The sequence below is a fragment of the Spirosoma arboris genome, from assembly GCF_009754945.1.
GTDB classification, from domain to species: domain Bacteria; phylum Bacteroidota; class Bacteroidia; order Cytophagales; family Spirosomataceae; genus Spirosoma; species Spirosoma arboris.
The window spans coordinates 1-115343 of sequence record NZ_WPIN01000005.1 but is presented as its reverse complement, the minus strand read 5'-3'; the positions used below and the strand labels follow the sequence as shown (position 1 = coordinate 115343).

The 115343-nt window shown below is 45.9% G+C and carries 84 protein-coding genes (1 of these 84 running past the window's edge); 26 read left to right on the top strand and 58 right to left on the bottom strand.

Annotated features, from left to right (window positions below; translation table 11 throughout):
• Both GO755_RS14590 and GO755_RS14585 read left to right on the top strand, forming a co-directional pair.
• Nucleotides 1-483: the 3' portion of a Gfo/Idh/MocA family protein gene (locus GO755_RS14590; RefSeq protein ID WP_157585914.1), read on the top strand. 636 nt of this gene lie to the left of the window's left edge; 483 of the gene's 1119 nt are visible here — the last part of the coding sequence; its start codon lies beyond the left edge, outside the window; it ends in the stop codon at nucleotides 481-483.
• A 90-nt stretch (nucleotides 484-573) separates the two neighbouring features.
• The gene (locus GO755_RS14585) at nucleotides 574-4347 is read left to right on the top strand and encodes a PVC-type heme-binding CxxCH protein (RefSeq protein WP_157585913.1); all 3774 of its coding nucleotides are present in this window, start codon (nucleotides 574-576) and stop codon (nucleotides 4345-4347) included.
• Nucleotides 4348-4470: 123 nt separating this feature from the next.
• On the opposite strand, the gene GO755_RS14580 is transcribed toward GO755_RS14585, so the two are convergent.
• From GO755_RS14580 to GO755_RS14570, 3 genes are all read right to left on the bottom strand, one after another.
• Nucleotides 4471-5385 carry a sensor histidine kinase gene (locus GO755_RS14580; protein WP_157585912.1) on the bottom strand — a complete coding sequence of 305 codons (915 nt, stop codon included), beginning with the start codon at nucleotides 5383-5385 and terminating at the stop codon, nucleotides 4471-4473.
• A 163-nt stretch (nucleotides 5386-5548) separates the two neighbouring features.
• Nucleotides 5549-6013 (bottom strand): hypothetical protein, encoded by a 465-nt coding sequence (locus GO755_RS14575; RefSeq protein ID WP_157585911.1) that lies wholly within the window; start codon nucleotides 6011-6013, stop codon nucleotides 5549-5551.
• Between the two features lie 78 nt (nucleotides 6014-6091).
• On the bottom strand, nucleotides 6092-6619 hold the full coding sequence (locus GO755_RS14570) for an RNA methyltransferase (RefSeq protein WP_157585910.1): 528 nt from the start codon (nucleotides 6617-6619) through the stop codon (nucleotides 6092-6094).
• Nucleotides 6620-6794: 175 nt separating this feature from the next.
• Here GO755_RS14570 and GO755_RS14565 point away from each other — a divergent pair, with 175 nt between their 5' ends.
• Genes GO755_RS14565 through GO755_RS14555 form a run of 3 tightly spaced genes read left to right on the top strand, consistent with a single transcriptional unit; the run spans nucleotide 6795 to nucleotide 9816 of the window.
• The gene (locus tag GO755_RS14565) at nucleotides 6795-7490 is read left to right on the top strand and encodes a hypothetical protein (RefSeq protein ID WP_157585909.1); all 696 of its coding nucleotides are present in this window, start codon (nucleotides 6795-6797) and stop codon (nucleotides 7488-7490) included.
• Between the two features lie 2 nt (nucleotides 7491-7492).
• Nucleotides 7493-8503 carry an AAA family ATPase gene (locus GO755_RS14560; protein WP_157585908.1) on the top strand — a complete coding sequence of 337 codons (1011 nt, stop codon included), beginning with the start codon at nucleotides 7493-7495 and terminating at the stop codon, nucleotides 8501-8503.
• On the top strand, nucleotides 8500-9816 hold the full coding sequence (locus GO755_RS14555) for a vWA domain-containing protein (protein ID WP_198174839.1): 1317 nt from the start codon (nucleotides 8500-8502) through the stop codon (nucleotides 9814-9816). Before GO755_RS14560 ends, GO755_RS14555 begins: the two co-directional genes overlap by 4 nt.
• A gap of 72 nt (nucleotides 9817-9888) precedes the next feature.
• On the opposite strand, the gene GO755_RS14550 is transcribed toward GO755_RS14555, so the two are convergent.
• The 7 genes from GO755_RS14550 to GO755_RS14520 all read right to left on the bottom strand — a co-directional run bounded on the left by GO755_RS14550 (nucleotide 9889) and on the right by GO755_RS14520 (nucleotide 17821).
• Nucleotides 9889-10425 carry a ferritin gene (locus tag GO755_RS14550; RefSeq protein ID WP_157585906.1) on the bottom strand — a complete coding sequence of 179 codons (537 nt, stop codon included), beginning with the start codon at nucleotides 10423-10425 and terminating at the stop codon, nucleotides 9889-9891.
• Nucleotides 10426-10520: 95 nt separating this feature from the next.
• A complete protein-coding gene (locus GO755_RS14545; protein ID WP_157585905.1) occupies nucleotides 10521-10886 on the bottom strand; it encodes a hypothetical protein in 366 nt (121 codons plus the stop codon).
• 73 nt (nucleotides 10887-10959) lie between these two features.
• Nucleotides 10960-13335 carry a TonB-dependent receptor gene (locus tag GO755_RS14540; protein ID WP_198174838.1) on the bottom strand — a complete coding sequence of 792 codons (2376 nt, stop codon included), beginning with the start codon at nucleotides 13333-13335 and terminating at the stop codon, nucleotides 10960-10962.
• A 62-nt stretch (nucleotides 13336-13397) separates the two neighbouring features.
• The gene (locus GO755_RS14535; protein ID WP_157585903.1) at nucleotides 13398-14765 is read right to left on the bottom strand and encodes an HTTM domain-containing protein; all 1368 of its coding nucleotides are present in this window, start codon (nucleotides 14763-14765) and stop codon (nucleotides 13398-13400) included.
• Between the two features lie 4 nt (nucleotides 14766-14769).
• Complete coding sequence (locus GO755_RS14530; RefSeq protein ID WP_157585902.1) at nucleotides 14770-15888, bottom strand: imelysin family protein; 1119 nt, start codon at nucleotides 15886-15888, stop codon at nucleotides 14770-14772.
• Nucleotides 15889-15979: 91 nt separating this feature from the next.
• Complete coding sequence (locus tag GO755_RS14525) at nucleotides 15980-17080, bottom strand: DUF4856 domain-containing protein (RefSeq protein ID WP_157585901.1); 1101 nt, start codon at nucleotides 17078-17080, stop codon at nucleotides 15980-15982.
• 87 nt (nucleotides 17081-17167) lie between these two features.
• Nucleotides 17168-17821 (bottom strand): response regulator transcription factor, encoded by a 654-nt coding sequence (locus GO755_RS14520; protein WP_157585900.1) that lies wholly within the window; start codon nucleotides 17819-17821, stop codon nucleotides 17168-17170.
• Between the two features lie 248 nt (nucleotides 17822-18069).
• On the opposite strand from GO755_RS14520, the gene GO755_RS14515 reads away from it, so the two are divergent.
• Nucleotides 18070-18978, top strand: coding sequence for a helix-turn-helix domain-containing protein (locus tag GO755_RS14515; protein WP_157585899.1), 909 nt, complete (start codon nucleotides 18070-18072; stop codon nucleotides 18976-18978).
• Nucleotides 18979-19058: 80 nt separating this feature from the next.
• Nucleotides 19059-20060 (top strand): aldo/keto reductase, encoded by a 1002-nt coding sequence (locus tag GO755_RS14510; RefSeq protein ID WP_157585898.1) that lies wholly within the window; start codon nucleotides 19059-19061, stop codon nucleotides 20058-20060.
• 109 nt (nucleotides 20061-20169) lie between these two features.
• On the opposite strand, the gene GO755_RS14505 is transcribed toward GO755_RS14510, so the two are convergent.
• Nucleotides 20170-21753, bottom strand: coding sequence for a Na+/H+ antiporter (locus GO755_RS14505; protein WP_157585897.1), 1584 nt, complete (start codon nucleotides 21751-21753; stop codon nucleotides 20170-20172).
• A 137-nt stretch (nucleotides 21754-21890) separates the two neighbouring features.
• On the opposite strand from GO755_RS14505, the gene GO755_RS14500 reads away from it, so the two are divergent.
• Together GO755_RS14500 and GO755_RS14495 are read left to right on the top strand one after the other, a co-directional pair.
• Nucleotides 21891-22748 (top strand): helix-turn-helix domain-containing protein, encoded by an 858-nt coding sequence (locus GO755_RS14500; RefSeq protein ID WP_157585896.1) that lies wholly within the window; start codon nucleotides 21891-21893, stop codon nucleotides 22746-22748.
• Between the two features lie 63 nt (nucleotides 22749-22811).
• Nucleotides 22812-23804, top strand: a complete 993-nt coding sequence (locus GO755_RS14495; protein WP_157585895.1) for an aldo/keto reductase — start codon at nucleotides 22812-22814, stop codon at nucleotides 23802-23804.
• Nucleotides 23805-24085: 281 nt separating this feature from the next.
• Here GO755_RS14495 and GO755_RS14490 read toward each other — a convergent pair whose 3' ends face one another.
• The 12 genes from GO755_RS14490 to GO755_RS14435 all read right to left on the bottom strand — a co-directional run bounded on the left by GO755_RS14490 (nucleotide 24086) and on the right by GO755_RS14435 (nucleotide 49898).
• Nucleotides 24086-27385 carry a S41 family peptidase gene (locus GO755_RS14490; protein ID WP_157585894.1) on the bottom strand — a complete coding sequence of 1100 codons (3300 nt, stop codon included), beginning with the start codon at nucleotides 27383-27385 and terminating at the stop codon, nucleotides 24086-24088.
• Between the two features lie 331 nt (nucleotides 27386-27716).
• Nucleotides 27717-28982, bottom strand: a complete 1266-nt coding sequence (locus GO755_RS14485) for an exo-beta-N-acetylmuramidase NamZ family protein (protein WP_394351028.1) — start codon at nucleotides 28980-28982, stop codon at nucleotides 27717-27719.
• 148 nt (nucleotides 28983-29130) lie between these two features.
• Nucleotides 29131-32475 carry a leucine-rich repeat domain-containing protein gene (locus GO755_RS14480; RefSeq protein WP_198174837.1) on the bottom strand — a complete coding sequence of 1115 codons (3345 nt, stop codon included), beginning with the start codon at nucleotides 32473-32475 and terminating at the stop codon, nucleotides 29131-29133.
• 119 nt (nucleotides 32476-32594) lie between these two features.
• Nucleotides 32595-32870, bottom strand: coding sequence for a permease prefix domain 2-containing transporter (locus GO755_RS14475; protein ID WP_157585891.1), 276 nt, complete (start codon nucleotides 32868-32870; stop codon nucleotides 32595-32597).
• Between the two features lie 56 nt (nucleotides 32871-32926).
• Nucleotides 32927-35548 carry an ABC transporter permease gene (locus GO755_RS14470; RefSeq protein ID WP_157585890.1) on the bottom strand — a complete coding sequence of 874 codons (2622 nt, stop codon included), beginning with the start codon at nucleotides 35546-35548 and terminating at the stop codon, nucleotides 32927-32929.
• 49 nt (nucleotides 35549-35597) lie between these two features.
• Nucleotides 35598-35966 carry a glycoside hydrolase gene (locus GO755_RS14465; protein ID WP_157585889.1) on the bottom strand — a complete coding sequence of 123 codons (369 nt, stop codon included), beginning with the start codon at nucleotides 35964-35966 and terminating at the stop codon, nucleotides 35598-35600.
• 20 nt (nucleotides 35967-35986) lie between these two features.
• Nucleotides 35987-38635 (bottom strand): ABC transporter permease, encoded by a 2649-nt coding sequence (locus GO755_RS14460; protein ID WP_227686961.1) that lies wholly within the window; start codon nucleotides 38633-38635, stop codon nucleotides 35987-35989.
• Between the two features lie 75 nt (nucleotides 38636-38710).
• Nucleotides 38711-41347, bottom strand: coding sequence for an ABC transporter permease (locus GO755_RS14455; RefSeq protein ID WP_157585888.1), 2637 nt, complete (start codon nucleotides 41345-41347; stop codon nucleotides 38711-38713).
• Between the two features lie 51 nt (nucleotides 41348-41398).
• On the bottom strand, nucleotides 41399-44119 hold the full coding sequence (locus GO755_RS14450; protein WP_198174836.1) for an ABC transporter permease: 2721 nt from the start codon (nucleotides 44117-44119) through the stop codon (nucleotides 41399-41401).
• Nucleotides 44120-44181: 62 nt separating this feature from the next.
• Nucleotides 44182-46830, bottom strand: a complete 2649-nt coding sequence (locus tag GO755_RS14445) for an ABC transporter permease (RefSeq protein ID WP_157585886.1) — start codon at nucleotides 46828-46830, stop codon at nucleotides 44182-44184.
• A 74-nt stretch (nucleotides 46831-46904) separates the two neighbouring features.
• Nucleotides 46905-49532 (bottom strand): ABC transporter permease, encoded by a 2628-nt coding sequence (locus GO755_RS14440; protein WP_157585885.1) that lies wholly within the window; start codon nucleotides 49530-49532, stop codon nucleotides 46905-46907.
• Nucleotides 49533-49559: 27 nt separating this feature from the next.
• Entirely contained in the window at nucleotides 49560-49898 is a 339-nt protein-coding gene (locus GO755_RS14435; protein WP_111341391.1) for a PadR family transcriptional regulator, read from the bottom strand.
• Nucleotides 49899-50105: 207 nt separating this feature from the next.
• Between GO755_RS14435 and GO755_RS14430 the strand changes: the two genes are divergently transcribed.
• The gene (locus tag GO755_RS14430) at nucleotides 50106-50669 is read left to right on the top strand and encodes a dihydrofolate reductase family protein (RefSeq protein ID WP_227686960.1); all 564 of its coding nucleotides are present in this window, start codon (nucleotides 50106-50108) and stop codon (nucleotides 50667-50669) included.
• Nucleotides 50670-50934: 265 nt separating this feature from the next.
• Nucleotides 50935-51114: a hypothetical protein gene (locus tag GO755_RS14425; RefSeq protein ID WP_157585884.1), complete on the top strand. Its 180-nt coding sequence runs from the start codon at nucleotides 50935-50937 to the stop codon at nucleotides 51112-51114.
• A gap of 13 nt (nucleotides 51115-51127) precedes the next feature.
• Here the strand turns inward: GO755_RS14425 and GO755_RS14420 are convergent, their stop codons facing one another.
• The 3 genes from GO755_RS14420 to GO755_RS14410 are packed head-to-tail and all read right to left on the bottom strand — an operon-like array spanning nucleotide 51128 to nucleotide 54499.
• Nucleotides 51128-51823, bottom strand: a complete 696-nt coding sequence (locus GO755_RS14420; RefSeq protein ID WP_157585883.1) for a 3-keto-disaccharide hydrolase — start codon at nucleotides 51821-51823, stop codon at nucleotides 51128-51130.
• A gap of 49 nt (nucleotides 51824-51872) precedes the next feature.
• The gene (locus GO755_RS14415; protein WP_157585882.1) at nucleotides 51873-53450 is read right to left on the bottom strand and encodes a serine hydrolase domain-containing protein; all 1578 of its coding nucleotides are present in this window, start codon (nucleotides 53448-53450) and stop codon (nucleotides 51873-51875) included.
• Nucleotides 53451-53503: 53 nt separating this feature from the next.
• Entirely contained in the window at nucleotides 53504-54499 is a 996-nt protein-coding gene (locus GO755_RS14410) for an aldo/keto reductase (protein ID WP_157585881.1), read from the bottom strand.
• Nucleotides 54500-54662: 163 nt separating this feature from the next.
• Here GO755_RS14410 and GO755_RS14405 point away from each other — a divergent pair, with 163 nt between their 5' ends.
• The gene (locus GO755_RS14405) at nucleotides 54663-55019 is read left to right on the top strand and encodes a winged helix-turn-helix transcriptional regulator (RefSeq protein WP_157585880.1); all 357 of its coding nucleotides are present in this window, start codon (nucleotides 54663-54665) and stop codon (nucleotides 55017-55019) included.
• Nucleotides 55020-55237: 218 nt separating this feature from the next.
• Here the strand turns inward: GO755_RS14405 and GO755_RS14400 are convergent, their stop codons facing one another.
• The 6 genes from GO755_RS14400 to GO755_RS14375 form a co-directional block, all read right to left on the bottom strand.
• Complete coding sequence (locus GO755_RS14400) at nucleotides 55238-55690, bottom strand: response regulator (RefSeq protein ID WP_157585879.1); 453 nt, start codon at nucleotides 55688-55690, stop codon at nucleotides 55238-55240.
• A gap of 232 nt (nucleotides 55691-55922) precedes the next feature.
• A complete protein-coding gene (locus tag GO755_RS14395) occupies nucleotides 55923-56705 on the bottom strand; it encodes an alpha/beta fold hydrolase (protein WP_157585878.1) in 783 nt (260 codons plus the stop codon).
• A 62-nt stretch (nucleotides 56706-56767) separates the two neighbouring features.
• Nucleotides 56768-57523: an SDR family oxidoreductase gene (locus GO755_RS14390; protein ID WP_157585877.1), complete on the bottom strand. Its 756-nt coding sequence runs from the start codon at nucleotides 57521-57523 to the stop codon at nucleotides 56768-56770.
• Nucleotides 57524-57566: 43 nt separating this feature from the next.
• Nucleotides 57567-59069, bottom strand: coding sequence for an aldehyde dehydrogenase family protein (locus tag GO755_RS14385; RefSeq protein WP_157585876.1), 1503 nt, complete (start codon nucleotides 59067-59069; stop codon nucleotides 57567-57569).
• Nucleotides 59070-59190: 121 nt separating this feature from the next.
• Entirely contained in the window at nucleotides 59191-60015 is an 825-nt protein-coding gene (locus GO755_RS14380; RefSeq protein WP_157585875.1) for an alpha/beta fold hydrolase, read from the bottom strand.
• Nucleotides 60016-60178: 163 nt separating this feature from the next.
• A complete protein-coding gene (locus GO755_RS14375) occupies nucleotides 60179-61006 on the bottom strand; it encodes an alpha/beta hydrolase (protein ID WP_157585874.1) in 828 nt (275 codons plus the stop codon).
• 316 nt (nucleotides 61007-61322) lie between these two features.
• Between GO755_RS14375 and GO755_RS14370 the strand changes: the two genes are divergently transcribed.
• Both GO755_RS14370 and GO755_RS14365 read left to right on the top strand, forming a co-directional pair.
• A complete protein-coding gene (locus GO755_RS14370; protein ID WP_157585873.1) occupies nucleotides 61323-63635 on the top strand; it encodes a histidine kinase dimerization/phosphoacceptor domain -containing protein in 2313 nt (770 codons plus the stop codon).
• Nucleotides 63632-65590, top strand: coding sequence for a sigma 54-interacting response regulator (locus GO755_RS14365; RefSeq protein ID WP_157585872.1), 1959 nt, complete (start codon nucleotides 63632-63634; stop codon nucleotides 65588-65590). Before GO755_RS14370 ends, GO755_RS14365 begins: the two co-directional genes overlap by 4 nt.
• 33 nt (nucleotides 65591-65623) lie before the next feature.
• Here the strand turns inward: GO755_RS14365 and GO755_RS14360 are convergent, their stop codons facing one another.
• Nucleotides 65624-66907, bottom strand: coding sequence for an MFS transporter (locus GO755_RS14360; protein WP_157585871.1), 1284 nt, complete (start codon nucleotides 66905-66907; stop codon nucleotides 65624-65626).
• Nucleotides 66908-67050: 143 nt separating this feature from the next.
• Nucleotides 67051-67320, bottom strand: a complete 270-nt coding sequence (locus GO755_RS14355) for a hypothetical protein (RefSeq protein WP_157585870.1) — start codon at nucleotides 67318-67320, stop codon at nucleotides 67051-67053.
• A gap of 214 nt (nucleotides 67321-67534) precedes the next feature.
• Between GO755_RS14355 and GO755_RS14350 the strand changes: the two genes are divergently transcribed.
• The 6 genes from GO755_RS14350 (at nucleotide 67535) to GO755_RS14325 (ending at nucleotide 78238) form a co-directional block, all read left to right on the top strand.
• Nucleotides 67535-68539, top strand: a complete 1005-nt coding sequence (locus GO755_RS14350) for an FHA domain-containing protein (protein WP_157585869.1) — start codon at nucleotides 67535-67537, stop codon at nucleotides 68537-68539.
• Between the two features lie 207 nt (nucleotides 68540-68746).
• On the top strand, nucleotides 68747-70192 hold the full coding sequence (locus tag GO755_RS14345) for a PP2C family protein-serine/threonine phosphatase (RefSeq protein ID WP_157585868.1): 1446 nt from the start codon (nucleotides 68747-68749) through the stop codon (nucleotides 70190-70192).
• The gene (locus GO755_RS14340; protein ID WP_157585867.1) at nucleotides 70192-71745 is read left to right on the top strand and encodes a serine/threonine-protein kinase; all 1554 of its coding nucleotides are present in this window, start codon (nucleotides 70192-70194) and stop codon (nucleotides 71743-71745) included. The genes GO755_RS14345 and GO755_RS14340 overlap by 1 nt, the downstream gene beginning before the upstream one ends.
• Nucleotides 71746-71752: 7 nt before the next feature.
• The gene (locus GO755_RS14335; RefSeq protein ID WP_157585866.1) at nucleotides 71753-73069 is read left to right on the top strand and encodes a serine/threonine-protein kinase; all 1317 of its coding nucleotides are present in this window, start codon (nucleotides 71753-71755) and stop codon (nucleotides 73067-73069) included.
• A gap of 179 nt (nucleotides 73070-73248) precedes the next feature.
• A complete protein-coding gene (locus GO755_RS14330; protein WP_157585865.1) occupies nucleotides 73249-77229 on the top strand; it encodes an FtsW/RodA/SpoVE family cell cycle protein in 3981 nt (1326 codons plus the stop codon).
• Nucleotides 77230-77338: 109 nt separating this feature from the next.
• Nucleotides 77339-78238 carry an FHA domain-containing protein gene (locus tag GO755_RS14325; protein ID WP_157585864.1) on the top strand — a complete coding sequence of 300 codons (900 nt, stop codon included), beginning with the start codon at nucleotides 77339-77341 and terminating at the stop codon, nucleotides 78236-78238.
• Between the two features lie 74 nt (nucleotides 78239-78312).
• On the opposite strand, the gene GO755_RS14320 is transcribed toward GO755_RS14325, so the two are convergent.
• From GO755_RS14320 to GO755_RS14250, 15 genes are all read right to left on the bottom strand, one after another.
• A complete protein-coding gene (locus GO755_RS14320; protein ID WP_157585863.1) occupies nucleotides 78313-80316 on the bottom strand; it encodes an FAD-dependent oxidoreductase in 2004 nt (667 codons plus the stop codon).
• A gap of 62 nt (nucleotides 80317-80378) precedes the next feature.
• On the bottom strand, nucleotides 80379-82139 hold the full coding sequence (locus GO755_RS14315) for an FAD-dependent oxidoreductase (protein WP_157585862.1): 1761 nt from the start codon (nucleotides 82137-82139) through the stop codon (nucleotides 80379-80381).
• Between the two features lie 224 nt (nucleotides 82140-82363).
• A complete protein-coding gene (locus GO755_RS14310; protein ID WP_157585861.1) occupies nucleotides 82364-83107 on the bottom strand; it encodes an RraA family protein in 744 nt (247 codons plus the stop codon).
• Between the two features lie 25 nt (nucleotides 83108-83132).
• On the bottom strand, nucleotides 83133-83993 hold the full coding sequence (locus GO755_RS14305; RefSeq protein WP_227686959.1) for an SMP-30/gluconolactonase/LRE family protein: 861 nt from the start codon (nucleotides 83991-83993) through the stop codon (nucleotides 83133-83135).
• Between the two features lie 2 nt (nucleotides 83994-83995).
• Nucleotides 83996-85252: a spinster family MFS transporter gene (locus GO755_RS14300; RefSeq protein ID WP_157585860.1), complete on the bottom strand. Its 1257-nt coding sequence runs from the start codon at nucleotides 85250-85252 to the stop codon at nucleotides 83996-83998.
• A gap of 2 nt (nucleotides 85253-85254) precedes the next feature.
• Nucleotides 85255-88113 (bottom strand): glycoside hydrolase family 2 protein, encoded by a 2859-nt coding sequence (locus GO755_RS14295; protein WP_157585859.1) that lies wholly within the window; start codon nucleotides 88111-88113, stop codon nucleotides 85255-85257.
• Nucleotides 88114-88126: 13 nt separating this feature from the next.
• The gene (locus tag GO755_RS14290) at nucleotides 88127-88915 is read right to left on the bottom strand and encodes an SDR family NAD(P)-dependent oxidoreductase (protein ID WP_157585858.1); all 789 of its coding nucleotides are present in this window, start codon (nucleotides 88913-88915) and stop codon (nucleotides 88127-88129) included.
• Nucleotides 88916-89001: 86 nt separating this feature from the next.
• The gene (locus tag GO755_RS14285) at nucleotides 89002-90195 is read right to left on the bottom strand and encodes an enolase C-terminal domain-like protein (protein ID WP_157585857.1); all 1194 of its coding nucleotides are present in this window, start codon (nucleotides 90193-90195) and stop codon (nucleotides 89002-89004) included.
• 103 nt (nucleotides 90196-90298) lie between these two features.
• Nucleotides 90299-91639: an endo-1,4-beta-xylanase gene (locus GO755_RS14280; RefSeq protein ID WP_157585856.1), complete on the bottom strand. Its 1341-nt coding sequence runs from the start codon at nucleotides 91637-91639 to the stop codon at nucleotides 90299-90301.
• Between the two features lie 300 nt (nucleotides 91640-91939).
• On the bottom strand, nucleotides 91940-93316 hold the full coding sequence (locus tag GO755_RS14275; RefSeq protein ID WP_157585855.1) for an endo-1,4-beta-xylanase: 1377 nt from the start codon (nucleotides 93314-93316) through the stop codon (nucleotides 91940-91942).
• Complete coding sequence (locus GO755_RS14270) at nucleotides 93317-94726, bottom strand: cellulase family glycosylhydrolase (protein ID WP_157585854.1); 1410 nt, start codon at nucleotides 94724-94726, stop codon at nucleotides 93317-93319.
• Nucleotides 94727-94839: 113 nt separating this feature from the next.
• Nucleotides 94840-96345, bottom strand: a complete 1506-nt coding sequence (locus tag GO755_RS14265; RefSeq protein WP_157585853.1) for a RagB/SusD family nutrient uptake outer membrane protein — start codon at nucleotides 96343-96345, stop codon at nucleotides 94840-94842.
• A 28-nt stretch (nucleotides 96346-96373) separates the two neighbouring features.
• Nucleotides 96374-99370 carry a SusC/RagA family TonB-linked outer membrane protein gene (locus GO755_RS14260; protein ID WP_157585852.1) on the bottom strand — a complete coding sequence of 999 codons (2997 nt, stop codon included), beginning with the start codon at nucleotides 99368-99370 and terminating at the stop codon, nucleotides 96374-96376.
• Nucleotides 99371-99558: 188 nt separating this feature from the next.
• Complete coding sequence (locus GO755_RS14255; RefSeq protein ID WP_157585851.1) at nucleotides 99559-100296, bottom strand: IclR family transcriptional regulator; 738 nt, start codon at nucleotides 100294-100296, stop codon at nucleotides 99559-99561.
• A gap of 391 nt (nucleotides 100297-100687) precedes the next feature.
• On the bottom strand, nucleotides 100688-101074 hold the full coding sequence (locus GO755_RS14250) for a hypothetical protein (protein ID WP_157585850.1): 387 nt from the start codon (nucleotides 101072-101074) through the stop codon (nucleotides 100688-100690).
• A 293-nt stretch (nucleotides 101075-101367) separates the two neighbouring features.
• Between GO755_RS14250 and GO755_RS14245 the strand changes: the two genes are divergently transcribed.
• Entirely contained in the window at nucleotides 101368-102660 is a 1293-nt protein-coding gene (locus GO755_RS14245; RefSeq protein ID WP_157585849.1) for a C45 family peptidase, read from the top strand.
• Nucleotides 102661-102814: 154 nt separating this feature from the next.
• Here the strand turns inward: GO755_RS14245 and GO755_RS14240 are convergent, their stop codons facing one another.
• Nucleotides 102815-103258, bottom strand: coding sequence for a hypothetical protein (locus GO755_RS14240; RefSeq protein WP_157585848.1), 444 nt, complete (start codon nucleotides 103256-103258; stop codon nucleotides 102815-102817).
• A gap of 494 nt (nucleotides 103259-103752) precedes the next feature.
• Between GO755_RS14240 and GO755_RS14235 the strand changes: the two genes are divergently transcribed.
• Genes GO755_RS14235 through GO755_RS14225 form a run of 3 tightly spaced genes read left to right on the top strand, consistent with a single transcriptional unit; the run spans nucleotide 103753 to nucleotide 105346 of the window.
• The gene (locus GO755_RS14235; RefSeq protein WP_157585847.1) at nucleotides 103753-104415 is read left to right on the top strand and encodes a HEPN domain-containing protein; all 663 of its coding nucleotides are present in this window, start codon (nucleotides 103753-103755) and stop codon (nucleotides 104413-104415) included.
• Nucleotides 104416-104474: 59 nt separating this feature from the next.
• Entirely contained in the window at nucleotides 104475-105017 is a 543-nt protein-coding gene (locus GO755_RS14230; protein WP_157585846.1) for a PIN domain-containing protein, read from the top strand.
• Nucleotides 105014-105346 carry a hypothetical protein gene (locus GO755_RS14225; RefSeq protein ID WP_157585845.1) on the top strand — a complete coding sequence of 111 codons (333 nt, stop codon included), beginning with the start codon at nucleotides 105014-105016 and terminating at the stop codon, nucleotides 105344-105346. The genes GO755_RS14230 and GO755_RS14225 overlap by 4 nt, the downstream gene beginning before the upstream one ends.
• Before the next feature lie 172 nt (nucleotides 105347-105518).
• Here the strand turns inward: GO755_RS14225 and GO755_RS14220 are convergent, their stop codons facing one another.
• From GO755_RS14220 to GO755_RS14190, 7 genes are all read right to left on the bottom strand, one after another.
• Nucleotides 105519-106988 carry a hypothetical protein gene (locus tag GO755_RS14220; RefSeq protein ID WP_157585844.1) on the bottom strand — a complete coding sequence of 490 codons (1470 nt, stop codon included), beginning with the start codon at nucleotides 106986-106988 and terminating at the stop codon, nucleotides 105519-105521.
• Nucleotides 106989-107214: 226 nt separating this feature from the next.
• Nucleotides 107215-107886 carry a DUF4393 domain-containing protein gene (locus GO755_RS14215; RefSeq protein ID WP_157585843.1) on the bottom strand — a complete coding sequence of 224 codons (672 nt, stop codon included), beginning with the start codon at nucleotides 107884-107886 and terminating at the stop codon, nucleotides 107215-107217.
• A 12-nt stretch (nucleotides 107887-107898) separates the two neighbouring features.
• Nucleotides 107899-108063 (bottom strand): hypothetical protein, encoded by a 165-nt coding sequence (locus GO755_RS14210; protein ID WP_157585842.1) that lies wholly within the window; start codon nucleotides 108061-108063, stop codon nucleotides 107899-107901.
• A gap of 234 nt (nucleotides 108064-108297) precedes the next feature.
• Nucleotides 108298-109653, bottom strand: a complete 1356-nt coding sequence (locus GO755_RS14205; protein WP_157585841.1) for a tyrosine-type recombinase/integrase — start codon at nucleotides 109651-109653, stop codon at nucleotides 108298-108300.
• Nucleotides 109654-109947: 294 nt separating this feature from the next.
• Entirely contained in the window at nucleotides 109948-110355 is a 408-nt protein-coding gene (locus tag GO755_RS14200) for a hypothetical protein (RefSeq protein WP_157585840.1), read from the bottom strand.
• Nucleotides 110348-110743 (bottom strand): hypothetical protein, encoded by a 396-nt coding sequence (locus GO755_RS14195; RefSeq protein ID WP_157585839.1) that lies wholly within the window; start codon nucleotides 110741-110743, stop codon nucleotides 110348-110350. The genes GO755_RS14200 and GO755_RS14195 overlap by 8 nt, the downstream gene beginning before the upstream one ends.
• Before the next feature lie 198 nt (nucleotides 110744-110941).
• Entirely contained in the window at nucleotides 110942-111124 is a 183-nt protein-coding gene (locus tag GO755_RS14190; protein WP_157585838.1) for a hypothetical protein, read from the bottom strand.
• A gap of 463 nt (nucleotides 111125-111587) precedes the next feature.
• On the opposite strand from GO755_RS14190, the gene GO755_RS14185 reads away from it, so the two are divergent.
• Together GO755_RS14185 and GO755_RS14180 are read left to right on the top strand one after the other, a co-directional pair.
• Entirely contained in the window at nucleotides 111588-113102 is a 1515-nt protein-coding gene (locus tag GO755_RS14185) for a hypothetical protein (protein ID WP_157585837.1), read from the top strand.
• Nucleotides 113103-113145: 43 nt separating this feature from the next.
• On the top strand, nucleotides 113146-113988 hold the full coding sequence (locus tag GO755_RS14180) for a toll/interleukin-1 receptor domain-containing protein (protein WP_157585836.1): 843 nt from the start codon (nucleotides 113146-113148) through the stop codon (nucleotides 113986-113988).
• A gap of 493 nt (nucleotides 113989-114481) precedes the next feature.
• Here GO755_RS14180 and GO755_RS14175 read toward each other — a convergent pair whose 3' ends face one another.
• Entirely contained in the window at nucleotides 114482-115069 is a 588-nt protein-coding gene (locus GO755_RS14175) for a toll/interleukin-1 receptor domain-containing protein (RefSeq protein ID WP_157585835.1), read from the bottom strand.
• Nucleotides 115070-115343: the final 274 nt, after the last annotated feature.

Below are 115343 nucleotides of genomic sequence, written 5' to 3'. Positions count from 1 at the left end.
TCAGCACATATTAAGTTCAAAGACAGCGATTTGTCTGCTTATGTCTACCGCTCTCTGTTTGACGTGGCGCGTCAGTACCGCGAAAGTTTTGAGGTATATGGCGATAAAAAATCATTTGAGTGGCAACTCATCGAAGAGGAGCAACCCGTGATTCATACCGCTAAAAAGCCAGAGCCTGAAATTCCAGAAAAAGTGACCGTACCGGATTACGCACACCTGCTGCCTGAATCAATCCAGCGATTCACGACAAAGGGAGTTTATGATGCCGACGAACAGCAACACCTGTCGTTTACACAGGGGGGAGGCCACGGTGGTTCGCACCCACACATGGTGAATGAATTTTTGTCGGCTCTTGTCGAAGACCGTGATCCATTCCCGAATGCGGCTCAATCGGCCAACTGGACGAGCGTGGGTATCCTGGCGCATGAATCAGCGTTACAGGGTGGGCAATTGATTAAGTTGCCAGATTTTAAGAATGTATAAAATTTAAACACGGAGGTAACGGAGGTAAACACGGAGCGCACGGCGTTTCTCTGTGATCTCCGTGTTTACCTCCGTTACCTCTGTGTTAAAATGAAAAAATTACTCATACTTATTGGGCTGGCAACTGTCTTTGCTCAATGTGCCCGCCAATCGGCGAAACAAACGAGTGTTCGGCAGAATTCGGCGAGTCCACGTCGGATAGAAATTCTGTTCCTGGGCGATAATGGCCATCACAAGCCTATTGAGCGAGTGCCAGAAATTATGGCTGCTCTAGGCGACAAAGGCATTAATTTTACCTATACAGATAAGCTGGAAGACCTGAATGCCGAGAACTTGAATAAATATGACGGCTTGCTTATTTATGCCAACTGGGATAGTATTCCGAAGCCGCAGGAAAAAGCAATGCTGGACTATGTCGCATCCGGGAAAGGAATAATTCCAGTGCACTGCGCATCGTGGTGTTTCCGAAACTCAACCGAATACGTCGATAAAGTTGTAGGCGGACAGTTCTGGCGGCATCGGATGGACACCATTCAGACGCGCTTCACGCAACCAAACAATCCAATTGTAGCTGGTTTGCCTTCGTTCAAAGCTTATGACGAAACCTATTTGCACAGCCACTTGCAAGCTGATAACAACGTGTTGGCGGTTCGGGACATTAAAGCCGACCAGGAAAAAGATAAGCCGGGCGTCAAGGAAGAACCCTACACCTGGACACGCCAATACGGGAAAGGTCGTGTGTTTTACACCGCTTATGGACATGACGAACGTACCTGGCTCCAGCCCGGTTTTCAGCAACTACTCGAACGAGGTATTTTATGGGCTGTAGGCGATGACGTCAAAAAACTACACGATGATTTAAAGCCACAGGCATTTACGTATCATGATGCCAACCTCCCTAACTACGAAAAACGTCCGGGTGCGCAGTTAGAGCAAAACCCGCTTTCGCCAGAAGAGTCGATGAAGCATATTCAGGTGCCGGTCGATTTTACACTCGATCTGTTTGCGCACGAGCCAAACGTTATGCACCCAATTGCGATGGCGTGGGATGAACGCGGACGGCTCTATGCACTCATCACGAAAGATTACCCCAATGAACGCAAACCCGAAGGCGGTTCAGATTACATCGTTATTTGCGAAGACACCGATAAAGACGGTAAGGCCGATAAGTTTACCAACTTCGCTGAAGGACTGAGTATTCCAACAGGTCTGGCGTTTGCCAACGGTGGTCTATATGTTTCGCAGGCTCCGCATATGCTGTTCCTGCAGGATACTAATGGCGACGACAAGGCCGATGTAAAGAAAATTGTCTTCACTGGATTTGGTACGTTCGATACTCATGCTGGACCAAGCAACCTGCATTATGGTTTTGATAACTGGATTTGGGGAAGTGTGGGCTACTCGGGTTTTAAAGGAAAAATTGGTGCCGATAGTGTGAAGTTCAGTCAGGGCTTTTTCCGGTTCAAACCAGATGGTTCGAAACTGGAATACATGACCAGTACCTCGAATAATACCTGGGGATTAGGCTTGAAGGAAACCGGCGATATTTTCGGGTCAACGGCCAACAATTCACACGGTTGGTATATGGCCATTCCGAACCAGTATTTCAGTGGGGCACCTCATCTTCGCGAAAATGGCAGTCGCAGTACGGATACGCACAAAGACATGAAGCCAATTACCGAAAAAGTGCGGCAGGTCGACGTGTTTGGTGGATTTACGGCAGCGGCTGGACATAACTTTTACACCGCCCGCGCTTTCCCGAAGAAATACTGGAATACGATTGCTTTTGTAGCCGAGCCAACGGGCCATATTCTGCACCAGAACGTCATGCAGAAAAACGGGACCAATTTCGAAGATGCGGAAGGCTTTAATCTAATGGCTGGGGCCGACGAATGGTTTGCACCGGTGTTTGCCGAAGTTGGACCAGATGGAGCCGTTTGGGTCGTTGACTGGTATAGTTACATCATCCAGCATAACCCCACGCCTAAGGGCGCCACCAACGGATCTGGTAATGCCTACGAAACGCCACTCCGCGATTTTACACATGGCCGGATTTATCGGGTTGGCTACAAAAATGCGCCCGCTTATACGCCAATGACGTTGAGCAAAGACCGTCCAGCTGAGTTAATTACCGCGTTGAAGAATACGAATATGTTCTGGCGAATGACCGCTCAGAGGCTGCTCATCGAACGAAACAATAAGGACGTTGTCCCACAACTGATAGCACTGGTCAATGATCAGTCGATCGATGAAATTGGCAATAATCCGGCGGCTATTCACGCATTATGGACATTGAAAGGCCTGAATACACTGGATGGTTCGGACCAGAATGCGGCTATCGCAGTTGGTAAGGCGCTGAAACATCCGGCTCCTGCTGTTCGGAAAACAGCAATACAAGTTATGCCACCCATTCAGGAAGCCGCAACTGCGCTGTTGGAAGCCAATTCGCTGAACGATACAGAGCCATTAGTTGTGTTGAATACACTGTTGAAGCTGTCGGAAATACCCCAGAGCCCGGCTACTCAACAGGCTATTCTAGCTCGGCTCGACAAAGCTACGGAGGTCGATGACCGTTGGTTGCCCGAAGCATTTGCCACTACGCTAACTAGCCAGAAAGGACAATTGCTGAAAGCGTATCTGAAGCAGATTGCGACGAATGCGCCTGCCAAAGCAACGCATGATATGGCGGCTCATAATCACGCAGATATGGAGAAAGCGCCAGCAGCGGCTACGGCCTCTAACTCGCCACAGACCGTTTCATCATCGAATCTGCCAGACCTCGTCGTTGCGGCCATTCGCACCACGCCCGAGTCGCCTTCTGTACGCGAGAGTGTTCGCTTGTTTGTCGACGTGAAAAATAACGGTGGAGTAGCCATTCCCGAAGGAACACCAATTCCATTATCGCTACGTGTTGAAGGACCTAAAGGGGCTGCTGAAGGAGCAAAAATTGATTTTGTGAGTGTGACACACAATACGGGCATCAAACCCGGCGAAACCGTTACGATTAGTAAGTCGAACAACGGCCCCTGGGTTGGCGATATGGGCGTAACGTTTGAGCGTGCCGGCCAGTATACGCTCACAGTTATGCTCGACCGCGAGAATAAAATTGCTGAAGGAAACGAACAAAATAACAATGCTACGCATACGCTAACCTATCGCGCTCCGCAAAGTCTAAGTGCCTATGCGCTCGAACGAGCTACTCGTAGCTATGCATCGGTTGCTCCTGTCGATTCTGTTATTGCATTACTCCGACAAAGCCAGAAATTGGCTTCCGCACAAGGAGAAGCTATTGTTAAAGGTGTAGCTGAAGGCTGGAATCTGAAACAAAAAGCAACGGTTCAGGATGCCGATAAGTCATTTCTGGCCAGTTTGACCAGCTCCGTTTCAACCGAAAACCGTGAACGTTTGAATCGCCTTTACGAAGCCTGGGGAGTAACGAAAGAAGCTCCGGTAGATCCAGATGTAGAAATTGTACGGATGAAAACGGTGCGTGAAGAAATGCGTTACGACAAGAAAGAGTTTACCGTAACGGCGGGTAAGCAAGTTGAGATCGTACTGGAAAACCCCGATGCCATGCAGCACAATCTGGTGATTGGTAAACCCAAAAGTATGGAAATCATTGGCGCTGCTGCCGATAAGCTAATTACGGCAAAAGACGGAGCCGAGAAAAACTATGTTCCCTCTATTGCTCAGGTAATTGCGGCTACACCACTGATTAACCCTGATCAAACGTATCGGCTCAAATTCACAGCTCCAACCACGCCCGGCGACTATCCTTTTGTTTGCACATTCCCAGGCCACTGGCGGATTATGAATGGTGTGATGAAGGTTACAAAATCGGGTCAGGCCATGAATGCAAAATAAATAATCAACTCGGTAAGGTCGCTCAGACCTTACCCGTTTACAAGTACGACAAAGGTCGTTGTCAAGTCATCTTAGGATACCTGACAACGACCTTTGTCGTATAACAAATCAACATTGAATCAGCTACTTGCTTATTGTTTCGTCGTGAGATAAGAGGGCAGAAGGCGGTACCTGAATCATGAACTCACTTCCCTGACCTACTTCGCTTTTGACCCAGATTGTCCAGTTATGGGATTGAATAATACGTTGTACGTAGCTCAATCCTAAACCGAAACCCTTCACACTGGGCTGATTACGATCGTGAACCCGGAAAAAAGGCTGAAAAATCTGGGCTACTAATTTGGGCGGAATACCCACACCCTTGTCACGTACCGTAATGGTGAGGCCATCTGTATTGGTCTTTGTGAGTAACGTGATTTGGGGGTCTTCTGAGCTGTACTTTATGGCATTATCCAATAGGTTGTACAATACGTTGGTCAAATGCAGGCGATCTGCCAGTATGTGTGTGTCGTTGCCGGGTAAATTCAGGGTCAGGTAATCGCCATGACGTTCGGCTACCGAGCGTAGGAGCTGGTGTAGCTGAATTGGTTCAGGATTTAAAATGAGTGTGTTGCGGTCTGCTCGGGCCAACGTCAGCATTGTTTCAACCTGATGCTGGAGCCGTTCGGTCTCCTCCCGGATGATACGGACATACTTCTCCGTTCGTTCGGGCTGATTACGGGCAATAGGCGAATCCAGAATATCGGCAGCCATTCGAATGGCCGTAATTGGTGACTGAAATTCATGCACAATAGAATGCAATACTTCCGTCTGAACTACCGATCGCTGTTGTCGACGCAATAGCCACCAGACGAGGTAGCCCATCAGGCCCTGCGCTATCAAGACTAGCCCAGTGAGGCCTAGCCATTGAAGTGAAGACGATATGGAAAAACCAGTATCGGCTAATAAAAGCCTATTTCCATAAACTACTGCACTTATGATAATGACCAGCAAAAGCGTAAGTGCGGATATAGGATAAATAAGAGAACGACGCAGCATAACGCTGTCTTTTATGAGTTAGTAGGACACTAAAAGCCTACAAATAGACGACATAAACGCAATGTGTAAATGTCACAAGAAAATAGTCTAAAAAGCAATAATCGATAACAAAAAAAGCCCGTTTTAGACGGGCTTGTAAAAAAAAATGTATTTACTGATTAACTTACACTGCTTCAGTTGGTGTTTCTGCCGGAGTTGGTGCCGGTGAGGCAGGTGTTTTAGGGCGTGGTGTACGTGTAGCCTTAGACGTCGCAGGTTTTGGTGCCGGTGCTGGCTTGCGTGTTGTGCGGGGAGTAGCAGGAGCATCAGATACCGTTGCTTCGGTTACAGCAGCAACTGCCTTTTTCGCGGTTCGCTTAGCATTTTTAGCGGCCTTATCTGCATTCTTTTTCGCTTTGGCGACCTCTTTCTTTACCTTCTTTTCAGAAGCTTTAGCCGGTTTAGTCGCTTTCTTCTCCGCTTTATGCATCAACTTCGCTAGTTTCTTCGCCAGATTATCCGCCGATTTCTCGATGGATTTCTTCATTTTTTTTGTAGCCGCGCCTGCTTCGCTAAGTTTGGTTTCTATAGAACTGACGATTTCAGATGCCAGCGACTTCTGCTTGGTTTTAAGGGTTTTATTGGCCATTTGTTCAGTATGAAAAAAATTTACAAAGAAATACGAATTTTTTGTGACAATCAAAAGTCCAATGTTAAGTTTCTGTTATCATTTCTGGAGAAAATCCCAACAAACAATACCAGCTGTAACAGCAATATTGAGCGAATGCTTTGTGCCAAACTGCGGAATCTCAAGTACCAAATCGGCCAACTGCACAACCTCATCCCGAACACCTGTCACTTCGTTACCCAACACAAAAGCGTACTGTTTGTTTGAATCGGGTGAAAAATCAGCTAACGAAGTGCTCCCTTCGGCTTGTTCAATAGCGGCCACAACCCATCCTTCGGCCTGTAACCGTTGTACTAAAGTTACTACATCAGGTGTGTGCTCCCAGGAAACAGATTCTGTAGCACCGAGGGCAGTTTTGGTAATATCGCGATGGGGAGGCTGGCCTGTAATACCGCAGAGGTATAGTTTTGCGGCCCGAAATGCATCGGCTGTGCGGAATACAGAACCAACATTGTTTAGGCTCCGGATATCGTCTAAAATCAGGCAATACGGGAATTTTTCAGCGCCTTTAAATTCGTCGACAGAGAGCCGATTCAGCTCGTCAAGAGAGAGTTTACGAGGGGGCATAGGTAAAGCAAAATGTATAATATGAAACGAAATTTACTAGCTACTCATCAATAACTACATGAATGGCCTTGATCAATTAATTTTCGCCTTTTTAATCGCTGGTTAGTCGCTTAAGTTTATATCATAAATCAGGCCCACTGGAAAACTAATTCAGAACGATGAACCGTTTACCAGCATGAAAACACTGCTCGACATAATCGACTACTTGTATCAGGAAGCCTATCTGTCGGATGATGACCGCGATTTCCTGGCGGCTAAGGGGTTTATAGCGCCTGAGCAGACAGAATCCCATTCTGATGAGGAGTATGAATATAAGCAAGATGAGCCCGATGAGATCGACCTGGATGATGCGTTTCCAGGGATGGGGAAGGGACGTGGAGGGAAGAGAGGGCCCAAAAAGGCTTCGGTAACATTCCAGCAACGGAAGACCAATGCGACAAAAATACAACTGGTGAATCTGACGTATAACCCCAAACTCTGGTGGTATCCTCCACTCGATATTGACCTGGGTAGCTCAGTAATCTTAGAGGGGATTGAGCAAATAATGGGTAAAAGCCTTGTTAAAAAGTTGTACCGGACAGGAAGCTTCTCGACTTACTCAACGGTTCACTCGTTCTGGGATCGTTGGGCAGACATTCTTGGCCCCACAACTCTGATTAAGTACGAAGATGCAATTATGGCGCTTCTGAAAGGAAATCGCCTGCGAAGTGAGAAGTACCTCAAACCCTCTGCGTTCTATGAGCTTAGTCAGCTGAAAATTGTACAGAATAAGAGTGGCTGGATGCTGGCGGTAGCAATCGATACGCACGCGTCTGTACGATTAACCGACGAAGAAGGTCGTCAGGATTTACAAATTATTAAACTAGCCTGAAAATGGAAACGATCACACTGGGACAAGCCAAGTTGCTCATCAAGGCAATGGCACATAAAGAAAGCCTTTTGCTCCTGTCGCCCCCAGGTGTTGGCAAATCGGACGTAATTCGGCAGGCAGCCGAAGAGGAGGGATTGCCGCTACGGTCATTGCTTGGTACGCAAATAGCTCCCGAAGATGTGAGCGGTATCCCTCAGATTGTCAATGGTCGGTCGGTTTTTTGTCCACCGCGTATATTGCTACCCGAAGAACCGGAACCATTTTGTTTGTTTCTCGACGAGCTGCCCGCGGCTGCACCTGATGTACAGAAAGCCTTATACGCGCTGTTGCTGGAACGGCGATTAGGTGAACATCAGTTGCCCAAAGGCACCTGGGTAGTAGCCGCCGGAAATCGGCAGCAAGATCGGGCTTTAGTGCGTCAGATCAGCAGTGCGTTAATCAATCGCACGTTTGTCGTGCAGATTCGGGTTGATTTAAAAGAATGGATGATCTGGGCTCAGCAGCATGGCATCCGCAAGGAAATTATTTCGTTCATCAATTTTTTCCCAGATGCGCTTATTCGGGATGTGTCTGCCGAGCCGGTTCCGTTCTCAACTCCGCGGGCCTGGGCGTCGTTATCGCAGGCGCTGGATCTGGTCGAACGGGCAGGCGCTCTCAATCCTGATCTAGTTCGAGCACTTTGTTTCGGTCGGGTGTCGGCTGCTGATGCGGCTATTTTCTGTACCACACTGGACGTTAATAGCGCTATGTTGCTGACAATAGAGGAGTATGTGAGAGACCCCCAGAAATTACCCGACGAGGTCACCCAACTGTGGTTTCTGCTGAACCGGATCAAACATCACCTCCTGACGGGAAAAGTGGAAGTATCGGCCGATGAATTGAACCGTTTCCTGCTGGCATTGCCTCAGGAACAACGATTTGCGCTATTTGCTGGTCATGTATGGGAATGGGGGCGTCTGGGTGTGTCGGAGGCTTTCCTGGAAACACTAAAACAAGTAACCGGACTGGTATGAATCCAACGATCACCGCCAGCGAACTGGCTAAGCAGGCGCTGCATGTTGTCCGAATCACGATTCCCTATCTGGCCGAATTAACGCTCAATATTGAGTTAGTTCCGACTAACCAGGTGGCAACGGCTGCCATTTTTGCATCTGGTAGGCTGATCTACAATCCCGACTGGCTTGTCCAATTGAGCTTGCACGATGCATCTTTTGTGATGGCCCACGAAATGATGCATCTGGCCCTACGATCGCACTATCGTTCGAGTCAGGAAGATGCCAAACTGTTCAACATTACACACGATTATCTAATCAATGATATACTCAAACGGGCATTTGGTGTAGATGAAGTGCCAGCCTCTGGCCTGGATTGGGACCAGGATGCTGGCCGCTACTATTCGTTAGCGGATAAGCCGGCAGAAGAGTTGCTGACATTTATTCGGGATTCGTTTAGCGACTGGAGGCTTCAGCAACTCATGTCCAGACCACATTGGCAAGCTGGAAATGGAGCACTGGCTACCAGGAATGAGTCTCCGTTTGCTGATTTGCTGGAAAAGCTAAACATGGTCCAGCCAGTAGCATCGCTGGAGGATAGGCTATCTAACAAAACGGACATCCTTTCGGAAGAACTGGAGCAACTTTTGTTTCCAACGGTTACGCCCGCTACAATCCATAACCGAATGGTACAGATCAATGGCCTGGTTCAGAAAGCTCTCGCCGAAAAATTCGTTTACGATAAACTACCCAATCTCGACGTTCCTGGATGGTCCCAATCCAATATCTACGAGGTTAACTACCAGGCGGTTAAGTCGGCCTATAAACCTCCCTGGGAAATGGCTCTCCAGCAATGGCTGGAATTTACGGCCCGAAGTGGGCGAACCTATACCCGACCCAGTCGACGGGGCACCTACACCGATTTGGTGCAGGCTGGCTATAAGCGCGAAGGGAATACAATTCATATTATTATTGACACAAGTGGGTCGATGAGTAGCCTACTTTCTGAAGTACTGGGATTCATAGCCTCCTTTGCCGAATCGTCGATGATCCCCGAAGTTCATGTAGTGCAATGTGATACCGGCGTCAGCGATGATAGCTGGTATACGCCATCTGAACTACTTGATTTTCAGGTTAAAGGCTTAGGCGGGAGCGATATAACACCGGCGATGTTGCATTTAGCTCAGGATGAGGGTATACTCTATGTCGTCATAATTACCGATGGATGCATAGAGTATCCCTATGAATCAATGCCCTACCAGGTGCTTTGGGTACTAACAGACCCATATGAGTGGTTTACTCCTCCTTATGGCCAGGTACTAAGAATTGAATAGCAGCAGATAATTGTGCAATGAAAAAAGGGTAGCTGGTTAGCTACCCTTTTTTCATTGAATATGTAGTGTGACTTATTCGTTTTCGAATGGGTTTTGGTCATAGGTAACGCTGGCGAGTTTTTTGTCTAAATAATAGATCTGATCGGCCGGAATTTGATCAATCAGTTCCAGGCAACGCCGGGCTATATATTCTTCTTCAACCTGCTCTTTAACGTACCATTTCATCAGCTCTTCGGTGGCGTAGTCACCTTCACGACGGCAAACACCAATAACCCGATTAATCGAGTCGGTCACCGCAATTTCCTGATCGAGTACATTCTCAAAAACCGACCGGAGTGTATCGAATTCCTGGGGAACAGCTGGCACTTCGGGTGTATAGGCCGTTCCTCCCTGATCGCATAGGTAATGGAAGATCTTCATGGCATGCTTCCGCTCTTCTTCCGACTGCTTGTAGAAAAATCCTGCGCTATAGTCATAACCATTGCGATCACACCAGCCCGCCATCGCCAGATACTTAGACGATGATACCAGTTCCATTTGTATCTGTTGATTCAAAACCAGTTCGACGGGCTCTTTAATCAATGTGCGGAGTCTTGCTAAATCTTTCATGGCGTTTATGTATGCAAAAATTGATACCCCAAAGAACAGCAAAAAACCGTTTCGTGGTACGAAACGGCTAATAATTAGACGGTTTCTAAAATAGCTTATGCTGCATCAGAAAGGGTTGAACACCCACATTCACGCAACAAACTGTTTAGCTCAAGTGTAAAAGCAGCTCCGTTGAGCAGCTCACGAAGATGAAGAATTTCACAAAGGGTCAATACGTAGCAACGATCCAATCGGGGTAGGGTAAAAATTTCCACCTCATCGGCGGCCTCGGTGCTGAGGGCCATTTGATGGATATTCACCGTCTGAACCATGCGCCGAAACTGTGAAAAGTCGCGGGCTGACAGGGGTGTATGCGTTCCCCAAAACGATAAGATAAGCCGGTTCGTCCGGTCGCATTGATACACTGTGCCTTTATCGGTTTTAAAGACTAACTGATAGGAGACTGGTACGGTACTTTCCATATTTTGTGAAATGACAAAGCAAATATAAGCAAATAAGATTTATTTAGAATTGTTAAAAATAAATTTTATTTAATTATAATTTTACCTGTACCGTCAGAAAAAAGCTGCGGGCATCGGCAGGGATGATGCCTGGGCCAGGATAACTGTCGGCGCGCCGGGTGAAATAGCGGGCATTAGCCAGATTGTTGATCGAGCCTTGCAGCGCAAAAATCCGACTCAGTTTGTATTCCCCCGAAAGATCCATAACCGTATAGGCTGGCACCAATCCATCGATGGCATTGGCTGTAAAAACAGCATTGGTCGCATCTGTAAACTGGTCACTGGTATAAGCTAGCTGATAGGTAGCTGAAAACCGCTTACGCTGATAGGAGAGGCCAGTTTTAAAAATCACGTCGGGAGCCAACTCTACTTTTTTGTTTCGGTAAGCAGGTTCGTCGCTATTAATGTAGCGTGCATTAATCAGGGCCAGGTTGGTAAACACCGAAAGCCGGGCCTTACTATACTGTTTGTCGATGAAATGCAGCAATTCCAGCTCCGCAAACGACTCCAGACCTAGACTCCGGGATTGAGACACATTGGTCCGATAGCGATAGATATTAAATGAGACGGGATCAGACTTTTGCACGGTTCCAATGCGATTGGCGTAGTTGATTGTAAATAGACTCACATCGTAATTAAACAGACCCGCCAGATTGCCTCGAATACCCAGATCTGCCGAATAACCTCGCTCATCCTGCAAGTTTGGATCTACCTGAATATTCGGATTGACGGAACGTATATCATTGAAATTAATAGCCCGATAATTCTGCGAAATGTTGGCGTAAACCTGCAAACCCTGACTCTGTAAATAACTTAGGCCAATGCCACCTATCAGAAAATGGCGCGTGTTGTTTTTCGTCTCCTGTATCTGCTGATTGAAAATGATGTTGCCCGCCTGATCTTTATTAATTAGCGAATAAAAACCGTCTGCTTTCGTAATGATATTTTCAAATCGGACACCTGGGATAATACTTAATTTGGAATTTAGCCGGACTATGTTTTCCGCGAACAAAGCGACATTGTAATTCGGGAAGTTGTATTTGGAATAGGCGTAGGCGTCTGAATTGACAAAATCAAAGTCGGAGGTAGTGCCGGTCGAGCCGCTGTTGCCGAGCCCTTGCCGACGGTCGGTAAATCCTTTATAGTAGCGAACGCCCAGCAGCAGATTCTGGGGATTACCTTTCAGCTTATACGTATACAACAACCGGCTTTCATTGCCATAATTCGTGTAATTATCCTTATACAAATCTCGGGGAGTGCCAGGATCGAGCCGGTTAATGTAATCCAGATTGCCGAGCGCATACCGTCCGGCAGATAGCCCAAAAAAACGGGAATTAAATCTCAGGTTCTCGTTGATCTGATAATCCAACAGCATAGCCCCCAAATTCCAGTTGACCTTGAACCAGTTACGCGCCCGCACCGATTGATGCGCATCAATCGCAAACTCGGCATCGGTGAGGCCACCGGGCTGGTGAGCCAGATAATGCATGTATGTATACTGAAACGTCAATGCCAACTTTGGATTAACGGTGTAGGTCGCTGAACCATAAGCCGTATTGACGTTGAATTCGGCATTCGGGCGCCAGCCATTTCCTGACTTATGCTGAAAGAAGGTATAGTACTGTACTTTCTTCACGGTGCCACCAATACTGTTGGTTGTATTGAAAAATCCCCACGACCCGACAGTTTCCCGCGAGGTTACTTCTATAGGTTTATTGGCCGCTCCTTCTTTCAATTTGAAGTTAATGAGCCCCCCGAATTGGGTTCCATACTGTAAAGAAGAAGCACCCCGCAGAATCTCAATGCGGCTGGTCAGCTCGGCAGGAGGGGAGTAGTAACTTTCGGGATAACCCAGTGCATCGGCACTCATATCGTAGCCATTTTGTCGGGTATTGAAATTCGTTACCCGATTCGGGTTCAGCCCGCGACCGCCGATACCTAGCTGGATACCGGCTCCATCGTTCTCCCAGATATTGAGCCCGGCGACTTTGGCGTATATCTGCCGACTGTTATTGGTTGCCTTATTGGCGGTTATGTCATCCAGTACGATCACTTCGCTTTTCTTGCCCGCATTGATCGTTGTACCCTCTATCGCTCGTAAGCGAGTGATGCCAAATGTTTTTGCCCGTTCGGCATTGACACTGACTGCATTCAGTTGTTGGACAGATTCCTCCAATACCAGATTGAGAGTCAAATTCTCGTGAATGTCAAGCGATCGGGTTTGTGGCTTGTAGCCGATGGCAGACACTTCAAGCGTGTAAGTGCCGGTTTTAATGCGCCGTAACCGATAGTCTCCCGAGGAGTCGCAGACCGTAGCAAAATCAGTGTTTTGTAACACAATAGAGGCACTGGGTATTCCTTCTCCCGATGCTGTTTTTATGTGCCCCTTGAGCGTAACGGTTTGTGCCATTATGCTCAAGCTACTAGTCGTTAGAAGTAAGAAAAATAAGATACCGTTTTTGTTCATTCTGTTTATTGGCGAAATGGAAGAATCCACCGTTTGTGATCAAAGGTCTCTTCCTCGTTTGCCAGATTAATGGTACTGTCGATGTAGAGCCTACTGCCACTTCCATTTAGCGTTACGTAGCTTTCGGCGGTTACAATAGGGTTTTTGATTCCTTTTTGCTCATATTCTCTGGCGAGAAAATGGGCATATTGAAGGATCATATCTGGCTGAGTAGCCATCATGTTTTCCTGCAAACTGGTCAGGTATTGTGCGTTGACGACTTCGGTTTGTCTGCCGGTTGTAGGGTCTTTTACATAGAAAAAAGCCGTGCCTCCTTTCTCCATCAGCATCACCCGCCACGAAAAACGGTAGCCTTCTTCAGTCCAGTATAATTTTCCGGGATACAATAAAAGGCGGAAAGGAAGCAGCAGTTGAATCGTAAAATGAAGCCCCAATACTGCCCAGATTAACTTTTGCTGAACGACCGGCATTTGGTAAATGCGCCTGGTTTCTCTTGAACGAATGCCCCATTCCGGTAGGAGTTTCCTGAGAAAATCAATGATCTGTAAGTGCGTGCGTTCAGAAAAGAAAATCGGCGTTACGGCAATCATGATGTAGGGGAACATCCCAATTTTAAAAAGTATGCCAGTAGCCAGATGAAAGAGCACAACAAAGGCATAAGCGGGCTTTCTGGTTTTTTCCCAGAGCAGAAAAAAGCCGATTCCTAAATCAAACAAAGCTCCAAACCAACTGAATGCGTAGGCTACCCACAGTTGCGTCAGTAATGAACCGATAATGGGCAGGTGACTGTTGGCTGGCAACCATATTTTGAGTGGAAGCGCAGCTATGAGCCAGTCGTAATTGAGTTTGGACAGGCCCGCAAAAAAATAGACGAGTAGCAGCTGAAGTTTAAACAGATTGATCGTCCATGCGGGAACCTGCGTAACAGCAAGCCGAGGTTTTCGTAAAACATCAACGGAGAAATAACGATGAGCCGGGACCAGGATCAGCAGAAACGAAAGGATGCTAACGAAATAATAATGATTGAGATACGTGGTTTTGTCAATTAGCTCCACGTACGTAAAACACAGGAAAAAAGTCAGGATAGCTACTCGGTAAAACAGGCCTATAGTGATTAACAGGGAAGAAATTATGAGCAACCCAAACAAACTATACATGCCTGTTGCACCGAGTGGCTTTACGCCATCAAACCCATAAAAGGTGAAATGAAACTGCGGTTTGATATAGAAAGCATATACCCACCCTTTCAGCGCAAAACGAATTGTGCTCAATAGCATAATGCTCCCGAAGGCTATCCGAAAGACGGCCAGGGGAGCAATATGCTGTTGTCCAATAAAAAAGGAGCTGAGTTTCTCCTTTACTGAGGTGGCCATGCCCTTAATCGCCGTCGTTATCGCCGTAGGTTATCAGAATGCCCAAGGATGAGGTCATATCTGTTTTGAGTAGTACGAGGAGCTTTTGTAGTTCGGTGTACGTAGCTGTAACAGCTCCCTGATTGGTTTTGATGTTATCCGACAGCGGATCGGTCAGTGTTTGCAACTTGGCTGTGGCCGTGGCAAACTGCGCTTTGATCACATCGTTTAGTGAACCACCACTGCTGGATTTAGCACCTATCTGCGTTAAGTAATCGTCAAATCCCAGACCATCTCCCTGTGCACTTTTCCCCAGGTAAATGTTTTGAAGAGCCTGAATGTGTAGTAACGCCAGTTGTACCGACATTTTAGAATAATACGCCTGCACTTTTTCCGGGTAAGCTGTCCCCATCGATTGCACGCCAGCAGGAATACCTATTTCGTAGTTTTTGAACACATCGACGTCATAATCCAATTGATTGACTAACTGACCTGTAGAACTTCCAACATCGGTTCCTGTCGCATTGAGAAACGTAGCGGTATAACCCGAATTCCAGGCGTTTACCACGGTAGTTATATTCGTTTTTAGTTCGGTAGATAAGGCTGCCAGATACGTTTTCCGATTTGCGGCTTTACTATCGGTGGTATATTGTTGGAGGATAGCGTTGTTATCAGTACCTACGCCAAACAGTAAATAATCAAGTGCTGGAAGTCCCTTTGCTGCCAGGTTGGCCAAAAGCGTCGGATTGTACGTTCCTGAACTGATATTCGTATTGATCTGAGCGACATCAGCAGGGTAGGTGTTTGTGTTGACGCGCAAATTTGCCTGATCTGCTGGCCCAAATCCATAGGCCGATGTTGCCTGCCACTGTTTGTAAGCTGCTTGAAACGCCGACTGGAGGGCTGTTAGTTTGGCCGCATCAGGAGTGGTGTTAAAGGCTGTGACCGCTGCATCCAGATTGACCGCCGTGGTCTGAAAGGATGTATAGGCCGGAAGAATAAGATTGGTACTCAGGTTGGTCAACATAGCCTTCCGATCAAATGAAGTGGCCGCTGGGGCCTGATCATCACTGGATTTTGAACAGGACTGAGATCCAAGAGCAAGTCCGGTTGCGGCTAAGGCTACAAGAATGAATGTACGCATTTCGGGTCGTTTTTATGGTAGAAAACCATCCACGGCAGACTGGTGTGGATGGTTTAGTTGTTGAGCGTCAATGTAATCGACTAACCATTGTTTACAGTATGTCTTTTACTGAATCAAAGTCATACTGTTTGGCAATGGCATCTCTGATGTTGTTTACATCCGTCAAGGTCAGGTCGTAGAAGTTTTTAGGAAATAAAGCCAGTATAGCGTCGATTTGCGCATCGGTGATTTTGCGTTTTGGGTTGTATTTCAAGGAGTACACAAACCCATAGCATTCAGAAAGGCGGCTGTTTCTAGCGATGTTGTCGTTCAACGATTCTTTAATTTCTTTCACTTCCTGAAGTGCGGCTGCCCCGACAACTCGCTCAAATCCTTGCATGAGGATCGTTGCCTGATCTTGATAAGTTTTGGTGTCCTTGTTGCTGATAGCAGCCCGGCCTTTCAGGAAAGCATCCATGAATATCTTATTGGCATGATAGCCCGAATCGACCTGAGTTGTGTAGCTACCCCATAATTTAGCACCCGTTTTATTGGTCGGGAAGTCGATAGGAACACCCCAATAACCAAACGCCAGATCCCAGGCATGTTCTAGTGCCGTTCCTTTTCCCGTGGTTACTGTAGTGTTGTCGAGCGAATTATTGGCGGCCGCAGTCATGTAATTATTCACAATCTGGTAGCAGATCAATCCACCCATCATGGTTTTATTAAAGACCTGCGCGTAGTTTACTCCGGTTGCCGTTAACGCGTATTTAGTTGCTGCGTTCGCCGAACTAGTTCCTACACCCGCTACACCTCGGCTAGCTACGTTGCCCGTTTTACTAACCGCCACTAGGCTATCGATGAATCGGAGAGCATCGGTTTGCATCAGCGAAAAACATTGATCCTTTAATTGTAAGCCCGATGTATTATAAGTCAGTGAAGTTGAGAAAGGCGAGCTGGTATTGGTAAACATGTTTTTCAATTTGTCTCCATCCAGAGTACCCGTAAGAGCACCTCTCATCAACGTTGACATCTCCGTCACCATGCCCAGGCGAGTGGTTGACTCTGAAAAATCGACATTGGTGAAGTTGTAAGTCGTTGGTATAGTGTATACTGGGACTACGTCTACAGTGGTGGGGTTTTCTTCCTTGCAACTTACGGCAAGTAATAGGACTACAGAAAAGGCGCTGAGTGCTAGAAGAGATCGCTTCATTATGAATTCTGGATATGTACAAAACTTATTTCGGGCACAAAAGTAGACCTCGAAATAAGGGCTATCAATACCCCCACGGGGGTATATTTATAATAGGTCTAAATAAGATAAGTCATTTAAGGAGCTAAGTGTCAGTACGAGTTCGGAGGCATTTTTGAACGTAAAGCCCATTTTTTTGATGATATTTTTCCGATGGGTCTTTATGGTATGTATACTTAAAAAGAGCCTTTCCGCAATTTCTTTATTCGTTTTGCCCTCGGCGATTAAGTTGACAATTTCGGTTTCACGAGCTGATAAGGAGGGGACTTCTTCTTCCTGATGAGTAAAGGGCTGGTTGTCCAAAAGAAGCTCTACTGTCTTTGTGCAAAGGAATTTTTCGCCTTTAGCGGTGGCATGAATGGCATCAATTAATTCTTCCGGACTACATTCTTTGGATACGTGATTCCTGATTCCCTGATTGATCGACTGGAGAAGTTCAGTTCTGGAATGGCTATTCGATAAAACCAGAATCTTCTTTAATGCAGACTGCGCCTGAATATCTTTTAATGTAGATACACTAAAATGTGCATAATAATGGGTATCGACAAGGATAACATCCGGGTTCAAGTCGGCAACCAGTTGCATAAGTTCTGACGACGTAGTCGCCTGACCAGTAACAGATATGTCTTGAGTAGTAGATAGGATGTTGACTAAACCTTCTCGTGTCAATGTCTGATTATCAGCAATTAGGACAGAGATCATTTATAGCTTACTTTATTTAATCTTGTTCTAAACAATGGTACGAAGATGAAGCTTTTGTGGTTGCGTGCCATTAAAATACGATTAATGACACTGTTGGATAATACGTTGTAGGCTGGACGAAGAACAGGGCAATGGCTGGCCATACAACACCGGATTAAAGCCTAGGGTAATTATCAATGCGGCTGTATCGCGCTGGATTTTAACCCGGTATCGGGCTATATGCCGTTTGAATTGTATAACTTTACTCCATGAGCCATACCGAAACGATTCAGGAATTTTACCAACGTGTTCCACAGGCAAACGCAACTGGGCTTGCACTAAACAATGCTGGAGTTGGGCATTTTAACGTATTTACGCGCGCTTCCTGCTTTCATAAAACGCCTTATATCCGCCGGGATTTTTATAAGGTTTCCTTGATCATTGGTACTGGGAAATTATACTATGCCGATAAATGGATTGCGATTGACCGGCCGGCACTGCTTTTTTCTAACCCTGTTATTCCGTATTCCTGGGAAGCGACATCGGAAGAACAGGAAGGGTGGTTTTGTCTATTTACCGACGCATTTGTCCATCATTATGAACGGAAAGAATCGCTGGCCGAATCGCCTTTGTTTAAGATTGGGGGTAATCCTATATTCTTTATCAATGAGCAACAGCAGCAGGAGCTTTCCCGAATTTTTCAGAAAATGATGGTCGAAATAGCTTCTACATACACCCATAAATACGATTTGCTACGTAATTACCTGCATTTGGTTATTCATGAAGCCATGAAAATGCAGCCCGCCGAAAGTTTCGAAAAACACGCCAATGCATCGGCCCGAATTACATCCTTATTCATCGAATTGCTGGAACGGCAATTCCCGATTGATACACCCGAAGATGCGCTTCAACTAAAGACAGCTACTGATTATGCAAAGCAGTTGTCGGTGCACGTAAACCACCTGAATCGATCCGTTAAAGAAATAACCGGCAAAACCACAACCGAACATATATCGGCCCGAATTACCAAAGAGGCTCAGGCGTTGCTTAAACACACCGACTGGAATATTGCCGAAATAGCTTATAGTCTCGGGTTCGAGTATCCAACCTACTTCAATCTGTTTTTTAAGAAACAGACCCGCCTTACGCCCAATGAAGCTCGTAGCGTGATTGTTTGATTTTTATACACATCTGTGTGAATTCTATAAGTCCGTGCTAGCATGTGTACGCTACCTTTGTTGCGTATAAACGAACAGTTATGAACTACAGAAATCTGAGTAACACAGGAGAAAAATTATCGGCCGTTGGCCTGGGCTGTATGGGCATGAGCTTCGCCTATGGCCCCACCGACGATACAGAAAGTATTGCAACCTTACATAAAGCACTGGATCTGGGAATCAATTTTTGGGATACCGCCGATATGTATGCCAATGGCCTCAATGAGGAACTTATTTCAACGGTGTTGGTCCCTAATCGGGATAAGGTATTTATTGCTACTAAGTTTGGTTTTCGGTTTAAGGATGGCATCGCTGGTCCTAGTGCGGCATCCGGTACGTATTTCGATGGTTCGCCAGCCTGGTTAAAGATTGCCGTTGAAAAGAGCTTGCAGCGCCTGAAAATCGATACTATTGATTTGTATTATGCACACAGGGTTGATCCCAACATACCGATTGAAGAAACGGTTGGCGCTATGGCCGAGCTGGTTAAAGAGGGTAAAGTCCGTTACCTTGGTTTGAGTGAAGCGTCGGCGGCATCTATCCGAAAAGCGCATGCCGTTCACCCGATTGCCGCTTTACAAAGTGAATATTCCTTGCTTAGCCGAGATGTAGAAGGAGAAATCCTTGCTACGATTCGTGAATTGGGTATTACGTTGGTTCCGTATTCGCCATTGGCAAGAGGGCTGGTTACTAATGCGCTCGATGTTAGTCAGTTGGCTGATACAGATTTCCGTAAAACCTTACCTCGATATAGTGGCGAGAATTGGGAAAACAACCAATCGCTGGCTGAGGCTTTTGCCGTTTTGGCGCAAGAAAAGCAGGTGACATCTGCCCAATTGGCACTGGCCTGGGTACTAGCGCAAGGTGATGACATTATCCCGATTCCGGGCACGAAGAAACGAAAGTACCTTGAGGAAAATGCAGGGGCAGTTGATGTAACCTTGTCGGCGGCCGATTTGAAAGCCATTGACGAACTGGTAGCCAGCTATCCAAATACCGGTGAACGTTATAGTGAAGAAGCTATGAAACTGGTCAATCACTAAACGAAGGATTCATAGTCAATCCTGATGATTCGAATAGACTAGCATGCCACTGGCCCAGTGGCATGCTAGTCGTGTATAACACCGAATGGCAAAATCTTTTTTGTCAGGATTAAATGATTTTCAACCGTTCCTCTTCCAGATCAATTTGATATAACTGCTGACGGATAATGCCTTCGTCAATCTTCGGGTCTTTGTTGAGTTCGGTAAGGTATTGCCGTTGACTTTCAAGGACTTCCACAAAAATTACCTTCGTTTTTACATTCATCCAACTATCATCGCTGGCTTTGGCTCGCTCTTCCCATTGCTTCAGGAATTTCTCCAGACCGACGTGCCCATTCAGTTCATTTTCATATTTATTTTTCAGAAACTGATAGACATGTTGTTTCAAGCCTTGTTTCATTTTTTGTCTGGTCACTTCTTCTGGCTCTTCTTCAAATAGACCATCAAATAATTTCGTCCGGGCGATGAAAGCAGGAAGCGTAAGGCCCTGCACCAGTAGAGTAAGCAGGATCACAACAAATGTGATAAACAGAATGAGATTACGTTGCGGGAACGCTGCGCCGTTGTCTAACGTGATGGGTATTGCTAAAGCCGCAGCCAGCGACACGACACCCCGCATACCTGTCCAACCCAGAAGCATAGGCATCAACCAACGCCTTCTACTGGAACGGGCACGAGGCATCACACTAGGACGAAAGATAAGTGTAGCCAGTAAGGCCGTGTACGAACTAATCATTCTGGAAGCAATTAACACGCCCGTTACCAAGGCGCCATAGCCAATGGCGGTACGTAGAGGAATACCTTCAGCGTGCAGTCCTTCAACAATTTCGGGAAGCTCCAGACCAATGATCAGAAAGACGATACCATTCAGGATAAATACAAAACTTTCCCAAACACTAAAACTCTGAATACGACTGGCACTGTTTAGAAAAACAAGCCGCCTTGCCGACATAAATAAGCCACCGCTTACGATAGCCAGCACGCCCGAACAATGAAGTTCTTCCGCTATCCAATACATAAAATAAGGCTCAATTAACGTCAGGGCTATGTGGGATTGAGCCTCAAGAGGAAGTCGTTTATGGGCCTGAACAAACACCCAGGCCAGCAGTAAGCCAACGCCCGCACCACCCAGTACCATCCATACAAAACTTAGTGCCGCCTGCTGCCAGATAAACTGACCTGTGCCCACCGCGACCAGGGCGAAGCGGAAAATGATCAGCGATGAAGCATCGTTGAGCAGGCTTTCACCTTCCAGAATTGCCGAAGTGGATCGGGGGATTTTTACAAACTTGGTAATGGCTCCGGTACTTACTGCATCTGGTGGTGATACGATGCCTCCCAGTAAAAAGCCTAAGGCAATCGTAAATCCTGGAATGAACTGGTTAGTAACCACCGCTACAGACAAGGCGGTGAAAAACACTACCAGAAAAGCGAAACTACCAATGATACGCCACCACTTTTTCATTTCCTTGAATGAGATCGTCCAGGAAGCCTCGAACAAGAGTGGTGGCAGGAAAATAAAAAAAATAAGGTCGGGATTGATTCGTACCATTGGCAATCCCGGAATGAAACTGACTAACAGGCCGGCAACAACCAGCAGAATCGGGTAAGCAATTTTTAGTTTGTTAGCCCACATGTTCAACAGCACGATGGCTGCTATCATGGCGAGCAGAAAAGGTAAAATCGTATGCATTGCATCAGGGATGAATGGTAGTAGAGTCGCTTTGAACCAAAGTGTTCATTGTTTCTGAAATCACAAAATGAGTTTAAAAGTAGTGTACAAAGGCTAATGGACGTAATTTAACCCTATTACTTCCATATTTTTACCCTATGCAAACCATTGAATCACTTCTTACGCTCAATAGACAAAACAACAAGCTCTCCATCCGTATTATTTCCCCTACCTTCGGCCATCTCTCTCCTGAAATTGCCCATCAATATGGCCTTACTCACCGCAAGCCGTACTATTTTTTTCTCTTTATGCTCGAAGGCCACACCCGGCATGGCGTCGATCTTCAGCAATTCGATATAAAGGCCAATGAGCTTCTTTTCATTCTGCCTCACCAGATCCACCGGTTGCCAGCTACTAAAGAAGGTACCGATTATGTCAAGCTCGGTTTTGATGAAAACTGCCTTTCCTTATTACCCAAACAATATCCCTTTCTTGTCAACCCGTTCAACAAACAAAAAATCCAATTCACGCCACCCGCTGCTGCGAGACTAAAATCCATCTTCGGCATACTGCTTGATTTATTAAGTGTGGCGGAGACCGATCCTGAACTCATTCTTGCCCACCTCAATAGCCTGTTAACTGAAATAAACGCGGCTTATTTCTCCTCCGACAAAAGTCCTGCAGACGACAAACTTTCCAAATACATCCGGTTCAAGCTCTTTGTCGAAGATAACCTCACCGATCATACAACCGTCAACGACATCGCTGAAAAACTCGCTCTCAACACCAACAGCTTATATACTATCGTTAAACACTACTCCGGACTTTCGCCCAAAGAATTCATCACTAACCGTCTCATACTGGAAGCGAAACGTCGTCTCTATTATGCTGAAAGTTCCATCAAGGAGCTGGCCTACGACCTGGGTTTCAACGACCCTGAATACTTCTCCCGTTTGTTTAAAAAAGTAACTGGCCAAACCATCGCTACGTTTATTCAGGATTTGTCAGGGAACTAATGTGTTTTGTCCGGTTCCTTTTCTGAGGTTCTCTAGACCTTTGTTCTCCTAATAAATCCGCCAATGATGAACAGAAAACTAGGAACAAACGGCCCACTTGTATCGGCAGTAGGGTTAGGCTGTATGGGCATGTCGGGTGCTTACGGGCAATCTGACGAAAAGGAATCCATCGCCACGATCGAAAGAGCCCTTGAGCTCGGACACAACTTTTTAGATACGGCCGATTATTATGCTGTAGGCCACAACGAAGAACTGATTTCTCAGGCGATCGTAGGAAAACGTGAAAAAGCCTTTCTCTCGGTAAAAACGGGTCAGTTGGTTACTGCTGGACCCAATGGGGCTATGGGACCCGGTCCGGTCAGCGGCCATCCTGATTATCTGCGCAATGCGGTCTTTTATAGTCTCCGCCGTCTCAAAACGGATTACATCGATCTCTACACCCAGGCACGAGTAGATCCTACGATTCCTATCGAAGAAACGGTTGGCGCACTATCCGACTTAGTTCAAAAAGGAGTGATTCGGTACATCGGTCTCTCGGAAGCATCGGCCGATTCGATTCGCAAAGCTGCTACCGTCCATGCCATCACCGCCCTACAGATAGAGTACTCGCTCTGGAGCCGTGACATTGAAGCCGAAGTCCTTCCCACCATTCGGGAGTTAGGTATTGGTCTGGTAGCCTACGCCCCTCTAAGTCGGGGCTTTCTAAGTGGTGAAATTAGAACACCCGACGATCTCAAAGACAGCCGTATCAATATGCCCCGCTACCAGGGTGAGAATTTCTACAAAAATCTGGAACTGGTCGAAAAGATTAAAACGCTGGCTACCTCAAAAGGCTGTACCCCAGCTCAGTTAGCGATTGCCTGGGTACTTGCCCAGGGTGACGATATCATTACTATTCCCGGCTCCAAACGTATCAGGCATCTTGACGAAAATAGGGCATCCGAAAATGTAAAACTCACCCGTGAAGACCTGCAAAGCATTGAAGCGATCCTACCCGCCGGAATCGTTTCTGGCTCCCGTTATCCAGAACGATTTTTAAGTGCTCTGAATCGATAAACGACCCTTTTCTGGAGTAGGATGAAACGCTCCCGTAGGACATACGTTTCACTCGGCTTTGCCTGTCAATGCATCGTTGTGGCTGGCTAAAATTCAATAATCGAATGGATGATCTGGCGTTAACGTGCGACCCCGATGGGGTCAAAAGTTTATAGCACCAATGTCTTTAAACTTTTGACCCCATCAGGGTCGCACTATGAACCTGTTTTAGCTTTTATACTTCAGGGAATCTTAGCGTTCTCTGCGGTTTTAAAAGGTTAAACAGACCTAATGGGTATTCATCAGTTCCCGCTTACGTTCGCCGTTCGTTTTTTGAGTAATTCGTCAACTGCCTGGCCTAACTGCTGATCCTTACCTTTCGCAATTACGCCCGGTTCATTCTGCACTTTTACATCCGGTTCCAACTGCGTATTCTCCATGTATTTGCCGTCATTGGTAATCATGCCTACCTGCGGAATGCCAAAGACCAACGTCGGGTCGATCTGGGTTTCCCACCAGACAGCGGTTCCGGTTCCTGGTACTGGCATCCCCACGATTTTGCCCAGGTTGTTGGCCCGGTAGGCGTAGGGGAACATGTGTGCATCCGAATAGTTGCTCTCACTAACCAGCACCACCGAAGGCTTGATCCATTTTCGCATAGGTTCGTGGCCACCTTTCTGACCGCGGGGTACCATCTCAATGTATTTCTGACCGCTGAGTAGCGTGGCCAGATCGTCGTGGAGCCAGCCCCCTCCATTGAAACGCGTATCGATGATCACCGACTCTTTATCGGCACATTTACCCAATACTTCTTCATAAACCGTGCGATAGCTGGCATCATTCATCCCCCGAACGTGTACATAGCCAACCTTGCCACCCGACAGTTCGTCGGTTTCTTTCCGGCGCATCTGCACCCACCGGTGGTAGCGAAGCTCATTTTCTTCGGTCAGCGTGATCGGTTTGAGTGTTTCTTCCCAGCGTGTGTTTGTCGTTGGGTTGTAGAGCGAGAGCAGGGTATTTTTGTCGGCCTTGCGGTTGAGCAGCTGGTAATAATCTATCGAAGCCAGTACAGGCGCCCCGTCGATCTGCTCGATAATCACGCCCGGTTTGATTTTCGATGCTGCCCGATCCAGTGGGCCTTTTTTCATGACCTCGGTAATTTTCAAGCCGTCGCCCGCGTAGGCCTGGTCGTAAAAAAGACCCAATGAAGCCGTTGCGTCCATATTGAGTTGTGGATGCGCGTAGCGGCAACCTGTGTGTGAGGCATTCAGCTCGCCCAGCATCTCGCTCAGCAGTTCGGCAAAGTCGCGGTTGTTGCTGATGTACGGCAGGAATTTTTTGTACTCCGTGTAATAATCGGCCCAGTTAACCCCGTGAAGATCCGTGACGTAGAATTTCTCGCGAACCTGCCGCCAGGCATGGTCGAAAATGTACGCTTTTTCAGGTTGATAGCTCAGCATCATCTCCCCATTGATGGTAACCGGCTCTTTCTTGCCCGATTCGGCGTCGATCTTACTGATGCCCTTTTCCGACATGACAAACAGCGACTTGCCGTCTTTACTCAGGACAAGTTCCGTACCGGCATCTTTGGCCAGAATTTTGGTTTCTTTCGTCCGCAATTCCGTCACCCACAGGTCCGATGTCTTTTCGAAGCGAGCTAAATAGTATAATTTTTCTCCATCTTTCGAGAGTACCATATCCGCCAGTCGCGAGGAGTGAATGGTAAGTCGTAGCTTACGATCTTCGATTCCGTCAAGGTCGAGTTTGATGGTCGAATCGGCTTTCTGGACCACAGCGGCCAGAGTCGGTTTGCCGTTGGCCAGTGTATCCGCTTTTTTGCCTTTTTTGCTGGGCTGCTCTTTTTTCTCTTTTTCGTCGTCCTCTTCTTTTTTCTCCCGCTCTTTGGCCAGACTTGCATCGTCTTTGCTTAAGCGAAATCGATCGAAACCATCTTTGCTGAAAAACATGGCATACACATCGCTCTCTCCGCCCCAACTGCCGTGGTTTTTCATCCCATCGCGGTCCGCTTCCATGATAAAGGCCTTACCACCCATTACCCATTTGGCGCGAGCCTCATTATAACCGCTCTGAGTCAGGTTCACCACCGGCGATTTGCCACTGGCAGCCACTAAGCCAACGTCGCTGGTGAAGATGCTGGTGGGAGCAAAGTCAACCAGAAACCATTTGCCATCTGGCGACCAGGCGTAATGTTGATCGCCATCGGAGTACGAATAATTTTTATCGGCTGGAAGCACTGTCCGAGTGGCTTTCGTGGCCAAATTGAACACTTTCAGCACAACCCGCGCTTCCAGATAGGCTATCTCCTTGCCATCGGGTGAATATTCGGGCTGAAACTCTTCGGCCTGGGTAGCAACAACTGGCTTCTCGTTTAATACCGTAGCCGCGTAGAAATACGGCTCTTCCTTGCGGACAATGCTCGTTTCATACACATTCCAGTTATTCTGGCGCTCGGCAGCATACAGAATCGACCGTCCATTGGGACTAAAGCTTACTGAACGTTCCTGTTCGGGTGTATTGGTAACGCGTTTGGTGATACCCCCTTCCACCGACGTCACGAATACCTCACCCCGCGAGATGAACGCAATTTCTTTTCCATTGGGCGAGAGCGCCATGTCGGTAGCCCCAGTATTGACTGGTACGATTTTGCCGCTGGTCAGTCGTCCATCATTCATAATCTGGATGTTGACCAGTTTGGGTTGTTCGCCTGGTGTGAGCGTATAAATTTCTCCATCGAAGCCAAAACAAAGTGTACCCGTTTGCGAGCTGCTCAGGAACCGGACCGGGTGCTTATGAAAGCTGGTCAGTTGTTTGGTACTGGTCGGGTTGTTCAGCGCGAAAGAGTGGACATTGAATGAACCGGTTTGTTCACTCAGGTAATAAACCGTCTGGCCGTCAGTCGATAAAACTGGGTTGCGGTCTTCCCCTGCGAAGTTGGTCAGTTGCGTGTGTTTGGCTGAAGGAACATCGTAAACCCACAAATCGCGCGTAATTGAGGAGACGTGGTGTTTGCGCCAGGCGTCCTCATAGCCTTTCATGTCCTGATAAACCAGTTGCTTACCATCGCTGCTGAACCGGGCCAGTTCAGCTGGCGTGGTCAATTCCATGCGCGTCCGGCCCCCGCTTGTCGGTACGCTATAAAGCTCACCCAGCAACCCTAAAGGAAATTGAGCGTTTTTCGCATCGTCCGTACGAGCCGACGAAAAAATAATCCGTTGATTATCCGCCGTAAAATCACTGGGTAAATCATTTCCGGAGTGGAACGTCAAGCGTTTGGCCTCTCCGCCCGTTGCGGGCATCACAAAGACATCGAAATTGCCGTAGCGGTCGGAGGCAAAGGCAATGGATTTACCATCGTGCGACCAGACTGGCATAAAATCGTGGCTTTCGTGAATGGTTAGGGGAAGGGCTTGTCCGCCCGTTGTCGCTACCCGGTACAGGTCGCCCTGATAACTGAAAACGATTGTCTGCCCATCGGGTGAAATAGCGGGATACCGCATCCAGAGAGGTTTCTGCGCAAAAGCGACAGAGCAAACGGCCGTGATTAGTACCACCGTTCGTAGGAAGGTAGATAAACAAGTCATGCAGGTATTGTTTTGGATTAAAAAAGGAATTGACATTAAACAAAGATATAACACCAGCCTTTGGCGTACCTATCCCGTTTGGGACAAAAGCTATAACATTCAGGACAGGCTCCGCTGATGGTAATCAATTCAACCGGGCAATGAGTAATCGAATCAATCAGGCAGCTGATTGGCAATTAGTAGTAAGCTGCTTATTACGAATTTGTCGTCTCGTACTATACCTGCTGTTGTGGTCAGGAGTTTGACAACATCGCAAGGGCAACAAAAAGAAGATGGGCTTTGTAGGGCTGGATCAGTGTAAAACGAGACCATTACTGGGCTCAGCAAAGCATTATGGGTATAGTAAATACTTCTTCCGCATTTGCTTGTAAGCCGATAATCCAGGCTCCCAGCTTTGGCGAATTTCCTTTTCGGAGACGCCCGCAATGATTTGCTTTCTAAGCGCATCGTTACCGCTCCGGTAGTCGAAATTGCCGATTTGTTTACTATAACTCGTGTCAAAAAAACGGGCTTTGTCGGGATAGGCTTTGTATAACTCCATCAGCCAGTGCAGATTGAGTTGCTTCGTTTTTCGTAGGAGATTGGTGTCATATTTCCGTAGATCAAGTCCGTAGCACTCTTCGTCCTGGTGCAGGGGCGTTTCGCTCATGCCTTTGAGACTAACGGGTTTAAACGAAAACGAATAAATTCCCTTCAGTGCAGGCGCTCCTAAAACAGTGAAAGGCATATAGGTGCCTCGTCCCTGGCTGATGATCGTCCCCTCGAACCAGCAGGTGCTTGGATACAGCATAATGGATTGCTGCGTATTCAGGTTGGGCGAGGGCAGAATCGGTAACGTATAGGGTGTATCGTGCGTGTAGTTGGCTAGCTTAATGATTTTTAGTTTGCACGGATTCGTTTTGGTGACCCCACCCCATCCTTCACCATTAATCATCTGGGCAAATTCAGCAATGGTGCAACCGTGTGTAATGGGAATTGGATGCATCCCAATGCCCGAATAAAGATGTTTTTCTAGAATCGGGCCATCCACAATAAAGCCATTCGGATTTGGCCGATCCAGAATCATCAGCTCTTTATTGTTTTCGGCGCAGGCTTCCATTACGTGGTTGAGCGTATTGATGTAGGTGTAAAACCGACAGCCCACATCCTGAATATCGAAAATCATCAGGTCGATATTCGCTAATTGTTCTTTTGACGGTTTCCTGTTTTTGCCATAGAGCGAAACAACGGGAATGCCCGTTTTCTCATCGACAGCGTCGTCGACCTTAGCACCGTTACTGGCGTTCCCCCGAAATCCATGTTCAGGGCCAAAAATGCTTACAATATTTACTCCCAGACTCACCAGACTATCGACACTGGGTTTGCTACCAATGATGGACGTTTGGTTAACGACCATCCCAATCCGTTTGCCTTTAAGATAAGGTAAGTAGGCAGAAATCTGATCGGCCCCTGTGATGATCTTTTTATCCGTTTTTATGGGCGCGATTATGGTAACATCAAAACCAGTCGTGAATGCAGAACGAACTGGATCGACCAGTGGACAAATAAAGCTAAGAATAAATGGGAGTAAAACGAGCGAAACGATTTTCATGCAGATGCAGTGTTGCTATTGTAAAGTAGCAAGTTGCTGATAAAAGCGTTTATGTACAAGTATAGACAAGGCATGCCTTATCTATACTCTGAAAATCAATGGTTGACAGCACAACCCCAATGGCCAATACGCCCAACATTATGAATAGGGGAAGCTATAAATGCTTCTCCAACTGATTGATAACATCCAGAAACCCATCCTGAATATTAGTCCAGCTTTTTATAGGGCGAGCATCTTTGGGAAACGCCTGAAACTGGCCTAAACAGACATACATTTCTTTATTGGTTACTGAATTAAATTCTTTTTCCGTTTTGGTAACGGGTTGCAATTCCCATTTACAGGCATCACAAATGACAGGGAAGATTCGGGCTGTTCCTTCTTTAAAGCGACGGTAAGCGGTCGCGATTTCTTTGGAACTTATGTAGTTGGAGGCTAAAAAATTAGCCGTGATCAATAGTAGAAAAATATCAGCCTCTTCCATCGCTTTTTCAATCTGAAGATCCCAAAGACCCGCTTCAATCTGTCGATCGTTCCAGCTTTCAATCAGGTCCTGGTTCTTCAAAGGAGCCAAATGGGTAATTATTTTATTTTTCCATCGTTTTTCATCTTTATGAGAATAGGAAATGAAGATCTTTTTGGGAGAATTTTCCATGTTTTCTGATTGTGTATGATGAGCTAACTTTTCTGAAAAAATACCCTCAAGTAGTTCATTAATGGAAACAGTCTCAAATGGTTTTCGATCACACTCGATGGTTAGTCTTCCGTATTCTTTTCGTTCCAGTAATTTGCTGTACTCATAAAAATGCTTGTCAGGATTAATTTTACAAATAGAACAAACACAGGGAATCATTTTATACCATTTACTTTTCTGGCTGGCTGGGTCACGGCTTACCTGTTTGAAAAAATCGCTATTGATGGAGTCTATGACAAAAGTGATTTTACTCATCAACTCTTTCGGAAATTTGCCCTGCACGCGAACTAGTAACTGCTCGTTATCCCAAGCTTCAGTTATTTCGGCAAACGTGGTGGGACAGTCCATTGTGGTACCATCTATGTTTACGCCCGATTTCCAGACAACCTGCTGATTCTTTTTATCCCGACTTATATGCGGGTGTAAACGGACGATGAGCCGGGTTAGAATACCCTTCGGCATGAAATCATAGCGATAATGAAGCGGCAAATCATGGCGGGGAGTCCAAGTATAATTGTCTGGTGACTCCTTCGTCAGCATTTCTGGAACGATATATTCATGCGTGAAATAATTGTCGACCTGATAGCATAGTTCAAACTGCATCATCAAGGCAAGTAACCTATGGTGTATGCTCGGGTCATAATTCTTTTTTTGCCAGATCGCTGCTAAATCCTTATCCGTAAATTTTCCTTTACTAGCTTTAACCAACGGGCTATCCAATACGGCAAATACTGCATCCGTGGCCCACACATTCTGAAGAATAATAAACTCTTTCAGTGTATAATAATCCTGAAAGTGCAGAAATACACCCAGATCATGGAAAATACTGCTTAATTCCAGTTGCCGTTCATACTCGGCAACTGCATGATCTTGGCAAAGTTGACTGTATTCAGACCAGTAGATATACGGCTTCTGCTGACTAAGACTCTGTAGAGCTTCGCGAATCTTTATCCAGTTTTTGGGCATAGGGAAACCAACTAAGGGTAAGTGTTTTAACTCCATTTCGATCGTGTCTCGGAACTGCTTAAACGCTCTGTCTTGATCGACTTTGTAAGCCGGCGTATTTGGAATCAGGGCATTCAGATCGATACCATAGTCGTTTTTGAGAAAGGCGAAACGCGCCTTTTTAGAGGGTAAATTCACGCTAAATGTTCGTTCATTCTTTTCATTCCGTAACAAGACTACAGGACTGTTTCCTCCCAGCAATTCAACGACTTGCAACCAGTAATTTATGGTTGAATCGTCGTTTCTAAAGCTGTCTTTTCCAGTATCCATCACCAGCACATAGAGTGAGCGGTGCGTTAGAAAAAACTGATGAGTTGACTGATAAATCTGCTGACCACCAAAGTCCCAAGCATGGTAGGTAAATTGTTGAGCTTTATTATCCTGATCATTCATAATAAAGGTAAGGGATTGAATATCAATGCCTCGCGTTGTAGCCTCTTCCGGTGGCAAGACAGATTGCTGCTCAAATAGCTTATACCGCAAAGACGTTTTACCTGCTCGAGGTTGACCGACAATAAGCATTTTAGCTTCATACAAGTAATCTGTCCCCTGTTTTTCTAATTCATCAAAATAATGCAGAATAGCTTGATTGCCTTGTTTTGCAATTTCAATAGGTGGGCTAACTAAATCATTATCGGAAATATTTAATTTACCTTTATAGTCAAATGTTTTTAAGCTAACAAGAAGTGGTTTTTCCTTTTTTAACAGCGGTAATACATGGCTTATGTCTGAAATTCTATTATTTCTTAAATTTAGTATTCTTAAGTTAAGCAAATTTTTTAAAAATGCTATATTCTTAATTTCATTGCTACTTAAGTCTAGCGATTGTAGACTAATTAAGTTTTGAAGAAATTTAATGTCTTTTATTTTATTATAACTCAAGTCAAGGTTCTTTAACTTTACTATGTTTTCAAGATACTTGATATTGGTAATTATATTATTTCTTAAATCTAATGTATGTAGTTTGTTTAAATTTTTAAGAGAACTAACATCTTTAATTTTATTACTGCTTAAATCTACTACTTGTAGATTTATCATTTTATTGAGAATAATGATATCTATAATATCATTATTGCTTAAGTTGAGAGATTCTGTACTAATTAAATATCTTAAAGGTTCAATATTTTTAATAAAATTGTTGCTTAAATTTATTTTTTTTAAGCTGATTAAATTCTGGATAAAATCAATATTTTCAATTCTATTATTCATTAAATATAATTTCTCTAGTTTAGTTAGATTTTTGATTGAGTTAAATTCGGTAATTACATTACTGTTTAAGTATAATACTTGTAATTTAGTTAAATGCTCAAGAAAATTATTGCAAGTAATTTTGTTATGACTTAGAAGTAATACTTGTAGCTGAATGTTATTTCTAAGATGAATAGCATCAGTAATTAAATTGTTGCTTAAATCCAATACACGTAAGTTAGATATATTTACTAAATGACTTATATCCTCAATCTCATTATCCCCTAAATGCAATACTTGTAAATTGACTAAATTTTCAAAAGGCTTAGTGCTAGAAATTTTATTACTACTCAGATAGAGTTTTTTTAAATTAAATAAATTTTTTAACGGTAGTATATTGTTAGAGTATAAAGAATTTTTAATTCCATTGTTTTTGGATTTAACCCATTGGCTAGTTTCATCACTGTAATATACTTTACTTAAGTTTAGCTGCTCTAGCCAAATACAATTAAATAATTCTTCAGGTAATTCTGTGAGGCCGCAATTGCCTAAATCCAAAAACGGATCTTGCGTTTTTCTATTTTCACAGATTAATTCAATAGCTAGCTTACTCATGGCGTAGTTTTTTAAGGGATAGAAACAAAAATAGTCGCTTTTCATCAAGAAGCGACTATATACACTACGATTTTGACTTGCTTTCCATCACTGGTCGTATACATTCCCGCGGCCAGATTTTAGGACGGTTCTTTGGGCGAGATTTCGAAAGGCGATTTTATATGTTGCGTAAGATAATAGGCTAAAAATAAAGGATACTGTTCGCTTGAGTTTCGTTTAGTTAATAGCTGCAGTAATTTCAATACACTCAGGCTATACCGCCAATTCGCCTTACGTACGCCCACCGTCTCAACCCAATAGGTATACAGTTCGAGCAGGTCACCCTGCACTTCTTCGAGCGTGTCAGGGTGACCGAAGTGGTCGAGGAGCCAGGTAGCAAAACGGGGTGGAATCATGGTTTGTCATTGGTAGAGACAGGGAATGCCCTGTCTCTACGGAACAGGAAACGGGTTTATTCTGATCGTAATGATTTCACCGGATTCACCAAGGCTGCCCTGATACTCTGGAAACTGACTGTCAGTAACGTCACTAGCAACGCTCCCGCACCAGCTAATGCAAAAATCCACCAGGCGATATCGGAATGATATTGATACTGCTGCAACCAGTTGTTCATGACGTAATAGGCGGCTGGTGAGGCAATCAGAAACGAAATCACAACCAGAACGACAAAGTCTTTCGAGAGGAGTTGCCACAGATTGAAGACTGAGGCACCCAGCACTTTTCGAACGCCGATCTCTTTGGTACGCTGTTCGGCAACAAACGAAGCTAAGCCAAACAGGCCCAGGCAACTGATAAAAATAGTGAGGATGGCAAACAACGTAGCGAGTTGACTAATACGTTCTTCAGCCCGAAATTTCTCCTCGTGTTCATCGCTGGCAAATTTGTAATCGAATGGGCCGCCGGGGTTGTATTTTCGGAAAACGGGCGCAATTTTAGTAAGCGCTTCGCTGGCACTTACCTGTGGATTGAGCCGAATTGTAATGAAATTTGTCCACTGATAATTCAGCTTGAAAACCGTTTGCTTAACGGGCTCAAAAGGAGAATTCGTTACGAGGTCTTTCACGACGCCAATAATGGTGTACGTCTCACCAGCCCATTTGATTTGTTCCCCGACTGGATGCTTCAGGCCCATGTACTTGATGGCGCTTTCGTTCATGATCAGACCAACGGAGTCGGTCGAGAACGCACGGGAGAAATCGCGGCCCTCTTTGATTTGCCAGCCTACCGTTTTGCCAAAATCATGGGTGCAGGCAACCACGTCAAAATCAACGGGTTGATTGGGGGCTCGGCCTTTCCAGTCTAATCGATAGTCGCCTGAATAAACGCCGGTTGTTGGCATTGATGATTCTGCTAGGTTGCTAACCGCACCGGTTTGCAGCAGGTCATGGCGGATAATATCATAATGCTTAACCAGATCCGGCGTATTCATCCGAATACTCAACAGACCTGCTCGATCATAACCAATGGGTCTGTTTTTGGCATATTGAATCTGCCGGAAAACAATGATAGTGCCGATGATGATAGTGACCGATACCGTAAATTGAACCACTACCAACACTTTGCGGGGCACAGCCGCAAAACGACCAACCCGAAACGTACCCTTTAAGACTTTTATGGGTTGAAAGCCAGACAGATAAAGAGCCGGATAGCTACCCGCAATCAAGCCTGTCAGTAGGCTAAAACTCAGACTAAAGGCCCAAAACAACGGATTGCCCCATAAAATAACCATCTGTTTGTCGGCAATTTCATTGAACCAGGGAAGCGCAAGCTGCACTAGGAGCAACGACAACACAAAGGCCAACGCAACGACCAGAAACGACTCGCTAAAAAACTGACTAATCAATTGACTACGTACCGAACCAACCGCCTTGCGGATACCCACTTCCTTGGCGCGTTTCTCAGAGCGAGCCGTTGATAGATTCATGAAGTTAATGCAGGCCAGCAACAGCACGAAAGCGCCAATGATCCCAAACAGCCAGACAAACTGGATACGTCCCCGAACCGGCACGCCATTTTCCCAGTCTGAATACAAATGCCAGCGACTCATGGGATGCAGGAACACGTTGGGATTGAATTTCGCTTCGTCTTTGGCATGGGTTGCCTTGACGTGGGCGATTTTGGCCGAGATTTTGTCGAAATCGGTGTTGGGCGCAATCTGGACGAGTAACAGAAAAGAGTTTAAAGTCCAGTTATCCTCATCCTGTGCTCGTTTCACCCAGCCCTGATCGGCAACGAATTGCGCCCAAGGACTTAGATAATGCACATCTCTAAACTCCGAATTGGCCGGGAAATCTTCGTAAACGCCAGCCACCTTAACGGCCAGTTGGTTATTGACCTTCACGATCTGGTTCATCGGGTCGGTATCGCCAAAAAGGGCTTTAGCTGTTGACGCAGATAGCACAATAGAAGTAGGGTCGTTTAGGGCAGTCTGCGTACCTTCCAAGAGCTTCAGAGGCAGCAGTTGAAGGAATTCGGGCTCTACATAAGACCCCCTTTTTGTGAATTTATTGGTGTCATGGGCCAGAATCTGTTCACCTGTTCCGTGTGTGAGTACGACCTGACTAAAATCGCTGCCATAGTCGTTTTTTAGCGCCTTTCCCAGCGGAATGGGTATTGCTTCGCTGGTGGACGTTGTTCCATCAACCGTTTGTTGCAGCATGACCTTGGCAATGCGGCTGTGGTTCGAGTTGAATTTGTCGAACGACAACTCGTCGTAAATCCAAAGGCCAATCAGCATGGCTACGGCCATTCCTGCGGCCAGACCGCCAATGTTTATAAACGAATAGACCTTGTTCTTAACGAGGTTTCTTAGTGCGATTTTGACATAGTTGCGAATCATGTTGGGGCTTAAGAAAAAGGGTGAAGGGTACTCTACTAATCGTTTCGATTTGGCCAACGGCCGTAACAACTTCAACGCACTCAGGCAATACCGCCAATTGGCCTTACGTATGCCCACCGTCTCGACCCAATAAGCATACAGTTCTAGCAAATCGCCCTGCACTTCTTCGAGCGTATCGGGGTGACCAAAGGTTTTTAGTAGCCAGGTGATCCAACGCGATGGGGTAGGTTTCATAGCAGGGGCGTAGTTTCAATAGTCAGGCTGATCAATAACCAAATTGGATTTAGTTTTTTGCCCGTTTTAAGGATCCATGCAGTTTCGATCCCTGATAGGTTACAAGTAAGGCAATGGAATCACCTTCGGTATAGTATTTTCCACTATGTGGAATTGGTTGGCCGTCATCATCGGTGATGCTGAAGCTGAAATCAGCCCCGTTAACCTTGCCTTCGGTAAGCGTTTTAGCCGAACCTTCTGCACTTGCCTTGCCGCTGAGTTGACCGCTATTGACCGTAAATTCATACGTAACCGGATAAGTGTTCCCATCGGGCAGGGTAATATTCCCCTGCCATTTTCCATCCAAACCAATCAGGGCTGCGAAACAAAGGAGAGCAGGGAAAATCAGTAGGGCTGTAGCCAGAAATTTATGTTTCATCCTAATTATCAGTTAACTGTTTATTCGTTTGATAAACTTTTTACGGGATTCGCCAAGGCAGCGTTAAGACTTTGATAACCAACTGTTAGCAAGGCAATCACGATGGCTAGCAGGCCTGAACCAGCGAGCACCCACCATTCGACATCAATGCGGTACGCGAACTCCTGCAACCACTGATTCATTGCATACCAGGCAATGGGTGAAGCAATAAGAATGGCAACCAGGAGCAGCCTGAGGAAATCTTTCGAGATCAACGTTACAACACTCATCACCGAAGCCCCCAGTACTTTACGAATGCCAATTTCTTTGGTCCGTTGTTCGGTGGACAGCAGCACAATGGCGAATAAACCCAAACAGGACAAGGCAATGGCAATACCGGCTGCAATGCCATACATTTTCGATAACTGTTCCTCCCTGCGATACCAGCGATCTGTATTTTCATTTAAAAAGGAACCCCAGAATTCCTGCTTTGGCGCAATTTGCTTCCACTCATGCTTAAGTACTTCCATAACGGATACCATACTCTGTGGAGTCACGCGCACCAGTATGTACCTGATTGGGTCGTTCGGTTTCATGTATAGCGTAACGGGCTCCAGCTTATTCCGAAGGTCGTATAAGTGGAAGTCAGGTATGAGTCCTACGATCTGATAGGTAGTATTGTCTGCGCCCGCCTGAAAGAAGGTACCCACTGGATTTTTGACCCCGAGTTGATGAGCCATACTGGTAGTTATTATGACGTTAGAGATGGTGTCCATAGCGTAGGAACCGCTAAATTCCCGACCAGCCAGCAGTTTGATTCCCAGCGTTTTTAGATAATCATAATCTGCTCGAACCCAGTTGGTTCTAATCTCTTTGCCTTTGTGGATGAACCCCATTGTGCTTTTGCTATATCCACCATCGAGACCACTCCCAATGTTAATAGCTGTACCGCTGACGGATACTATATTCGGATTGTTTGCCAGTCGATTCCGTAACCGCTCCAGTGCAAGTGGCCCATTCTGGTTCTGATTTATCGGAATACTAATTACCTGATCTTCATTGAATCCCAACGGTTGGTCGCGCAAATAGTGAATTTGGCGCAGCACAACGAAGGTGCTGGTAATGAGCACACAGGTGATAACGAATTGTAAGATGATGAGGCCATTTCGTAATGAACCGGGTTTGCCCGTTTTGATCTGCCCACGCAGCACCTTGACCGCTGGTAAACGGGCCATCACCCAGGCCGGATACCCTCCTGATATGAACGCAATCAATCCAAAGCCTGCCAGAATAACGGCCCAACTGATCGGATTCGTTAAATAATCCAGTGTCAGCTGGGCATTAAATAGCGTGTTGAAATCGGGGAGGAGCCATATCGCCAAGCCTAGTCCAATTAATAGCGCAATGAAACAGGTTAACAGCGATTCGCTCCACAATTGGGAGAAGAGTTGCACGCGCAATGCGCCCAGCGATTTTCGTACGCCAACTTCCCGCATACGTGTAAATGAACGGGCTAGTGCCAGGTTAATGAAGTTGATACTGGCAATCAGCACAATTAAAAGGCCTATAGTCAGCAGCGTATAGACATACACTTTTCCAGGACTCATTCCCTCCGTGAGTTCGGTATTGAAGTGTACATCCAACAGGGGTTGTAGGCGGAGGCTAAACGCATCGTTCTTCTGTTTCGCCAGCGCTCCATTTTTCGAAAGGTCACGAATGGTTTCCTGAAAATAGGTCTGGGTAAACGATTGTAAGCGCTGTTCCATAGTTACCCGGTCAATATCCGGGCGTAGCTTCACATAAATCAAGTGATTGCCGTTGTGCCAATTGTCTTTGTCTGCTGCATAATTTGGACGATTTTCGGTACGGATAAACGCATCGTAAGTAATGGATGAGGTCGGACGTGCATTTGCCACCACACCCGTCACAATGAATTGCTTCGGTTCGCCAAAATCTTTAACCAGCAATGGCTTGCCTATTGGATTTTCTTTCCCGAAAACGTCTCTGGCCATATCCTCACTAATGACAATATCGCTCAGGTTATTCAGCGCTCGTCTCGCGTCGCCTTGCAGCATTGGGAACGAGAATAGGGTTAATAGATCGGGATCGGCTGTTCGAATATCCTTTTGGTAGTCTTTGCCTTTGTACTGGACGATCCCCGCGGTTTCGGTATATCGGGTTATTTGTTCAATTTCTGGAAACGTCTTTTTTAAGGTCGGGGCCATTGGGTAAGGCATACCACTATTTTTCTGAATGCCTTCGCTCCGGTTCTCAAAAAAATAAGGCCGGAATATTCGATCTGCATCCGCGTTAAAGCGGTCGTAGGATAACTCAATATAGGCTGTTAAGAATAGTAATGTACCAGCCGCAAAAGCAATGGATAAGCCTAGTACGTTAATGAACGTTTGTGTTTTGTGGCGCCAGAGTGTACGCCATCCGACAAGAAGATAGTTTCGTATCATAGCAGGAGCGAGGAAAAAAAGTGAATGATAGTCCAACGAAGATTTCGATTTGGCCAACGGACGCAACAACTTCAACGCGCTCAGGCTATACCGCCAATTAGCCTTTCGTACGCCCACCGTATTGACCCAATAAGCATACAGTTCGAGCAGGTCACCCTGCACTTCTTCCGAAGTATCGGGGTGACCGAAGGTCTTTAGTAGCCAGGTAGCAAAGCGGGGTGGTTTCATAGTGAAGAGTTAAGAATGAAGAATAAGGAGTAGTCATTGGGTTGGGTTCATAAATTATTCTTCACTCTTAACTTTTCACTCCGACCGCAGGGAGGTAACCGGATTCACCAGAGCCGCTCTGACACTCTGGAAACTGACTGTCAGCAACGCAATCACCCCCATCAACAGGCCCGTTATCGCGAATACCCACCACTTGATTTCGACTTTGAATTCGAAATTCTGGAGCCATTGACTCATGGCGTACCAGGCGATGGGGGAGGCAATGACAATGGCAACCAGTATCAGTTTCAGGAAGTCTTTGGAGAGTAGCGTAATGATGCTGCCAACCGATGCGCCCAATACTTTACGAACACCAATTTCCTTGGTGCGTTGCTCTGCCGTGAATGTTGCCAAACCGAACAAACCCAGGCAGGCAATCAGGACGGCCAGGAAGGTAGAGACCTCAATGAGTTGCGCGGTTCTGGTTTCGGATTGGTAGGCCTGCGCCAGTGACTCATCCAGAAAGCTGTAATCAAACACCTGATTTGGGAAGGTGGCTATCCAGGCTTTTTCGATCTGGGCTAATGCTGCCTGTACGGTCTCGGCTGTGGGTTTCTCGCTTTGCAGTTTGATACCGGCCTGATAAAAGTTATTAGGTACAACCTGGATCAGCGTTGGATCGATTTTTTGATGTAATGAGTTGACATTGAAGTTTTTGGTAACCCCAACAATCGTGGCAAACTCTTGCCCATCTCCGTAATACACCCGTTGCCCAATGGCTTCTGCGGGACGACTGATGCCCATCCGATTGATAAATACCTCATTGGCAATAACTTTAAAGGAGGCAGACGATGTGTCGGTATCCTTCAGTTTCTCTCCGGCCAACAATTGAATGCCATAGGTATCCATGTAGTGCGAATCGCCCATTTTCATCTGGGTTTTGATTTGATTGGCTTTGGCACCCTTTCTGTATTCCATACCCTGCATCCAGTTACCTTCTGACGACGCACTGTTGAACGAGAAACTCACGTCCTTAATCTGCGGAGACTCGATGAGCTGATTCCTTAGCGCTTGCAATTTCTCGGGTTTATTATCAGGAAGCCCTACCGTAATGATGGCCGATTTATTGAAGCCCAGATCAGCGTTGTGAAAAAAGGTGAGTTGCTGGTTAATGAGAAAGGCACTGCTGATGAGAACCAGCGAAACGGTAAACTGAACCACCACTAAGCCCTGACGTAGGGTAAACCACTGATTCCCCTGCGGTAACGTATTGTTTTTCAACGCCCAGATTGGCGCCATACCCGACAATCGGAACGCTGGATAAACACCTGCCAGCAGCGTTGTCAGGCTTGCCAACACAAGAGCGAAGAGGGCTGTTTGCCAGGTAAATAGATCGGGGGTTTTTAGGGGTACCACCAGCGTAGTAGCCATGGCCGGAAGCATAATCCAGGCTAAGAGAATAGCGATCAAGACCGCAAAAAATGTAATCAGCCCGGCCTCCGTCAAAAACTGGTAAATCAGCGACCAACGATTACTGCCAACCGCTTTCCGAATGCCCACCTCTTTTGCCCGCTTGAATGCCTGAGCCGTGCTTAAATTGATGAAGTTAAAACAGGCAATCAGCAACACCAGTAAGCCAATGAACGACAGCGTTTTGAGTAAAGGTAAATTGGCCGACCGTCCGCCCAGATTGCTGCCATAATGAATTTCGGATAACGGGTTCAGGTAAAATCGGGTGGCGGCCAGTACGTCCTTACCCATGTATTTGACGACTATATGCTGAAAGCGTCGGGTTAGCTGGTTAGGATTAATGCCATTTTTCAGTAGCACAAACGTCTGAAAACTATCATCCCGGCTATTCCAGGTATTAAAATCAAAATTTGGGTTGATGTTCTTAATTGTAGCGAATGAAATCAGTAGATCGAATGGGAAACTGGTTGTTATCGGATAATCTTCCAGCACACCAGCCACCAGTAAATCCTGCTTATTATCGAACTGAATGGTTTTGCCAAGCACGTCCGTTTTGCCAAAATACTTTTCGGCATACACTCGTGTTAACACCACCGTGTTGGGTTGCGATAGCGCCGTGCGGGGATCGCCTGCTATCCACTGATAGTCGAGTAAATGAAATAACGCATTATCCGCAAACACGAATGATTCTTTGAATCGTTTGTCGGAGTTAGGTACGGCGAACGTATTTCCGCCCCACCTCCGAAGTAGGGGAACAACTAACTCTGCTTCGGGCAGGTCGTTATGTAAGGCGTTTACCATGCCGGTGTATGTACCCGGATGCCTGAACTTGTCTTTAAGGTTTTCGCCTTCAACCCGATACACCCGACTCCCGTTGGAGTGGGACTGGTCGTAGCTGGTTTCATGCCTGACAACCAAAAATATCAGTACCGTACAGGCCATGCCCACAGCCAGACCCGTGATATTAATAAACGAATACCCCTTGCTTTTGGAGAGGTTTCGAAAGGCGATTTTTACATAGTTGCGTATCATAGAAGGGCTTAATAAAAAAGGGTTTGGGTAATCTAATGATGACTTAGGTTTTGCCAGTGGCCGCAACAATTTCAAGGCATTCAGGCTGTATCGCCAGCGCGCTTTTCGCTCGCCCACCGTATCGACCCAATGATCATACAGTTCCAGCAGGTCGCCCTGCACCTCTTCGGAGGTATCAGGATGACCGAACGTTTTTAACAGCCAGGTAGCAAAGCGAGGTGGCGTTTTCATTGTATATGATTTGTAGAGACAGGGCATGCCCTGTCTCTACGGGGAACGGGTTTATTCAGAACGTAGTGATTTAACCGGATTCATCAACGCGGTTTTAAAACTTTGTACGCAGATCGTTATCAACGTAATGGCTAGCAGTAAGGCGGGTGGGATAATGAAGACGGACCAGCCCAGATCGATGTGAAACGCGTAATTGTTGAGCCAGGCGCGGGCAACTAAATAAATGACTGGAATGGCAATGACCGATGCCACGCAAACCAACTTCACAAAATCTTTGGATACGAGCACCAGCAAACCACCAACGGAGGCTCCAAGTACTTTCCGAATACCGATTTCTTTGGTACGTAATCTGATCACAAAACTGGAAAGCCCCAACAACCCCAGGCAGGCAACGACGATGGCGAGCACTGCAAACAAACTAAATACATTTCTCAGTCGGCTGTCGGCCTCATATTGCCGGTTAAAATGTTCATCAAGGAAAAAGTACTCAATCGGATTTCCCGGAAACGCTTTTTTGTAGAGTGTTCCAAGGTCGGCAATGCTGCGGGCGGCATCAGAAGGATTCAGGTTCACCGATATATATTTCCACTCCGTACGTGTTGGATAATAGAACAGGATTGGATCGTATTTTTCTTTTAATGAGCGCTGGTGAAAGTTTTTCATAACGCCCACAACTTTACAATGAACTTCACTTTGGCCAAGCACAAATATTATATCCTGATTGACGGCTTCTTTCGCCGTTTTATAGCCTAAGCCTTTCGCAACTTCTTCATTGATCAGAACCCGGTCATTTTTACTCTCCTTCGAGCCAATAGCTGAACTGTCCGTGGCAACAAAATTTCTCCCGGCTATCAGGTCAATATGATACGTTGGAACGAATTTTTCGTCGATCTCCATCAGATACGTATCGAAATAATGCTGCTTATCCTGATTTGCTTTTCGCACAACGTTCCGGTAACGGATCATGGTGCCGGGAATATCCGACGTAGCCGTCGCGTTCTTCACAGAAGCGGTGTTTGCTAGTTCAGATTTGAAATACGTGTACTTACCCCAGATCGTTGAGTCCGTAATAGCGGGTGCTTTTACAATAAGAACCTGATCTTTTTTGTAACCCAGATTCCCATTGCGCATGAAATTGAATTGCTGGACGACAATAACAGTGGCGGCAATCAGAATAATGGACAGAATGAATTGAAATGACACAAGCACTCGTCTGAGCGAAATACCCGTGTTTGATTTTACAACCAATCCCTTCAGGACTTTCACGGGCTGGAAGGTCGACAGGACAAACGCCGGATACACACCCACCAGCAACGCCCCCGCCACAAAAATGATCAGAACAGCTACCCAGAAGAATGGCTCGTGCCCTAATCCAGTTGAGAAAAAACCGACACTTATATCCTTGCCAATGAGTGTGTTAAATAGAGGCATGAACAAAACGGCAATGACAATGGCGACCACCAGCGCGAACGTATTGATGATAAACGATTCGAGCAGGAACTGGCCAATCAATTGACCTTTTTCTGCCCCGACAACCTTTCGCAGCCCCACTTCCTTAGCCCGCTCCATTGATTTGGCGGTGGATAAATTGATGTAATTGATCCAGGCGATAAACAGGATAAACACGCCGATAATTGCCAGAAAATAAATCTCTCGTTGACTGCCATTCGCTTCGGCTTCTTTGAGATAATTGGAGTTGAGGTGAATATCCGTAATTGGCTGTAACTGGAAAGACGATTTGAAATTCAACTCTTTCATTTTTGCGCCCAGATAGCGCTGGATAAATGCCGGAAATTTCGCTTCCAGCTTTTTAACATCCGTTCCGGGAGTCAATACTACGTAGTTGTAAAACTCCGGCCAGGTCCATTCGGTGTAACCCCATTTAGGGCCAACCGTAGCGAACGAAATCAGCATATCAAACTTGATATGTGAGTTTTCTGGAACGTCCTGAAACACGCCCGTTACGTTCATGGGCATTCGTCCGTTCATTTTAAGCGCTTTCCCCAGCGGGTTCGTAGTCCCGAAATATTTCTTCGCTGTACTTTCAGAAATTACAATCGAATTACTTTCCGACAAACAGCTTTTCCTGTCTCCTGCTATTAATGGGTAAGAAAAGACAGAAAAAAATGAGGCATCTGCCAGATAGATATTTCCTTCGTTGAATGTTTTGGGTTCGCCTTTCGCATCAGCATACGAAAGGGTTGAGGCATTCATAAACAGCGAAACGCTAACCATCCGGACAAAATCGACCACTTCCGGAAAATCCGCTTTCATGGCCGGGCCTACCGCCGGATGATTTGCCGCGGTAATTGATACATTGGCCATGTTCCCGGAATTCGAAAGAGGAACGCGGTAAATGTTTGCCACATTGGCATTGAAGCGGTCGTAGCTTGTTTCAAAATAAACGTATTGAAACACAAAGAAACAGGCAGCTATACCAAGTGCCAGTCCAACTATATTAATGGCCGAGAACGCTTTGTTACGCCACAGATTCCGAAACGCGATTTTGATATAGTTTTGTAGCATGTTGGGGCTCAGAAAAAAAGTGGTCCGGCATTCCGGTGAACGGTACTCGATTTGAGATTTCGGGTTGGCCAGTGGCCGTAACAGTTTTAGTACATTCAGGCCGTACCGCCAATTGGCTTTTCGCACGCCCACCGTTTGTACCCAGTCGTCGTAGAGTTCCAGCAAATCACCTTGTACTTCTTCCGAAGTGTCAGGATGCCCGAACGTTTTTAACAGCCAGGTAGCAAAGCGGGGCGGGTTTTTCATAGCATGGGGCAAGGGGCGTGGAGCAGGGTGCATGGCAAACCGTGCCCCGCGCTCCCTGCTATTTATTCCGACCGAAGGGAGGTAACTGGATTCATCAACGCGGCTTTTATGCTTTGGAAGCTCACGGTGATCAGCGCAATGCCGATAGCTATAAAGGCTGCCAGCACAAATACCCACCACTCGATGTCGATTTTATAGGCGAAATCCTGTAGCCATCGACTCATGGCGTACCAGGCCAGGGGCGACGCAATGACGATGGCAACGACTACCAGTTTCAAAAAGTCTTTCGAGAGCAGGGCCACGACACTGGTAACTGATGCGCCCAATACTTTACGAACTCCGATTTCTTTGGTGCGCTGCTGAGCCGTGAACATGGCCAGACCAAACAGACCCAGGCAGGAAATAATGACCGTCAGTCCGGCGAAGATGCCAAACAACTGCCCTACGCGCTGCTCAGATTGGTACATGCGGTTGAAGCGTTCGTTCAGGAATGAATAGGCGAATGGGGTATCCGTTTGCGCTTTCCATTTCTGCTCCAGGGTTTTCAATAATCCCGGCATGTCGGTAGTGCGAATACGCAGGGCCATCTGGTAATTGTCGGCACCGTAAAACATCACTAAAGGCGCAATACGCTGGTGCATCGACTCGAAGTGGAAGTCTTTCACAACGCCAACGATGGTGTATAAACGATGGCTTTCTGGACTGCCATTACCCACCGACCAGAGTCGTTTACCAATTGAGTTTTTCCAGCCGAACCGTTTGGCCGCAGATTCATTAATCAGGATAGCGGCACTGTCGGAAGGAAAGGCTTTCGAGAAGTTTCGACCCTGAGCCAGACCGATTCCTAAGGTCGGCAGGTAGTTCTCGTCGACGTAGTAGGTCTTTTCCCGGTAAATTGTCGACTGGTCAGGTCCGTTTTCAGTTTGAAAGCCATCGTTTGCGCTGTTAGATGCCCCAGCAGGCAAATACCCCGCCTGCGTTGCATTAACTACCTGCGATAGTTTCGCCAGTTCGTCCCGAAATGCTTTGCCTTTGGGACCAAGTGTATAGGAGTCATGCAGGATAAGTACCTGATCCTTATCGAAACCTACTTTTTTGTTCTGAATAAAATGCAGTTGCCGGTAAACGACCAGCGTCCCGATAATCATGCCTATCGACACCACAAACTGGGTAGTCACGAGCGTGTTGCGCAGCCAGCCACTTCGGAAGCCCGCCCGTATCTGCCCTTTCAGCACGCTAACCGGTTTAAACGCCGCCAGGAAGAAGGCCGGGTAACTGCCCGCCAGTAAGCCAATCAGTAAAGAGGCCAGTACGATACTCGGCAACATCCAGCCAGTCAGTAACGCACTAAAGTCAAAGTCTTTGCCTGATATCTGATTAAAGCCAGGCAGCACCAGCGCCACCAGCGCTATGGCAACCACCAGCGCCATGAACGTAACCAGTATTGATTCGCTCAAAAACTGCCAGATAAGCTGCTGCTGGATCGAGCCCAGTACTTTCCGAATGCCCACTTCTTTGGCCCGTCCTGCCGATCCGGCGGTGGACAGATTCATGAAGTTGATGCAGGCGACCAGCAGGATAAATGCCGCGATAATCGAAAAGATATAAATGTATTTAACATCACTGTTGGCTTCGATCTCAGACTCAAGATCCGAATGAAGGTGAATATCCGTTATGGGTTGAAATACAAAGCCAAATCCGTCACCTCTCCGGTAAAACTCGGCCAGACTGATGCCAAAAAGTCCCTGAATTTCAGTGCCAACGTGTTTTTTTACCAGTTCAGGCACTTTTGCCGTCAGGTAGTCAATAGAATAGCCCGGTCGCAATACGATATAGGTATAGACACCACTGCTCAGCCACGTATTGCGGAGTTCGATTGAGCGCATTGAAACGAACATGTCGTAGTGAAAGTGGGTATTGGAAGGAACATCCTGACAGACGCCTGTTACCCGAACAAGTCCCCGCGTGCCGAGCGTAAGCGTTTGCCCCATTGGGTCTTGCTCCCCAAAGTATTTTTTCGCCATCGTTTCTGTAAGAACGATTGTATTTGGTTCGGTTAATGCCGTTCTGAGATTGCCTTTCAACAAGGGGATCGAGAAGACATCGAAAAAGTTAGAATCAGCAAAAACAACGTGTTCTTCCTTAAAGCTATCGTGGTCATGCTTCACGATATACGTCCCTTCCTGTTCAAAGCGTGTGGCGGCTTCTACCCCAGAATAATCATGAACCAAGGTCGGGCCAGCCGGTACACCAGAGTAAGCCGTATTAATTTCCTTGCCACTAACCAGACCGTGGGTCGTCATACGAAAGATCCGGTCGGCCTTGGCGTTGTAGCGGTCATAGCTGAGTTCGTGGGTAACAAACAGCACAATCAGCAGGCAGGTAGCCAGTCCAACGGCCAGGCCAATAATGTTTATGGCCGTGAACGCTTTGTGAAGAACCAGATTTCGCCAGGCGATTTTGACATAGTTTCGGATCATGTTTGGGCTTAGAGAAAAAGGTGATGAGTAGTCAGATATTGGTTTTCGTTTGGCTAGCGGCCGTAGCAATTTCAATGCATTCAGGGTATACCGCCAGTTTGCTTTGCGCACCCCTACGGTCTCTACCCAGTAGTCATAGAGTTCCAGCAAGTCGCCCTGTACTTCCTCTAGTGTATCGGGATGGCCGAAGACTTCTAGGAGCTTCTGAGCCCAGCGGGGCGGGTGTTTCATGCCTGTAGTACCGACCGTCCCGGTCGGCTGTATATATCGTTATGCCCGTTTACGGCCGACCGGGACGGTCGGTACTACTCACTTCGCAACGATTTAACCGGGTTAAGCAGCGCTGCTTTGATACTCTGATAACTTACCGTAAGTAGCGTAACTGCCAGCGCGCCCGCGCCGGAGACGGCAAAAATCCACCACGATAGGTCCGTTCGATATTCGTATTTCTGGAGCCAGTTGCCGAGGAAATAATAGGCAATGGGAGTTGCAATTCCGAAGGCGATTATGACCAGAATAACGAAGTCTTTCGACAGCAACCCCCACACGTTGAATACGGATGCGCCGAGTACTTTGCGAACCCCGATCTCTTTGGTGCGCTGTTCGGCCACGAACGAAGCTAAACCGAACAAGCCCAGGCAGGAGATGAAAATGGCGAGGATGGCAAAGCCTGAGGCCAGCTTGCCAATACGTTCCTCGGCGGCAAATTTCAACGCGTACTGCTGATCCGTGAATCGATAATCGAATGGGCTACTGGGATTGAATTTGCGAAAAACTCCTTCAACCTTAGCCAATGACTCGCTGGTACTTCGGTTGGGGTTGAGCTTGATATTGATGACACTTGCCCAGCCGTAATCCATCACATAAACCGTCTGAAAAACCGGCTCAAAAGGCGAAGCCATGAGCATATCCTTAATAACCCCGACTACTCGATAAGGCTTCCCATTCCATTTGATCTGTTTGCCTACGATATCCTTCACGCCCATGTAGCGCACGGCGGTTTCGTTTACCACCATACCTGAGGAATCACTCGGAAACTGCCGCGAAAAATCGCGGCCTTGAACAAATTGCCAGCCTACTGTTTTGCCAAAATCATGCGTAACCGCAATGGTTCCGAAGTTGTCTTTGAAGTTAGGGTCTTTGCCTACCCAATCGAAACCGCTATTCTGCGAATTCAGGTCAGTAGCCGGAGCCGATGAAGTCGACATGTCCATGACAGCGCCTGTTCGCAATAAATCATCACGGAGGGCATTATAGTGCTGATGTAATTCTGGCGTATTCATCGCGACGGTAATCAATCCACTTCGATCATAGCCTACAGGCCGACTTTTGGCATGCTCAATTTGTCGGAATACGATGATCGTTCCAATAATCAGCGTTACCGAAACTGTAAACTGAACCACCACCAATACCTGACGGGGAATCGACGCAAACCGACCCACCCGAAAAGTTCCTTTCAGTACTTTGACCGCCTGGAACGACGATAGGTAAAGAGCTGGATAGCTACCCGCAATGATCCCGGTCAGTAAACTAAACCCAATCCCGGATAGCCAGAAAATAGGGTTCGTCCACAAGATGCCGATTTTCTTATCCGCCACTTCGTTGAACACAGGCAGTATCAGCAGCACCAGGAGTATTGATAACACAAATGCGAAGGCAACTACGAGTAGCGATTCACTAAAAAACTGACCGATCAGTTGGGAGCGAACCGAACCCACCGCTTTCCGAATACCTACCTCCTTGGCTCGTTTTTCACTCCGGGCCGTCGAGAGATTCATGAAGTTAATGCAGGCCAGCAAGAGGACAAACACGCCAATGATACCGAAAAGCCAGACGTATTGAATTCGCCCCTCCAGGTTCCCTGATTTATCCCAACCCGAGTACAAATGCCATTTGCTCATAGGCTGGAGATACACCTTCGGCTTAATGAACGCTGATTCGGGGCTATGTTTCAGGCGTATGTTTTTGATCTTGTCCGATACGCCTTCAAACGTGGCATTCGGTGCGATCTGAGCCAGCACCTGCCAGGAGAAATTTCCCCATTCTACATTGTCCTGAGCCCGTTTCACCCAGCTTTCCGACGAGGCATAGAGATCCCAGGGAGCAATGAACTGCATATCTCTGAACTCGGTATTGTACGGAAAATCTTCATAAACGCCCGTTACTTTCACATCCAGTCTGTTGTCGATCTTCATGAGCTTACCCACCGGATCAGTCTCGCCAAACAACGCTTTAGCCACTGACTCCGATAGCAAAATCGAATTCTGGTCTTTCAAACCAGCCCGTGTGCCATTGAGCATCTTCAGCGTGAGCATATCGGGCGCATCGGCACTCAGGTAATTGCCTGTTTTGGTGAATTTCTTCTCGCCAAACGCCAGAATGTGATCACGCGTCCAGGAAGACATAATAACATGCGTAAAATCATCGCCGTAAACCGTCCGCAGTTCGGGCCCCATAGGTGCAGGATTGTATTCTCCATGAAACACTTCCCCATTGAACGTTCCGTTTTGCATGACCTTGGCAATTCGGTCGTAATTCTGAAAATACCTATCAAATGACAGTTCGTCATAAATCCAGAGACCAATCAGTATGGCAACCGCCATACCCATAGCCAGTCCGCCAATGTTGATGAAGGAATACGCCTTGTTCTTAACAAGATTCCTCAGTGCGATTTTCAAGTAGTTGCGTAGCATAATAGGACTCAGGAAAAATGGACTCTGGTATTCAGGTGTATGTTTGACCAATGGCCGCATTAGTTTCAATACATTCAGGTTATATCGCCAGTTGGCTTTTCGCTCGCCCACCGTTTCCACCCAATAGTCATAGAGTTCCAGCAAATCGCCCTGCACCTCTTCGGAGGTGTCAGGATGACCGAAGGTCTTCAAGAGCCAGTTGGCCCAGCGGGGCGGTCCGACGTATCGGGAATTTTCCATAGTTCAAAGCTTTTGCACCGTGCAAGTTTATCCCCCCATTAGTTGTAGGGTTTGCGGAGGCAGCGCTCCCCATAGTTCCTCGCGAACTTGCTTGACCTCCTGCAAGGCTCTCCGTCCGGCGGCTGTGACAGTAAAAAAGCGTTTTCGCCGACCTCCGCGCTCGGCAGTAGCACCTCCCATTTCGGAAGACAAAAAGCCTTTTTCTCCCAGTCGTTGTAGCGTGGTGTGAACAGTGCTAAAGCCAACAGTTCGCCCGGTTTTCTGCTCAATTTCCTGCGTGACGGTTACGCCATAAGCACTTTCGCCCAACACAGCAACGGTGAGGAGAACAATCTCTTCAAACTCTCCCAAAAAGGCCCTTTTCATAGCAGAGGTTATTATATACGATAATGTCGATCAAATGCGGTGCCAACTCGCCAATAAGGCCTTGAATGCGGCTTAAAAGCCGTTTTTGTAAAAAAATATTTAAATCGGTTGTCCGATTTTGGACATTTAGTGTCCGCAAAACGGACAACTGAATCAAGTGGCCCCGCGAATTGATTTCGGATTTTTTGAAATGCGTATCTTTGATCAATGCACTGGCTGAAAATCAACGAAGCAAACTACCTATCTATGCGCAACGTAATTCTATGCGTAGCCGTAACTTTAGACGGTTACATCGAAGGCCCCAATGGGGAATATGATTGGTGCTTTACGGATCAGGATTACGGAATGACCGCTTTTCTGGATCGGATCGATGCATTATTTGTTGGGCGGAAGAGCTACGAACTTTTGAAAAATCCTGACGAAGCGGCCAGTAACTACTCCTTTCCCGGCTATAAAAAGTATGTGTTTTCGAACACACTTACTGAGGTAGACGATGAAGTAGAGCTAGTTCGGGGTGATATAAAAGCACAGGTGAATGAACTTAAAAATCAACCGGGAAAAGACATCTGGCTATTTGGCGGTGCCGACTTAACCGCTTCGTTTCTGCGGGAAGGGTTAGTTGATGAACTACTTCTGGCGATTCACCCGATTATTCTGGGTTCAGGGAAACTATTATTCACAACCACTACTGATCGAATTAAGCTTACCCTAATCGATTCAAAAACGTATTCAACAGGTCTGGTTTCAGTATCGTATAAAATGGCGTACTAGAGAAAATGGCCTCATCTGACCAGAAAACCAGTAAATTATGAGTAAATGAAAGGGAGGCTATGCTTTTTTTAACGAAAAAGCATAGCAGAATATCCGCTATGCTTTTCAAACCAACCTAATCTGAAAAACGGCGTCTCCTTTCCAGTAGGGAAGGAGACTGTCCGCTTCATTTTCGTTGAGGCTTTTTATGAAAGCCTTCGTTTATGCTCCGCAGCCGTATCTGGCCGAAAATTAACAACACAAATCGTCTACACTTTTTATAGACTTGGCAATTGTAGCGCTGCTACACGATGCTCAGACGCTGATTGTCAATAGAGTAACGCCAAAGCCAATGAATCTGGTGAATAAGACATCGATATTTAGCAAACACGACGTTACGGTTACTTGTTCGCAGGATGCCATGAAAATAAAAGAGCACTCATTTTTGAGTGCTCCAGTGGGCTAGATGATCGGATCAATTATAAGCGTCTGACTTTAATATTTTTCAGCCACACCTTCTGGCCGTGATGCTGTATCATGATCAGTCCATCGGTCGATTTCGCAAATTTGGGGTTATTTCTGTATTTACTTTTGCTGATCAGTTCATTCAGCGCAGGTGATCCAATTTCGTATTCAACTACTTTGGCACCATTCAACCAATGCTCTACATGATTATTATTGACAATCAGTCGCGATTGGTTGTACTCGCCAACGGGTTTTAAGTGTTTGTTGGTCGGAATAATCAGATCATAAAGTGAGCCTGCCGAACGGATGGGTGCTTTATCGTTGAAGTTGACATCGTCCAGTAATTGCATCTCGAAATTATCCAGCCAGTTCGGGCTGTTTCCATTTCCGGCTTCACTAGCGGCTTCTTCATTTACATAGTAAAACACACCACTATTTCCGGCTACAGATACTTTCCAGTCGAGGTCAAGTTCGAAATTCTTGTAGTTTTCTTTGGTTACTAAATCTATATTGGGCACACCCGTTTGCGCCACCAAAGCTCCATCCTCAATTTTCCAGGCATCCGTCGGGAATGAGGTCATTTTATAGCCTCTTAACGGTTCCACCGATTTGCCATCAAACAAGTAGGTCCATTGTGTATTTTGCTGGGCCAATGCCCATGTATTTACTATGAACAATAGAGCGATCAGGGCGACAGATAACTTTTTCATAAAAGGGGTTTTAGAATAATCAGATATAGGGAGGCAAAAGAGTAAGATTTTAAGCAAGCATTTTACCGGTAATATCAGGTCGATCGTCAGACTTTTTCTGCAAACGGGCTACACTGAATAAAAACTTGATGGTTAATCGATCAGTATCGAACGTGCAGCTAAGACTGTCGGTATGTACAGTTTCAATAAAGCGCCAGGTTAACAAAAGGGTGTTATCATTCTGCCAGGTAGCACTGGCAGCAACAATGGAATCAAAATCAATTCTTCGTAGCGAGAACAACGAATGAGGTAGTGGTTTTTTATTGCCTTCTCTAATCCAGTGATTCAGGCCATTGGTAATGATAATGTCTGGTTTGCCGTCTTCCTTTAACGTGAAAATACATTTGTTGCCAACAAATTTGAACGATACTGATTTGGCGTTGAATTCATTTTTATCCAATAAGAACTCCTTTCCCGAAATCCTGGACGCATTAGTAGAATGGGTTTCCAATAGTGGCGGATCGTATTTGAGTCCTTTCAGTTCAGCCAGGAGTTGATTAGATTCTGTAGGGTTTTTGGGAAGTGGAGTGTTGGTCATGGCCGGAACGAGCCCATCCCACACCAACTGCATGGTTGTTTTTGTCGCTATACTTTCGCTGGTAATTACAACGACTGCATCCTGTTCCGGCAAAACCATGATGTACTGTCCAAAGGCACCATCGGCCCGAAAACCGCCGGGAGGATTTAACCAGAACTGATAGCCGTATCCATATCCCCAGCTACTATCGTTTTTGCCATTGACGATCTGTTTCGAGGATGCGGCCGCAATCCAATCGGCATTCAGGACCTGCTTTCCATTCCATTTTCCCTTTTGAAGGTATAACTGACCAAACTTTGCCAGATTTTCGGTTCGCATCCGTAAATGAGATGCCCCCATGTTGATACCTTCAAAATTTTCTGTCCAGGTAGAATCTGTAATAGCCAGGGGTTTATACAAACGGGATGTCAGGTAGTTTTGAGCCGTTTGGCCCGTTACTCGTTTGACGATGGAACTCAGCATATAGCTGGCTCCCGAATTATACATAAACTGAGTGCCAGGTGTAAAGACAACAGGCAGGCTTAGAAAGGTTTTTTCCCAGGTGACACCTGGCGGAGAGGCTTCCAGTATCAGGATGGAATCTTTAGCATGACCAACCGACATAGAAAGTAGGTGCTTTACGCGTAATGAAGCCAGATTATCACTGATTTCAGCGGGCACGGCCTCCGGAAAAAATTTAACGATGGGGTCATCAACCGAAAGAAGCCCTTCAGAAACTGCGAACCCAATAGCTGTACTGGTGAAGCTTTTACTGACGGAATATAGTTGTTGCCGGTGCTCCGACGAGTAGGGTGCCCACCAGCCTTCGGCTACAATATGACCATGACGTACGATCATAAGGCTATGAAACTCCTGCCCGCTGCTATTGGCGGCATCCAGGAATTTACGGATGGATGATGATGCTATACCTTGTTGTTCGGGTGTACTGCGTGGTAATTCGACAGGTACAAAGGCAGGTTCCAACTTACTAAAGTCTGGAAGTCCAGGCATCAATCCTAAGCCAGCCGCACTCAAACCGGTTCTCTTTATGAAAATTCTTCTTGTAAACATGGTTTTGTGTCGGATGGTAGTCAGTACTAAAGCAGCTTAACCCGCTCTAGTACTTATTTGGCCAGCTTTAGTTCATTTAACTGGCTGGTAATGAGTGCTAATTCTGAAGGAGCTAATTCTACATCGGCAGCAGCGGCATTTTCCAATGCCTGTTTTTCATTCCTTGCTCCCGCCAGAGCAATGGTAATGCCAGGCTGTTCAATGGTCCATTTCAACACCAACTGCCCGATTGTACACTGTTTTTCGTTGGCCAGTGGGCTAATTTTTTCGAGAAAACTATTGACCCGAGCTAAATTCGTATCGGTAAAAAAATGCAGTGAGGCTCTGTGGTCGTCTGGGGCAAATTGGTGCCCTGGTTTCATTTTACCCGTTAATAAACCTCGTTCCAACGGACTATAAGCCAGAATCGACAAATTATGTTGCAGGCAATAAGGTACTGTGTCCTGTTCAATATCCCGCTTTACCATACTATAGGGAACCTGGTTGGAAACCAGATTTATGTACTGAGAAGCTTCTGTCAGGAGGTCGGTATTGTAGTTGCAGACACCTGCATACCGTACTTTGCCCTGGTCGATCAGGCGTGAAACCGCTTCCATCGTTTCCTGAATGGGCGTGGTTTTATCAGGCCAATGGATCTGATAAAGGTCGATATAATCAGTTCCTAACCGTTTCAGGCTGTCTTCACATTCGTGAATAATACTTTCTTTCGAAGCATATTTATAAATATCGATGGATTCTCCTTCGGCGTTTTTACTTTTCATGTGAAGGCTTCCGCGATCCAGATCCCATCTGAGTCCAAATTTGGTAAGTATCTGAATTGAATCGCGGGGGAGATCCCGGATAGCATCGCCTACAATTTCTTCACTTAATCCCTGGCCATAGATAGGGGCCGTGTCAATGGAGGTTACGCCTACGTCGTAGGAGGCCCGAATGGCCTTAATAGCCTCATTTCGCTCGGTACCCCCCCACATCCAGCCACCAGCTGCCCAGGCTCCGAATGTGATCACTGAAACTTCCAGATTGGAATTCCCTAATTTCCGGTACTGCATAAGGTAATGTTTAACGCGTAAGCTATATCTTTAAAAGAGTAAACCCGTTCGTTTACTCACTTATTACCTCTATTGGTGTCTGGTTACAAAGAACCAGGTAAAGCTTGCTTAGGGCAATAGCTTTAGGAATTGTGAGTTACTCCTAAAAAAGTTAGTTACGACTATGAGAAAGTTAAGCTCCACGAATTATTATAACCAAACCTTTCTGGAAGAGAAATGTGCGCTGAATGAGCTTATTCATTTATTGAGTAAACGCTGGCTAACCGAAGTGTTATTTAGTATAGAAGAGGGTAATAACCGATTCTCGAGCCTAAAGGAAGATTTAGAACATATTAGCGATAATATTCTGGCCGATCGTTTAAAACTTCTTGAACAACATAAACTAATTACCAGAAACGATAATTTTCGGGAGATTCCGGTAAGGGTTGAATATTCGTTAACACCCATCGGCGAAAAACTAAGTGAAATGCTGGATGGTTTGTGTAAGTTTTCGGAAAATGAAATGAAGTTAGCAGATTAAGAGTGGGGAAATAGTATTTGGAGGATTGCTGGCTTTATATTCAGGGATACTAATATGATTAGTGGTATTCAAGTTTAAATTTATTGTTTCGTCAATACTTTATTATCAATATAGAAGTCTTAATTTGATTCCATTTGCCGCTCCTTTTCAAGCGTAATTTCCTGACACGCTCTTAAATTGCTTTAGGCTTAGTAAACGAATAAACCAATAACAGAATTTTATTCTCCTTTGGGTAGTGTGACGGTGCCTAACCAGTACTCATTCAGTATTTTAAAAAGATTTTCCCACTCATCTAAATTGAAAGGTTTGGTTAAGAAAGAATGTGCCCCTAGTGCATAAGCTTTTTCGACTAAGCCTGCTTCTGATTGAGTACTTAATACGATTACAGGGAGGGGAGGATACGAAGTTCGTATCTCCTTTAATAAATTAAATCCATCCGTTAATTTGGGCAAATAAAGATCTAATAGAATTAGACTAGGAAAGATTTTTTTATGAATAACTGAAAGCTTTAAAAAAGCGAGCGTTTCATTTACAGTAGAAGCAAAAATAGGTTCGACTTGGGGTATTTTAGTCCGTAAACAATAGCCGATTAGTAATTGGTGATCTTCATTGTTCTCGATCACTAAGAGTGGAAGTGCCTTCTTACGAAGGCTTCTCTGGTCGGATTCCATTGAAAGGCGAAATTAATTTATTGAATGTAGCTTTAGTTCATATAGAAATTAAATTTCAGGTGTTTTATCTGTGAATGAATGTAGGGTGCATACTTAGCTGGTAAGATTAATAACGAAATCTGTAGCAAATCTGAAGTAAAATAGAATTAACCTCGTTCTGGGGCTAATTCTATCTTACTTCAGATTTATAAACCTACTTTCCTCGTAAGTCGGTGCGAATAGGCTTTTGAATTTATTGCACGTTTACGTGGGCCGCTGCCTCAATGATGAAAGCGGCTACCTTCTCCGGCTGAGATACCATCGGTACGTGGCTGGTCTTGAGCGTAAGGGTCGTTGCCTTAATCTTCTTCGCTAACGTCTGTTGCAGATCGGGGTTGATCATGCGGTCTTCGCTGGCAGCGATGTACCAGGAGGGCTTGGTTTTCCAGGCGGCTTTGGAAATCTTATCGCCCAGTGCTTTAGCCGACCAGGGACCCTGTGTAGCGAACATAAGTTTGGTTTCCGCTTCGGGCAAGTCCTGGGCAAAATCTTCTTTGATGCCTTTAGCGGTTAGTGAAAGAAAGCCGGCCGCATCGGGTCTGATTTCCCCAGTGCCTGGCGCTGGTGGAGCTGCCTGGCCCATTTCGCCAAATGACTGCCCTTCGTCCGGCGCACCAGCCGCCACATATACCAGACCAGCTACCTTGGGATCGTTGCCTGCTTCGGTGATCACGGCACCACCCCACGAATGACCAACTAACAGCACGGGGCCGTTCTGTAAGGCGATGGCCCGTTTAGCAGCCGCTACGTCGTCAGCCAGCGATGTGAGCGGATTTTGCACCGCAATAACAGTAAGCCCTTTTGCTTCCAGCAGGGGAATCACTTTGGACCAGCTTGATCCATCGGCAAAGGCACCATGAACGAGTACTACATTGGTTACGCCCGTTTTGGTCGATTGAGCGTCGGCTCCTGAGATTGCTGAAACTGTCATAATAATACCGGTTAGTGCGCTGAGTGCGCGGTTAAGTGTATACATGATTGTGTTTGGTTAAAATTGAGGTTGAGATTAGTTTTTGAGATTGTGTATTCAGGCTATCGTTAGCCCATCGACATGCCGCCGTCCACGATCAGCTCGGCACCCACTACAAACGATGAATCGTCCGATGCGAAGAACAAGGCCACTTTGGCAATCTCTTCGGGTCGACCGAAGCGACCGAGTGGAACGGCCTGAATAATGCCCTGATTCATCTGGCTTAGTTGCTGATCCGAAATGCCAAGTTTGGCTGCACTATGTAGGGACGTATCGACTGGTCCCGGACTTATGGCGTTGACGCGTATGTGGCGGGAAATCAATTCGGTAGATAGATTTTTGGCCATCGTCAATAACGCTCCTTTCGTGGCTGCATACACGCTCGCACTGGGTGCGCCAACGTGGGCATTGATGGACGTATTTAAGATAATTGAACCACCATTTTTGAAGAAAGGCACCAGCGCCTGAATAGTGAAATAGGCTCCTTTGACATTGGTGTTTACGCTTTCGTCAAAGATGGCTTCGGTCATTTTCTCGAAGGGAGCGAATTTGGCAACGCCCGCATTGACGAACAAAATGTCAATCGAATCGAAGTTGGCTTGCACAAAGTCCGACAAATGACTTGAATTGCCGGGGAGACTGGCGTCCCAGACAAGGCCAAATGCTTTCTCACCCAATTCGGCGGTGAGCTGATCTAGCGCATCCTGATTACGTCCAGTGATCAGGACAGTGGCTCCCTGAACGAGAAATTCTTTGGCAGTTGCCAGGCCAATGCCGCTGCTCCCGCCCGTAATGATGGCTACTTTATTTTGAAGACGATTCATGATTTTGTGTTGAATTTGGGTTGATTTGAGTCAACTCGGTTTCTTAGAACGGATACTGTCGGGCGACTTTCTGAACACTTACCCATTGAACCGTCGTCAGTTCTTCCAGAATAAAATCACCGCCAAAGCGACCGGTTCCCGATGATTTTTCGCCCCCGAACGGAGTATGTACTTCGTCGTTGGCCGACTGGTCGTTGATGTGCATCATACCCGTTTCCACCCGTCGGGCCAGTTGCATACCCCGGTAAATATCCCGTGTATACAATGCACCACTTAACCCAAAATCGGTTGCGTTGGCTAGCTCGACAGCTTCCTCATCATTGGCAAAGGGAACGAGCCCTACGGCTGGGCCAAAAATTTCCTCTTTGAAAACACGCATGTGCCTGGTGACACCCGATAATACGGTTGGCTGTAGAACATTTCCTTCGGCTACGTTTCCGGTTTCAACAACAGCGCCATCGGCTACGGCACTTTGCAGAATCCCTAGGATTCGCTGAACCGATTTATGGTCAATCAGGGGGCCGACAACCGTGGTTTTATCCGCCGGATCACCATACGGGAGTTGCTTTACCCGAGCTACAAACTTGGTCTTGAACTCGTCGTAAAGGCTTTCGTGAATGAGAATGCGATTGGTTGCCATGCAAACCTGACCCTGATGCAGGAATCGTCCAAACACGGCACCATCGACGGCTTTATCCACATCGGCATCATCCAGAACCATGAATACATTGTTGCCGCCTAATTCCAGTGCCGACTTTTTGAGCCCTTCCCCGGCAATTCGCCCGATGCCTTTTCCGACCGGCGTCGAACCCGTAAACGAGACCATTTGTGAATAGGGGTGCGCTGTGAAGTAATCGCCCATGATGTCTGAGCGGCCAACTACTACGTTAAACACACCAGCAGGCATACCTGCTTCTTCCAACAGTTTAGCGATGATCGTTCCGCCCGTAACCAGGGATTGTGAGGCCGGTTTAACAACCATTGTATTGCCGACTGCCAGAGCAGGGGCAATCGTCCGCATGGAAAGATATAAGGGGAAATTCCAGGGACTGATGAGGCTTACAACACCTAACGGTTTCCGGTATACGTACGTTTCTTTTCCATCAATCGTAGACGCAGTGGTACGCCCATGCATACGGGTAGGGAATGAGGACGCTTCGACCAGAATATCGTGTGATTGCTGCACTTCAAGCAGGCCTTTCAAATACGTGCTCCCCGTTTCTCGGGTCAGCCAGCCGATGAATTCCTCCTGACGTTCCAGCAGAATCGCTGCCGCTTTCAAAAGTATATCCCGACGAACGAGCGGATTGGTGGTGGCCCAGCTAGGAGATGCTTGTTTGGCGGCCTCAAAGGCGGCATCCACATCGGCCGTTCCTGCCGAACGAAGCGTATGAATGACTTCGTCTGTGAATGGATTCAGGTTGTCAACGGTCGCATCTTCTTGCCCATCGACCCATTGTCCATGAATAAATTGCTTATTTAACTCCGTGTAGTTGATCTGTGCATCTTGGTCATCAAGGCCAATAGCTGCTTCTAAGGTTAGCATGGTAGTAAGGAGAGTAAAATGGTTAGAGGATTAGATATTAGTATGAAGGGCGGTTGAGTAGCCCCTCTCCTGTTTTAGGAGAGGGGTTGGGACGGTCGGCCGCTGCCGTGAGGTTATTTGTTTACTGAGCAGGAGTTTCTTTAGCGATGGTCTGAAGCAGCGTAGTCGTTTCCGTTGGCATCGACAGGAAGGGGCAATGGCTACTGTTGAGGGTGTACGTGTTTTTAATTCCAGCCGCTGCCACCATTCGTTTTTGCAGATTTGGCCCCACCGCATGATCCTGTGCGGTATACACGTAGTACTTGGTTACTTTTCCAAAGTTGGCGGCCGTCAGCGCAACGGGATTGGTGAAGGGAATAAACGGCTCAGCCCGGTAGTTATCGACCACCTGTTTTTTCACTACGTCCGATCCGTCCTGAATGAAGATGGGCGCTAAATTCTCGGTCTTGATACCCAGAGTAAGCTGGTCGGCGGAGGGGATTAAAGCGGGTCCTAGTTGCGAGGTGCTATCTGTGGAAGCCAGGGCCAGCAGGGATTGCCCATTGGCCGGTAAAAATGCCCCGACATATACCAGCTTGTCGATGCGACTGGGGATTTTTTCCGCAACTGCCGATACAACCATCCCACCCATGCTATGACCAACCAGAATTACATTTCCCGAGAGCGCATTAATCGCGGTTACGACCTTATCCCGGTAAATATCCATTGATAGCGTAGCGGGCGAGGTATTGTCCGATCCGTGACCGGGCAGTTCAACTACCACTACGTTCTGGCCTTGCTGCACCAACTGATCTTTAACCGATTGCCAGGCATAAGGTGCCTGCCAGGCTCCGTGTACCAGCACGAACGTTTTGGGGGCAGGCGTGACGGCGTCATTTTTTGTGCATGACGACAGGGTAAAAAACAGGGATACGAGCAGAAGCGAAGAGAGGAGTAACGTTTTCATGATGATTGATTGTTTAGAAATTGAGAGAAAGAGGAAGGGATAATTTGTTAATTGTTGATTTGTATCCTCGGTCTGTGTCCTCACAGAACGCTTTATAGCAGGCTGTCCACAAGCGGCCTGTGAGGACACAGACCGAGGACGCCAGAGGAAGGAGAAAAATCAGTTAGTTGTTGATTTTCATCGACTTAGTAGTAGTTTCTGGCTGAGGTAGTACCTTGTCAATCCAGTTTAAGATGTAGTCGGCGTCTTCTTTCCAGGTAGGCTGACCTAGCACAAAGTGATTACGACCTTCGAATTCTTTGTAATCCGTAATGGATTCTGAATGCTGGTATTTGCGGTAATTGTCGTAATTGAGCGAGGCTGGAATCGTGTGGTCCGTACTGCCCGAAGTAAGGAGCAGGGGAGCATGAGGTTTGCTAAAATCGACGTGGGCGGCTGCCGTAATGGTGTCCCGAACAATGAGTTTGGATTCGGGTAAGGCAAACTGGTAGTAGCCGTCTTTTTGCTGTTTGAGCGGCATGCCATTGGTAAAGGCATATTGCCAATCCTTGAACGACATCATATACGTCTCTTTCGTGGAAGTGAAAAAGCCCAACGCGCCCCAGCCTGCTTTCAGAAACGACAGCTTAAACGTGAAGATACCCTGCGGAGGAACCGAGTGAATGGCAATGCCTGCTGCGCCAAGACCCCGTTGTAACAAAAGCTGAACCATCAGCCCGCCGATGGAGTGGCCAATCAGGATGGGTTTTTCGGGCAGTTGCTCCACAATTTGGGCGTAATAGTTGGTCAGGTCTGCTAATCGGTTGGACGCGATCTCAGAATCTGGATGCCGGTTCCGTAATACTTCGGCGGGCGCATCTTTGTGGGGCCAGGGAGGAGCGATGGTCGTGTAACCCTTTTGCTCAAAATAGGCTTGCCATTCTCTCCAGCTATCGTTGCTGACAAAGGCACCGGTGATAAAGACGATGGTTTTGGGACGGGTAATTTTCATGATCGTTTTAGTTTACTTGGTTGAACCACTTAAACCAAACGAAATGCCATTGTTTTAATTTACTGTAAATCAATGTGTTATGATTTTGTGCCAGAAATTTAGCTACTGAATATCGTTGGACAACGAGCTGAACAACGATATATCGTTGGCGGTAGCTTTACCATTCAATACAGATCACTTCTAAATCATTTGGAAATGCCTGATCTTTATTGGTTGGGTGCTGATAGACAGTAAGTTACTGGAATTGCTGACTTCTTCAGATAGTGTACCAGGTGAGATGGCCTGATTTGTGAATGAGTAGCCGAAAGAAAAAACAATGAGGAGATTGTTATTGATTATCTGCGGTTTAGGATGTGCGCTGTTGACTGCTTCTGCCCAACCGCAAACGAAGTCATCGCGAGAATTACTGGCGCTTTTGCAAAAAAGTAAGCCGGATACCCATCGCGTTCACCTGTTGCAGGATTTGGCTACCTATTACATGTTCAAACCGAACGCCCAGGCCGTCGATATGGATAGTGCGCTCGTCATGGCCCGCCAGGCCGAACAATTGAGCATAACGTTACACGATTTGAAAGGGCAGGCAACCAGTTTGATTTTGTTTGCACGAGTGTACAACCATGATGGAAAAAAGGAGAAAGCAAGAGCGTTGGTGACCAAAGCTATTACGATTTTTTCCAACGCCCATTACCTGGATGAACTGGGCGAAGCCTACTTTGAACTGGGAAGCTATTACCCACTTATCGGACCTGAAATGGCCGAACGGATACGCTTATCGGAACTAGCCTTATCGACGTTTCAACAGTCAGGTAATAAATTAAAGCAGGCTAATTGCAACAAGGAACTCGGCGATTTATACCAGGTGGAAGGCAATAACTGGAAAGCGTTGGCTTCTCTTCAGCAAGCGTTGAGCTTATACAAATCGGTGGGTAGTGGGTACGCGAAACTACAAGGAGCTTATGATTTATTAGGCCAGGTTTCCGGTGAGCTCGGCGATTATAAAGAAGCGATTCGCTATGGGCTACTAGCTGTTCAGACAGCCGAACAATCCGGCGATTCGACCATGCAACTGGCTACCATTTATAATCGACTGGGAATAACCTATCAGAATCTGAATGAACTTGAACCCGCCAATGAATACTTTAGAAAGTCGATTGCCATTGCTGAGAAGTATAATGATGTTGTCGCCATCTGTATCCTGGCAACAAACATCAGCGATACCTACGTACTGCTTCATAAACCGGTTGCTGCGCTGGCTTTTTTACGGACTATTGTGAAGAAATACCCTATTCCTGATCTCAGTAGCCAAATCCTTATTACGGGTCAATTTGTTAATGCCTATTTACCTACCCGGCAATATGCACTGGCTCAACCCTATTGTGACCGACTAATCAGGTTATCCGAAAATACCGAACGCATTGATAATGAAACCCAGACGTATGCCTATGGATGGCTAATACGTTTTTTCCTGGCCACCCATCAATACAAGCAGGCTGAGCAGTACTTATTGCCCCACCGAGTGCTGTCCGAGAAAATGGGGTCGCTACGTGGCTTGTCTACGAATCATTTATGGACATTTAAGGTAGATTCGGCTCAGGGTAATTATCAGTCCGCTATCATGCATTACCAGCGCCATAAAACGTTGAATGACTCCTTATTTACGGCGTCGAAAAGTAAGCAGATTGCTTTATTACAAACCCAGTTCGACACCAAAAAGAAGGATCAGGATATTAAATTAAAAGGCCAGCATATTGAGCTACTAAAAAAACAGGGCGAGTTGCAGTTAAACGATTTAAATCGAACAAAAACCTTACGGAATGTTACGTTTATCGTCATCGCATTGCTACTCATTATTCTCGGTTTAGTCTACAACCGGTACCGGCTCAAACAAAAAAGCAGCGCCATTCTGGAAGCTCAGCAGAAAGAGATCAACGACCAAAATCAGTCGCTTCAGCGTTTGCTGACCGAAAAGGAATGGCTGCTAAAAGAAGTTCATCACCGGGTAAAAAACAATCTTCAAATCGTGATGAGCCTGTTGAACACGCAATCCGCTTACCTGACCGATGAAGCGGCTATGCTGGCCATCCGCGATAGTCAGCACCGGGTTCAGGCTATCTCACTGATTCACCAAAAGCTCTATCAATCTGAAAACCTGTCGTCTATTGATATGTCGGCCTACATCCGGGAACTCGTCGAATATTTGCGGGATTTCTTTGGGACTGGGCAGCGTATCCGCTTTGAGACGCATATTGAGCCGGTTAAACTGGGAGTTTCCTATGCAGTACCCATCGGCTTGATTCTCAACGAAGCCATTACCAACAGTATCAAATATGCGTTCCCTGACAATAAAGCGGGGCAGATTGTCATTTCATTTCAGCATACGGGCGGTATCCATTATTTGCTTACCATTGCCGACAATGGAATCGGGTTACCAGTCGATATGGATAGCCAGCAGCATGATTCGCTGGGGTTGAGCCTGATGCGTGGGTTAAGTGACGATATCGACGGCCACTTTACCATCATGAACGATAATGGTACCCTTATTAACATCCGCTTTGTCTACGAACCGACTGACCAGCCGGAATCAGCCGGAATATCCCCCAATCTACCTTTTGAAACGACGGCCTTATGAACCAAACCGTACTTATTGTCGAAGATCAGTTTATTGAAGCCAATGACCTGCGGCTAATGCTGCAAAAAGCGGGTTATCGGGTTACGGGTATTGCCCGTTCGGTTCCTAATGCCCTGGAACTCATTGGTCAGGAAAAGCCGGATGTTGTCTTGCTGGATATTTTTCTGAAAGGTCCGCTGACCGGCATCGACCTGGCCAAACAATTAAAGGAGGATACGATTCCATTTATCTATCTCTCGGCCAACTCCACCCAGGATGTTTTGACAGCGGCCAAAGCCACTCAGCCCGATGGTTTTTTAGTTAAACCTTTTCGGGAAAAAGATGTGCTGGTCACGCTCGAAGTGGCCCGGTATCGGCATGAGCATAGCCAGGAAGCCAGTTTTCGCCGGGGGACTCAGCTCCTGAAACAATTAACGAAGCTACTGGCTGAGCCCATCGAGTGGGAACAAAAGTTACTGAAGGTAGGAAAGGCGATTCAGCCCTTCATTCCATTTGATTACATGGCGACTGGCTTTGCAGAAGCAGATACTACTGTCTATTCGGATTTGGGATTTTTGCGAATTGGCTTTGACGAATACCAGCTCGTGGGGCCAAACGAGCTGATGGTCATGACGAACTTAAAACGGCATGAGTTGGGAGCCTTACAAGCAAAAACCCCCCTGGAAACGGAAGAGACCTGGTATGACGAGAACGAGTTTAAACGCGTATGCCAGCTACCATCCATCCGAAAATTGATTGCAAATACCTTTCTGATGCGCTCCCAACTAGTGCTACCGCTGGTTGTACCGACGGGTGAACAGTTTACGTTTTTCTTTTATAGTCGCCGTCCAGATGCCTACCAGGAAGAACACATTACGCTGTTTAGCCAATTAAAGCCAGTACTGACGACTGCCGTTGAAAAGAAGCTGAATGCGAATCCTAAAGTTGCACCTGCGGCTCTAACCTCAATACCTGAGTCTATTTCCCAATCGTCAGACAGTCCTTCCAGTCCGACTACATTCGAGGGTATTGTTGGCAGTAGTCACTTGCTATTGACGGTCTTCGATCATCTGTCGCTGGTTGCCCCTTCCGATACGTCGGTCCTGATTCTGGGTGAAAGTGGAACCGGTAAAGAACGTATTGCGGCCACTATTCATCAGCTCTCTCCCCGAAAACGGAAACCCTTCATCCGGGTCAACTGCGCTACACTGCCCGTCAATCTGATTGAGTCCGAGCTATTTGGTCACGAAAAAGGGTCATTTACGGGAGCCACCGACAAACGAATCGGCCGGTTTGAACAGGCTGACGGAGGAACTATTTTTCTGGACGAAATCGGGGAGATGCCGGTTGAATTGCAGGTTAAGTTACTGCGGGTATTACAGGAAAAAGAGATTGAACGCATCGGGGGCCAATCGTCTATTAAAATCAACGTGCGCATTATTGCCGCCACCAACCGCAACTTGGAAAAGGAAGTAGCCGAGGGGCGCTTTCGGCTCGATCTATATTATCGATTGAATGTTTTTCCGATTGCGCTTCCACCATTGCGGGATCGGAAGGAAGATATACCAGCCCTTGTCCAGCATTTTATCAGGCAGTATAATCAGAAAACGGGCAAGAAAATCACGGGGCTGTCGACGCAGGCGTTGAGTACGCTACTGGCGTATCACTGGCCGGGTAATATTCGGGAACTGGAACACCTGATCGAGCGAAGCGTGCTGCTCACCAAAGGAACGCTGATTGAGGATGTGGGCTTACTCAATATGGGTCAACCAACGGTATCAACCATGCCCGAAGAGCACCGGATTAAGACCATCGATGAAAACGAGCGGGATCATATCATTGCCGTGCTCAAAAAATGCAATGGCCGGATCTGGGGTGCGGGCGGAGCAGCCGAAGTACTGAATGTACCTCCAACAACACTGAATTCTAAAATGAAAAAACTAGGTATCAAGAAAGAATATATGGATCATAGTTAACAGAACCGTTGACTATGATCCATCCTATCAGATTCATTCTTCTAAATAATTCAAATCCCTATCATGTGTTTCGGGGATGGTCAGGATGGCGTAAAAACCGAGTATGAAGCTGACCAGCCCGACAACGGCTCCTGCATTAATGACATCCAGCGATGGTTTGAGCGCTTGATATCCCAAGGTCATTGGAATCAGAAAGGCACGCACCATATTCGGTATAGTTGTCGCTGCCGTAGCGCGCAGGTTAGTACCAAATTGCTCAGCGCTAATGGTCACGAACATGGCCCAGTAGCCATTACCAAAGCCCAACCCTAAACAGAGGCCATAGAAAACCAGGGCACTTTTGATACCGAGGTATAAATAAACGAAGCTTAATGTAAACGCAATCGCCATGAAAAGGGCAATCGCTTTTTTGCGCGATTTCAGCGCCTGACTGATAAACCCGTTGGACAGATCGCCGATGGCCATCCCAATATATAAGCACGTAATGGCTAAACCCGGCTGAATTTCTTCGCCGATGCCTAATGCTTTACCAAATTCATTACTGAACGAAGCGAGAATGCCGGTAATAAACCAGGTTGGAACCCCTATTCCAATGCATTTAAGATAGCGACTAAGCCGATCCTTGTTGGTAAAAAAAGACAGGAAATTTCCCCGATTAATGTGTTTTTGTTCGGTTATGTTGGTGAACATACCCGACTCAACCACGCCAACGCGCAACAATAACAAGCTAAATCCTAAACCACCCCCCACGAAAAAGGCCGTTTCCCAGTCGAATAGTTTAACGGTAAAATAAGCCACCACAGCGCCTAACACACCAATTGCCGCTACGAATGAGGTGCCTATCGCTCGTTTTTCTTTAGGTAGAATTTCGCTGACAAGAGTAATCCCCGCATCTAATTCACCGGCCAGCCCTACACCTGCCACAAATCGCATGAGAGCGTAGTACTGGACTGGGTCCATGAAGGTTACCTGCTTAACAAATCCACAGGCAATATTGGCAATGGAGTAGGTAATGATACTGCCAAATAACACCGACAGACGCCCGCGCTTATCGCCAAGGATACCCCATAAAATGCCGCCGAGCAGTAAACCGCCCATTTGCCAATTCATGATACGGCCACCAACTGTTGAGATTTGATCCGTTGTGAGACCCATATTTTTCAGACTTGGTACGCGGACAATACCAAACAGAAGCAAATCGTAAATATCAACGAAGTAACCCAGTGCGGCCACAATGACTGGCAAGCTAAATAGCCTGACCGTAGCCGATTGTACCGAATCGCCGGATAGTTTGGGTGAAGCAGTAGGAGTAACCATGCGAAAGTACAAGGCGGTTGGGGATAATTCTTGAGTAATGCAAAATAACAAAATAATATTTTGATAACTCGCATGGGTAATGCACTGCTTTCGCAAAAAGCCTTGGCACGGCTTTTTGCGAAGATCCTACTTTACATAAGTCATTAACGACCAGTTGAAGAATGCGAACTACTCTTGCTGGTTTTGCTCGTACTCTTCATTTTTCGGCCGCTGCTTTTCGAGCCACTCTGACTCATTGTGCCTGAGTTAGCCTTCGTAGCCGAAACTGTAGGACCTGTTGAACCGTTTTGGGCAGGAGTCGAGCCTGCGGTTGGAGTTCCTGTGTTACTACTGCCGGAGGCAGTCGATTGTGCCTGAGAAGTCAGGCTGGCTAAACTCAATAGTAAAGCCCCTACTATTATTCCCTTTTTCATAGCCTTGAGTTGATTTAAAACCATTGCCTATAGTAACCTTATTGATTAAGACTGTGGTCGTAATAACTGAGTGAATGGGCTGTAAAGTAGAGCGGTTTTTACCTGAACGAGAGTGCCACAATGGGTCATTTTCCCCGTGCTCGACAAATTGATTAAAAGAAACCAGCCCCTCCTGTCGTTTACAAGGCTGTAATCCCCACTAATCGGTTTATACATGGCAAATCGGCCTGAAGGTTGGCTTGGTAAATTAAGTAATCTGCTGGTTCCAGCCAGTCAAACCCAAACGACTGCGGTAACTACAGTAACCAACAAGCGCATTCTGAATGAGCTTGTGGCTTCCTTCGAGGATTCCATACACCGGGAATCTGTCGGAAAAAGTATGCTGTTCAACGCGCACTTTCTGATTATCCTGCATCCTGATACGTATGAAGAACGTCAGAATGCCTTTCCGGTAATCGTCAATGAAGCGGTAAATGCGTTTAAGGCCATTATAGAGTCGCAAAAAGGGCAATATGAACACGTTGCGCCGGTGGCGTCGAGCTGGTTCTTTAAGTTTGGGGGTGGCCGGGAATTTGGTGGTCAGGAAGTTACGCCGGGCGATGTCAACGTGGTGGGTGCACTGACCGGCATTTTGCCCGGAAATGGGCAGGCTCAATCGTCGGAGCGCGTGAACGTAACGCGCCGGGTTAAGCAGACCAACCGATACGAAAAAGTGGATGTTGGCCTGAATACATTTCAGCATATCGACTTCCGCGAACCAGGGGCTTTCGTCGTGAAATTTAATTTCGATCCCTCGACACCCACAACGAAAAACCCTGTTGGTACAGCAACTGCTCCGCGAAACGCCACGCAGTTGCCCCGAAGCCTCAGTGCCGGACTAGCCCAGATCGATTATTACATTGCCGAATTGAACAAAGAGAATTCATACCTCATGCGCGACCGGGAAATTGTTGTGGCCCGAAAAGAGCCTGACAACCAACATTTTCCGAATTATTTGTTGATCGAATCGGCGTACGTATCGAATCCGCACGCCCGAATTCGCTTCAATGATGCAACAGATTCCTTTCAGATAGCCTCTTTCAGCCGAAACGAGACACGGGTCAATGAGCAGCTTGTTATCCGTAGCGAACCGGCTAATCCACAGTGGCATAGCTTACCAGATAAAGCCCAGATCCTACTCAACAGCATGGTGACGTTACACTTTAACCGGAACGTATAAGGCTATGATTGATGCATTGCTTGTGGTGCTGCTACTCGTATTTGTAATAGGACTGGTGGTAAAACATTTTCAGGACTTACCTCGATAATATAGTATCACAGCTATTTTTTCTGACAGGATTTACTGGATTCTCTTTCGCCTTTAAATCTTGTTAATCCAGTAAATCCTGTCAGAAAAAATGTCTTGCATCGTCCAATACATTACTGAATGAATTCAATCCAAATTGCGGGTCAGACGGATGTCGGCCAGCGTCGAAATGATAACCAGGACACGTTTATCTGCTCAATGATCTGGGCGGAAAGCAATGCGTTACTGGTGGTTATTGATGGCGTTGGTGGCTATGCCGGGGGAGATCGGGCGGCAGCTATTGCGAAGGAGTCGATTGAACAATACATGGCAACGCCCAATGGTAAGCCTTTGTCCATGCTCCGCGAAGCAGTGGTGTTTGCGAACAATCGAATCAACGACCAACGCCAGCAGGAGCTTCGATTGGCGCAGATGTGTTGCGTATTAACAGCCGTAGTAGCCGATGCTCAATCGGGTAAATTATCGTTCGTTCACGTGGGCGACACCCGTTTGTATCGGTATCGGCAGGGTACGCTCGAAAAACTCACCAACGATCATTCATTGGTTGGTATTCGGGAAGACGCTAATGAACTCACCGAAGCAGAGGCCATGCAACACCCGCGACGCAACGAAATTCTGCGGGAAGTTGGCTCGACTGAACACCGGGTCGATGATCCTGATTTTCTAGAGTCGGGCGAAACGGATTTCTTGCCGGGCGATCAATTGCTGCTATGCAGTGACGGCCTGACCGATATGATTACCCAGGCGCAGATAAAAGCCGTTCTAAACCGAACGCTTTCGATTGACGAACAGTCCACCGAGCTAATACGAATCGCTAATGAACAGGGAGGTAATGACAACATTACGGTTGTACTAGCTAGAAATAAGTTGACGCCATCGCCGTCGACGCGGGTAGAGAAAGCAGTCGAAGCACCGACTCCGAAACAGCCATTGACACCTGCTGCGCCAGTTGCTTCCGATACGTTATCGACAAAGAAGCAATCCACAAAACGAAGTCTGACCGGTTTATGGAGTGTTCTAGGACTGCTGGTGGGCGGATTAATTGCAGGGATTATCTGGTATCAATTTCAGTCACCCCATCAAGCCGATTTAGTTTCGACTGACAGTCTGCATACAGTTAGTAGCGAACCGAGTGCCGTGACAATTGCTAGTGGAATGTCCCATTTTGATTCGCTGTTGCAAACCGCTTACCGTAGTAAAGACCACCGACTGGTTTTACCGGCTGATACGTTTCGGCTCGACAAGCCCCTTTTCCTGACCGATTCGCTGTTAACCATTCTTGGTGACAAGAAATTGACGGTCTTCATGCCAGTCGATACGTCACGAGTGCAGGTGGCGTTACGGATAACGCGAGAAGACCTCGTGCGTGTAGAAAACATCGTGATCGCTGGATTTAAGACGGGTATTGAAACGACCCCAAAAACGAAGTTACAACTCGCAAACGTCTCTTTTCGAAACGTAGCGCTGCCTGTTAACGCGGTTATTCGGCAGGATACATTCCGCAATGCCGTCGTTGAGATTTCTATAAAAAACCAACCTGATTCATCTAAACGAGTACGTCCCTAATGGCTACGATTCGATTTGATACGCGATTTCCGGGCTATGAAGTGCTGAGTGAATTGGGACGTAGTAATGCCCGGATTCTCAAGGCACGTCATCTGGCTACGGGCGATCTGGTGGCGATCAAGCACTTCGCACTCAATACCGATGCCGAAACGCTCCGGCGATTTCAGCGGGAGTCGGCTATCATGACCAGCATTGCCCATCCTAATATTGTTAAAGTGCGCGAGGTTCAACTGGAAGCCGAGTTGCCCTATATCGTCATGGAACTGATCGAGGGCGGCAATCTGAGCCAACTCATCGCCGGACAGGATTGCGTGGACGTCCCAACGACAATTCGGATGGGTTTACAAATGGCCAGCGCGTTTAAGGCGATTCACGCGCAAGGCATTGTTCATCGCGACATTAAACCGGAAAATATTTTGTATCGGCCATTGTCCAGTGGGGAGTTACATTTCCTCTTAACGGATTTTGGCGTGGCCCGCCTGCATGAGCAATCGAATACACTAACGGGCCAGTCGTTGATGACCTACGAATATGCATCGCCGGAGCAATTTAACGATCCGAAAAGCGTAGGACCTGCAACGGATTATTACTCGCTGGGCGTGGTTCTGTACCAGTGTCTCCACGGCTGTGTGCCGTTTGCGCTGGACGATCATTCGGGAATCGTAACCTTTATGAACCGAGTACTGGCCGAAGCTCCACCCGCACTCACGATCACCGATGATCAATCGGTCAACCCATTTCGAGAGTTATTACAAGGCTTATTGCAGAAAAAAGCAAGCGACCGACTGAGCGATCCTGATGAGTTAACGTGGCTGCTCAAACAGGCCGAATTAAACTACTTGCAAGCCAATCGGGTAACACCTATTCCGCCTGTAAATACGAATTCAACCCAGGTTGCCCCACACATTCAGGAACCTGAAAAAAATGTGGCAAAGGCTGATTCGGCAGAACCCTTGCCCATTCAGGAACGACAATTGCCTAAACCTAAACTAGTTGGCCTAAAACTGGAGACTGTTGTACTTGCTGTTTTACTTGGTGGTGCTGCGCTTTATTATGTCTTTGTCGGGTCCAAAACGAGGAATAGTACAAAGGCAGAAGATCCAGTCGGAAATTTGATCACCAATGCTGATTCGGCTGGGCGTCCTAATTTACAGGAGGTTGCGGCAACCCGTCGGCGGGAAGCTGAAGAAACCGCACGGCAGGAGCAAATTCGACAGGAAGCGATGGCTGCGGTTAAGAGCCTACGGGTAAAAACGACTGATTTTCGGGTCGGCTTATTTGGAGGGATCAAAAACATTCAACTCCAGCTGACTAACCCGAGTACTGTTACCTTTTCGTCGGTTACGGTTCGAGTGAATTATTACAAAGAAAGTGGAGGGCTCTATAAATCAGAGAACGTACAGTTCAGCGCAGTTGGCCCGAATGCATCATTAACCCAAAACGCGCCGAACAGCGACCGGGGAACCCGGCTTAGCTGCAAAATTGTGGATCATCAGTTTTCTCCGCCGTTGGATTCCCTTACGAATACGATGACGTCAGACTCGTTAAATTAATTGACCAATGCCAACTGTAAGCGTCAATACGCATTTTCCGGGTTACGAAATTATTGGCGAACTGGGGCGCTCGAATGCCCGTGTCCTGAAGGCGCGCCATCTGGCCACGGGCGATCTGGTGGCGATTAAACACTTCGCACTCAATACCGATGCCGAAACACTTCGTCGATTCCGACTTGAATCGCAATTGATGACTGATATTCGGCATCCGAACGTAGTACGCGTGCGGGAGGTGCAGCTCGACATGCCCATGCCGTTCATTGTCATGGACTGGATTGAGGGCGGTAATCTTCGGTCGCTTCTTACTGAACGGGAATATCTGGATGTACCCGCAAGTATACGATTGGGTCAGCAGATGGCCGAAGCCTTTAAAGCGATTCATTCACGCGGCATTATTCACCGCGATATCAAACCGGAAAACATTCTCTTTCGGGTTCTGCCTAGTGAAGAGATCCATTTTCTCTTAACGGATTTTGGCGTTGCCCGCCTGCGTGAACAGACGCAAACGATGACAGGACAATCGCTGATGACGTATGAATATGCTTCGCCCGAACAGTTTGATAATCCCAGAAGCGTTGATGTCGCGACGGATTATTATTCGCTGGGCGTTGTGCTCTACGAAAGTTTGTCTGGCCGTGTGCCGTTCGCGATGACCGATAGTGCCGGAATGGCTACGTTTATGGGGCAGGTTCTGCGTACACCACCCCCTGACTTGCAACTGCCATCGGGTCAATACCTACCGCCCAGCCTGAATACACTACTAGACTGGATGTTAGTCAAAAACCCCGCGGAGCGACTCAGTGACGTAACTGAATTGGTACTGTTGCTCGGACAGGCAAATGTTGAGCAGTTACAGGCCAGTCGTCCCAGTGACCGTCGTGCCCCGGTTTCCTCGCGAACAATGGCGGCACCCGTATCAGCAACACCCATATCGACGCTACAGACACCGCGACCAGTACAAGTCCAACCAACTTATGAGGATGAACCTGCCAATAGCTTAACGAAGTGGAATCTTGGATTGGCTGCATTACTCGTGGCTCTATTGATTGGTCTGGCCGTCATTTATACATATCGCCAAAAGGAAAATAAGGCCAGTTCTACGATTCTGCCAGATTCGACAAGCATGAGAACTGATTCATCAACTACCAGTGAAGTCACGGAAGACACCACATCGACTTCGTCTGATTATCCCAATGAATCGACAAACGACTGGAACGAAACTGAAGATAATTCTGAAACTACAACGGAACCCGTACCCGCCACGCCAACACCCGTACCTGATTCGTCTAGTGCAGTCGAGGACACGACGAGGATTCCGAATTAGTGATTACCCTAAACCGTATTGGCGGATCACGTTGCACCCCTCTCCCGTTTTGGGAGAGGGGCTGGGGGTGAGGGGAACACCGAAAATCCTTTCCCTCACCCCAACCCTCTCCCAAAACGGGAGAGGGGCTATAGTCAGCCCTCACTTGGCGAAGCCAAGCGAGAACGTAACACGATTACATGAAAGAAACCACCGTTCCGTCTGGACGATTGTATATGCTGGGTGCATCGGTCATGCTGCTGGTGCTGTTCGCCCGGTTATACATGAACCTGTTCGCTAACCTGAGTCAGGCGAAAGACGCCTTTGCTAATGGACAGGCATTGCCGCTTAAAGCAGGACTCAAATCGGCAGCCATCCAGCGACTGCTTAACCGCGGCAATTATTACAGCGATCCTAAAGACATAGCGTTCGTCGCCGATTCGTTATCGGCCAAACTTCGTCAAAACAGTTCGCTCGACAATCTGGGGGCCATCAATAAACGACAGTTTTCGGTGCTGGCTCCTATAGCGTGGCGAAGCCGGATTGGCGGGGTTGATTTTCAGAGCCGGTTGCAGGCATCCCGTCAGCAAATGGGCTTCGATTCGGTGCTTTATGTCCGCGAACTGAACAACCCTAAAACATACCCAGCTACCGTTAGCGCGGGAAGTGGAACGGAGTCGATGTCAGGTGAGGTAATGCGAGACGACCGACCAATGGCGAATGTATTGGTGCAACTCAAGCGCCACCCGGCCACTGCTCAACCCGATACACTCCCAGACCGATTCACCTACGCCCGTACAGACACCGATGGGAAGTTTGCCTTCACGGGCTTGTTGGAGGGTTCGGGATATAGCGTTGTGCCGCTTAAACCCGGTTTTGAGTTTGGGAGTCGGCGGGGTGTAAGTCGGCTGACAAGCCATCAGACCTATACATTTTCGGCTCGCCCGCACCGCCTGCGCCTGATTGGCTCAATCGTATACGGACAACTTAAGGCCGATCACGCATTTACGGTACGTACGCCAAACGCCTATACTGCACAATTCTGGGTCATTGTTATCTTGTTCCTGTTTGCCTTCTGGCTTGTCGAGAGCTTCTGGTCACTCCGACGATTCCAGCCAGATCCGTTGTTGCTGCCCATACTGATGCTACTGACGGGCATATCGGTGTTGACACTTTTAGCCATTCAAGACCCGTTACAAGATATGCTCTATGCCTGGCAAACGCTGCAAGGCATTGCGGTTGGCCTGGTCGGAATGACGATTTTGTCACAACTGAACATCGGTCGCTTCTACGCAGACTGGCGCTATGACTGGCTGTTTGCCTTCCGTAACCGAACGTCCGTTAAACTGTCTGGCTGGACATGGTTAGTACTCGCCGTTGGACTGGCTGCCCTGACATTGTTGATCGGTTCAGGACCGGAAGGTAGTGGCGTGCGCGTTAACCTGTCGATACTAGGGCTAACGGTTCAACCCAGCGAGATTACCAAATTTCTATTGATCCTGTTTTTCGCAGGGTTCTTTGCCGCCAATGAACAACAGATTCGCCAGTTGCCCGATTTGCGCTGGCGTTTTACCGTGAGTTTTGGCGCACTGGCAGGAGCAGGATTGCTCATGTTGCTCTACTTGCTGCTGGGCGATATGGGGCCAGCGCTGGTCGTCTGTTTTACATTCCTGCTGTTTTATAGCATCGCTCGGGGGAACTTACTCCTGACGCTGGCAACGGGGATGGGCTATGGTGTTGCGCTCTGGCTATTGCCCGGTGGAATCGCTACAGTGCTCTCGTTAGTGGCTCTGATTGGCTATATGTACTGGCGGGGCGAAGCTCGCTCGACAACGGGATTGGGCTGGGCCGCTTTGCTAACCGAAGCACCCGTATTGCTCCTGCTCGTGATGGCGATGTTTGCGTTTGGCGATCAACTGCCATTCGTTGGCGACCGACTGGCTGATCGTAAAGCTATGTGGCTCAGCCCCTGGAATAACGATGTCTACGGGGGCGATCATCTGGCGCATAGTTTCTGGACACTGGCGTCGGGCGGCTGGACAGGGCAGGGGCTCGGCAAAGGATTTGCCAGTGCCATGCCAGCCGCTCATACCGATATGATTCTACCCAGCGTGGGCGAAGAATTGGGCGGATTAGGCGTCATTGCAGTGTTTCTGCTCATGGGAATCTTGTTGCACCGGATATTCCTGCACGCCCGCCGGGCAGGACAGCCGTTCAGCTTTTTTCTGGTAGCCGGGATCGCTATTGCAACGGGTGTTCAATTCCTGATTATCGCCAGTGGGTCGATTGGATTACTACCACTCACGGGAATTAGCGTACCGTTTTTGAGTTATGGGAAGATCTCGCTGATCCTCAATTTGATCGCGATGGGTGTTGTGTTCAGTGTGGCGCAACGGCCAGGTCAAGTAGAGCAACGGGAATATTTAGAGAAGAATTACGACCTGGTACTAATGGCAGGCATTGCCGGTTTCCTAGTAGGTGTGCTTATCCTGATCGGGCGCTTATTACCGATTATTGGCTGGAAAGGTAACGACTATATTGTGCGTCCTGCCCGAGTGGTAACACGTAATGGTGATCCCGTTTACAGCTATAATCCGCGCATTGAGCGCCTGACCCGCGTACTGGCATCCGGCACGATCTACGACCGCAACGGCCTGGTGCTGGCAACGAGTTCGCCGGAACTTGTTACGCAGCAATTATCCCGATTGCGGCAAAGCGGGTTAAAATCCGATCAGATTGAAACGCTTACCCAAAAACGGCTGCAACGCTATTATCCATTCGGGGAACACCTGTTTTTCTGGGTCGGGGATCTGAACACTCAACTCTTCTGGGGGCAAAGCAACGGGTATTATGCCGAAGCTACTCATTTCAGCGAGTTGCGTGGTTTCGATAGTCGCCCCCGCAAAACGAACCTTGTAGCCACTGACTACCGGGCTGACCGCTTTAGCCCATCGGTTCAACAGGAACGCACGCTATCGGTTTACGATTACAGCGAACTGGCACCTGCCTTACGGGCGGGGATCGACAGCCGTGAAGTTGCTCGCCGTAAAGCACAGAACCGCGATTTGCATTTGAGCGTGAATGCCGAGCTGCAGGTGACGATTCAAAAGGCACTTGCCCAATCGGAGTATAATGGCAAGCGCCTTTCGGTGGTTGTGCTGGATGCTGCTTCGGGTGACGTAATGGCGTCGGCAATGTACCCGTTGCCTAGTCTGAAAACCCCCGAAACTATGCTTTTATCGGATCGGGATCGACTGAAACTGCCATATCTAGTGACCGAGCGTGATCTGGGGATGACCTACCCAACGGCACCCGGTTCGACGGCTAAAATCCTGACGGCGATGGCTGCATTTAATAAACTGGGTTCGTCGGCATCGGCAGTTTCGTACCCGATTTCCTGTCAGGAAATTATTCGGCGGGGTACTCGTGAATCAGAACCCTGCGGTGAATCCGTGGATATGCAGAAGGCGATTGTCCGGTCGAGTAACGTGTATTTCATCCGAACAGCGAACGACAACACGTTAGATAACGAGATGGCTGATCTCTATTTGGCCACGGGTATGAACGTTGATCTGATCGGCGGTTACTCTTTTTCAGACACTCACACCGACGCCGAACGCGTTCAAATTCGAAAGCACTGGCGCGACTCCTCGTTTGTGGTTCGTCGGAAGTTGTACCAGAGTACGCAGTATCCAAGACGATACCGCTCGGAGTTTTCGGGTTTGGCCTGGGGGCAGGGACAGTTGACTTCAACGCCCGCATCGCTGGCCAGAATGGCAGGAGCTATTGCCAATAAAGGCATATTGCAACCATCCCGTTACCTATTGGATCGGGCCGGGAAAGCGCAGCCGATAGTCGCCGGAAAAGCAGTAGCCCGTCGGCCTGACTATGCAGAGCAATTGCAGGAATTCATGATCGAGCAGTCGAATCCATCGGCGGGGCGGAGTAAGATTAGCATCGCGCGGGTAGCGGGTAAAACCGGTACGCCTGAACGTATCGTGCAGGGTGTTCAGGAGAATGACGGCTGGTACGTATTTTTCGCCCCTACACCCGATGGTCGATCACATACCGTTGTCGTTGTGCGGATCGAATTGGGCAACTCATCGGCAGATGCCGTCAACTTAGCGAATACTGTTGTCGCCCCAATTTTAAAGCAACGTGGCTATTTAGGTAGCTTTTAATTGTGTTGTACCCACGGGCTTCAGCCCGTGATTCTATTGAAAAGATACTTGTTGACAGCTATCACGGGCTGAAGCCCGTGGGTACATTAATAACCCAAACCCATCAACTATGAGCCTCATAGAAAAAGTAAAGAACCTGTTTGGTTTTGCGCCTGCGGAGCATCATTCGTCTGTCGAGCCTACAACCGATTTGCCACAAAACAACGAATCTGCTCTTATTACACCGAAACCGACTCCGGCCGGGCCTCCGCCAGCCGCTCAGCAACGGGAGCGGGTCATCCGGCTTATAGTCGGCAGACTTCGAGTTTATCAGAATGAACCAGAGACGGCTCCTGTTGGGCTTCGGTTAAGTATTTTAGCTACAGACCCCGAAGAGGAAGAGCTATACCGGGTGGCCCTATGGGAAAATCAACCGGGAAAATTTCAGAATGAGTTGAATCGGCAACTGGCTGATAACTACATTACATTGCCCAAAAACTGGCGATTTGATTATTCCTTTTTTTCGGATGAGTTACCCGAAAGCTCGTATCGGGAGGGAAACCTGGCACTAGCTATAGCGGATAAATCCAAGCCCACTAGCGCACCGCTTCGGGCCAGCATCGTCGCGTTAGTGGGCCAGACAGAGCAAGCGGACTATGTACTCGATCCTGCCCAAAAGACCACCTATTACATCGGGCGTGGCCATACTACTCAGACAACATCGGGCCGGGTTCGAACCAACGATATTGTTATTCTCAACGAGGATGATCCCGGTTTCGACCCGCAGAAAGGTTCTGGAAATGGGGCCGTTAGTCGGTCACATGCAACGATCCGGTACGACATGACTTTGCAACGATATGCACTTCTTGTCGATGCGGGAGGATTGCCAGCCAGCGGGAACAAAACAAAAATCATGCACCCTGACGATCGTATTGAACGGGCCGATATTGCTAATCTGGTTTACCCACTTCAGGATGGAGACCAGATTGAACTGGGTGGCGAGGTTATGCTTTTATTTAAACTGGCATAGACTTACATAGTACGCTCAGCATGATTTATGAATCAATTCATGGCAATTCGACAAGCAATAGGAACATCAGGAGGTCAGAACGTAGGAACGAACAAAACCGCATCGGCCACTACGGGTCCATCGGCTTGTTTGAGCCCTATATCAACTGCTGAACTTTGGCCTTTGGGTAGTTCATACTCACCCAGTGAAACCCATTCGCCGGATGTTTGTCCAACGACGACAATATCGGCTGGTTTGATCGAAATGGACTTGCTTGTTTTACCGTCTGAAACCGTAATACCCAGTTCCGAAGCTGTTTTGGCTAATCGGGGGAAGTAGGCGTAAATGTGGTATTTACCCGCTTTTACAATTTCGGGCTTGAATCGGACGGAAGCCGCTTCTCCGCCCTGGCCCTCATAAATCAGATAGGAGGGGCCGTAACCTCCTTTACTTTTGCTTTCAATACGCCACGGGCCAGTAATTGTTGTTCGTGTTTGATCTTCATTGTCGACCAGAATTTCGGGTGTACTGCCGTCACCCAAAGGATTCGCTTTTAATTCCTGCTGTAGTTTCGCAATATCCACTTTTTGCACACTGGTTTTTGCATCGATTGCCATGACAGCCGCTAACGCTGTCGACTGACCCAGCACCATAAAAACCGGCTCCATTCGAATTGATCCATACGCAATATGTGAGGCCGACAAACAAACCGGAACCAGCAGATTGCGGCATTCGCCTTCTTTGGGAATCAGCGCCCGGTACGAGATCGGATAGGGGCCAAAGCCACCAACTTCCACATTACCCTCGTTCTTCGCCATTTTCTTGCCGTCTTTTTCAATCACAATACGCTGAATATTGTGCGAATCCATCGTATAGGCAGCCATGCCAACACCGTCAGTTACCACTTCTTTTCCTTCGCAATTCGCCTGTGTCATTACGTAGGCGCCCACCATTCGACGCGCTTCCCGGATGTAGAGTTGTGGCGACCAGTTGCCAGAATCAGTGTATTCATCCTTTGGGTAGCCCCATGTCAGCATTTGCTCCCGAAGCGGTAGGGGGACGCGTGAATCATGGCCGAAAAAATACAGTAACCCTTTGGTATACAGTTCATGATCGCGGATAATCTGCGCCCGTTTTTCGTAGCTTCCATCTGGATACGCATAATTCATACCGATCATATCGGTCGAAAAACCGTTTCGATTGTTAATGTCGGTTTTTTTGTTGGGCATTCCACTCCAGATGAAATAGTCGTTGAGCGATAGTTTCTGGGGTTGGGCTGCCAGCAGCCGGACGAGCAGTTCGTATCGAGTGGAATCATAGCCCGGTGGACGCGTAATAGGGACCTGATTGGCTGGGTCAGACGAAAGACAAATTCGATAATTGTAGGTTTGTTCCTTTCCATCACCTGTTCCGTTGGGCTCCAGCTTAGCCGGGCTAACCCCCCAAACCAGCCCCGATTCTGGCTTACCGGGTGTTTTGTAGGGATCAATACCGTCTGGAAGCTGGTGGCCGGTCATCAACTGAACACCGCTAATGGTTTCGTTGTATTTTGAATTGGCTTCCCGGCCAACGGTGTAGGAAACTCCGGCTTTGGCCATCAAATCACCTTCGTAAGAACAGTCGATAAACATCTTCGCCCGAATAGTCCGTTTGGCCGAAGAAGGCTTATCCGAGTTTTCCAGAACGATTTCCTGGATCTGCCCACTGCTTTTCGTTACGCTCGAAAGGCGGTGAGAAAACAGTACGTCCACCTTGCCCCGTTTGACATACTCGTTGAACAACTCTTCGGCTACATGGGGCTCAAAAATCCACTGTTCAAACTTGCCGTAATGCTGGCCGATGCGTCGGTAATAATCGCGGGAGATTCCGGTAATGGCGTACTTATTGCCAATATCGGTTAGCCCCAAACCACCGGAGGTCATACCGCCCAAATGCTTGCCCGGCTCGATCAGGATCACGGTTTTTCCAGCTTTCCGGGCAGTGTAAGCCGCTATGACCCCGCCTGAAGTACCGCCATAAACACAGATATCGACCTGCTGCTGGGCAATGGAGGAGTAGACTATTAACAGGCTTAAACAACTGGTGAGTACGTATCGCATAAACTTTGAAATAAGGCAAGATAATAGGCTGCTTTATACCAAAGCAACTCGTTCTTAAAATCTCATTTTTCGTTTAACATCGCCAGTTGGCTGGTCTCGAAATTAGGGTCGGTAGTGGCAATGCCTTTGCTGTAGACCAGAATCGCTTTCTGTTGAAGTAGGGCTTTTTGCAATTCCGTAACGGGTAACGCATGCACCGATTGCGATTTCTGTACACAGATGGCCGCTGCCGTTCCAGCAGCCTGGCCGAGCGCCATCCAGCAAGGTTCCATTCGGAGCGTGGAAAAGCCAATGTGCGTAGCTGATGCTGGAACCGGAGCCAGCAAATTTTCCAGTGGCGAATCGGGCACCATCACCCGAAACGGAACGGTATACACGGCAGACGGGTAACTAATAAACCCATCTAAATGAATTCGGCCTGCTTCCCGTTTCCGAACCGCGTGCGAATCGAGCGCGTAGTGACTGGCCGTGATGCTATCGGCGTGAATTGGTGGTCGCCCACCCGGCTTAACAGGTTGGGCGTCCTGGGCTTTGAAGACGTATTTCCCCTTCATCCGACGGCCTTCCCGAACGTAAAGCTGCCGCGGAAAATGGCCGTTGTCTGTATATTCATCTTTAGCCCAACCCCACTCAGAACACTCTTTTCGGAACCAGTCCGGCAATTCTGGATCGTTTTGCGCAAAGTAGAACAGCCCTTCAGTGTACTCCCGAAGCCGTTGGGCGAAGCGGTCACGCCATTCCCAACCGGACGTTGGATAAGGCCAGTTTTCTTCCGGCAAATCCGTCGAAATGAACGAATGATGCTGGTTGTTGCCGTCGTTTTTACCATTTGGCAGCTTGACCATGTTCGTTAGCCAGGCAATTCCTTTGGGCATACCGGGTACTTCGGGCGGCAAACCGGCTTTGGACCGGCGCAGGTTCTCGGCTTTTTGGGCATCCGTAAGCTCCATCATCGCCACACCAGTATAGTGCCCCGTTGTCACATCGCCGATCATCGATACATACTCTTCCCGGTTGTACCGGGCCGGTTTCTGAATCTTGACCCGAATCGTCGGATCGCTGGTTACGCACAGCCGATAGTTGTACGATTGAACGGCATTATCGCCCTGAAAGGTCGAACCTGGTCCTTCGGGTCCAGCCCAATATTTGTAGACTCGCCCGGCACCTACTTCATTGTAGTCCGATTTGCCTTCCCGTCCGAGAAAAAACGGCACACCTGCTGCCGCAATCAAATCGCCTTCATAAGTCGCATCGATAAAAAACCGTCCCTTATAGGTCTCCGTCTTTTTCGTGTTTCGATCCGTTACCCGAATGCTCTGAATCCGATTGTTCTGGATCGTCAGATTTTCGGGTTCAAAGTCGAATTGGCGCATGGTCAACACGGTCGCATGGGGACTTTCCTTCAGGAAACCGTCGAAGATTTTGGCTGCCACCGAAGGTTCGAAATGGTAGCCATCCGAGCAATCCTTCGCCTGTTGCGAATCGGCCCCGTATTTCTCGACATAATGAGCTTTAATTCGCTGCACAAACTCGAGAAACAAGCCGCCCGTAGCACCCCGCGTGGCAATGTCAGTAGCCCCGAGGCCATTGGCAGGTAAGCCGCCAATGTGGGCTGTCCGCTCCAGAATCAGCGATTTTTTGCCCAATCGGGAAGCAGATACAGCTGCCATAATACCACCGGGAGTACCCCCGACAATGATGAGGTCATAGTCGTTTTCGGCTAGTGGGCTGATTATACCAGTGTGGATTTCGGGAATTCCGGCAGTAAGGGCAAGGCTACTCAAGCCAGATAGTCTTAGGAAAGTTCGTCGGGTTGTCGGCATTTCTACGGCTACAGAGTTGAAAAGGCGCTGTTCGAAACCAGTGCTCTTTCAAAATAGATGCTATAAGATTCTTTCGATTCTATTCCATTGGTTGAAACTGTTTAAACTTTTACTCACTAAGGAAAAGTTTAAACAGTTTCGTTATCAAAAAAAGAATCTATAAAATCTATTTGGGCAAACACGCTATTGGTCACGAATAGGAGGCTATTTCGGGTCCGTTCTACTCAAAAATAACCGCCTTTTTCGGTAATTTCCTGAATAGTTTTCCCTTCGTGCACCCATCCGAAAATCATCTTCTCGTTGGCAATAATTTCCTCGGCCCGCATCAGAACGTTATACGCAATTTCGCGCGGCACAACCAGGACACCGTCAATATCGCCCAGTACTACGTCGCCCGGTTTGATGGTTACGTCGCCAATCTGAATCGTGACCTGATAGTGCGTAATGAGACATCGACCTAAGCTACCATTCGAAATTCGATACTTGTAGAATACCGGTAGTTCGGCTTCCAGAATCTGGTGCGTATCGCGAATACCCCCATCGATGCAAGCCGCTTTCACCTTCTTGCCTTTGGCCGTTGCCGTCATAACGCCCCCCCAAAGCGTAGCTTTACTATCGCTGGTCGTATCCCAAACGATAAAGGCGTCTTCGTGCATTTCTTCGAGCATTTGTGTTCGGAATTCCATCTCACCCCGGATCATGGCGTTGGGCGCGCTTTTGACTGTAAAGGCAAAACCTGCCACGGTACGATACTCACGGAGTGGTAGAATATGGCCGGGTAACGCCTGATTCAGCAGACAAAATTCGCGCATGACGTCATTGACAGCCCCCGTATAGAGCTGCTCAAACCGTTGCAATAACTCTTTTTCTGGGATAGGGAACGTGGTATCGGAAACGCCTTCACGCTTTTCGATCAACTTCTCCAGATTCATCAATCCGACTTCTTTCTTATACTGATCGACACTCATGATTTTTCGTTTATATAGTTTATAATCAATTGAATAATGTAATTCCTTTTGTGTTTATCGCTACAGTTTGTAACTGCCCTTTCTCTGCTTCGGTAACGACCAGACCAAGTTTGCCCGTTGGATCGAAGGCGCAATTCGTTGGGTTCTGGCCAGCAGTGTTAATTTTTTGAATAACTTTTCCTTCGGGCGAAACGATGTGGATATAACCCGTTCCATAGACGGCTACATAGAGATTTCCATCTTCGCCAAACGCCATGCCATCGGGGCCGCCCGGTCCTTGTGGTCCTTCAACCATAGCCCATACTGTCGCGTCAGTCCACTCGCCTGTTGCCGCATTCCAGTTGCCTTTCCAGAGTCGATGTTTGTAGGTTTCGGCCAGCACCAGCGTTTTACCATTGGCACTGAATGCCAGACCATTCGGAAAGTATTTCTCGGTCGTAATTTTTTTGACAGAGCCATTGCGCATTCGGACAACCGCGTAACCCGTCGGTTCCTGACGAGATTCGCCGGGGCAGGTAAAGACCAGATTGCCTGCTGAATCGAATGCCAGATCGTTGGGCTTGTTAAGCGGTTCGCCGTCGATTTTATCCAGAATGGTTTCCGCTTTTTCGGATACTGGATCGAAGCGCCGGATGCTACGTTGTGCCGAATCGCAAAACCAGATTTTTCCCTGTTTGTCGATGGCAATGCCATTCGGCCCTCCACCAACAGGAAAGCGTTTTAGGTTTCCGTTTTTGTACTGAACCAAACTTTCGCCTTTTAGCTCAACTGCCCATAAACTTCCGTCAGCCGCAAAAGCAGGGCCTTCGGGAAAGCTCAGCCCGGTTATCAACGTAGTGGGTGTGTCTTCCGTTGAAATAGCTGGTTTTGATAACGTGTTCATCATAATTACTGGCTAACTTCTTTATCCCGGTCGAAAAACAGGAAGGCGCCCGCCCAGAGAAATAGACTTCCCAGCACGTACACGCCCGATAAGCTAGCCAGCCCAGCTGTCAGCCCTAGTGTTGGTTTTAAAACGCCCAGTAAGTAGGGTGCAAACGAGCCGATTAGAAAGGCGCAGGCCAGCATCAAGCCATAAGCCGAGGAGCGGATTTTAGGCGATACCACTTCGTAAAGCGAGGCTACGATGTTGGAATCGTACCATCCCCGGAAAATGCCAAACAGAAACAAGGCTATGTAGGTAAGCAGTTGCGTATTGCTCATGCTGATGCCGTAGATGAACGGCGCTCCCAGCAGCAACCCCAATGCCTGCACAACCAGGCGACTTCGGGGATTTGACTTAGCGTAATAATCCGAAATTCTGGCTCCTGATAGTACACCCAAAAACGCGCCGAGGTGGTGATAAAACAGGGACGAAAATCCGGCATCGGTCAAACTCATATTGAATTTATCGACCAGAAACGACGGCATCCAGGTTAAGTACCCAACGTTCACGAACACCATACAACCAAAGCCCAAGGTGAGCATGATCACGGTAGGTTTTCGGGCGACGGTACGAGCTGTTTTACCAATTTCGGCCCACATCTGTTGCTGGCTTTCGGCCGTCGATACAACAACATCTTTGGGGATTCGGGTAAAGAATACGAACGCCAGCACAACCCCCAGACTACCAAATAGATAAAACGCTTTTTGCCAGCCGTAGTGTTCGCCGATGTAGCCAGCAATAATGCCACTTAGAATAATGCCGAAATACACCGCCGTTTGGTGAATGGACAGCGCAAATGAGCGCTTTTCCTTGTAGGTTTCGCCTAACAGGGCATTCGCCGAGGGCGCGTAAAATGCTTCGCCACCACCCGTTGCCATGCCACGTAGCGCAATGAACTGGACTACGCTCGAACAAAAACCCGTCAGCAACGTAGCACACGACCAGAACAGCAGACAAAAACCGAGAATATTCCGGCGCGAAAATCGGTCGCCGATGAACCCGGCAATGGGAACCAATAACCCATAGGTCCAGACTAGCGCCGATGCAATCAGGCCAAGTTGGGCATCGGTCAGGCCAAGGTCTTTCCGAATGAGTGGTAGTACAACACTAAAAATCTGCCGGTCGGCCTGATTCAGGAAGAAAGCCAGCCAGAGTAATGCCAGCAACTCCCAGCGGAAGCCAGTCGTTTTTTTCGTGAGCGAAGGCGGTGAGTCAACCATGATTAAGGGAGTTTAGCGGTTGTAGGAACGGCATTCCAGGCACTGACTGTCAGGCTGGCTTTCGAACGGGTCGTCGGTTCGCGCCAGATCACATTGAGGTCGATCTCCTGCGTTTCGCCGGGGGCAATCCAGGTAAAATTGTCGGATGCCACTATGGCCCGTTTGGTGCCGATAATGTCCAGTTTGGCCATGAATGCGGGGACTTTGCCCGTATTGGTAACCTTCACCCGAAGCTGACTTTGGTCTGATCCGGTAGGTTTCTGACTCACCACCGAAGCAGTCAGCGACGTAGTGGTTTTAGCGACAGTCGGTTTCAGAAATGGACCTTTTTCCAGCGTCGGCCAGGGAATTGGGTTGCTGATATATTTCTGATAAAATTCCCCGTTTTCGAGCATCGACAAACTGCGTGGATAGTAGAATGACCGCGATAGAAGCTTGCCCGAAGCGTTCCGAAGTTCAGCAACAATGAGTATGTAGCGGTCGCGGTAGTCTGCCGGAATAACGTACTCGCCCAGATTTGCAGAACTCACCGAGGTACCACCCGCTATAGTTACGTTTTGCTCTTTCTTCCAGAGTTGTTTGAATGTATCGTCAAGAACCTGTACGGAAATTGTTGCGCCGGGTATTGCCTGTGGTAACGAATGCAGTACGTTGACGGGCAACTTAATCCGATCACCGGCTTTCCAGAGCAGACGCGGAATGTCAATGGCTACATGCGTAGGCTCGTAGGTACGTTTGAGGAAATAATAGGGCGCACCAGCGTTGCCAAACCAGTCCATCATCTGAATGGCAATGACGGGCCAGTGGCGTTTGAATACCCACGGCAGCAACCCCGTCGTAACCGGATAATTGCCCTGCATTTTTTCGGAGAACACCTGATAAAACTCACCCGCTCCAATCTGCGACGCTTCCGTCACGGCTTCGATAGTCGGATCGTTCATGTCGGCAATATGTGATGCCCGACTCAGCATGCGCGGTACGCGGCTGGGGCCGTATTCGGTAAAGTGGTGAATGAACTCTGGGTGGTCTTTGTAAAATTCCTTGTCCCACATGCGCCCCAGCCCAGTAAACTCTTTGTTATCAACAGTTTCGTAGAACATGTTGGCCTCAGGCATCGAGTGCATCCCTGTTTCCGATATCCAGGGTTCGTAGCGGTAGCCTACACCATACCAGGTCGGGTCCATGTCGGGGTAAGTATGAAGACTGCCGTCGTCGGGCGTGGTGCGGACGTATAATCGCGACTTATCGAAGATATCCAGATTGCGCTCCAAGATGCCCATCGTGGCCGCATTACCGTAGGAATACGGATTAAATTCGTTGCCTCCGCACCAAACCGCCAGCGATGGATGATTCCGCAACCGAACGATGGTCTGCACAACCTGCGCTTCCCAAATATCCTGCGGATACAGAGGGGTATCCTGATTACCAATTGGGAAATCCTGCCAAACCATGATGCCCAACTCGTTACAGATTTCGTAGAAGTGCTCGGTTTCGAGTAGGCCACCGCCCCAGATGCGGATCAATTGAACGCCCATTTTTTTAGCCGCTTCCAGTGTCCATCGATAGTGTTCTTTCGAGGTTTCGAGCAATACGTCCTGTGGGGTGAAGTTCATGCCTTTCACAAAAAAATTCCTCCCATTCACGACAAATTGCCAGTTTTCCCAGCGATCGGCAGTACGCGGCCCAGCCGACGCAATCCGCTCGATGGTACGTATGCCAAACGGAAACTGAATCTGGTCGACAACCTGATGATCTTTTTTGAGCACCACCCGAACCGTGTAGAGATTGGCTTCGCCCAGTCCATTCGGATGCCATAGCTTGGGATTCGTTACGGTTAACTCATCGTCAAACCAGGTACGCCCTTTAAAGGCTTTAAATGGTTTTTCCTGCGTAAAGGCAACTTTCCCGGCTTTATCGACCAGCTCGACTATTACGGATAAGTTGGCATTGGAAAGTGTAGTACCCGGTACTCGTCCATCGTAATGGTGCATCTGGGCATTTTTCCAGGGGTGGAGCTGATAACCGAGCGAAGTGGTATCGACCAGTACTTCACTTGCGAAATGGAGCGTTGCTTTTCCGTTCTGGATAGACCTCGTGGTCAGGTAAGGCCGTTCGAGGTGATAGGGTTGCACAATTTCGAGCCGAACATCCTGCCACATGCCCACGCTGAAAAACATTTCGCAACCTGAACTCCCCGAAATCACCCAGGGTTTGATAATCCGGCCACTGGCGCGTGGGTTGTAGCCTTTGCGCATCTCAATCATGTACTCTCCATTACTATTTCGGGGCAGACTTTCGTAATCAGTGGCTTTATTACCCCAATTGCCCGCCCGCACTTCCACCAGCAATTCGTTTTGTCCACTCGCTTTCAGCAGCTTACCAATTTCAACAGTTGGGCCACCGAACATACCTTCGTGCACGCCCACCAATGTACCGTTCAGCCAGACTTTCGAGAAGTAATCGATCCCATCGAAGCACAGGAAAACGTAACTGCCCGATTTCGCACTGGCGGGTGTCGAAAACGTTTTGCGGTAGTACCACGCTTTCTCGTCCATAAACTTATACTGGTCGGAGTTTTTGTGGTAATACGGATGTGGCAGTTTTCCAGCCTTGAAATACGACCAGTGTACCGAATTCGGAATGCTGGTCTGAAACGCATCTTTACGAGGAGCCTTCAGGTCGGTTATGGGCGCATCGGTATGCGACAGCTCCCAACCATCGCCCGACAAGGATATATGCTGCGCTCCCGTTCGAGGGGTAATGCGATAGGGCTGCCAGAGCTTTGGGGCAGTCGTATCGGACTGAGCCGAAACGAGATTCGACAGCAGTAGACTGAGAATGAAAAGAGTAAGGTTCTTCATCGTATGATTGAGATTAAGCGTCTCTGTAAGGTCCCAGTTTTCCATAGCCCCGCATCAGCAATAAGCCTCCGTCGATGGTGATGGTCGAACCGGTCATATAGCTGCCTGATGCAATTAAATCCACCAATACACCAGCGATTTCTTCAGGTTGCCCCAATCGCCCGGCGGGTATACCGTCATTCACTTCCTGAAGCAAAGCTGGGTTTTCCCAGACTCCCCGATTGATGTCGGTCTGCACAGCGCCAATGGCCAGGGTATTAACCCGGATGTTGTGCGGTCCCAACTCCATCGCCACCCCTTTCATGAGTGTTTCAAGCGCCCCTTTGGTGGCTCCGTAGAGTGTCAGGCCCAGCCCCGGTCGAATACCATTGACCGATGTAATAGTCCAGATGCTCCCCGCTACGTTGTGCTTCACCATGTTTCTGGCAACCGATTGTGTCAGGAACGTTGTGCTTTGGAAGTTGACGCTGTTGAATTGCTCAAAATCGGCTTCAGTTACATCCAGGAAGTGTTTTTTGTACGAAACGCCCGCATTATTGACCAGAATATCCAGCCCTCCCGCTAGTTCCCAGGCTTGCTCACCAAGCCGGATAGCCTGCACTGTTTCCTGCAAATCGGCTTGTAACAGATGCGCCGTACCACCTTTCCGTCGAATAGTGTCCGCAACGGTTTCGGCATCTTCCCGGTTTTCGTGGTAATGCACGACTACGTCGCAGCCTTCTTCGGCTAGCTGTAAGGCAATGGCTTTGCCGATTCCCTGTGACGCCCCAGTGACGAGGGCTTTTTTATTTTTCAGGCGCATTTCGTTTGTCTTTTTTTGACAGGATTTACAGGATAAACAGGATTTGCTTTCAGTTAGAAATCATGTCAATCATGTCGAAAGAAAAATTACATTCCACCAACCGTCGGAAACCAATCGGGTCGGTACGGGTCCTGGTGGAAACGGGCGTAGTAATCGCCTTTCTCTTCGTAATATTTTTCGTAATGCTTCATCTTGTCCTCATCCAACGACACGCCTAAGCCGGGCCCCGTCGGGACTTTGATACAGCCATTTTCATACTTCATCAGTCCGCCTTCAATGATGTCGTCGGTGAGGTAATGGTAGTGTGCATCGCCCGCGAAATTCATTTGGGGAATGGTCGACGCGGTGTGAATCATGGCCGCCAGTTCGATACCGAATTCAGCCCCGGAGTGCATGGCAACGCCCAGATTGAACGTATTACAAACCGCAGCCAGATCTTTCACTCCACGAGGTCCTTCCCAATAGTGAATATCAGTCAACACAATATCGACCGAGCCCATCCGAATGGCCGGAGCCAGATCATCGAATTTGGCCGGATACATGTTGGTAGCAATCGGAATACGTATTTGTTTCCGAACGGCCGCGTTGCCTTCCAATCCCCACGATGGATCTTCGAAATATTCGATGTTGAGGTCTTCCAGCCGACGCCCGATCTGCACTGCAGTCTGCACCGACCAAAGACCGTTCGGGTCGATGCGTAAGCCGAAATCGTCGCCGAGTTTCTCCCGGCAAAGCTCCAGCACCCGCGCTTCTTCTTTCGGTGTTTTCACACCCGCCTTCAATTTCATGGAATTGACACCCAGCGTTTCGTGCAGTTCGACGCAGAAATCGGCCATATCTTCGGCGGTTTCGTCGTGCTTCCCATCGCCCGGACGGTCGTAGCGCCAGAACAGGTAGGCGATAAAAGGTACTTTATCTCGAACTCGTCCTCCTAGCAAATCACTCAGAGGGCGATTTAGCACTTTGCCCTGAATATCGAGACAGGCCATTTCAATGGCTGCATAGAGTCGGGCGTTCGACATGTAATAAATGCTGCGAAGTACTTTCAGCTTGATTTTTTCGAGGTGAAACGGGTCTTCGCCAACAATACGGGGTTTGAGTTTTTGTAAGGCTCCCCGCTGATCGCCCCCACCTACTTCGCCCAACCCAACGATGCCTTCGTCGGTAATAACTTCTAGAATCGTGCGCAGAAAATAGCCGGGGTGTACGCCCGTGTTGTGGCGAAGTTGAGCATTGAGGGGAATAGCGACGCAGCGCGTACGGATGTCAATGATTTTCATAATTCAAAGAGTGAAAGAGCAAAAGAATGAAAGAGCGGTACGCCATTGCGATGAATGACCGGTGGTCCGGCATCCGGCAACAAGTGCTTTTCATTTTTCCAGTTTATAGTTCAAGTTGTACTGTACTGGGTTGACCTTTAGCCAGTTTAAATGTCTTTTCAATGGTTTTCTTGCCAACGGTCACTTTTAAGGTATAGTCGCCATAAAAGCCCCGGAAGCTGATTGGCTTGCCGTCAGTTATTGATGTGGTGAAGGCTGTTTTCCATTCTTTGTTAATCAGATCGTTCAGAATAGTAAAAGCCGGTTTGGGCGAAAAATCGCGATTGAGCAATCCTCCATTCCATTTGTCTTCACCGGCTACGGCCGTACCATCAACTGTGTTCCAGTAAATAATCGCTTCTATTGCCGGATGACTGAACCAGATTCGATAGAAGTTACGAGCCATTTTAGCCTGCTGTTGTAAACCCGTTTCGTTGTACGGCAGCGTCGGGAACGTAATTTCCGATACGTGCAGGGGCACACCGAATGCACCAAGCAAATCCATAGCCCGAAACAGCTCAGCAGGGCTGTGCGCCAGACCCTTCACGGTATTGTCGAACATGGGCTGTTCAAACAAATGGAACTGCATACCAATGCCGTCAATGCGGGCACCTTTCAGTTTCAGGTTTTCAATCAGCAGGTAATAGGGCGTAAACTCCCGGCGATATGCCTGCCACGAGCTGGGTGTATTTTCATTGATAAATAACCGTGTGCTTTTGGGGAAATACGCTTGTGCCGCTCGAAATGCCTTACTAGCGTAGTCTGATGGCATGGGCACTTTATAGCGTGAAATGAGCAGTTCGTTCGTTACATCCCAGGTTTTGATGGTTTCACCGTACCGTTGGCCCAGTTCCTGAATATGCCTGTCGATAATCGGTTGCATTTTCGATGTATCGGCCGGCATCCAATCAGGAATACCAAACATGGCTTCGTCCCAAACAAGTGTATGGCCGCGTGGCGTAATGCCATTTTCGCGACAAAAGTCGAGGGCGACATCGGTGGGCGGTCGGCGGTAAATGGGTTTACTATCAGCGGTGTAGCGCGGTTTCCCCTGCTCAGGTTCCAGCGTTTTCCAGTAAAAAGGAATCGTAGCCAGATTGAACATCGATTTAAAAAACGACTCGTATTTTTCGTTTTCCGGCGCCGTCGGAAACCCTTTCAGCATAAAGATGTTAGCCCCAAACTGAAACAGATGGCCAGTCTGTCGAACTTCGACGGTCGCTTTTCGAATCGGTTTACCCTGTTTATCAATTAGTGTCAGTGTAAAATCACCCTTTCGATGGGTTTCGATACCCTGCTGAATCCGGGCTTCAATGGCCGGGTCGTTCCACAACGAATCGTAGCGAGCCGATTGAGCCAGGCTTTGAACCGTAACGAACAGAAAAAACAAACTCAGACAACGCATAACGTAGAGGCTAATTAGTTCAGGAGTATTAAGCCGAATTATAGTATATAAACCGCAGAATTACAGAGTTTTAAAATAGTTCAAGTCGATTAAGCTCTGCGCTCTTTGTGCCTCTGTGGTTAATAAATTTACTTGGCTACTTAAATAGCTAAGCAGATTTAGATTAGATCATTTTGTGTGACCCCGACGGGGTCAAAGGTTTATAGAAAGTCATTAGTACTATAAATATTTGACCCCGTCGGGGTCACACAAAATGGTAATAACTCAGTTTAATACTGCGCGATTACTTACGTAATTTTTTCAATCCAGCACCACGATTTGCGTGCGGGCACCGCTTTTGGGAAACTGAACTTCTTTCTCGTATTTCTTTCCGTTCCGCTGGGTGACCAGCTTATACGTCCCATAAAATCCGCGATAACTGGCGGCATCACTTTTAGGCGTAACGGTCAGGTTGGTGCGCCACTCTTTGTTAATCAGCCGGTCTAGTACGTCGTAGGCAGGCTTTTTGGTGAAGTCGCGGTTCAACAGGCCACCTTTCCATTTATCTTCACCGGGAACGATGGTGCCGTCGGGTTTGATGGCAGCCGGTGCAGCTGTACCATCCAGCAGATTCCACCAGATGATGCCTTCTACTTTGGGATGACTAAACCACAGTTTATAATAATTTTCGGTCATGACGGCCTGATATTCAGGGCCTTTTTCTGATAAAGCAGATACTGTAATTTCAGTAATGTGAATCGGCAGGTTGAAATCTGAGTATAAGTCGAGCGTATTAAATAAGGTAGTGGGCGTCATGGCTTTACCCTTCAAAATCTGATCATATTCCGGCTCACTGAAGTTGTGAAACTGCATACCGATGGCGTTGATCTTGGCGTTACGTTGCCGCAAATTTTCGAGAAGCAGATAATCGGCACTGTATTCGCGTTTGTTGCTACGGCTCCAAATACCCGTAGTGAAATTGAGTGTAAACACATTACTGTTCGGGAACAACCGCTCGCTTTCCTTAAACGCCTTGAAGGCAAAATCTTTAGGCATCAGCACATCAGGGTGGCGGTCGGTTACTTCATTCACCACGTCCCAGATCTGAATATCATGCCCATATCGCTCACCGATTTCCTGGAGACGCTTGCTGATTTTCTGCTCCATGATTTTTTCGTCTTTGGGTAGCCAGGCCGGAATTGACCAGCGCGGGTTGTCCCACACGAGCGTATGACCTTTGGGTGTGATGTTATTTTTCCGGGCAAATTCCAGCACTACATCGGGTGCCGGGCGACGGTAACTATATGGGCTATCTTTCCCGAATCGCAGTTTGCCCGGCTCCGGCTCCAGTTCGGGCCAGTAAAACGGGATGGTCACGAAGTTGAACAACTTCGCAAAGTGTTCTTCATAGAGCGCATCTTCTTTCGGATTTTTAAACCCTTTGGTCATGAACCCATTAGCCCCGAAGTAGAAATCATGGCGCGTCTGTGTCAGTGATACGTCACCGGGCGATACCGGATTTCCTTCTTTGTCGGTAAACCGAATCGTAAAAGCGCCCATCCGGTTTTCGCGGATGCCATCGGCAATACGTTGCTGAACCGCCGGATCGCTCCATTGATTTTTATAGTCGTCGGAAAGCTGGGCTGACGCCTGAAGTGCCGACAACGCCAGTAGTGTAAAAAGAGGAAGTCGTTTCATTTAATCCGTATAGAGTTTAACAATGATGGAGCGGGTGAAATCGGGTAGTGCAATGCTTTTACCAGACACCTTGCCCGCTACGTGTTGGTTTTTCCAGGGATTGTAGCTGTCGATACGTTTGGCCGGGAATTGGCGTAAAGGCAACGTTACGTTTGTTACTATACGTGCTGGTTTGCCCTGCGCCAGTTCAGTTTGCCAATTGCTCTGCCCGTCCCGAATCCAGAGTATTGTTTGCGTTTTTCCGCGAAGGCCGTATAGTCTTAATCCGTTTGGTAGCGAGGTTGTGAAGGGGACAGCCTGCTGCTGAGCCGGATCGAAACCCTTAATCGCTTCAGCGAATCGGCCAAAATGCCACCACAGGTTGTTTTTTTCGACGTACGAGTCCCAGTGCCAGCAGTGTCCCGGTCCGGCAGCGCCAGTAAAAAATGGTGCGAATAGAATATCGTGGAGTAACGTACCCGATGTGTCGTTGGGATACAATTTCCAGGGGCCTGCATGGTTGGCTTCAACAGCACCAACTTCGGCCGCTAGCACGGGTTTGCTTGTTTGAAAATTCAGCAAATCCTGCGTGGCCTGGCTGGCTAATGTATCCATAGGTGCCTGACAGATTTTCCAGGAGGCTCCGTTGTCTATGTAGCGATGTACCTGAGCTACATCGTTGTCGGGCAGTGATGTTATTCGCTGGTAGATAGCTCGTTGCGACTCTTTATCATAACTCCCCAGGCTTTGCATCACCAGGTGATTTGGAAACAGGGATTTCACCTCTCCGAGCATAATTTTGGTCCATTCTTCCCAATTTTTGCCACTAACAGAATTCATTTCGTTCCAAAGTTCCCACCCGAAAATAGCGGGATGGTTCGCATAGCGCTCAGCTAGTTTTTTGGCTCGTTTCAGAAATAATTGCCGACCTGTTTCACTGTCCAGATACTGATTCATATCGGCTAGTGGACCACCATTTGCCGACGCATAAATGGGCCGATCGAAGGGCACTGAACCGGGAAACATAGCTGGATAACCGGTCAGTTTACGGAAATTTTCCAGACAAATTTTCAGGTGAATACCGTAGTGTTGAGCTAGTGTTAGCAGTTGGTCGAATCGTTTTAGTTTCTGTTCATCGTACTGCCCTGCCTGTTGGGTTTCAATTTCCCAGAAGGGAGCACTGAGCCAGATTCGCGCATAATTCCCGCCATTTTCCGACAACCGACGGAAGTACATATCCATTTTCGCCAGTCCTTCGGCTTCGTCGTCGATGAAGCGAGGCCAGCAGAGATTTAGGCCGATGGGAACATAGGTTTTCCCATCCGACGTAGCGAAATAATGCGGGTCGGTTTTGCTGACCTGCACGAAATTTTGCCCCTGCGAGGTTCCCGCCCAGACCAACATTGTCAGCCAAATAATCAGTCGCGTCATGAGTAAGCTTTGTGTTAAGTGAAGAATGAAGAGTGAAAAGTGAAGAATATGTAGTGTTTATACTAATTGGTTAATTCTATTCTACACTTTTCACTCTTCATTCTTCACTTACTTTAATACCCTGGATTTTGATCTTTATTGGGGTCCAGCGCCGTATTGTAGTTCAGTTCCGACGTTGGAATGGGCCAAAGCAAATGCTTGTCGGCTACGTCTTTACCAACTGCGGCTTTAATGACGGCCTTGAGTTTGTCGGGGCCCAACCGCTTTAGATCGTGCCAGCGCTTTGCTTCCAGCTGGGTTTCGTAGCCCCGTTCTTTCAACACCAGATCGTTAAAGGTACTGGCCGTAAAATCGCTTAGTTTGAAATCCACGCTGGAGACGGCCGTCGGACTAAATCCATAGGCACGTCGGTGTACCTGGTTGAGCGCATCCACAGCGTCGGCGGTTGGTCCGGTACCCGCCCGGCTAGCGGCCTCGGCATAGAGCAACAACACATCGGCGTAGCGATACATGGGAAAGTCGTTGCCGCATGCGTCCTGAAATGGTGCTAGCGGGTCAATAAATTTTTTACTAAGCGTAGTGGTCTTTCCAAGGCCGAGATCCCAGACGTACCAATTGCCTTTTCGCAAATCCTTGTCATCCCAGGCCGCGTAAACTGAATTCGTTAAATCCGAGCTGATGCCATAGAACCCGCCTGCGCCGACGAATTTGGTGGCTGGGTGGTTCGGGAACATGACAAAATACATTCCCTGCCCTGCCTGACGGGTGTACTTGAGGTAAAAAACCTCTTCGGTTGTTGTTACTACCGCCGGTCCGAAAATATTCTGCAAATCATCGGTTTTCGTAATGGGCACGAGCGAATACTTACCCGATTGGATTACCTCACTAGCCTTGTCGCGGGCGTCGGCATTTTTACCCTGATAGAAATACACATCCGCAAGAACCGTTTTCGCCGACCATTTCGACGGGTGACCCGACTGAGCTGGTTTATCGGGCAGGGTTGTTTCGGCGTTCTGGAGATCGGCTATAATTAACTGATAGACATCGTCGGTGGAACTCCGCTTCACATTGGGTTCGTTCAGGTTTGTTTCCGTACGCAAGGGCACTGCACCCCAGTTTTTGACGAGCGTAAAATAGGTAAGTGCCCGAAGGAAGCGAGCTTCCCCTACATATTTAGCAATGTCGGTAGCCGAAACGCTTTTGGCCTTAGGCGCATTCTGAATGACCAGATTTGCATTCCGAACGCTGAGGTATAGGACCGTCCACATGTTGCCCACCCGAACAATATTCGTACTATTTAGTCCCTGAAAGTCGCTCAGGATAGCGTAGCTGCTACCGGGCCGTCCGTAACAGTAATCAGTGTAGGCTTCCAATTGGGCCGCATATTCGCCCCCTATACCACTGGCCGAGTTACGCAGGCCGCTATAAACAGCAGCTACGGCGGCATCCAGTTCACTAGTCGTATTATAAAACGTTTCTACCGCAATTGATTTGGGCTGTTCTGTCAGTACATCCTTACAGGAAAAAAGTACCGAAATAATAAGCAACCCGGCTAGTCCTGGTCCAACGACGGACCGTCCTCTACCGTAGAGATGAAAAAAAGTAGTTAGGAAGTTCATTGCTCAGCAAGGCTTTGGTTTAAGATGATTAGAAGCCAATTCGCAACCCAAACGTGACCGATTTGGTGGTTGGGTACGTATAGTAATCGATTCCCTGTCCAATGGAATTTGCGCCACCCATTGAGTTGACTTCGGGGTCCCACCAGGAATATTTGGTTATGGTTAGCAGGTTTTGCCCACTGGCATAAATTTGCACTTTGCGCAAATCACTAAGCCCCCACTGTTTTATGGGCAGTGTGTAGGCTAACTGAATGTTCCGGAGCCGCATGAACGAACCATTTTCTATATTCCGGTTCGAGAAGTTATAGGAGTTTTTGCTCGAAATAATTGGGTACTTCGCGTCGGTGTGCGTAGGCGTCCAATGGTTGAGGTATACCTCACGGGGCATGTTTAAGCCGTAATTGTAATCGAGCGTATTGCCAATGGCACTAAGATTTGCCAGGTCGTTCCCCTGAACACCCTGAATAAAAATCGACAGTTCCAGTCCCTTGAATGACACGGACGAATTGAAGCCGTAAATAAACTTTGGGTTGGGGTTGCCAATAACGGTTTTATCATTCTGATTGATTACACCGTCGCCATTTAAGTCCTGATAAACGACTTGCCCTTTATCGGAATAGCCTTTCTCAACGTAGCCATAAAACACACCGACGGGCAAGCCTTGTCGGAGCAGATTGGCCGCATCCGAGATCAACGTAACATTAAAATTGCCGCCCAGAATATCCTGCCCATTATAGAGCTTAATGACTTTGCTGCGGTTAAACGCAATATTGGCCGAAACATCCCACTTAACAGCTTTGTCAATTACCCGTCCATCTACCGAAAATTCAAGTCCTTTATTCTGAATCTGACCGACATTACGGATCGTGGTAGTGTACCCAAACGAACTGGGTAGTTGGACCGTATTAAGCAGATCTCGGGTATTTTTTACGTAATAATCAGCCGTTAAATGCAGGCGATTATTAAAAAAGGAAATATCAGCCCCCGCATCCGTTTGTTCGGTAGTTTCCCATTTCAGATTTCCGGGCAGAGTAGTGCTCGGGGCAAATGTATTGTAGAGTGCATCGTCGAAAACCGTTTTACCCGATGAGAGCATGTTGAGCGTTGCGTAGGCATTAATCGCCTGACTGCCCGATAGCCCCCAACTAGCCCGTAATTTTAGATCAGACAGAAAGGATACGTTCTTCATGAACGGTTCTTCTGACACCCGCCAGGCTAATGCGCCGGATGGGAAATACCCCCATTTGTTGCCAGTCGAATATTTCGATGAGCCGTCGGCCCGGAAGCTAACGGTGGCCAGGTAACGGTTATTAAAGCTGTAATTTACCCGACCCAAATACGATAGTAAGGTGCTATAGCCATAACTCGAACCGGGAATTCCGGGCGTACTGGCCGATCCCAGATTATAAGTCTGGGGAACGTTGCTTAGAAAACCTGTACCCGAACCACTCAGGGAGGTACTGAGAAAATCCTGATACGTAAACCCGGCTACAGCTGCCAGACTATGTTTCTGGCCAATTATTTTGTTATAGCTAACGGTATTTTCACTGAGCAAACTGGTTGTCCGCGAAACGCCTACACTGGCATTACCCAGGGAGTTAATTAGCTTGGTTGTTTGATAGGCATCCGTCCGATCATCAGCGTTCTCAATACCCCCGGAAATTTTTATGGCCAGTCCCTCGAACGGCTTAAACGTTAGCGCTGCGTTAGCCAGGATTCGATTCGCATCTAATTTGTCACTCGTTTCATTGATAACATTAATGGGGTTGACAATACTATTCGAGATAAACGGATAAGCCGTTGTCAGGACCCGATAGCTCCCATCATCATTATAAGGCGTCAGAGTTGGTGGGGCAGAAATGGCCGCCGAAATCAATGATGATCCCCGATTACCACCTGAGTTATTCTGACGATTGGAGGTGATTTTACTTAATGTTGCCCCGTAAGTCAGTGAGAATTTAGAGCTGACATCGGTTATAAAGTTGGCGCGCAGTGAATACCGCTTATAATCACTATTGGCAATGATACCCTGCTGATTCATAAGGCCCCCGCCAATGGAGAAACGTGTTTTGTCAGTACCCCCATTCACCGTCAGGTTGTGCGTTTGCATAGGCGCTTTCCGGAATACAAGACCCTGCCAGTCATAACCCGGCCCAAATCCGTCAATCTGAGCCTGAGTAAAATAGGGTGCTTTTCCATCGTTCACGGCTTGCTCATTGTAAAAAGCAGCATATTCTTTCGGATTCATCAGGTCCAGTTTTTTCCGGAGTGTCTGAATGCTATAACTGCCTTCATAGTCCACCTGCACTTTGCCCACTTTGCCCTGTTTAGTCGTGATAATAACCACGCCATTCGCCCCGCGCGATCCATAGATAGCGGTAGCAGAGGCATCTTTGAGAATTTCGATCGACTCGATATCGTTGTTGTTCAAAATAGATGGACTGCTGCCCGCAATAGGAAAACCATCAATCACATACAAGGGCTCATTACTTCCCTGAACCGAATTTGCTCCCCGAATTCGAACACTAATCGATGCGCCCGGCGCACCTGTATTTTGAATCACCTGTACCCCTGGCGCTCTACCCGACAAAGCCTGTAACACGTTGGGAGCCGGAAACGAAGAGAGCTCTTTGGCTTTTACCTGAGCGAGTGAGCCGGTTAAATCGCTTTTACGTACCGTGCCGTAGCCAACCACAACAACCTCATTGAGTTGCCGTGTATCGACAGCTAACTCCACGTTGATAACAGATCGACTGCCAACAGAAACTTCCTGGCTTAAAAAGCCCACTGACGAAAAGACCAGGGTCGCATTCGCCGGATTGGGAACCGAGATCCGATAATTCCCAGAAGCATCAGTTGCAGTACCGATGGTGGTACCCTTAAGTGATACGGTGGTACCTGGTAGGGGAGCCTTATCGCCCGCGCCATTTACTTGCCCGGATATGACGACAGATTGTGCCCATGACATGGATACACAAAGCGTCGTCATACAGGCAATCAGCCACGTAAACGTAACATATTTCATGAGATTTAGGAATTAATTTTATATTATAAAAATCAATTTTATTCTATTGCAATAGTAAGGTGTTTTATGGCTTAACTCCAAATATTTTCTTGATTTTTCATAAAAAATTGATTCGGCTATTAACAACACCTAGTTGAATAGGCATAAAAAAAAGGCCGAAGCCTTTAAGATATTTTTTATATATAGCTCTATATCAGTTTATTATTAATAGATTCGGCGCATTTTCGCAAGTCCTGCACAAGCCTCTGCTTATCCATTGCCATGTATCGATACTCAGGTAGATAAATGCTCAGGCTAGATACCACAATTCCATTCTTATAGATCGGTACTGCAAGGCCTATAACGTGTCGATTCGGAATTGTTTGTAGCGCTAACTCATCCCGATTCATGAGCGCCAGGGCATCGTATAGTTGGTCTTCAGACTGAATTTCTGGCCAGGAATCTCCATAAGGTAGACCGTACTTACTGATGAAGCGCTGAAGTTTTTCTTTGGATAGCATAGCTAGCAGAAGTCGGCCTGAAGCCGAATCATACACGGGTTTTATATCGGCAGTACGTACTTGAAGATCCTGCTCAGCAAACGTTCTATGGATTACAACTCGCTGATTATCTTTGAGTATAGCTAATAAACAGTTCTCGTTTACCGATTGCGTTAGTGCATCCATTGGCTCGCGAGCTGCTTCGAGCAAATCTTTTTGGTAGGCTTCGTTTCCGGTTAGCGTGTAGGCTTTTGCGCCAAGTATATAGCCTTTCTTAGCAGCTACCTGTTCGACGTAACCGCGTGCTACCAGGGTTTTCAAAATATTGGCACAAGTCCCGTGGTTCAAGCTAAGCCCATCGGCCAATTCTCCCAGAGATTTTGGCTGTTCGGGATCATTCGCGATTAGTTCCAACAGGTCCAGTGCCCGATTAATAACTTGAATCATTAGATAGTAATTTTACAATGCAAAATTAATCCAATAACTGACAAAATAAAGTAAACTCTTGTTCCTCTAGTAATTTCCTTGCTAATAGACTCCCTAAAAGTAGATGACAATACAGGCGTTCAATAGGATTCAGGGAATATAAAAAGGCGTCAGATTGGCCTGATGCACTACAGTATTATGTTCGTTTGTTAGTGAATAAAAAAACCTTCTCTAAATGAGAAGGCTTTTTTTATGGAGAGAAGACCGATTGACCAGGCAGCAGTTCCAAGGTAATAGGCTTGCGTTTAACCCATCCCACCAGTCAGAGTAGACTTACTTACTCAACCGACCAATTTCTAACCGTCAAAGGTGATGTAGTAAAAGCTAGGCTCCGAAGATGAGGTAGGGTGTATTACAACCCACTAATAATGCGGGCGTAGACATTGTTGGCCGGATTGCCATCGTAGCTCTTGCTGGCATCATCGGCCACGTTGACCGTCACATTCGACGCGCTGCCCGCATTGGCGCTCGTTCGAGTAATGGTGAAACCCAGTGATGAAGTGGCGTTCGCATTTACAAACTGATCTGTATTGAGCTGCAACGTTAGCTGTCGATTGCCCGTGGTTGGGAGTAGGCTCCACTGTGAGTTGTTGACATTGGTCATTGAGCCACCCGATACGTTGATGCTGGTTAGCTTATTATCAAAACTCAGCGGATAGCCCACCGGGGCCCTCAAAGTTAGTTGCACATTGCCCATGGAAGTGGGGATGCCCGCCCCTTCAAAGATGTTGACTACCATGTTGCGCGAACTGCCTGCGGGAAAATTAGCATCGGCAGAATAATCGTAGGGCTCAGGTCAGGATACTGGCTGGCTGCGGTCAGCAGCGCCAGCCCTGGAAAGGTAAACAGAGGTTTAAGGAAGTCAGCAGCAAATGTTGTGGTTGACAGGTAGATAAAGGCGAGTAACTGAATTATGAATGTGAATGAAAGTACGAAACAACATAATGGTGGTGCGGCAATGCAAACGGTCGTTATCTTGTGCCAAGTCAGCAATAATTGGAGAACCTCATAAGTTACTGGTAATAAAGCATTATGAAGACCCTACTCCGCATTTGTCTTTGTCTCTTAATTGCCTTCACACAAATGGTGAGTCTAACTGGCCTGGCCTGTAGTATGTGCAAGGTGACAATCCATGGCAAGACCTATTTGGGTAATAATGAAGATTCGTGGCGAATCGGGGCTAGGATAAGTTTTGTGAATGCTCCGCCGGGCAAATTAGGGGCATTATACGTGAGTTACAGCGACCTTTTTCCCCAGGGAGCGATGAACCAAGCCGGGCTGGCCTTCGATGGACTGACGATCTACAAGGAGAAAATCAAAATCGACCCATCCAAAAAATCGCTCACCAATTTCGCCACATTCGTCAGGAAGATAATGCAGACTTGTCAAACGGTTGACGATGTAATGCATTATGCGATCCAATATAACAGAGACATCATCCGGAATGGCCAGCTATTTTTTGCCGACAAATCGGGACATTATCTCATCATGGAACCTGACACGATGATCCTGGGAAACGATGATAAATATATTATTGCCAACTTTTGCCCCTCTGTTACGCCAGAAAAAGAGCGGCTGAATTGGGGCCGATATCAGCGGGGCCGGGACTATATAAATAAACATCCGTTCGATACAACGGCCAACTACTGCCTGGCACTGGTAGATACGATGCACGAATGCCGAGAAAAAATGGGCGACGGTACGATGTATTCATCCATCGCCGATCTTCAAAAGGGCGACTTTCAGCTCTATTTTTATCATGATTATAACCGAGAAGTAAAATTCAATTTAGCCGGAGAACTGGCAAAAGGAGATCATACGATTGACATAGCCTCGCTGTTTCCCACCAATGAAGAATATGAGCGATTAGTAAACTACAAAGTCCCTCAAAACGACCAACGCATTGCTACCTTCCTGCTTTTCTGTGGTGGTCTTTTTGCTTTTTCTGCTCCGTTCTTTTTAATCAGCTATTTGGTTAACCTAAACGTATCGACCCGTATTCAGGATTCATATGTGAGCTATAAGCTGTTGGTCGCTATAATCAGTATGCCAATGCTCTACTATATGTTCTTGCTGGTGAGAACACCTGCCATGTTTTATAGCAAAGCTCCCTATCAGGACATTTACTTTTCGTTGACAAACATGGCTGCCTACCTGCCTTTCATTCTGTTAGTGCTTATCATTCCTCTTTTAAGGGCTAATATCCAGGTCTTTAGCAGAGCCAGCTGGTGGATGCCTTCTAAATTGTTATTGACCCTTAATAATCTGGCTTACCTGGCGTTACTGTTTTTATTCATTTATTGGGGCTTTTACGAGGTGTGGTAAGAGCAACCTTACAGCTTCTGAATTTTAACGGCGCAGCTCTTGATATCTACCCACTTTTTGGGGTCTAAATATATACGTAGTAGCTATTGCCAACGGAATTGGTATTCCAGTTTTACCAAACAAAATTGGAGGTATCAGAATCAAATGAACTGGATTAGGGGGAAACAGTATCTAGCTCTGAATCGCTTTTCTTCTTCGTAAAGTAAAACCAATAGAGATACAGACAAGACGATAAGATGAAAAGACTAGCCGTTACCAGGTAGCCAGTCCAGGGTTGACGAGAAGGATCGGCTCGATGAAGATATAACCATCCAGGATAAGCCGAAGCTGCCCACAGCCAACCAATCGAAAAACCTACCCGGAATCGATTTCGATCTCTAGGGAAGAGAACGAGCGTCCATAAGTAGAACCAAGCGAGGAGGATTAACAAACAGGGAATGAACTCATTAGAAAGAAACATCACGCTTAATAAAGCCGATAAAAGGAGCGGCCATACGAATTTTCCGGCTGAATCGGTGTATTGAATACACAAGAAGGAAATGATCATAAATATGACCACTCTGGAGAGCCATTTGTCGTCTGGTTGAGTCAATTTCATCTACGTGCTAATGTAGGTTGAGAAATGTAAAATGAAACAGTCTCCTGAACCCCTAAAAGTTTATTCAGTGCGGTTACTTTCTGTATCAGAAAGTAATTAATGGCTACATATCTTTGATAATAAATTAGTTATTCATTGGTTATGAGGATTAAGGTACAAATAGTGCTCAAAATGTGCAAGTTGTTCAAGAATGAGACCTTTTCGGATGTGTAATTGGATTAATTTATCTTTGGCAAGTGAAGGTATTAAGTTGATTTACTTGGGAGCGGGATTCGAACCTACGGGCTCGGTATTGAAAATCAGCTACTTATCTTAACTACAAGGTGTCTTTTCATTTCAGGTTCAACACTAGGCACAACAATTAGATACGTGCTCAAATATTAATTTCGAAAAATTTATCGCACTATTAGGTAAAAGTTTTCATTTCTACCACTTTTATTCACATTGGGTTTTAAAGCTCAGAGCTATATATCCTTTGCTCCTCCCTATTGAAAATGACTTCATCCATAGAACTTCTGAAGAGAATTAACTTTCTTATTAAAAAGGGTAATGATGTACTAAAGACAACATATATTGACTACGGGACTTATGTTGACGGAGGCCTTGCTGGTGGTTATAGATCAGCGGTGCTCTCTTTTATTTCAAGTTTATTTGGCGAAAGTCACCCCTATTTTAGCCAGTTATCTGAAATGAAAGGTAACCAGAAGTATGTTACCGATACCGCGATAGCAATCCTTAAATCAATAAAAGAAGAGGTTAAAAATGGGTGGCTTTTTTCTTATCGACAACTCATTACAGCTGAAGTATTTTCTGATTTTCTCGAAATGGGCAAATACTTATTAGATGAAAAATACAAAGACGCAGCCGCTGTTATGATTGGTTCAGTCTTAGAAGAGCATATACGTCAGCTATGTGGCACTTATTCCATAGATATAACTATTACTAATAGTCGAGGGGATATAATGCCTAAAAAGGCCGATTTAATGAACTCAGATTTAGTTAAGGCAAGTGTATATAATGCACTTCAGCAGAAACAAGTAACAGCTTGGCTAGGTCTCAGAAACAGTGCTGCTCATGGAAAGTATTCTGACTATACTATCGAAGAGATAAAATTAATGTATCAAGGGGTGTTGAATTTTGTAACCCAGGTAAGTTAAACTACTGAATATTATTGCCAATTAAAGTTAAATGCTTAAACTTGATATCAATGTAAAGTATGAAACATATAATAGTAGACACAAATATACTTATACGTTACCCTGAAATTTTGTTAAATAATAATTCAGAGTATAAATTTTATATTTTACCCGATGTTGTTAAAGAGCTGACCTTTTCACAGAAAGGATTAAATCCAAATATTTTTAATTTTCTCACTTTGAGCATTACCAATGCTAAAGAAGCAGGTCGTGTTGTGATTCCTGAACTGCCTGAGCAGATATATAATAGCCAAGACTTAAAAGCATTGGCAAATTATTTGAAGCTTTCACATGCAGATTTGCGTATATTTTTTTATGCGAGCTATTTGAAAAATGAAAAAAAATTGGATGTATCTGTAGTTACATTAGATAAATATCTTGCTGAAACATTAGCTAAAGAAGAGATTTCTATAATGCCTGTTGCAGATTTAATTATAAAAGAAAATACTATAGATGAAACATCAGAAACTTTTCAAAACTTAAAAGAATATTCAAATATTACTAGGAATGATATATTAAAAATATTGTTTTTGGAATTTCTGGGGCAATATTTGGAATATTGATTTACGCTAATTTAAATTTAATTGTTTCAACATTTGAGGTTTGGGGAATTTTATTAGCCATATTTTTTATAAGTATTGTTCTTTTTATTGCTAGAGAGAAGATAAGACTAGCATATGGGATCTTTGAATTTTTAGTTGGCTTTATAAGCGTTTTTTTCGTAGATCCACATGGAATAACATGTATTAAGGTGAGATTAGATACTAACCTGAGCATTAAGCTACTAGGTGCTTTATATATTATGGTAAGAGGATTGGATAATATTGTTAAGGGCCTTCAGGGCAGAAAATCTGGTGTTTGGTTAAAAGAAAAATTGGGAATACCTCAATAAAAGCATTTATAAGTAGTATCCTTTTCTATAGTAGGCTTTACGCTTATGTGTTTAATATATACTTTGCTATTAAAACTAAGATTGCTGATTATTAACTATGTTTTCCTCCTAGGTAATTCAGAAATCGTTGCAGTTATATTGGAAAAACCTGTTAGTACTAAAAATATAGCGTTTAGGATGAGGTTTGTTTAAAAAGTCCAATTCTCATTAGCATGTGACGTACATCGCTATCGCTTATATACAATTGAATTATTAAACTATCATAATGCCATATTCTTCCTAACCATGTTTTGTTCTGAATTTGTGGTATTTCAACTTCTTCAATAAAATTGGAATTCCCGTTTATATCCTTCCCAAGACTCATCACTGCTAAATTAGTAATGTATCTAATTTCTTCATTAATCCACATATTTAAATAATTATTTGTTATTCGTGAGAATATTAACTCATAATGCCCACCTACACTATTATAGTTAATATTATTAAACATAGCCAGATATCGCCATTCGCTATCTATATAATACCTTTCAATTAGATTGTTGTATTTTTTTATTTCATTGGCTAGGAATCTTTTCACTTCAGCCTTACTCAGACCAATTATTTGATCTTTATCTATGACTACAGATTTTTGATAAGATCTATAATATTTTATAAACTCTTCTACTGTAAAAACTAGTGTATTAATATATAATAGGCCATAGAGAAGTTTTGATTTTTGAGATAATTTTTTGTCTTCAGTAATTAATATATCACAATAAGACGCTGAAAAGGCATGTTCGCCATCACTTGTCATACTTTCGACACTTAATTTGCTTGGCTTTTCATTTATTATTCCTGTAAGCTCTAATGATTGGTAAAAGCTATGGAAAAAGAAAACATTATCTAACGCATTAAAATCTTTTTCGCCTTTCATAACCATTAGATCTAGGATTCTCTCTATGAAAAAAGCTTGCAGATTACTGTTTTCTAAATCTTCCTTTAAATTATATTTGCTAAAATCTAATTGATGAACTGGTACTGTAAAATCTATTTTACTTTTACTAATTCGCTCATTCATAAAAGCTCTCAAATCAGATTTTGGCTTTTCTTTTAACTTGTAGTAATACTTTTGTACATATTTAATAAACTTACTTTCAGAAATGCTTCTCTTATCAAAAGGAACAATGACTCTCATTCTCTCATAGAATTCTATGTCTTGTTTTGATAGATACTTTTTGTAGTTTTTATTATTATTAATTTTATGCAGAATTTTATAATAATGCTTATACATTACCGCAAACTCTTGATTTATGGAATCAAATACATTTGACTCCTTTCTTGTTTGATAATTAACATTTTCGTTCAAACGTCCTGCATAATATGCCGTAAGGGGATTCTCATTAGCAATTCTTGACCGCTTCATATGTATATTATATCTGATAAAATAATTCATACCAATACTTGACATGAATGTTAGATCTTCATCTTTTATATCAGTTAGATCTCTTTTTAAATCTAAAAAATGACCGATAGAATAGGGTAAAATAAAATCATCTTTTTGATTCTGAAATATAGCAAGGAATTGATTATATATATCCTCTTTCTTTGTTGGGAACTTCCGCAAATATGATATGACCTGCTTGTCTAAATAAATACGAAGCATAATAACCCCTTTGAATAGTTAATAATACTTTAATACTGTATTGCAGAGAACACATGTTAATAGTACAATCTACTCAACTACTAGTAATATGTACAATTTATATTTTTTATAATTTCAGATCTAATTTTCATATGACTTTCAACATAGAAGGCCAGTTGCTGAGACCAAATTAGATACGTTAGCTGTTGTAAAACAAGGTTTGTTGATTAAACCCGTAAGAGTTTGGCTAATCAAGTATAAAATCATCATTATCTATAATAACTCTAATTTCTGAATATATTGCTCCTGTACAAGCACAAATAAAAAGATAGCCAAATGGGGTGACCTCAAAATACGACTGAATCCATACAAGACTACTATTGGGATGTGTTCTTTTGAGTTCAATTTCCGACTCCTCAAACTTGAGCTTGTATTTTTCTCTAAGCTTATTAAAAACATATTGTTGATGTTTCAAATAATTTATTTTTATATCTATTAGAATGCCCATACTAACTAAGTTACTTAAATAGGCAGTAATATTTTTAGGGAAGTCTAAGTTGAGTTCGTCTAATTCTGATACGTATTTTAAAAGATAAGCTTGTTTAAATTTAGGAGGACCATAATCGACTTGTAAATGTAAATAGTTCAGCTCATCAATATCTTTTATAAAATCTATAATTTTTGCTTCATCAGCAGACAAACGCTCCACCATTTGCACAAATGCTGGGTGTGCATTGCTTGCTGTGTTTTCGTTTGCAGCAGATGTTAATAGATTAACATATAGTTCCGCTACTTGCTCATTAGTTGTGTAAGAAAGTTTTTGTAGAAGTGGCACCGCAATTTCTTTGGGTACTACGGCAATCTTTTCTTCGGGTATTTCATCAAGCTTTTTAGCAACCCTTTCTAAGTGCTTTTTCAAATGTATATCAATCTAATCATGGCCATGTTTCATAAAGCGAATAGGCAAAAAAACAAATTCAAGTGCATCACCTATTGCCATACCTGTTTTACGAATTCCTGGTTTTGCCAAGTCTTTATAAATTTCTGGTAGTATAGTTAATGAAGAAAGCTTGTCAATAATATTAGATGGTTCCATGTGGGCTATTTATTATGTTACTTTCTATTTCTGTTTTAAAGGTACAACCTGTAAAACTCGTTCGCACACTCACCAAACAGACCTCAACAGGTATTTTCTTCTTCAAAACGTGTAAGGCAACCTATTGACAAAACCGACTAAACTTCAATATTCCCTTTTGTCGGTTCTGTCAGTGAGTCGGACTATACGATTCTAGGATTTTAATAATGAATAAAATTATAAATAAGCACTCATCTACCCTTTCTTCCTATTGAAAATAGCATTCATTGCAGATGTAGTGTCTTCGTCGTCTATTTCACGATAATATTCTTCAGTTGTCTTGTAACTACTATGGCCTAGCATCATCTGAATATCAAAGATGGTTAGGCTTTTATCTTCACGCATGATGCGTTTTGCCATTGCCGCAAAACTGTGCCTTGAGTTATGCATTCTTAATTTAATTCCTACATCTGTTTGCTTTTCAATATCTTTTAAGCTAGTATTAAACAGTTTGTTTTGATGAGTTATGTCATTATATAATTTCTTGCGTACTTCAAATGGTGCCAGTTGATATTGCTCATGCGTTAACAGTTTATTGTAGGGTTGCTTGCTTTTTAAAAATGGTAATACATATTCGCTAGGCTTAGTATCTTTACGCCACCATCTTTTTAATAATTCCCTGGCTTCATCGAAAATAGGAATACTAATCCTATTGCCAGTTTTCAACATTTCGTATCGTAAGTGAATGGGTTGACCATTGGTGTCTAATTCAAATTGGCAATAACGAAGCTGCATTATATCTGAGAATCTTGCACCAGCCAGAAAGTGTGAAAGCATCCAAACTTGAAAAGCTGTTTCAGGTGTAACTTTTCTTCGCTTAGTGGTAATTTTCATAGCCGCTACACGCTCGATTGTCGCTTCGGAGAGCTTCCCTTTTTGGGTCTTAATTTCTTTAATTGGTATTATATCATCCCAAGGTGAAAGAATATTAGACTCTTTGGGTGACAGACCAGTTTTAACTAGCACTGCTTTATGAAGTACGTTCAGAATATGTAGGTAACTGTTGACTGTTGCTCCTTTACGACGAGCTCCGTTTACCATTGGAGTTGTACGTAAATAGTCTTGATATCTTTGCACAAAGTCAGTCGTAATCGACTGTAACAATAAGTCTTCACCTGCCCATTGTCGTAATGCCTTGGCCGCACATAACTTTCCGGCATATGTTCCATAAGCCTGTTCTTTTACATCAATTAAAACTTTATTAATCCAATCAAAATAGCGTTCAGAAAGTCCAGACCTAAACCGTTCAGCCAAAATAGAGGGTGAAAATACTGTATTCGGTTTGGCCTCTTGCCACTTTTCGACCTGATCCTGTATGCGCAAATATTCATTTTTTATCTTTTTATTTAGGCTTTCCTGGTCGGGGTGCTTTATAATCCACTTTTCCCAGTCCTTATTAGGATTCCAATACTTATGGGCATCCAAGATTTTTACCGAAGTGAGTACTCGTGCTGGTTTTTGTCCCATCATGTGCAATCGTACCATTACTGATGATCGCCCTTTTTTATCAGGTTTACTAGAGAGTTCAATATTGAATGTTAACCGTGGCATGATTAAGCTAATTAAAAAGCCCGGTTAAATCTTTAGTTGCCAGGCATTTTGGGTTTAGAAAATGCAGAATTGGTCATTATAGGTAAAAGTGAATTTTAATTGTACATACTCTGAAGCAAACAGCCCTGACGATTGCCAGGGCTGTTCAATACAGTAATAACTAGGTAGGAGACTTGTTAATCAATCATCTACTTGTCCTTCTTTTTGTACTCGTGCAATTAGAGTTTTCATACCCGCAATCTAATGCTATTGGGCAAAGGTGCATTGAAGATATTGCTTTTTGTGCGCTGGCTTTTATGGGATTGCGATTTTAAATTCCTCCAAATAGTCGGCTAGCATTCTGGCTTTACTTTCAGTGTGACCTAGCTTAGTTTTGGCATAGTCACTAGGATTCCTTAGCTGCTCAGCTTTCCAATAGTTTTTCTCAGCCAATTCAATCGCTTTATCAGTAATCTCGACTTGTAAAGCCTCTATGCTTAGAATCTCATTCCACATATCAGCAGCATCCTCAAGACCACTGGCACCACCTACACTTTCCGCATGATATTTTATGATGTACTTGAGCTTATCTAATTTATAGTCACGCAATGCCCAATAAACAATTGTAGCGTTAGAGATATTTGAAACAGCAGAATTGGTATTTAACAGAAGTGAAATACACAAGTCATGATCTTGTGCCTGTAAGGTGTCTTTATTATCCATTGCTCACCCCTCCTTTTTGTGCTTCCCGTTTGGCCATATACTCCAAGTTCGTGTGGGACTCTCTCAACTCAACTAGGAAGTTGACGAGCTTGAGCATCAGGCTTAGTTGCCTTGCGTTATTTTTGTCTGATAAATCGACAGCAGGAGTGGTCAGCCACTTCTCAAGCAAGTTGTTGATTTCTTCAATGGGAGTCCTGTACTCCATGAAATCGTCCACTACATTCAGTAGCATTGTCTGGACTTGGTACACCTCATCGCTCACGTTGGCAAGGGGAGGGGTGATTAACCGATAGTCGGTCGTAATGGGGATTTTAACCCGATTTTGGGCAGTTTGTGGAGGGATGTTTGCATAGCTCCCCTTACCCACGTAGTTTTGCTCCGTGTTCATTTTATACGCAAAGTTTAAAGTGAATTACTTACCCCTTTGCTACTCCGTCCAAAGATTTAGCATTGGGGCTTTTTATTGGTTGTCAACTCGTTGCATACTGTCCAGCGAGCAACCTCGTCGGTACTATATCGCCTTTTCTGTTCCTCATTGATAATACAAATCTAACCACTATTTGCATATATACAAATAGTGGTTAGATTATTTTTTTTCCTTTCTAATCCTTTCAGGGGGATATTTCTCAATATCAATATAATCTTTCAAACTGCCAGTTGGATCAGGTATTTGTACCTTTTCGACCAAACCCTTTGAAATTCTGCTATATATGGCTTGTGAGGAAACACCACAAAGCTTTGCATACTGATAAGGCGTTACGTATTTCATAGCTACTTTAATTTACAGTAAAGTTATGTATGTAATTGCATGCATACAAATTAAAGTATAACTAATTGATTCATCGGTAAGTATATAAACAGAGGTATGGTATTTTTGGGAATACGGGTTATTTTTCCAAAAAAGGGTGTTTTTCCCGTAGGAAATTAGACTTCGAAAACAGTTCTTGCGATTTAGAAGCATAAAAATGATTAGTTAATACAGTCAACACTTGTTAAAAATAAGTGACTAAATATTTACAACTAATTAGCAAACTTTTATTATTTAAATATTAATTTGGGTGAACGACCTAGCTGAATGGAGAATCAAATTTCTAAATCAATTAGATAGAGTTGTAGATAGACACAGTTACAAGGTGCTGCTTTGATCAATAAAGATGCCTTTATCTAATCTAATTGGTATGTAGTCAATATAAATTTTACAGTATAACCTTTAATTCTATAAATTTTTCCATATGTATCTTCACAAAGTCAGAGGCTTAATAGCTGAGAATAGAATTCAGGAAGCTATAAAACAAGTAATTTCAATTACTGGCGAAGTAAATATTGACTTACACGATGATATTATTAGTCTTTCGGCTCAATTTGAGTACTGGAATAGACAACAACCGATTACAATAAATAACTCTACAACTGAAGAGCGAGCTATCTTTATTGAAAATTTATTAAAAATTGTAAATAAAGTAGAATTAGAGATTGATAATATGGTCGCTTTATCGAGAGAATATCAAAATAATAAAAATTATCATGGTGCAATAATAATAATTGACAAACTTCTACTTATTGTAGAAGACGAAAGTTTAAGAGATTTGAAAGCTGAACTTAGTGATAGTATAATCTCTAGAACTACAACAGTTTCGCAGAGAAAAGAAGATTTTTCTTTCTTCTGGACATTTTTGATGTCTCTATTGCTATTTTCTATCCCTATAGGTTACTTCATAATTCAGGATCCCACTAGGTTTAATTTAATGTATGTTCTAAATATAGTATTGCAAATTTCAACACTTATTTGTATGGTATTGTATCCTATAATACCCAGGTTAGTGATTGATAGTTTTATTAAAAATGCTGACGTATATATTAGAAATAAATTTGATAATCGAGTAGATACATTAACCTGGTTTTCAGAAAGGGCAAATACCTCTATTTGGCAGTTTGGCAAGTGGTGGAAGAGATTAGGACTTTCTTATTTAGCATTGTATACTCTTTATTATATAAACTGGTGTGTAAAAATGATATATATAGATTTTCCAGACGAGTTTAAAAATTTTACAGATGTTATTGTTAATGGAAGTGAAGGGTTCTTTTTGGTTGTACTTTATAGAATAGTAACGGATGATACAATTAAACCTAGTTCAAGAATCGAAAACACATTTGAGGAAGACTTAAATTACCAAATGGAATTAGGGGTCGCAGTAATCGCTTTATTTATTTTTACTATAGGATCATTTTATATTTTTATAAACCCAAAAAATATAGAGTTTGGTTTCTTTGCATTAATTAGTAGGACAATTAGTGGAGCTGTTGTTTCTGTGGGCTTATGTCTGTTTATAGGTAGGCTTGACAGTAAGTTTATTGAGCCAAAAAAATGGGAATTATGGTTATTATATCTATATGCAGCAATACAGCTATTATTTACTCTCTTCGATCCCGCTCTTTTCAAAGCAGTATTAGGCAGCGATAATATTAACATAATTGGAAGTAATATTAAAATCAACAATGATTTATCAAAAAAAATCGGTGAAAGTATAATTAATAGATCAACGGCATTTATTGAAGCTATTACAATATATGTTTTATATTTTATATTATTATTAAAAGTATTTTTTATATATTTTATTATAAATATATACCGTAATAATAGGTTATTCTATTTCTTTTTACTCGGTTCAAAATTAAATGATGAGATAAAAATAAGTACAGAAAGCGCCAACCGTCAAGGTCGAAAAAAAAAGCCACTATTAAACTAATACTATTTCCAGAATAAAGGCAACTTTACAGTTAATCAAATGTATGGATAATAAAAATATTATTAAAGAAGCTCGTAGGTTAATATCTATTTCTGAAATTGAAGAATCTACCTACCTACTTACGACCCTTTTAAGGAAATACGATAAATTATCAGTTTATATAAAGGAAGTAATACACCTAAATGAACAATATAAAGAAAATCCAATAAAGGCAGTGGTTATACGTAGGCTTTTGGATATAATCGGATTTATTGAAAAGGATTTAGATTATTTGTTGAGTATAAAGGAGGTACAAATTGATATAGATAATTCAAAAAAGACTATTTTCTTTTCTTATGCCTGGAATGACGCGGAAGAAGGAAATAAAAGCCGTGAAATACTTGTAGATGATTTATATGAAAGTCTTAAGTCGGAAGGGTTTAATGTTATTAGAGATAAAATTGACTTAGAATATAGGGGGCTTATTTCAAAATTTATAGAAAAAATTGGCCAAGGAGATGCTATACTAGTATTTATTAGTGATAAATATCTCAAATCGCCTTATTGTATGTTTGAGCTATATGAAATATATAGAAATAGTACGCTTAGCAAAGAAAAATTTGTTTTGAAAATACTGCCTGTACGTATTGAAACTCTTTATTTAAATAATCCCTCAGTACTATTAGAATATTTTCAATATTGGGAGAATTTAGAAAATGAATGGAAAAAGTTAGTATTAAGCTATCTTTCATCATCAACTCTTAATCAATTTGAAAAAATAAAAACGATTAGATATAAGATTGGTGAATTAATTTCTCATTTAAATGATATGAATTCAGAAACGATAGAATTACTTTCTAGAAACGATTTTGAAAAAATTAAAAAGTCGCTTCGGACTAAGTTCTGATTTTTAATAATTCGGCCAACCACACATTAATTATTCGTTAATCAATATTACTACCTATTGGCATTCTGAAAGAAATCATATCTAAAAATAATTACTTGGACTATACATAAGCATATTTCATCCGTTATGTATAGCTTTCAGGCGACGATAAGCTCGTCGAAGAGTAAATAGGATATTTATACTGTCAGAAAACTAGCCAATGATATACAAATCATTGGTCCCCATCTTTATTACACTGCAATCAATACTGCCATACAAACCATGCCCGAACGATACGGGCCTAACTTGTTGAGGTAAAATAGGTTATTATTGATCATCAGGCTACCGAATGTGCAACTTTTGGAGTCGAATAGGTAGTGACAGTTCCAGTGTAGCAATCTCTGAATGGTATAGCTAAATTGATGTAGAAGTGTAGGGTAATATATGTAATCTGAAAACAGTACAGAACTCTTTTAGAAACAACATTTTCTAACAACGCTTTTTCTTCAACCATTTAAGTAGTTTGATTTAATCGCTTTTGGAGTTCCTGATTAAGAAGCTTTGCAACGTTTTTTGCATTTTCAGTGAAAATATTATGATTCTTATTTCGAATTTCCTCCTGTCTTAAATCCCACCAATTTTCTTCTGGAAACTCTCTTCCACCTTTGCCATTATGGCTATCCGTATAAAAATTTGGGCGCTTTAACCTACTTTCTGGGAGTCGCCTTAAGTCTGCATTTAAGAGCTCATGTGAACCTTTTACTGCTTCTCGACAATCTATCCCTTGGAAAAGTGATAGCCGTTTGGGGAGGGGTGTATCATCCAGCAAAACGGGAATTAATTCTTTGTCCTGTTTAGATGCTAACATATATTCCCTCTTAACATAAGATGAGGCCAAAGCATGTTCGCACCAGATAACAAGAACCTTTTGCACCTCATTCAAAGCTTTAGTGATCTCTTTCGCCCACTTCTGACCAGGCTTCAATGTGTCTTTGTCATAAAAAACGTATTCTAATTCTGCATTTACACGGAGTAAATCAACGATCAGTTTAGCAAATTTCGTGTCGGCATGACTGTAGGAGACAAACAATTTTGAAGCCATAGAGGAGATGCTATATTTTATTAGTGGATAATAGATAATTTGGGTAATGTAAGCTTCGCCTAATCTCACAAATATATATAGTACCGAGTGACTAATTAGGACTGAGCTGGCTCAATAAGTTCTATATTAAGCGATGGCAGGAAATATACAAAAGCCATTAATAGCCTTGGACTAAATAACATGTATAACACTTCGTAGGCTCAAATCACATAAGGCGACAACTGGCAGAACTGACAAAATCCAATTAATAACACTTGCCAGTTCTGCCAGTAAG

Bases quoted from the DNA above. Each gene is read 5' to 3' on its own strand.
- GO755_RS14585 (WP_157585913.1), top strand. From the start codon at position 574: ATGAAAAAATTACTCATACTTATTGGGCTGGCAACTGTCTTTGCTCAA.
- GO755_RS14580 (WP_157585912.1), bottom strand. From the start codon at position 5,385: ATGCTGCGTCGTTCTCTTATTTATCCTATATCCGCACTTACGCTTTTG.
- GO755_RS14575 (WP_157585911.1), bottom strand. From the start codon at position 6,013: ATGGCCAATAAAACCCTTAAAACCAAGCAGAAGTCGCTGGCATCTGAA.
- GO755_RS14570 (WP_157585910.1), bottom strand. From the start codon at position 6,619: ATGCCCCCTCGTAAACTCTCTCTTGACGAGCTGAATCGGCTCTCTGTC.
- GO755_RS14565 (WP_157585909.1), top strand. From the start codon at position 6,795: ATGAAAACACTGCTCGACATAATCGACTACTTGTATCAGGAAGCCTAT.
- GO755_RS14560 (WP_157585908.1), top strand. From the start codon at position 7,493: ATGGAAACGATCACACTGGGACAAGCCAAGTTGCTCATCAAGGCAATG.
- GO755_RS14555 (WP_198174839.1), top strand. From the start codon at position 8,500: ATGAATCCAACGATCACCGCCAGCGAACTGGCTAAGCAGGCGCTGCAT.
- GO755_RS14550 (WP_157585906.1), bottom strand. From the start codon at position 10,425: ATGAAAGATTTAGCAAGACTCCGCACATTGATTAAAGAGCCCGTCGAA.
- GO755_RS14545 (WP_157585905.1), bottom strand. From the start codon at position 10,886: ATGGAAAGTACCGTACCAGTCTCCTATCAGTTAGTCTTTAAAACCGAT.
- GO755_RS14540 (WP_198174838.1), bottom strand. From the start codon at position 13,335: ATGGCACAAACCGTTACGCTCAAGGGGCACATAAAAACAGCATCGGGA.
- GO755_RS14535 (WP_157585903.1), bottom strand. From the start codon at position 14,765: ATGGCCACCTCAGTAAAGGAGAAACTCAGCTCCTTTTTTATTGGACAA.
- GO755_RS14530 (WP_157585902.1), bottom strand. From the start codon at position 15,888: ATGCGTACATTCATTCTTGTAGCCTTAGCCGCAACCGGACTTGCTCTT.
- GO755_RS14525 (WP_157585901.1), bottom strand. From the start codon at position 17,080: ATGAAGCGATCTCTTCTAGCACTCAGCGCCTTTTCTGTAGTCCTATTA.
- GO755_RS14520 (WP_157585900.1), bottom strand. From the start codon at position 17,821: ATGATCTCTGTCCTAATTGCTGATAATCAGACATTGACACGAGAAGGT.
- GO755_RS14515 (WP_157585899.1), top strand. From the start codon at position 18,070: ATGAGCCATACCGAAACGATTCAGGAATTTTACCAACGTGTTCCACAG.
- GO755_RS14510 (WP_157585898.1), top strand. From the start codon at position 19,059: ATGAACTACAGAAATCTGAGTAACACAGGAGAAAAATTATCGGCCGTT.
- GO755_RS14505 (WP_157585897.1), bottom strand. From the start codon at position 21,753: ATGCATACGATTTTACCTTTTCTGCTCGCCATGATAGCAGCCATCGTG.
- GO755_RS14500 (WP_157585896.1), top strand. From the start codon at position 21,891: ATGCAAACCATTGAATCACTTCTTACGCTCAATAGACAAAACAACAAG.
- GO755_RS14495 (WP_157585895.1), top strand. From the start codon at position 22,812: ATGATGAACAGAAAACTAGGAACAAACGGCCCACTTGTATCGGCAGTA.
- GO755_RS14490 (WP_157585894.1), bottom strand. From the start codon at position 27,385: ATGACTTGTTTATCTACCTTCCTACGAACGGTGGTACTAATCACGGCC.
- GO755_RS14480 (WP_198174837.1), bottom strand. From the start codon at position 32,475: ATGAGTAAGCTAGCTATTGAATTAATCTGTGAAAATAGAAAAACGCAA.
- GO755_RS14475 (WP_157585891.1), bottom strand. From the start codon at position 32,870: ATGATTCCACCCCGTTTTGCTACCTGGCTCCTCGACCACTTCGGTCAC.
- GO755_RS14470 (WP_157585890.1), bottom strand. From the start codon at position 35,548: ATGAAACCTACCCCATCGCGTTGGATCACCTGGCTACTAAAAACCTTT.
- GO755_RS14465 (WP_157585889.1), bottom strand. From the start codon at position 35,966: ATGAAACATAAATTTCTGGCTACAGCCCTACTGATTTTCCCTGCTCTC.
- GO755_RS14460 (WP_227686961.1), bottom strand. From the start codon at position 38,635: ATGAAACCACCCCGCTTTGCTACCTGGCTACTAAAGACCTTCGGTCAC.
- GO755_RS14455 (WP_157585888.1), bottom strand. From the start codon at position 41,347: ATGAAAACGCCACCTCGCTTTGCTACCTGGCTGTTAAAAACGTTCGGT.
- GO755_RS14450 (WP_198174836.1), bottom strand. From the start codon at position 44,119: ATGAAAAACCCGCCCCGCTTTGCTACCTGGCTGTTAAAAACGTTCGGG.
- GO755_RS14445 (WP_157585886.1), bottom strand. From the start codon at position 46,830: ATGAAACACCCGCCCCGCTGGGCTCAGAAGCTCCTAGAAGTCTTCGGC.
- GO755_RS14440 (WP_157585885.1), bottom strand. From the start codon at position 49,532: ATGGAAAATTCCCGATACGTCGGACCGCCCCGCTGGGCCAACTGGCTC.
- GO755_RS14435 (WP_111341391.1), bottom strand. From the start codon at position 49,898: ATGAAAAGGGCCTTTTTGGGAGAGTTTGAAGAGATTGTTCTCCTCACC.
- GO755_RS14430 (WP_227686960.1), top strand. From the start codon at position 50,106: ATGCACTGGCTGAAAATCAACGAAGCAAACTACCTATCTATGCGCAAC.
- GO755_RS14420 (WP_157585883.1), bottom strand. From the start codon at position 51,823: ATGAAAAAGTTATCTGTCGCCCTGATCGCTCTATTGTTCATAGTAAAT.
- GO755_RS14415 (WP_157585882.1), bottom strand. From the start codon at position 53,450: ATGTTTACAAGAAGAATTTTCATAAAGAGAACCGGTTTGAGTGCGGCT.
- GO755_RS14410 (WP_157585881.1), bottom strand. From the start codon at position 54,499: ATGCAGTACCGGAAATTAGGGAATTCCAATCTGGAAGTTTCAGTGATC.
- GO755_RS14405 (WP_157585880.1), top strand. From the start codon at position 54,663: ATGAGAAAGTTAAGCTCCACGAATTATTATAACCAAACCTTTCTGGAA.
- GO755_RS14400 (WP_157585879.1), bottom strand. From the start codon at position 55,690: ATGGAATCCGACCAGAGAAGCCTTCGTAAGAAGGCACTTCCACTCTTA.
- GO755_RS14395 (WP_157585878.1), bottom strand. From the start codon at position 56,705: ATGTATACACTTAACCGCGCACTCAGCGCACTAACCGGTATTATTATG.
- GO755_RS14390 (WP_157585877.1), bottom strand. From the start codon at position 57,523: ATGAATCGTCTTCAAAATAAAGTAGCCATCATTACGGGCGGGAGCAGC.
- GO755_RS14385 (WP_157585876.1), bottom strand. From the start codon at position 59,069: ATGCTAACCTTAGAAGCAGCTATTGGCCTTGATGACCAAGATGCACAG.
- GO755_RS14380 (WP_157585875.1), bottom strand. From the start codon at position 60,015: ATGAAAACGTTACTCCTCTCTTCGCTTCTGCTCGTATCCCTGTTTTTT.
- GO755_RS14375 (WP_157585874.1), bottom strand. From the start codon at position 61,006: ATGAAAATTACCCGTCCCAAAACCATCGTCTTTATCACCGGTGCCTTT.
- GO755_RS14370 (WP_157585873.1), top strand. From the start codon at position 61,323: ATGAGGAGATTGTTATTGATTATCTGCGGTTTAGGATGTGCGCTGTTG.
- GO755_RS14365 (WP_157585872.1), top strand. From the start codon at position 63,632: ATGAACCAAACCGTACTTATTGTCGAAGATCAGTTTATTGAAGCCAAT.
- GO755_RS14360 (WP_157585871.1), bottom strand. From the start codon at position 66,907: ATGGTTACTCCTACTGCTTCACCCAAACTATCCGGCGATTCGGTACAA.
- GO755_RS14355 (WP_157585870.1), bottom strand. From the start codon at position 67,320: ATGAAAAAGGGAATAATAGTAGGGGCTTTACTATTGAGTTTAGCCAGC.
- GO755_RS14350 (WP_157585869.1), top strand. From the start codon at position 67,535: ATGGCAAATCGGCCTGAAGGTTGGCTTGGTAAATTAAGTAATCTGCTG.
- GO755_RS14345 (WP_157585868.1), top strand. From the start codon at position 68,747: ATGAATTCAATCCAAATTGCGGGTCAGACGGATGTCGGCCAGCGTCGA.
- GO755_RS14340 (WP_157585867.1), top strand. From the start codon at position 70,192: ATGGCTACGATTCGATTTGATACGCGATTTCCGGGCTATGAAGTGCTG.
- GO755_RS14335 (WP_157585866.1), top strand. From the start codon at position 71,753: ATGCCAACTGTAAGCGTCAATACGCATTTTCCGGGTTACGAAATTATT.
- GO755_RS14330 (WP_157585865.1), top strand. From the start codon at position 73,249: ATGAAAGAAACCACCGTTCCGTCTGGACGATTGTATATGCTGGGTGCA.
- GO755_RS14325 (WP_157585864.1), top strand. From the start codon at position 77,339: ATGAGCCTCATAGAAAAAGTAAAGAACCTGTTTGGTTTTGCGCCTGCG.
- GO755_RS14320 (WP_157585863.1), bottom strand. From the start codon at position 80,316: ATGCGATACGTACTCACCAGTTGTTTAAGCCTGTTAATAGTCTACTCC.
- GO755_RS14315 (WP_157585862.1), bottom strand. From the start codon at position 82,139: ATGCCGACAACCCGACGAACTTTCCTAAGACTATCTGGCTTGAGTAGC.
- GO755_RS14310 (WP_157585861.1), bottom strand. From the start codon at position 83,107: ATGAGTGTCGATCAGTATAAGAAAGAAGTCGGATTGATGAATCTGGAG.
- GO755_RS14305 (WP_227686959.1), bottom strand. From the start codon at position 83,993: ATGATGAACACGTTATCAAAACCAGCTATTTCAACGGAAGACACACCC.
- GO755_RS14300 (WP_157585860.1), bottom strand. From the start codon at position 85,252: ATGGTTGACTCACCGCCTTCGCTCACGAAAAAAACGACTGGCTTCCGC.
- GO755_RS14295 (WP_157585859.1), bottom strand. From the start codon at position 88,113: ATGAAGAACCTTACTCTTTTCATTCTCAGTCTACTGCTGTCGAATCTC.
- GO755_RS14290 (WP_157585858.1), bottom strand. From the start codon at position 88,915: ATGCGCCTGAAAAATAAAAAAGCCCTCGTCACTGGGGCGTCACAGGGA.
- GO755_RS14285 (WP_157585857.1), bottom strand. From the start codon at position 90,195: ATGAAAATCATTGACATCCGTACGCGCTGCGTCGCTATTCCCCTCAAT.
- GO755_RS14280 (WP_157585856.1), bottom strand. From the start codon at position 91,639: ATGCGTTGTCTGAGTTTGTTTTTTCTGTTCGTTACGGTTCAAAGCCTG.
- GO755_RS14275 (WP_157585855.1), bottom strand. From the start codon at position 93,316: ATGAAACGACTTCCTCTTTTTACACTACTGGCGTTGTCGGCACTTCAG.
- GO755_RS14270 (WP_157585854.1), bottom strand. From the start codon at position 94,726: ATGACGCGACTGATTATTTGGCTGACAATGTTGGTCTGGGCGGGAACC.
- GO755_RS14265 (WP_157585853.1), bottom strand. From the start codon at position 96,345: ATGAACTTCCTAACTACTTTTTTTCATCTCTACGGTAGAGGACGGTCC.
- GO755_RS14260 (WP_157585852.1), bottom strand. From the start codon at position 99,370: ATGAAATATGTTACGTTTACGTGGCTGATTGCCTGTATGACGACGCTT.
- GO755_RS14255 (WP_157585851.1), bottom strand. From the start codon at position 100,296: ATGATTCAAGTTATTAATCGGGCACTGGACCTGTTGGAACTAATCGCG.
- GO755_RS14250 (WP_157585850.1), bottom strand. From the start codon at position 101,074: ATGGTAGTCAACATCTTTGAAGGGGCGGGCATCCCCACTTCCATGGGC.
- GO755_RS14245 (WP_157585849.1), top strand. From the start codon at position 101,368: ATGAAGACCCTACTCCGCATTTGTCTTTGTCTCTTAATTGCCTTCACA.
- GO755_RS14240 (WP_157585848.1), bottom strand. From the start codon at position 103,258: ATGAAATTGACTCAACCAGACGACAAATGGCTCTCCAGAGTGGTCATA.
- GO755_RS14235 (WP_157585847.1), top strand. From the start codon at position 103,753: ATGACTTCATCCATAGAACTTCTGAAGAGAATTAACTTTCTTATTAAA.
- GO755_RS14230 (WP_157585846.1), top strand. From the start codon at position 104,475: ATGAAACATATAATAGTAGACACAAATATACTTATACGTTACCCTGAA.
- GO755_RS14220 (WP_157585844.1), bottom strand. From the start codon at position 106,988: ATGCTTCGTATTTATTTAGACAAGCAGGTCATATCATATTTGCGGAAG.
- GO755_RS14210 (WP_157585842.1), bottom strand. From the start codon at position 108,063: ATGGAACCATCTAATATTATTGACAAGCTTTCTTCATTAACTATACTA.
- GO755_RS14205 (WP_157585841.1), bottom strand. From the start codon at position 109,653: ATGCCACGGTTAACATTCAATATTGAACTCTCTAGTAAACCTGATAAA.
- GO755_RS14200 (WP_157585840.1), bottom strand. From the start codon at position 110,355: ATGGATAATAAAGACACCTTACAGGCACAAGATCATGACTTGTGTATT.
- GO755_RS14195 (WP_157585839.1), bottom strand. From the start codon at position 110,743: ATGAACACGGAGCAAAACTACGTGGGTAAGGGGAGCTATGCAAACATC.
- GO755_RS14190 (WP_157585838.1), bottom strand. From the start codon at position 111,124: ATGAAATACGTAACGCCTTATCAGTATGCAAAGCTTTGTGGTGTTTCC.
- GO755_RS14185 (WP_157585837.1), top strand. From the start codon at position 111,588: ATGTATCTTCACAAAGTCAGAGGCTTAATAGCTGAGAATAGAATTCAG.
- GO755_RS14180 (WP_157585836.1), top strand. From the start codon at position 113,146: ATGGATAATAAAAATATTATTAAAGAAGCTCGTAGGTTAATATCTATT.
- GO755_RS14175 (WP_157585835.1), bottom strand. From the start codon at position 115,069: ATGGCTTCAAAATTGTTTGTCTCCTACAGTCATGCCGACACGAAATTT.